We start from the raw sequence: 112,210 nt of genomic DNA, 5'->3' as shown, positions 1-112,210 counted from the left end.
TAGCGCGTACGCATCACCCGGTCGCCCGGCTCGATGCCCAGCCGGGCGGCGATCTCGGGGCTCGCGCCCTCCTGTTCGCTCCTCGACTCCCAGGTCCCCCGCGCCCCCTCCGCCGACTGCTCCTGCCGGAACGGGCCGGCGCCCGCGTCGGGCCGGAAGCCGGAGCGCTCGATCATGCGCGGGACCGGACGCTCGCGCACATACGTACCGGAACCGGACCGGCCCTCGACCAGCCCTTCGGCCATCAGGACCTTGCGCGCCTCCAGCGCGACGGTGTCCGAGACCCCGTACTCCTCGCGAATGCGCGCCTGTGAGGGCAGGCGCGTATGCGGCGGCAGCGAACCGTTGACGATCTTTTCCCTCAGATCGCTCGCCACGCGCAGATAGGCGGGCCGCTCACCGAAAGCCACAGGCCACTCCCCAAGAGGTTGACAGACTGCGACAGCGTCGCAACCGTGGGTTCCGGACCGCAAGCAGAGGCCAGAGTTTCACTCGAAGTGATGACATTGGCCGGGCCTGCGCATATCCCGCGGACGGGGCCGGGGGCCCGGCCCCGAGGGGGCGGCCGCGCGCGGCCGCCCCCTCAGCCGTGCGTGCGCGCGGTCACCAGTCGACGGTCTCGGACCAGATGGACTGGATGTAGCCCGAACCCCACGGGTTGACTGCGACCGAGGTCTGGCCCACGGGGGCCCAGTCGCCGAGGACGACGCGCTGCGGGAGCCGGGGGTCCAGCGCGTTGAGCACCGCGTGGATCCGGTGGTGCCCGGTCCCTCCGGTGCACAGGCTGGAGATCGTGCTGCCCGCACCGCTCCCGTAGGAGACCGTGCAGTTGGCCGGTGCCGCCTGGGCGGAGGGGGCCGACGTCAGCATCGCGCCGACGGCGGCCATGGCAACGGCCGCGGTACCGATCACACTGCGCTTCCCGAACATGAGACTCCTTGGGTCCGTTGATGGGTCCAGCGACGGGTCCGGTGACCGGAACCCGCCGCGATCCGCCGAACACACCGCGCATGTCAGATTCATGACACTTCCGGAGATCGCGTGAAGGATCCTCCACACATGTGTGCGCGCTGACAAGAGCGTTGCCCATATTTGGTCCAGTCCAATCGAGGCGACTTCACGCCAGGGGGACCGCGCGTAGGGAAACCCCTCAGCATTCGCGCAGTGCCTGGCAGCCGCTCCGGCCGTCTCCCCACACTCGTGCGTCGGCATCGCTCCCCACCGGGGCGCCGCCGCCGGTTCGCCGCACCTGCCCACCGCGCCACCGCCCCCAACACCCCGCGGGCCGGCGGCCGGACTCCCCTGTACGAGGTGAAAGGACACCCCCGTTCCTATGTACATACGAAGAGCCGCGAGGCTTCTGACGGCCACTGTGGCCTGTGCGTGTGCCTCCGCCATCGCCCTGCCCGGGGCGACGGCCGCCCCGTCACCCGCCGTCCCCTCCCCGACCGCGGGCCCCCACGCCTTCGCCCCGGCCCCGTACACGACGCAGCCCTCGGCCGCCGTCCGCAAGGACGTGGAGGCCGACGCGAAGAAGGCCCTGGCGGCCCACGGGCAGGCCGCCCACCGCAGCGGCTCCGACTCCTTCACCGTCCGGAACCTGGTGGTCGACCGGGACGGCTCCGCCTCCGTACGGTTCGACCGGACGTACAAGGGCCTGCCCGCCTACGGCGGCGATGTCGTCGTACGGCTGAAGCAGGACGGCGCCTACGAGTCGCTGACCACGGCGGCGCGGGCCACGCCCGCGGTGTCCACCACCCCCGAGCTCACCGCGCCCCGCGCCTCCCAGCTGTCGAAGAAGGCGTTCCGGGGCTCGGTCGACTCGGTCTCCGCGCCGCGTCTGGCCGTCCAGCTGAACGACGACGACGCCACCCTGGTCTGGGAGACCGTGGTCAGCGGGGTGCGCGCCGACCAGACCCCGAGCCGGCTGCACGTCCTGGTGGACGCGCGCTCCGGCGAGGTCGTCCGCACCAGCGACGAGGTGAGCACCTTCGCGGCCGCCGGTGACGCCGCCCCGGCCCGTACGGCCACCGCGGCGAAGGCCCCGGCCGTCGCGGTGGCCGCCGCCACCGCGGGCACCGGCCGCACGATCTACAGCGGGCAGGTGTCGCTCGACGTCACGCAGACCGGCGGTGGGTATGCCCTCCAGGACCCGTCGCACGGCAACGGCTACACGACCAACCTCAACCACGCGACCAGCGGCACCGGTTCCGTCTTCACCAGCTCCACCGGCACCTTCGGCAACGGCTCCGCGAGCGACCCCGCGTCGGCCGGCGCCGACGCCCACTACGGGGCGGCGATGACGTTCGACTACTTCAAGACCGCCCACGGCCGCAACGGCATCTTCGGCGACGGCCGGGGCGTGCCCTCGCGGACCCACTACGGCAACGCGTACGTGAACGCCTTCTGGGACGGCAGCCAGATGACGTACGGGGACGGCCAGGGCAACCAGCGCCCGCTGGTCGAACTCGACGTCGCCGGGCACGAGATGGCGCACGGCGTGAGCGGCGCGCTCACCGGCTGGGACGAGACCGGTGAGACCGGCGGGATGAACGAGGGCACCAGCGACATCTTCGGCACACTGGTGGAGTTCTACGCCAACAGCCCGGTCGACAAGCCCGACTACACCATGGGCGAGCTGATCAACATCAGCGGCAACAACCAGCCGCTGCGCTGGATGAACCAGCCCTCGCTGGACGGCGCGTCGCCCGACTGCTGGAACAGCAACAACGGCAGCCTCGACCCGCACTACTCGATGGGCCCGCTGAACCACTGGTTCTTCCTGGCGGCCGTCGGCAGCGGCAACCACGGCTACGGCAACAGCCCGACCTGCAACAACTCCACGGTCAACGGGATCGGCAACGACAAGGCCGGCAAGATCTGGTTCAAGGCGCTGGCCTCGTACGCCAACAGCCGGGAGAACTACCACCAGGCCCGCATCGACTCGCTGAAGGCGGCGGCCGACCTCTACGGCGCCCACTGCACCGAGTACAACACCATCGACGCGGCCTGGGCGGCGGTCAGCGTCACCGGGGCGGACCCGGTCCCCGGCACCTGCGGCAGCCAGCCCGGTTCGCCTTCGGTGACCAACCCCGGCAACCAGACGAGCGCCGTCGGCACCGCCGTCAGCGTGCAGATCCAGGCGAGCGACCCGGGCGGCCAGGCCCTCACCTACAGCGCGAGCGGCCTGCCCGCGGGCCTGTCGATCAGCTCCTCCACCGGCCGCGTCACCGGCACCCCGACCACCGCCGGCACCTCCGCCGTGACCGTCACCGCGAAGAACCCCGCCGGCGCCACGGGCACGGCGGCCTTCACCTGGACCGTCACGGGCGGCGGCAACCCGCCCGAGGGCTGCGGCGACCTGCCCGCCTGGAACGCGACCACCGGCTACACGCCGGGCGACCAGGTCTCCTACAACGGCCACACCTACACCTCGCAGTGGTACTCGACCGGAGCGGAGCCGGGCGCCCCGGGCTCCTGGGCCGTCTGGACGGACAGCGGCCCCTGCTGACCCCCTGAGCACCTGAGCACCTGAGCACCTGACACCGGACCACCGGTCACGGCGCGTGCCCCGCCGCGCCGTGACCGGTCAACCCGCGTCCGGGAGTGCACCGTTGACCCCGCCCCCGCCCGGCCCTACATTCGGTCGGTCATGGGCGGGCCCTGCTGCACGGGCAGCGGGGAAGAAGGCTGCGCGCAGAGGGGCCCCCGATGACCCGCTCCAGAACCGACCGTCTCCGTACCGCCGACTCCCGTACCCCGGGCTCCCGCACCCCGGGCTCCCGCACCTCGGGCCGGGACGCCCTGCGCCACGCGGCCCGCGCCCACCTGGAGGGCGGCGGCGGTGTCCTGCTCACCGGCCCCGAGGGCATCGGCCGGAGCACGACGGTGACCCAACTCGCCGACGAGTTCGCGGCGCGCGGGCACCGCGTCCTGCGCTGTGCGCCGGCCTCGTCCGACCGGGACAGCCCCTTCCTCGGCCTCATCGACCTGCTGGCCACGGCCGGCGACGCCCCGCTGGCCGGTCTGGCCGCCCAGGAACGGGCCCTGCTCGAAGGCGCGCTCCTGCGCCGCACGCCGCCCGCCGGAGCCGACCCCACCACGGGCCGGGACGCGCTGGTCCTGCGCATCGCCGTGCGCAAGGTCCTGGCCGCGCTCGCCGGGACCGGCCCCCTGCTGGTGGTCGTCGACGACGCGCAGTGGCTGGACGAGCCGACGGCCCGGGTCCTGCTGTTCCTCGCCCGCCGCAGCGTGCCCGGGTACGCCGTACTCGCCGCCCTGCGTACGCCGCTCGCCCCGTCCGACGAGGTCCCGCGGCCGGACCGTGCGACGGCCCCGGAGCTGTGCCCGCAGCCGCTCCGTACGCTGCCGCTCGAACCCCTGACCGTCCGCGAGATCGCCGAAGTGCTGGACGCGCACGGCGAGGGCCCCTGGCCGCCGCGGCTGACCGCGCGCCTGCACGAGGCCGGCGCGGGAAATCCCCGTACGGCCCTGGAACTGTCCGCCGCCCTCCACGCGGCGGTCTCCTCCGGCGCGCCCCTCCCCGACTCCTCGGAGCCGCTGCCCGTCCCCGAGTCCCTGAGCCGTCCGCTCCTGGAGCGGGTGGAGGCGCTGCCGGCGCGGGCCCAGCAGATGCTGCTCACCGCGAGCGCCGCCGTCCGCCCGACGGTGGAGCTGCTGCGGCGGGCGGGCTGCCGGTACGCGGACGCCGATGTCGACACCTGCGTACGGCACGGCCTGCTGCGGGCGCGGGACCACGGCACGCTCGGCTTCCCCGACCCGCTCACGCCGTTGGTCCTGGCGGCGCGGGCCCCGTACGCGCTGCGGATGGACGCGCACCGCGCCCTGGCCGGGGCCGCCGACGACCCGGTCGAGCGCGCCCATCACCTCGCCCGGCTGACGGCGGGCCCGGACCCGGCGGTGGCGGACCGGCTGGTCGAGGCGGCGGCCGCGGCCCGGCGCCGGGGCGCACCGGGGACGGCGGCCCGGTTCGGGCGGCTCGCGGCGCAGTACACCCCGGCCGACGGGACACCCACCGGCATCGGCCGCCGGCTCACGGCCGCGGAGGACGGGCTGGACGCGGGCGACTTCGGCTTCGCCCGGCAACTGGCGTACGAGGTGCTGCGGGAGGCGGTCCGGCCCGCCGACCGGGTGCGTGCCTGGAACGTGGTGGTGGACTCCTCGGGCCAGGCGATGTCGGAGGTCGCGGACGTGTTCCCCGAGGCGGTACGGGACGCGGGGCGCGATCCCGGGCTGCTGGCCCCGCTGCACTACCGCATGAGCTGGCACGCGTGGATGGTGGGCGGCTCGGCGCGGCGGGCGCGCGACCACGCCGCACGGGCGGCCGGGCTCGCCGCGCGGGCGGGCGACCGGCGCACGGAGGTGCTGGCGCTGACCCAGCAGGCGGCCCTGGAACTCTTCCTGGGCCTGCCCGAGGCGGAGTCGACGCTCACCGCCGCACTCGCCGCGCCCCACGACGCGTACGCGATGAGCCACCACAACGGGCCGATCTATCTCAAGCACCGCTTCCATCTGGTGCACGACCAGCTGGAGGAGGCGCGGGCGGAGCTGCGGACGCTCGTGTACACCCTGCGTCAGCGCGGTTCGGCGGACTGTCTGAGCCAGTGCCTGATCGGCCTGGCCCAGCTGGAGATCCAGCGCGGGCGCTGCCGGCAGGGGTTGTCGATGGCCCGTCAGAGCCTGCGGATCGCCGAACGGGCGGGGCTGAGCCAGGGGCCCGCCTGGTACGCGGTCGCCCTCGCCGAGACCGCGGGCGGCAGCCTGAGCCAGGGCCTGGCGGCGGCGGAGGCGGCCAGGCGGCACAGCGAGGACGACGACGACCGGCTGTTCCTGCCCAGGGCGCTGCACGCCGAGGGCCGGATCAGGCTGTTCAGCGGCCAGTACGGGCAGGCCGCCCAGCTGCTGCGCCGTACCGCCGAGATGGAGAGCGCCCAGGGCCAGGGCGACCCCGCGACCCGCCGCTGGCACGCCGACCTCGTCGAGGCGCTGGCCCGCAGCGGGGCGGTGGACGAGGCGGAGTCGGTCGGCGACCGGGCCCGCGCCCAGGCCGCCCGGCTCGGCAGGACCGGCACCCTCGCCGCCCTGGACCGGGCGGCGGCGACGGTCGCCGAGGAGCGCGGTCGCCTCGGGGCGGCCGCCGCGGGCTACGAGGACGCGGCGGGGCGCCTGCGGGCGGCCGGCTACCCCCTGGAGGAGGCCCGCGCCCATGTGGCGCTCGGCCGCGTCCGCCGCCGCCTCGGTGACGAGGGCGCTTCCCGCGCGGCCTTCGCCCAGGCGCTGCGCATCTTCACGGCGGCGGGCGCGCGGGCCTGGGTCGCGGGTGTACGGACGGAGCGGGACCGGGGCGAGGAGGCGTCGTTCCCGCACCTGGAGGGCAACGCGTGGCCGGAGCGGCTGAGTTCGACGGAGCGCAGTGTGGTGACGCGGGTGGCGCAGGGCGCGACGAACCGGGAGATCGCGGCGGGTCTGACGCTCAGCGTGAAGACGGTGGAGGCGGCGCTCACCCGCGCCTATCGCAAGCTGGGCGCGAAGTCGCGCGTGGAGATCACCCGAATCGTCATGGCCCGCCCGGCAACGTGAGTCGCGATCAGGGGAGTTGGGTGCGCAGTCCCTTGACGAGGACACGCCCATGAGTATGGTCTAGACCTGAAGGTGAGCCTCGGTCGCGGAAGCGGCCGACGGCGCGCGAAGGGCTGCGGGCGGCGCCCCCTCGCCACCGGCCGCACCCATGCCCTCACCGTGTTCAGCACTCCCCACACGAGGCCGCACCGGTGCGGGCGCGTCCGACCGCTGCCGTCACCCCGCGGCAGTCCCCAGCGAAGGAGTTGGCATGAACGCGAAGCGAAGACTGGCCCTCGTGATCGGTGCCGGAGTCGCCCCCCTGCTCGCGGTGGCCCTGCCGGCCGCCACGGCCAGTGCCCACGGATACGTCTCCAACCCGCCGAGCCGCCAGGCCCAGTGCGCCTCGGGCGTCGTCGACTGCGGCCAGATCAAGTACGAGCCGCAGAGCGTCGAGGGCCCCAAGGGCCTCATGAGCTGCAGCGGCGGCAACGCGCAGTTCGCCGAGCTGGACAACGACAACAAGGGCTGGAAGGCCACGTCGGTCGGCAGCTCGACCGACTTCTCCTGGACCCTGACGGCCCGCCACGCCACGAGCACCTGGCAGTACTACATCGGCAACTCCAAGATCGCCGAGTTCAACGACAACGGCGCCCAGCCCGGCGCCACCAAGACCCACCACGTGAACTTCGGCAGCTTCTCCGGCCGCCAGAAGGTCCTCGCCGTCTGGAACATCTCCGACACGGCCAACGCGTTCTACGCCTGCATCGACGTCCAGATCGGCGGCGGCGGCGAGAACCCCGGCGGCGGCGACGACGGCGACCCGGGCGACTGCGCCACCGCGGCCTGGGACGCCGGCCGCGTCTACAACGGCGGCGACACCGTCTCGTACAACGGCCACACCTGGCGCGCCAAGTGGTGGGTCCAGGGCGACCAGCCCGGCACCACCGGCGAGTGGGGCGTCTGGGAGGACCTCGGCGTCTGCTGACGCCACACAGGTGAGCGGTTCGGCCTCTCCGCGGGGGCGCGGTACTCCTGCGGAGGGGCCTTCGCCATGCGACACGTCCCGCCTCGCCGGACAGAAGAGGCAACAGGCAACCCTGCCAAATCTTGATCCCTGAACCGCACCTCGTGCCAGACTCGCTCTTGGATGCGGAGCGGAACGAACCCCTCACCAAGGGTGTTCGCCGCCGGTCTCCGCGTCGCCGGTGAACGTCGAACGAAAGTCCCCCGTGAGGGCACACGGCTCTCACGGTCACTGTTCGAGGGGGAGTCCGATGACGAGCACACCTTCACACTTCGGCCCGGAACTGCGCCGATTACGGCAGGAGGCGGGGCTGTCCCTGGCCGACTTCGCCATGGCGCTCAACTACGACAAGGGCCACCTCAGCAAGGTCGAGCGCGGCGGGCGTACGGCATCGTCCGAACTGGCCCGGCGATGCGACGCCTTCCTCGGCGCGAAGGGCGAACTGGAGCGCCTGGCCGCCCGCCCCGATTCCGCGCCGGACACGGCCGAAGCCCCTGCCCCGAGCCTCTGGCAGGTCGGGCGCCGGGCGGTCCTCGCGGCGGGCACGGGGTCGCTGATCGATCTCGGGCTCAAGGGCGGAGGTCAGCCGCACTCCGCCGCCGGTCCTCTCCTTCTGTCCTTCCGGGCGCAGTTCGACCAGCTTCGCCAACTCGGCCAGTCCACCGCCCCGAAGCTGCTGCTTCCCCTCCTGGAGACGCAGACTCGTACGGTCGCCGGGCTGGCCGCCGGCAGCCCCTCTGCCACACGCACCCCCGCGCTCCTGCTCGCCTCGCGGTTCGCGGAGTTCACCGGCTGGATGGCCCAGGAGGCCGGGGACACCGGCGCGGCGCTCGGCTGGACCGGCGAGGCCGCCGAACTGGCGCGCGCCGGGGGCGATCCGTACCTGGGTTCGTACGCGCTCGTGCGACGCGCCCTGGTCACGCTCTACGACGGCGACGCCGCGACCACCGTCACTCTGGCCCGCCGGGCGCAGCGCGACGACCTCCCGCCCCGCATCCGGGGACTCGCGGCTCAGCGGGAGGCGCAGGGACACGCTCTCGTCGGCGAGGAACGCGACTGCCTGCGCAGCCTCGACAGGGCGCGGGAGCTGCTCGCGGGTGACGACGTCCGCGACAGCGCGGGACCCGTGATCGGCACCACCCATGTGAACGATCCGGCGGCGATGACGACCGGTTGGTGCCTGCACGATCTCGGCCGGCCGAAGGCCGCCGCCGAGATCCTCGACCGGGAGTGCCACCGTCTCCCTGCGCACGCCCTGCGCACCCGTGCCCGGTACGGCTTCCGCAGGTCCCTGGCCCACGCGGCCTCCGGGGAGGTCGAGCATGCGTGCACGATCGCCGGAGAACTCCTCGGGGTCATGCCGGCCGTGCCCTCGGCCACGGTGAACAGCGACGTCCGGCGTCTCGCGCGGGAGCTCCACCGGTTCCGGAGCAGCCGGGCCGTACGCGATCTGCAGCCCGCGCTGGCCCGGGTGCTCGCCCCCGCGCAGGACTGACACCGGCTCCGCGACCGGGCCGTACCGGCGGCCGACACCACGAGGGAAGCTGCCCGGCCCGCCGGGCACCCCCTTCTGCTCAACCCCCTGATCCCCGTCCACCGCATCACACCGCGCTCCGGCCTCTCGGGCCCGCCAGCGATCAGTGAGAGCGGGGCGGCGCACCTTCCTCCCCCGTACGCCACGCGTGGACGCGTCATGCCGTCATGCGCACGGGCCTCTTGCCCCGGGCGGACCGGGGACCTCCCCCACATCTCACCTCACCTCAAGAAGGGAACCTTCATGCCCGACGTCTTCGTCAACTACCGCACAGGCGATGAGGAATCAGCGGCGACTCTCATCGACCGGGAACTCGCCCGCCGGTTCGGCCGCGAGCGGGTCTTCTTCGCCAGCAACTCCATCGAGCCCGGACACCGCTACCCGGCGGAGCTGGTCAAGGCCGTGGAGGAGTGCCAGGCGCTCCTCGCCGTCATCGGGCCGCGCTGGGCGGAGGTGCGCGGTGCCGACGGCCGCCCCGCACTGGAGGCCCGGCAGGACTGGACCCGGCGCGAGATCGAGACGGCGCTCGACCGCGGAGTCCTGGTGATTCCCGTGCTCGTAGGAAAGGCCACCCGGATCGACCCCGCCGTCCTCCCGGAGGACCTGCGAGAGCTGGCGGACTGCCAGTACAGGCGGTTCGACCACCGAAACGCCGAGTCGGATCTGGCGGCGATCGGCGACGCCCTCGCCCGGCTGCTGCCGGAGCTGGGCGAGGAGGACCGGGACGCCCGTGCGGCACGGGAGCGGGCGGAGGCGAAGTCCCGCAAGAAGTCGGCCAAGGACCGCGGGCGCGTCAGGATGCAGGCACGCGACATGGAACAACGCGTACGCGGCGGTATCGGCAACCTCAACGGAGACCTCGGCACCTTCGTCAACGAGCCACAGGGGCCGGTGAACACCGGTCGCGGACCGCAATACAACGCACCCCACTTCGAGGGGGACAACACCGGCGTGCAGTTCACGGCGGGCGACAACAGCGGTACGGTCCACCAGCGCTTCGAGCGCGAGCGCCGGCGTTCGGACGACGAGCGATGACCGAGCAGGAACGCGTCACGGTCAATGATCCGCGCGGCCCGGTCAACAACGGCGAGGGGCCCCAGTACATCTTCTACGGCGCCGGCGCGGACTGGATGCGCCGCAAGGGAATCGAGTCCCTGCGCATTGTCCGCGAGGACCGAGTGCGCCTGGCCGACCGGTTCGCCCCGCCGGGGGGATATCGCACCGCCGCCGACCGCCTGGAGAAGCCGGGGTCGGTGGTGCTGCTGGACGCACCGCCCGGCAGTGGCCGCCGTGCCGCGGCGATCATGCTGCTGCACGAGCTCGGGGAGGACGGGGGCACCGCCGGGGACGAGGCACGATTCGAGGAACTGCCCGCCACCGATACGGACGAGCACGCTCCCGGCGAGGGCGACCGGTTCCTCCTCGACCTCTCGGGAATCACGGACGAGGAGACGTACGCCAAGGCCCGGCACTGCCTTGCCGTACGCCGGTCCCGCGTCCAGCAGGCGGGCGCACACATGGTGGTCGTCCTGCCGTCGGGCATGGCCCACGCCCATGCGCCGGACCTCGAACCCGACACGGTGAAGCTGCGGCGGCCCCGGGGTATCGCGGTCGTCACCCGGCACCTGCGCGTGGCCCGGATGGAGTTCCGCCCCTCGGACCTGCGGAGCGCCGGGCTTCAGCACCTGTGCGACCGCTCCCCCATGTGGGAACTGGCGCGGCTCGCTTCGCTGGTGAGGGCCGCCCGGGACAGCGGCCGGTTCGGTGCGGACTTCGCGGGATGGCTGGACCAGGCGATGCACGCGGTGACCGACCGGGCCGATGAGGTGGGCCGGCAGGTGACCGCGTTCCGCGCCACGCCCGATCGGACCCTGCTGCTCGCGGCCGCGGTGTTCGAGGAGTTCCGCGCGGACACCGTGTACGAGGCGTGGCACGGCCTCATGAAGACGGTGCGGCACGAGGAGGAGGCAACGACCGAGCTCGCGCGGACGGATTTCGGGGAGCGGCTGGCGGCCCTCGGGATCGAGCGTGACGCCGCCGGCCGGCTCCGCTTCGAGCAGCTGGCGTACGCCGACGCGGTACGGACGTACTTCTGGGAGAACTTCCCCGGCGTACGCGACGACCTCAGGGACTGGATCGACGAGGCCGCCGGGCTCCAGGGGATGACCGTGGACGACCAGGTCGACGTCGTCATCCGCTTCGGCGAGCAGTGCCTCGCCGTCGGGCGGCCCGACCACCTCTTCGACCTGGTGGCCCGCTGGGCGGACGCTGCGACCGGGACAGCCTGCGACCCGCGAGCTGTGGCAGCTCTCGAACTCGGCCTCAGCCACGAAAGGCTCGGCGGGTGGTTCCGCAGACGGATGTACGACTGCGTGAGGTCCGGCCCCTTGTCGGACGGCCTCGTGCGCGTCCTGACCGCCGCCTGCCGTCAGAACCTCGGTGCGACACATCCGGATCAGGCTCTGGTGCGGCTGCACTACCTGGCCGTACGGCGGGGGCAGGCGGCGCACGAGGCGGCGGAGGCCCTGCTCGAACTCGGCAGCAGCGACCATCGGCTCCACCGGCTGCTGGTCGGCCGCCTGCGGGACCGGATGCGTCGCGAACGGGATGCGGAGGCCCATCTCCAGCTGCTCACCGAGCTCCTGAGGAGCGACCGGGTCCCGGATCCGCCACCGTGGCCGGACCTGTTCCGGGGCTGGGAGGCGGTCTTCGCCCAGCCGCCGACGGACCGCTGGACACCGCTGGTGAAGAGCTGGCTGACCAGCGTGACCCACGACAGCGCGCGGGACATGGCACTGGGCGTGATGGTCGGAGCGACACACGGACGCGCGGCCGCACTCCACCGCCTCTACGCCCTCGCCTGCGACTGGGCGGGGGGCGGGCGCGATCCCTCCCGGGCAGCCGTCGCCAGCCGCTTCTGGCAACACATCGACCAGGCTTCGTTCGCCCGCACGGAACACACGGACCCCGGGCCCCGGACCACGGAAGAGGAACGATGAAGGACCGCTTTCCCCGCATGCTGTTCGTCGCTGTCTGCGGCCTGGCACCGGCTGCCCTGGGGAACTTCCTGAACTGGTCGCCCTGGCTGTGGGGCTTCATGTCCATGGTCACGGTCTCCGGCTCCCTCCTGTTCGTGATGGCGGTCCTCAGCAGCGACCGCACGCCGGCCGAACCGTACGAGCCCGCGGAACCCGATCCGCCTGCCGCACCGGCGGAACAGCCGTACCAGGAGACCCGGGTGATCGACGCCGCGCTGCCGAGCGCGACGGACGGCTACGACTTCCTCTTCTCCGCCACCGTGTGGTGGAGGCCGGCACCCGACTACGGCGACTGGTCCGACAGCGCCTCCCCGGCCCTCGCCGTGTCCTCGGTCGTCAGCCGGGCCCTGGCGGTGGTCCGTCGTGAGGAGCCCGGCCGGGCGACCTTCGCGCGCTATCTCCTGGAAGGAGAGCTGGGCATTCCGCTGACGGACCGCAGCGGACGGGTCGAGGCCATGGTGGCCGATGTGACGCTGACCCTCGCTCCCGGCGACCGCGAGCGCCTGCGGAAGCTGAGCGACCTCCGCAAGGACGAGGAGATCTGGGAGCACGAGCGTCAGCACGAGCGCAACAAGCGGCGCTACCTCGGGGAGGACGTCATGACGAGCACGGGCAGCGCGGTCGTGTGGTGGCTGGCCCGTCACGAGGACGAGATCGAGAAGGCGGTCGACATGATCGGCCCGCTCGCCCAGGTCGCGGCGGCGGCGAACGACCAGGAGGTACCCGAACTCTTCCGTCACCTGCTTGTCCCGCCCGTGGGCGCCCGGAGCGAAGCGACCGTCGGAGGCCCTCTCTGGGACGGACCGGCCCGGGAGGAAGGGGGGTTTGACCGTGAGGAGGAGGTCGGGGTCGCGGATCGTCTGCTCGTACTGCTGGCGGCGGCGGGCCTGAAGCCTGATATGGACGGGTACACCGTGTTGGTGCACAGGGTGCTGCTCACTCTTGAGGCGGAAGGGCTGCACGATGCCGCAGAGGAGATCAGGCGGACCATTCTCGTGACGCCCGACGAGGACGCGGCCGGGGAATACGGGGAGTACACCCGCGCGACCGCTGACCCGCACGCCGACGACGCGGCCGGTTTCGCGGCCGGGACGGCTCGGAACGACGCGGGCGACCAGGGCCAGGGCTGGTGGACGACGAGTGGGGAGGACACGTCGCCCCCGTATTACTGGGACACCTCCCACAGCCCGCACCGGCCCCCCACGCCTCGCTCGGGAGCCGACGAGGACGAGGGCGTCAGCTGACACACACCAGTCGGCCGGCTGTCCGGGCTCCTTCTCTCCGCGCACCCCGCGAGGGAGAGAAGGAGCCTCACGCCGGCTCCGGGGCCCCGGACATCTCCGTCAGGCGCTCGCGGGCACGGTCGGCGTACGGGGAGTCGGGCAGGCCGGCGCACAGCCGCAGGTCGGTCCGGGCGCCGTCGGGGTCGCCGCTCGCGGTGCGGCAGCCGGCGCGTTCCCACAGCAGTTCGGCCGGGTCGGCGTCCGGGAGGTCGAGGGCGGCGGTGAAGTCGTCGATGGCCTCCTGCCACCGCTCGGCCGAGCGGTTCACGTAGCCGCGGTTGTAGAGCAGGGACGCGTCGGGGCCGACGAGTTCCAGGGCGCGGGTGAGGTCCTCGACCGCGTCGTCGGGCCGGCCCTGTTCCTGGGCGATGACCGCGCGGTTGGCCAGCGCCTCGTAGAGGGCCGGGTCGTGGTCCAGGGCCGTGGTGAAGTCGGCCAGGGCGGCGTCGGGGTCGCCGTCCTCCAGGGCGAGCAGGCCACGGGTGCAGAGCAGGTCGGCGCTGTCGGGGTGGTGGGCGAGGCCCTCGGTCACGTCCGCGCGGGCGCCGTCGAGGTCGCCGGCCTCCAGCAGCAGGGACGCGCGGTTGATCCGGGCGCGCAGGTAGTCCGGTTCCAGCTCCAGGACGTATCCGAAGTCGGCGAGGGCGCCCTTGGTGTCGCCGAGTTCGGAGCGCAGGTCGCCCCGGTTGTAGTACGCCTCGGGGAACGGCGGGCTGACGTCGATGGCGCACTGGTAGTCGGCGAGGGCCGCGTCGGTGTCGCCGGAACGGCGGTGGAGCGAGGCGCGGTCGAAGTAGTACTCGGGGTGGTTGGGGTCGGCGGCGATCACCCGGGACAGGTCGGCGACCCCCTCCTCGATCCGGCCCAGCGCGGCCCGTACCTGCCCCCGGTTGTGCAACAGCACCGAGCGGTGCAACTCGTGCTCGCCCGGGGCCAGATCGGCGTCGAGCCGGGCCAGCCCCTCGGTCACCAGCTCCTCGGCCCGCGTCAGGTTGCCCATGTGCATCTCGACCAGGGCGAGGCCGTTCTGCTGGAAGACCTTCTGGAACGAGCGGGACGCCTCGGGCATCTGCGACGCCAGGGCGATGGCGGTGTGCAGGTGGACCCGGGCGGTGAGGTGGTTGCGGGAGTCGGGCGCGCGGTGGCGGGTGTACAGCATGCCGAGCGCGTAGTTGGAGAACAGGTGCACCATCGGCGTGGTGAAGCGGCTGCGCAGGTCGAAGTAGATCTCCTCGGCCTCGTCCACCTGCCCGAGGACGGCCAGCGAGCTGGTCAGCCTGGTGCTCGCCGTGCAGTACGCGTCCTCCTCCCGCTCGGGGTCGGCCAGCGCCCGCGCCCGGCGGCCGAGTTCGATCGCCGCGTGGTAGAAGCCCATGTCCACGCAGCGGCCGGTCGCCTCCAGCACCGTCCGCAGCCCGGCCCCGTGCGGGTCGCTCCCGCGTTCCAGGTGGTACGGGAGAGCGCCGAGCCGGTGTGCCTGCGGCAGGGTCCGCTCCAGCTCGGCGGCCCTGGCGTCGTGCAGCCCGGCCCGTATCTCCGCGGGCGCGGCCTCGTAGGCGGAGCGCTCGCCGGCGTCGTCGGACGTGCCGTCGGACTCCACGTAGGCCAGGACCGGATCGGTGCCCCGGCGCGGTGCGGCGGGGGCGTCGGCGGTGGCCGGTGCGTCCACGCGTACGGCGTACCGGGCCAGCGCACCGGCCAGTTCGGTGGCGTGCGCCGGCAGCGGGTCGGCGGTGGTGGCCACGACCACGCGCAGCCTCGCCGGGTCGACCCGGCGCAGCACGATGGCCAGCAGTTCCTGCTCGGTGGCGTCCGCCGCGTGCACGGCGTCGAAGCGTACGGTGACCGGCCGGCCGGACTCGGCCGCCCAGCGGTTCAGGAACTCCACCACACCGTGTGCCAGGCGCCGGGTCCGCGCCGGGCCGTAGAAGCGGGTGCGTTCCTCGGGGACGGCCAGCGAGGTGAGCGTCTCCCGGGACGGCTCCACGACGGACTCCAGGTCGGGGGCGACCGACAGCAGCTCGACGTCGTGGGCGGTGACCAGCTCCGGTGACCGCGCCCACACCCGGGGCACCACCAGATTCAGCAGGGCGGCGGTCCCGGCGTACGGGCCGCGGCCCCGGCGGTGGCTGCTGACCTCGTGGAACTCGCCCACGTCGGACCGGGGAAGGACCGCTTCCAACGCGGCGTCACGGTCCCGGCGGGTGCCGCCGACGATCCACAGGTGGGCGGGCTGCTCGCTCATCGGCTGTGTTCCTGTTCTGCGTGAAGGGGTGCGGTGGTGGGAGCGGGGAGCGGGAGGGGTGCGGTGCCCGGGGTGGCGGCGGGGACGGAGTCCGAGGCGGGGTCAGGGGCGGAGTCCGGGGCCGGGGCGGAGTCCGAGGCCTGGGCGGAGTCCGGGGCCGCTTCCGTGCGGCTTCCGTTCTGCTGCCGCTGCCGCTGCTGCTCGCGGGCGCGGGCGCGGTCGCGCAGGGCCACCACGCCGACCAGTCCGAACTGCACGACGCTCAGCGCCAGGAAGCCGACGGAGTCCCAGAAGCCGGAGTCGGGGTGCCCGGCGTTGCCGAGCCGGTCGACGAGGAGGCGTACGAAGTGAGCGAGGACCGGGACCGCGGTGGCGGCCGCCGTCAGCAGCATCACCAGCACGCCCGCCGCGGCGAACGGCGCGTACCAGCGCGCGACCTTGCGGTCCCGCTCCGACCACTGCTCCAGGTCGACCGTGCGGTGCCGCAGGCCGAGCAGGCGGCAGAGGGTGTTCCGGATCATCGCCCGCGTCGCGTCGTGGAGGGCGACGCAGCCGAGAGCTGTGGAGAAAACGTAATAGAGGTCGGTCCGCAGAAATAGGTAGAACTGCCAGACGAACCGCAACGCGGTGACAAATGCGAGGGCCACCGCGAAACGCCCGAAGAAGGAAAGGCCAGGGCCGTTTCCATGCGCATCGAGAGCGGCCGCGCAGACCAGCAGACAGAACACCAGAGTATCGGCGACCATGCCGGCCAGGAAAGGAAGATACCGCTTTCTCCGGGGGACTCCGAGCAATCCGTTCAGCGTCGTCTCGAACACCACGAAGTAAAGCCGCCGCCCGACGCCGAGACTGGAGGGAATGCCAATGCGCCGGCCGGCCAGCGCATGGAAGGACTCATGAAGGAAAACGAACGGAAGCTGGGCGAAGAGCAGACCGACTTGTACCAGCAGCAGCGACTCGGTGAAGAACAGGGTCTTCGGATAGGGGCGCACATCGGGCATCCGCACCAGGAGCACCACGCACACCACTGCTATCGCCCCGTAGACGACCCAGGCGACCGGCGAGAAGACCGCCCGGCCGAGCCGCGCGTACCGCACGGCGGCCGGCGCTCCAACGACCGAATCATCCCCGTCACCTAGAAGAAACCCCAGGTCGTCCAGGGTCTCCAGGAAGTCCTCCATGTCGACGGGCTCGTCGTAGGAGGCGTTGTACCAGGCGACGGCGTCAGCCAGGGGCATGCCGGTGGTCAGCTTGTGGAGCAGCATCGCGCCGTCGGCGGGAAAGAGGGCGTACGAATCGGTGTCGGCCCGGCCGACAAGCACCTCGTCGCCCTCCGGGACGAATGTCAGTTGATGAAAGGCAGGCTCCGCGGTCTGCCGAGTATCCGCCATGCCGTCTCCGTGTCGGATTCGCCGGCGACCTCCCGGCGTCGTGTGGGGACACCGACGTGGTGCCCGGAATTCGATGAATTCCGGGCACCACGTCCTGCGTCAGTTCTGACCCGCGATACACATCGGCGGCCAGTAGGCGCTCGCGCTCGTAGTGAGCTTCACACCGCCGGTCTTGCGCACGACGATCTTCTTCATCGTAATCCCCCCTTTTCGGTGGAATGATCTTTCTCGGTCGGCACGCGGACTGTTGAGAATTCATCGGTCCCCGGCCTTGGGCTCGTTACTTATAGCACCGGCTCGCGGTTTATTGCCAGGACATGAAGTTCCCCGTACGGCCCGTGGGATTTTTTCGGTCGACGTGCGGTACGCGGGTTTATGCGGCCGGCATCCACTTCACCTGCCGCTCGAACCGCCGGCCCGGTCGGCCACGGGGGTCGCCCCGATATCGCGTACGCCCCTGCCTCGGGCCCCGGCACGCGCGCCGGGGCCCGGACCGCCCCCGGCCCCGGGTTGCGCCCCCTTCCCGGGTGACGGACCGAAGCCCGAGGTCACGGGCCGCCCGGCCGCGGAGCCCGAGGGCACCCGGCACGTGTCACCCGCCGGACCGGCATCGACCCCGGTACGTACGCCCCGCCTTCCCCGCGCCACGGAGCCGCCGCCCACCCCGTCCCGGCCCTCCTGGCCGGAAGTCGTCGCCGGCACCCCGCTCGGCCGAGAGATGAGCCCGTGCCGTGGAGGGGTTGTGAACCTTCCCGGGACGGGCGGCGCGCGACCGTGCGCCGCCGGCCGTCAGCACTCCCCGGACCCGGCATGGACGGCGGACACCATCCGTTCGAGTGGCCGGGGCGACCTTGCCGCCCGCACAGGGCGCACCGGAGGATGGACACCGGTATGCCGGACGGGGGTGGCGGGCGTGCGCGAAGCGGCTGCGGCGCTGGGGTGGGAAGCCCCTTTCGACGCTGAGGAGTTACCGCGGGAGTGGGTCGAGCGGCTGCCGGTGCCGCAGGCGTCCCTCCAGGACCGGTTGCGTGCGCTGGGCCCCTTCTTCGAGGTGGCGGCGCGCGGTCCCGTGTACGAGCATCTGCTCGGCGTCGCGATGCTGCGGGCCGGCCAAGTCTTCGGGGCGGCCGCCACACTGCTCTCGGCGCTCGGCTCGGACCCCCGGCGACGCGGTGCGTGGGTGGACGCGGCCACGGCCTACGCGGCGACGGAACGGCTCGACATGGCCATGTGGCTGCTGGCACACGTGGTGAGCGGATTCGAGGACGTCGGCCCGCACACCTCCCCCTACCCGAAGGACTCCCCGCGCGCCGCGGAAGCCCAGAACCGCCTGGTCGCGGCCCGCCGCCGGCACGAGCAGCACGTCGACGAACTGCGCTTCCTCGGCCTGCGCACGGCGCTGGACGCGGATATCCGCGAGCGCCTCGGCGACGAACCGCTCGGCACGGACCGGGTGTTGCTGCACACCGCGGCGCTGATCTCCCTCGGCGAGGCGCGGGACGCACTCGAACCGTACGACCGGGCGGCGGCCCTGCTGGAGCAGGACATGCTGCCGGTGGCGGGCACGACGCTGGAGCAGATGGCCCGGATCCGCATCGCGGCCGGTCCCGCGCGGGAGCGGGACAAGGTGCTCGCGCGCCTGCGAAGGACCGCACCGCACTCACAGGTGCTGGCCCGCCTGCACAAGCCGACGCTCATGGAACGCCGCATGCGTGCGCAGGAGGCCTCCTACGAGGCGCTGCTGCTGGTGACGGAGGCCGAGCGCGGACAGCGGAGCCTGCGCGAGCCGCTGGAGCAGCTGCGGCTGCGCGCCCGCGCCTCCGAACACCCGAAACCGTACCGAGAGGCCCTGGCGCGACTCGGCGGGCACCGGAGGAGGGGGCAGCACGATGGAGGATGAGGACCGGCAGGACCGGCCCCTGCAGATCGCGCTGCGCAGCCTGTCCGCCCCCACGTACGGGGAAGTGCTGGACCTGTTCGGGCAGATCCCACCGGGCCGGCACGGGGAGACGGTGGACTTCCTGCGGCAGCATGCCGAGATGGCCCGGGGCTGGGGCCGGGCGCCGCTCGCGGACATGGCGGCGTTCCTCGCCGACCGCTGCGAGGCCCTGGCGTCCGGCCCGGCCCCCACCCGGCAGGCCGGGGACTCCGACGGCGGCGACGGATTCCCCCGGCTGCTGCGCCGGGCCTGCGCGGCCGAGGGAGTACTGGGCGCCTACCGGGTGCTGGAACGCCACCGCTCGCTGCTTCCGGACGAGCCGGTGCGGTCCGCGGTGCGGCTGCTGACGGACTGGGACGCCGACCGGACCCGCAACGCCCATGCCATCGCCGCGCTGGGGCTGCTCACCGAGGACGGGCCGAGCCGCGTGACGGCCCGCGCCGACTGGGCGAATCACCTGCTGGAGCAGGGCCGGAACCAACGGGCGCTCTACCACGCGTCCCGCGCGCTCTCGTTGCAGCACGCGGTGGGCGACGTGGGTTCGCTGGTGAACACCTACCTCCAACTGGCTTCGGTGTACCTCGCGATGGACGACATGCCCCGCCGGGCCGAGGTGCTGGAGCAGGCGCTCGTGGCCATGGCCCCGGAGGCCGAGGTGACCTCCATGGAGGAGGCAGCCGTGACCGTCCAGCTCGCGGACACCCTCATCGCCCTGCACCGCTACCGGGAGGCCGTGCCCGCGCTGGAGCGTGCGGAGGCGTTCGCCGCGCGTCCGGACAACGACTCCGAGGGTTCGTTCATGCCCTCGCGGCCGGATCTCCTCAGCCGTCGCGCCCACGTCGCGGAGGCCGTCGGCGCCCTGGGAGCGGCGGCCGACGCCTACCGTGAACTGCTGGAGCTGCCCGAGGTGTCGATGCGGGCCACGGCGCGTACGTCGGTGACGTACGGCCTGGTCTCCTGCCTGGAGCGGACCGACCGACAGTGGGAGGCGTTCGAACTGCTCAGCAACGAGCTGGAACACGCCGAGCAGCAGGGGACGGGGCAGACGCACTCGGTGCCCCTGCGCTGCATGCTCACCGGGCTGCTGTTCTCCGGCACCGATCCGCGCCTGCCCCGCACTCTGATGTCGCTGGAGTCGGAGCTGCTGAGCGGCATCTTCGAGATGGCGGGTTCGACCTATCCCTGCGCCGGCGAACTGTTCGTCACCATGGGCGATCTGGAACTGTCCGAGGGGTACGACGAAGGCGCGGCGGAATGCTACCGCTATGCCCTCTACGTGTCCGGGGACCCCGAGCACCCGCGGCAGCCGGAGCAGCTTCCCGAGCGGCTGCGCGAGCGGATGCTGATCTCGCGGCTGGTGCCGCTGGGAGGTCCCGAGGAGCCTGTCTCCTTCGTCCTGGCCAAGCTGCGCGAGCGCATGCTCCGCTCCTTCGCCTCACGCCCTCCGGTGCTGCCGGACACCTGTCTGCTGGCGCTGCAACGGCTGTGCCGCGTCGAGCGCGACCCGGAGCGGCGCGGGCAGCTCGCGGACCGGCTCGCGGAGGGGCTGCGCCGCGCGCTGGAGCGGGAGCCGCAGGGCACCGTGCAGACCCTGGCGGTACCGGTGTGCGAGGCGATCGCCGAGGTGCGCGGTCCGCTGGTGGCGGCGCGGCTGCTGAAGGAGGTCCTCGACACCTACGACGCCTACGGCCGGCTCCCGGACCCGGACCTGCCCCTGGGCCTGGCCGCGCTCCTGGTGTGGACGCCGGGCGGGCACCGAAGGGCCTTCGAGGTGCTGTGGCACCACCGCGTCCTGCGGCTGCGTGCCCGGGAGCTGCATCCGGTGCTCCAGGACGCGGACCAGGCGGCCGGGCTCGCACTCCCCCTGTACGAGGCGCTGTTGTCCCTGCTCTACGAGTACCGCGCGGACCTGCCGCTGCCCGACGACCGCTCGCCGGGGCTGCTGGCCTTCGACCTGCACGAGGAGGCGAAGGCGCGCGGGATGGCCGAGGACCTGGCCCGGATGCCGCTGGCCGAGCCGGTGGGCGTACCGCGCCAGGTGTGGGAGAGCGAGCAGCGCCTGCTGTCCGAGCACCGGCTGCTGGCGGGCGGGCAGCGTCCGGACAGGGCCTGGCTCTGGCGCGGGTACGGGCGGGCGCTGGAGTCCCTGTACGGGGCTCTGGAGCCGGTCGCGCCGGAGTACGTGCGGCTGCGCACCGCGCGACCCGCGGACTCCGCCCAGGCGTTGCGGCTGCTGGACGACGCCGCGCCGGAGGAAGGCATGGTGCTGGCCTCCTACTTCACCGGCGAGTCGGAGACCTTCTGCTTCGCGCTGGCCTCCGGCGAGGAGTCGTTGTGGTGGTACCGCATCCCGGTGGGGCGCGGGGAGTTGCATGCCGCGGCGGAGCAGGTCCGCCTCGTTGTCGACGGCGACCGCTCCGCGTTCCCGCCTGTCCCGCCGATCAAACCGCGGCGGCCGGCCCCGCTGCCCCTGGACGGCCTGAGCGAGCAACTCCTGCCGTTCCACGAGCTGCTGGCGGGGCGCGAGCTGCTGTGCGTTGCGCCGCACGGGCCGCTGTCCGTACTGCCGCTCGGCGCGCTGCGGCTGCCGGACGGCAGGTACTGCGCCGAGCAGACGGCCCTCGTGTACACCCCGAGCATCTCGGCCCTGGCGGTGCTGCGCGCCGCGAAGCCGGCCGGTTCGGGGGCCGTGCTGTGCGTACGGGTGGCGGCGGAGGAGGATCTACCGGGCAACGGCAACGGATTCGAGGCCGACGCGCTCCGCCCGGGGCCCGGCTGGCAGCTATCCTCCCTCGCCGGGACGCAAGCCACTCCCAACGAGGTCCTCGCCGGTATCGGGCAGGCCGACCTGGCCTACATCGCCTGCCACGGGTACCAGGACCACAGCGATCCGGAGAACTCCGCCCTGCTCCTCTCCGACGGCACCGACCGCCCCAGCCGGCACGCCGATCCCACTTCGCAGCGGGCCCGGCGGACCTTCCTGCGGGCACGCGACCTGACCGGCGTTCGCACCCCGTCCCGTGTGGTGCTGCGCGCCTGCTCGGTCGGCTGGCACGAGCCGGACCACCCCGGCGAGGACTTCACCGGCCTCCCCCGCGCCCTGCTGCGCGGAGGCACCCGCACGGTCCTCGCCCCGATCTGGCGGGTGGACCGCACCAGCTCCGCCGCCCTGCTCGACGAGGTGACCGGCGCCGTGATGGACGGCCGCCCGCTGTGGCGCGCGCTGTGGGACGCGCAGCGCCGCATGCTCGCCGACCCGGACCGCGCCTACCTGTCCCACCCCTACCACTGGGCGGCGTTCGTCCCGCTCGGAGACTGGAGCTGACATGGCCGGCGACATCCACGCCGAACGGGCGGCCGCCCTGCCGGACCGGACCGCACTGCTCGCCCTGGAGGAGGTGGCCCACGAACTGGGCCGCACCCACCCCACCGGCCTGACGACCGCGTACCAGGCGCAAGAGGTCCTGACAGCACTCTTCGCCCAGGCCGGCGCCGGCTCTCCCCCGCTCCCCCCGGACGACCCCGCGGCCGCCGCCCGCCGCGTGCTGGCCGCACTCGTCCGCGAGGAAGGCGCGCGGAACCTGGTCGAGGAGGTCCTCGCCGACCCTCCGGAGGACGACCAGATGGGCGGCGACGACCTGGTCACCGATCTGACCGTCCTCGCCGGAGTCATCGCCTTCCTCCGCCTGCACGTCACGTTCCGGTTCAAGCACGACGACGGCCGCAACACGGTCGAGTTCGGCCTTGAGAAGAAGCCCCTCAACGACGGCACCCTCGCCGCCCTGGTCCGCACGGTACTCAGCCTGATGAACCGGGAGCCGTGAGGGGGCGGGCACCCGCACAGTGCCCGGCCGGACTCGACGCCGACCACTTCGCGGCTACCGGGGGCCTGCGGCGTCCGTACGGGGCCCTCGGGCGCCCCGTGCGCGGTGAGCGGCACGCTCACCTCACAGCATTGTGTACACATGGGACACCCGGTACCCTTGGGCGCATGACGCAGCCGCTACCCATAGAGTCCATCCGCGACGTGCGCGCCCACCTGGCGGAGGTCGTGGAGCGCGCGGACCGCGACGACGTACCCACGGTGATCACACGTCGCGGCAAGGAAGTCGCCGCAGTCGTCTCCATCGAGGTGCTGCGCAAGTACCAGGAGTGGGAAGAGCGCGAAATCAATCGGATCATCGACGAGCGTCTGGCAAACCCCGCGCCCGGCATCCCGATCGAGGACGTCATGAGGGAGACGCTGGCACGCGGTGAGTGAGTACCGAACCGTCTTTCGTCCCGAGGCGCAGGCCGAGCTTCGGAAGATCCCCCGCGACATGGCACTGCGCATCCTGGCCAAGCTCACCGAACTGGAAAGCGATCCACTCGGCTGCAACACCACCGCACTCGTATCCCAGCCCGACCGCCGCCGGCTGCGGGTCGGCGACTACCGAATCGTCTACACGATCGACAACGGGGAACTGATGGTCTGGGTCGTTCACGTGGGCCACCGGTCCAACGTCTACAACACCTGATTGCCACTGATCACGCGTCAGGACATCCGGCACCGGCCAGCACGGCGACGGCGAATGCCCGTGCCGCAAGGTCCCGTCGCACGTCCGAAGGGCGTGGCCCACGGCGTCCGGTGAGTGCTCTCGGCGTGCCGGCCGGAATCCCTCGTACTGAACGTACTCCGGACGCACTTGGGAGCCTGCGGCCTCGTGGCGCTCACGAACTCCCGCACCTCGCCTGCGAACCGCCACTCACAGCGGCCAAGCGGTCAGCAAATCACCGGGACCGTAGGTTGGCATCGAGGCCCGGCGATTCGGCGCCGCTTGCGGCCACCTACGCCCGTGACTGGCCCGACGCCACAGTGACCCGCCTGACGAGGACGCTCGTACGGAAGTCGGTGTCCTGGTACCTGCGCACCGAGGCACGAAGCGCCGCCCCGACCGGCCCGCCCACGCGCCGGTCGACTACTCGCCCGACTCGCCGCTCCCGGTGTTCTCGGACGAGGTGAGTCCCTGATGAGCGTGCGGCGCAGGCGCGGGCAGACAGCCCGCGTTCGGGTGACGAGGACGGTTCCCGTTTCGGCCGTCGTCGGCCTCGTGGCCCGGACCCCGCTGAGTCGCTACGGTCGAGCCATGACCGCGCTGCCCGACTGGATGCGCCCGCCCCGCGCGGAAGGCTGGTTCGCGGAGGACCTGGACCGCCTCCCGGAAGCACCGCGCCACACCGAGGTGATCGACGGAGCCCTCGTATTCAGGGTGCCCCCGCAGCGGTGGTGGCACGGCCATCTCGTCACGATGCTCACCGTGGCTCTCATGGAGCAGGCGCCGGCCGACGTAAGGGTCGGACGGGAGATGACCATCAAACTCGATCAACGCAATCGGCCCGAGCCGGATCTGCTGGTGACGACGGCCGACTTCGACGGTGACCGCACCTGGTTCGCACCGGATGAAGTACGACTCGCTGTCGAGGTGGTCTCCCCCGAGTCCGCGCACCGGGACCGCACGGTAAAGCTCCACAAATACGCAGAGGCCGGCATCCCGCACTACTGGCGCATCGAGGACGAGGACGGAGCACCCATCGTCCACGTCTACGAACTCGACGAGCCGACCGCCACCTATGTACCCGTTGGCATCTTCAGGGGCTCGCTCAACCGTCCGGTGCCCTTCGAGATCAACCTCGACCTGGAGAAGCTCGCTCCACCCCGCCGCGGCTGAGTCAGCACCAAGTCGGCACGGAAATGCGGTAGGGGCCGGGCTCACCCAAGTCCGACCCCTCTGACCAGCATTCTTGACGAAATGGCTAGCTTGCAGTAACCAATTCGCTACACATTGAAGCGGAACTCCACCACGTCCCCGTCCTGCATCACGTAGTCCTTGCCCTCCATGCGGGCCTTGCCCTTGGCGCGGGCCTCGGCGACCGAGCCGGCTTCGACCAAGTCGTCGAAGGAGATGATCTCGGCCTTGATGAAGCCCTTCTGGAAGTCGGTGTGGATGACACCGGCCGCCTCGGGGGCCGTGGCGCCCTTCTTGATGGTCCAGGCGCGGGTTTCCTTCGGGCCTGCCGTGAGGTACGTCTGGAGGCCCAGGGTGTCGAAGCCGACGCGGCCGAGGGTGGCCAGGCCGGGTTCTTCCTGGCCCATGGACTGGAGGAGTTCCAGGGCCTCGTCGTCGTCGAGCTCGATCAGCTCGGACTCGATCTTGGCGTTCAGGAAGATGGCCTCGGCGGGGGCGACCAGGGCGCGCTGTTCGTTCTTGAAGTCCTCGTCGACCAGCTCGTCCTCATCGACGTTGAACACGTAGAGGAACGGCTTGGTGGTGAGGAGGTGCAGCTCGTGGAGGAGGCGGCCCTTCTCGGTGGAGGCCGTGATGCCGGCGTGGAAGAGGGTGTCGCCCGCTTCGAGGATCTTCTGGGCCTCCTCGACCGCGGCCAGGACCGCGACCTTCTCCTTCTGGAGGCGGGACTCCTTCTGGAGGCGGGGGACGGCCTTCTCGACCGACTGGAGGTCGGCGAGGATCAACTCCGTGTTGATCGTCTCGATGTCGTCCTTCGGCGAGACCTTGCCGTCGACGTGGACGACGTTCTCGTCCTTGAAGGCGCGGATGACCTGGCAGATCGCGTCCGACTCGCGGATGTTCGCGAGGAACTTGTTGCCCAGGCCCTCGCCCTCGCTCGCGCCGCGCACGATTCCGGCGATGTCCACGAAGTCGACCGTCGCCGGCAGCAGCTTCTGTGAGCCGAAGATCTTCGCCAGGATCTCCAGGCGGCGGTCCGGGACGCCGACCACGCCGACGTTCGGCTCGATCGTGGCGAACGGGTAGTTGGCCGCCAGCACGTCGTTCTTGGTCAGGGCGTTGAACAGGGTCGACTTGCCGACATTCGGCAGTCCGACGATTCCGATACTAGTACTCATGCCACAAACGTCCGCTCAGGATCAAGAAGGGTGGGGTCGGCCGCGACTCCAGGCACGCTCACCGGCTCCTCGTACGCACAGCAGCCCAAGCGCGCCATCGTCCACGTGCGCGTATCACGGTACAGGGACCGGGACGGAGACCGGGACGGGGAGTTCTCCCCGTGCTCCGGAGACAGGCCTTCGGCCCGCGGTCGCCGACGCGATCGGAGGACGCGGTCAGAACCAGTGCAGGCAGTGCGGGGAGCGGTCCGTCGCGAACAGCGCGTCCGCGACGGCGGCGGCGCCCGGGTGGTGGGCCCGGATGTGTCCGGCGCGTACGAGCGTGCTCGGGCTGGTGCCGCCGAGGTAGACCGCGCCCAGGTCGCGCACGTCCAGGGACAGGTCGGGCCGCCGGTCCGTGGGGACGCAGTCGGCCCTGCCGTCGCGGACGGTCAGCAGGTAGCGGCCGTGCTCGTCCAGGAAGGGGTCCTGAACGTCCAGGACCAGCTCGCCGTCCGTGAACCAGCCGCGAGCGGTCAGCGCACGCGGGACGTCGAGAAGGCGCACCCAGAGCCAGTCGGTGTGGCCGCCGACCTCGCCGGCCCGGACGTCGGCGAGCTGCCAGCGCAGCGGGTGCTCGGGCGGGACGTGGCGGAACACGACCTGGGAGACCAGGTCGTGGCCGAGTGCGTACCGGGCCAGGGCCGTGAAGACCGCGTCGTCGGCGGCGATGGTCTCGTCGACCGTCAGAGTGCTCTGCTCGCCGACGGAGCCGAGGGAGTAGCTGGCGTACCCGTCCGCGGTGCCGTCGGCGTCCCGGTGGACGGCGACATAGCGCGGCGCCGGGGAGACGGGCGGCTGCCCCGCGCCCAGCGCCCACCAGCGGGGCGGCCGGGACAGCGCGCCGGGCTGGGCGCGGCGATACCGGTCGTAGACGGCTTCCAGGATCTCGCCGCACTCGGCACGCCGCATGACCTCGACCGAACCACCGTCGGCGTCGGCCGCCGGCGCGAGTGCCCGGGGGGCGGCGAGGGCGGCCTTGTGGCGTTGCACCGTCAGCCGCGCGGTGGAGGTCGCCGGTCCGTAACCGAACCTGCCGTAGATCGGCGCCTCCGAGGCCAGCAGCACGGAGAGGAACTCGCCCCGGGCCCGCACCTCGGTGAGCTGGTGGCGCATCATCGCGCTGAGCACGCCGCGCCGCCGGTGCGAGGGCAGGACGCCGACGGCGGTCACTCCGGCGGCCGGGACGGGTATGCGGCCGGGCAGGGTGAGTTCGAAGGAGTAGGCGGCGGCGGTGCCCACGGGCTTTCCGTCCGGTGCCACGGCGAGCAGGCCGCGTTCCATCTCCAGCGCCGACCACCAGCGACCGCCGTTCGCGACCGGCGTCTCCGGGAACTGCCCGAACGCCCGGTGGACGGTGTCGACGAAGACGTCCAGGTCCTCATCGGTCGTGGAACGAATCCTCATCGCTGCCGTTCCTTCCTGGGAAGTGGCTGGGTCGTAGGTGTCGGCCACAAGGCAGCGTAGCCCTCTGGCCTGGGCGAACCGAGGGCGGCCGGGCCCCGGGCCGTACGGGCTACGCGGCGCCGGCCGGGCGCTGCGCGTGGCTGATGGTCACCGCTCCGCGAAAGCCCCCCGGCGACATCGTCGACATCGTGTCGAGCGACGGGTCCGGCACCGGCAGGAGGTGGGCGTCGACCCAGGTGTCCCCCGTCGACGCGTTGGCCCAGGGGTCCTCGATCACGAGGGCGCCGGGCACGGCGCCGTGGCAGAGCACCCAGTGCGGCACGTCGAACCCCTGCATCGCGGCGAGCGAGAGCAGCAGCAGTACGTGCTCCCGCCGGCCGATCGCGTCCCGGATCGCGGTCAGGGACAGGTGGCGCGGGTCGACCGGGACGCCGGTGCGTTCGGCGTCCGTACGTGAGGCGCTCTGGAGCAGGGCGCGCCACTCCTGGTCGGCCGGAGGAAGGTGGTCGAGCATGACCGGGCGGTCCGTGTCGAGGTGGACCGTGACCCGGGACGGCGGCCGGGCCCGGCGCACGGCGACGCCCAGGCCGACGGGCTCGCACGCCATGAAGTTGTTCGCGTCGCGCCACAGCGTCAGCTCCGCCCGGCGGTCGAGCGCCTCCTTCGGCAGGACTCCGGCGTGCGCCTGCGCGACCAGGGCGGTGACGGCGCCGCAGGTGAAGTGGGTGCTCTGCCCGTAGTACGGGGGCGCGGTCACCACGTCGTCGTTCAGCCAGCGCACGTAACCGGCGGGCGGCCCTTCCGCGCCCTGCGACCGCGCGAGCGGCGGGTCCAGGGAGGTGAAGCCCGCGGCGGCGGCGTCCTCGGGGGCGGCCGTCCATCCTTCCCACTTCAGCTGTACGAGCCCCCGGCCGCGTGCGTGGGCGGTGACGGCTTCGACGGCCGCCCGTACGTCGCCGATCGCGTCGACGATCTTCAGATACGCCGTGTCCGGGCGGGCCGTCACGAGCGCGGCGGCCGTCCACTCCTCGCCGGCGTCACCCGCGACGGCCACGAGCTGCGGGGTATGGGCGGAGCGGTCGACCGCTCCCCAGCGCTCCAGCACCTCGGGGTGGCCGAGGTGCGCCGGCACGCTGCCGGGCTCGTACGGCACGACGACGCTCTTCACGGGCCGCACGGTCCTCTCCTGCTGGGACGACGACATTCAGGTGCTCCTGACGGGAACGCGGGGACGGGGTGCGGGCCGGTGCGGGGGCGGGCCGTGCGGGGGCGGGCCGGTGCGGGCTCCTCGGCGGCAGCGGTCATGCGCGGGACTGCCGGAGCACCCAGACGAAGTACGGCGCGCCGACCAGGGCGATCATGAGGCCCGCGGGCACCTGGGCGGGGGCGACGACCGTGCGGCCGAGCGCGTCCGCCACGCACACCAGCACCCCGCCGAGCAGCATCGCCACCGGGATCGCGCGGCCCTGCCGGGCGCCCACCAGCGAACGGGCGAGGTGCGGGGCGACGAGTCCCACGAAGCCGACGACGCCGACGGCGATCACGCTGAGCGCGGCGAGCACCGCGGCGACGGCCAGTGCGGTGAAGCGGGTGCGCTCCACCCGGACGCCGACGATGCGCGGGGTGTCCTCGTCGACGGCGAGCAGGTCGAGCCGCTCGCGCATGGACAGCAGCACGGGAAGGGCCAGCGCCAGGGCCACCGCGACCGGCACGACGTCGGAGAACGTACGGCCGTAGGTGGTGCCGGAGAGCCAGGTGAAGATGCGGGGCGTGTTGTACGGGTCGGCGCGCAGCAGGAGGAAGGTGGTCACGGCGCTGAGGCCGTACCCCGTGCCGATGCCGATCAGTACGAACCGGTCGGGCAGGAAGCCCCCGCGCCAGGCCAGCAGGGCGATCACCGCGAAGGTGGCGAGCGCGGCCGCGACGGCGACCGCGATGAGCACCGGCTGCCCGCCGCCGAGCCCCGAGGTGACGACGCCCGCCGCGCCCAGCCCGGCGCCCGCCGTGATGCCGAGCACGCCCGGCTCCGCGAGCGGGTTGCGTACCGTGCTCTGCACGACGCATCCGGCCAGTCCGAGCGCCGCGCCCGCGAGGACGGCGGCGGTCACCCGTGGCACCCGGTCGTCGAGCGCCGCCCCGATCAGGTCGGGGGCGGTGCCCTGGAACCAGAGGACGATGTCCCCGGTCCGCAGCCAGAGGCTCCCCGCCAGGACCGCCACGACGGCCGCGACCGCGAGCAGTGCCACCGAGCCGGTCACGACGAGGAGGTAGGCGCGGGGGGACCGTGCGGCGACCCGTGCGCGCGGGGGCTGCTGGAGCCGGCCCGTGTCCCGCAGCCGCAGCGCGAGGACCACGATCACGACGGAGCCGAGCAGCGTGGTCGGCACACCGGTCGGGATGGAGGCCGCCCCGTCCGCCCCCTGCACCGCACGCAGGACCGCGTCCGCGAGCAGGATGAGCAGCGCGCCGACCAGGCCGGCCGCGGGGATCAGGAGCAGGTGCCCGCGCAGGGCGCGGACCCGCCCCGCGATCAGGCGGGCCAGGACGGGGGCGCCGAGACCGACGAAGGCCATCGGGCCCGCGAGGGTCACCGAGGTGCTGGTCAGGAGTACCGCGCAGACCACGGCGATCACCCGGGTGCTGCGGATCGGCACTCCGAGGGTGGACGCGGTGTCGTCGCCCAGGTTCATCACGTCCAGCCGCCGGGACAGGGCCAGGGCGGCGCACAGCACCAGGACGATGAGGGGGACGGCGCGCAGGGACGCGTCGATGTTGAGCTGGGAGAGCGAGCCGCTCCCCCAGGCGTAGAGGCCGGTCGTGTTCTCCTTGAACAGGATGAGGAGCATCCCGGTCGCGGAGTCCAGGGCCATCGCCATCGCCGATCCGGCGAGGATGAGGCGGGTTCCGGAGGTGCCCGCGGCCCGGCCCGCGAGAAGCAGCACGAGCGCCGCCGCGGCCAGGCCGCCCGCGAAGGCGACGACGCCCGACGCCCACAGCGGGACGGCGAGGCCGAAGGCCGCGATGAGCGAGACGGCGAAGTAGGAGCCGGCCGAGACCGCGAGGGTGTCCGGCGAGGCGAGCGTGTTGTGCGTGACGGACTGGAGCAGGGTGCCGGCGCAGCCGAGGGCGAAGCCCACCGCCACGCCCGCGAACAGGCGCGGCAGGCGGGAGCCGGTGAGGATCTCGCCGACCGGCGCGCCGTCGGCGCTCTCCGGTTTCCCGGCGAGGTGGCGCACCAGGTCGCCGACCCCGACGCCGGACGTCCCCTGGGTCAGGTGCCACAGGCCCACCAGGACGGTCGCGGCGAGGAGCACGGCCAGGACGGCCGCCCCGGCGGGGCCGCCGCCGCGCTCCGCGCGCGGCAGCGCTGCCCCTTCGGGTGGCGCGGTGTCTACGGCGCTCACTTCTTGTCGAGCACGTCGACGTAGGCGTCGATCGCCTGCTCGTTGGAGCGCGGCCCGCCGGCGCCCCACACCCGTGCCGGGAACGCGTGGGCGCGGCCTTCCTTGACGGCCGGGAGGGTCTTCCAGATCGGGTTCTTCTCGATCGCCTCGACGTATCCGCCGGCGCCTTCGTCGTTGGCGTAGAAGAGGTTGGCGTTGCCCACCGCGACGAGTCCCTCGACGTCCGTCTGCGCGAGGCCGTAGGCGGGGTCGACGCCCCCGTCACCGTGCTTCTTGTTGACGCTGCTGGTCCACGCGGGCTTCAGGCCGAGTTCCTTGCCTATCTCGGTGAAGAGGGCGCCGTCGCTGTAGGGGCGGACGGTGAGGTTGCTGCCCTCCAGCCAGCCGTCGAAGAACACGAAGTCCTTCGTCGGCAGGTCGGCGTCGGTGACCTGCTGCTTCGCGTTCGCGAGGTGCTCGTCGAACTCCTTGAGCACCTGGTCGGCCCGCTCGGTGCGGCCCGTCGCCTCGCCGATCATGCTGAACACCTCGCGCATGTTCCCGATCGGGTCCTTGGGGTTCGCCCCGCGCGTGGCCATGACGGGGACGCCCCGCTTCTCCAGCTTCTTGATCGTCTCGTCCTTGGCGTCGAACGCCTCCACGACGATGAGGTCCGGCTTGGCCGCGTAGAGGGTGTCGAGGTCGGGCTCCTCGCGGGTGCCGATGTCGGTCACGCCGCCGGGCAGCTTCTCCGCGCTGACCCAGGTGCTGTACCCCTTCACGTCGGAGACGGCGGTCGGGGTGACGCACAGCGTCAGCGCGTCCTCGACCTGCTGCCATTCCAGGACCGCGATGCGCTTGGCGGGCTTGTCGAGCTTCACCTGCCGGCCGACGCCGTCCTTGAAGGAGACCGGTCCCGTCGAGGTGGTCGTGGTGTCCTGGGCGCAGTCCTTCGACGCGGGGGACGGTTCGGCGCTGCTCTTGGCCGTGATCTTGTCGGCGTCGGTCGTACCGCAGGACGTGAGGGCGAAGAGGGCGAGCCCGGTCGAGGCTGCTGCGGCCGTCAGGCGACTGGCACGGTTCATGAGGGGTCTTCTTCTTTCTCGGACTGGGATGGTTCGGCGGAGCGGCGGGCGGGCCGCTCCGGAAAGGGGGCCGTCCTCTTCAGGAGAGGTGGCGCCCGAGTGGGTCGATGCGCAGCCGGCCGGTGCGCGGGTCGACGCCGGCTTCGACCCGGATGTCGTAGACCTCGCCGATGTTCTCGGCGGTGAGTACGTCGACGGGTGCGCCGGCCGCGTGCACCCGGCCGGCGCGCATGAGGACCAGCGTGTCCGCGATCCGGGACGCCTGGTCGAGGTCGTGCAGCACGATCCCGACCGCGATGCCGTGTTTCTCCACGAGGTCCCGCACCAGGTCGAGCGTCTCGAACTGGTATCGCAGGTCCAGGTGGTTGGTCGGCTCGTCCAGCAGTACGACGCCGGTGTCCTGGGCGAGGCAGGCCGCGAGCCAGACGCGCTGCATCTCCCCGCCGGAGAGTTCCCCGACCAGCCGGCCCGCCATGTCCCGTACTCCGGTGACGCCCATGGCGCGGTCGACGGCGGCGGTGTCCTCGGCGGTCGGTCCGGCGAAACCGCGCCGGTAGGGGTGGCGGCCGAACGCCACGACCTCCGCGACCGTCAGCCCCTGGGGTGCGGGCCTGGACTGGGAGAACAGGGTGACCTCGCGGGCGAACTCGCGGGGGCTGAGCAGGGCCGCGTCGCGCTCGGCCGCCCCTTCCGGGGCGCCGAGCGTCACCCGGCCGCCGTCCACCTGGTGCAGCCGGGACAGGGCCCGCAGCAGCGTGGACTTCCCGCTGCCGTTCGGCCCCACCAGGGCGGTCACCCGGCCCGGTTCCAGGGCGACGGAGACACCGTGGACGACCGGTTCGCCGCCGTAGCGCAGCACCAGGTCGCGCCCGTCGAGCGAGGCCGACCGGGCGGCGGCGGGGCCGGCCGGGAGTCTTCCGGTACGCCGGAAAAGGCTTGTGAACATGATGAGGTCCGGGTGATCGGAGGGGCGCTGACCGCGGCACCCCGCCCGGCCTTCACCGGCCGGGCCGCACGCTTTCCCGCACGCGGGCAGCACGGTGCGCGGCGAGCAACAACTAAGGGTTACCTAACTTCGAGAAGAGTATATTCCACTTGTCATGCCGACAATCAGGCGTTCTCGCCACCCGATACGGGATTCCGGACATCCCCGGACGCCGCGTCGGCGGCGCCGAAGAACGCGCCCGGCGTCGTTCCCATGACGCGCCTGAAGGCGGCGATGAAGGAGCTGGGCTGCGCGTAGCCGAGGCGCTCGGAGACCGACATCACATCGAAGCCGTCGGAGAGGAGCATCAGCGCCCGGTGCACGCGCAGCATCTGCCGCCACTGCGCGAAGGAGAGGCCCGTCGTCCGGCGGAACGCGCGGGTGACCGTACGCTCGCTGCTCCCCAGCCACCGCGCCCACTCCTCCAGGGAGCGGCAGTCGGCGGGATCGTTCAGCAGGGCTTCGGCGACGGCGTCGATCCGGGGGTCGCCGGGCAGCTGCAACGCGAGCTGGTGCTCCGAGGGCCGGATCACGTCGAACACGACGGCCTCCGCCCGCAGCCGGGCCGCCTCGTCGAGGTCCGTGCGCGACAGATGGGCCAGCAGCGATACGAGCAGCGGCGTCATCGCGATCGCCTGCGGCTCCGCGAACGCGAACGGCGTGCGGTCGGGGGTGAAGAAGGCGTCGTGGAACCGCGCGCCCTCCGTCGCCCGGCCCGCGTGCACCACTCCGGCGGGCATCCACAGCCCCTGCCCCTCGAACACGGTGAAGACGCGGTCCCCCACGCGGGAGGTCAGCGTCCCCCCGCGCACCCAGACCAGCTCGTGCAGACGATGGGAGTGCGAGGCCCACTCCGTGGGGGCGGGGACGATCCGGAACTCCGCGACGACGGCACCGGAGGCCGCCGGCTGCTCCGGGAGTGTCCCGGCCCGCCGCATCACCGTGCCCGCCTCGCGTCGCCACATCCCGGGGTTCACCTCACCACGGGACGATCCGGTCATGCTCACGAGTCTAAGCGGCCGCCCCGATCCGGTTCCCGTTGCGCCGTGTGGCATCGAACTCATCGCCAAGGTCGGCCAAAGCGCGTGTCCCGCACCTGGTTCCGCCCTCCCGGCGACCTACGTTGTCCCGGTGGAGCAGCACAGGACACGTCCCCCGCAGCGCAGGCAGACCCGGCAGGCCCAGCTGTCCCCGATCGGGGCGGCGAGGGGGGCCAGGAAGGCCGGCGGTACGGGCACCCTCGGCTACCGGGTGATGAGCGCGCCCGCCGGGCGCGACGGCCGGGCGGTGTCCCCCGCCGTGACCGCCCTGCGCCGGCTGCCCAATCCCCGGCTCACCGGCATCGGCGCCGGACTGTTCGCGGCCGCCGTCATGTTCCTGCTCGGCTGCCTGGACCAGCTGCTGTTCGACGGGTCGGCGGCGGTGTTCGGTGTGCTCTTCCTGCCGGTCAGCGCCCTGACCGCGTTCTGGGTGCGGCCGGCCGACCTGGTGACGGCGCCGATCGGCGTGCCCATCGCCTTCGCGGTCGGGATCATCCCCATCTCGGGTGGCACCGGCGGCCTCGGCGGCCGGACCATGGCCGTCGTCACCGCCCTCGCGGTCCACGCCGGCTGGCTGTACGGGGGCACCCTCGTCGCCGGCCTCATCGCGACCGTACGCAAGGTGCGGCTGATGCGGGCCCGGCAGCGGCGGATGCTGCTGGCCGCGCAGACCGCCCGGCCCGCCGCGCAGTCCCCTTCACCGGCACCGGCTCCGCGCCCGGCCGGGCGCGCCCCCCGCCGCCCGTCCCAGCGCTGAGCGCACGGCCACCGGACCGTACGCCCCGCCCGTCCGCCGGCTCAGCTGCCGGCCGCCGCCATCGCCGCGCCCACGATGCCCGCGTTGTTCTGAAGCTCCGCCGGCACCATCTCGGCCCGTACGTCCTCGATCAGCGGCAGGAACTTGTCGGCCTTGCGGCTGATCCCGCCGCCGACGATGAACAGCTCGGGCGAGAACAGCATCTCCACGTGGGCCAGATACTTCTGCACCCGGCGCGCCCAGTGCTGCCAGCCCAGGTCCTCGTCCTCCTTGGCCTTCGTGGAGGCGCGCTTCTCGGCGTCGTGGCCGTGCAGCTCCAGGTGGCCCAGCTCGGTGTTGGGTACGAGCCGGCCGTCGATGAAGAGCGCGCTGCCGATGCCCGTACCGAAGGTCAGCACGATCACCGTGCCCTTGCGGCCCCGGCCCGCGCCGAACGTCATCTCGGCGACGCCCGCCGCGTCCGCGTCGTTCAGCACGGTGACGGGCAGGCCCAGCTTGTCGCCGAGGAGGGTGCGGGCGTCCAGGTCGATCCAGCCCTTGTCGACATTGGCCGCGGTACGGGTCAGGCCGCCGGTGACCACGCCCGGGAAGGTGATGCCGACCGGGCCCTTCCAGTCGAAGTGGCCGACGACCTCGGCCACGCACCCGGCCACGTCACCGGGTGTGGCCGGGTCCGGTGTCAGTACCTTGTGGCGCTCCCGCGCCAGGTCTCCGCGGTCCAGGTCCACGGGAGCGCCCTTGATCCCGGATCCGCCGATGTCCACGCCGAAGATCTCCATGTGATCCACGGTACGGGTACCCGGCCGCGCCCACTTCCGGAACGGCCGACGCGGGGGGCTACTCGCCCTTCAGGGCCGCCGCCTCCGCGCGCAGGTCGCGGCGCAGCTCCTTCGGGAGCGAGAAGACGATCGACTCCTCGGCCGCCTTCACGATCTCGACGTCCTCGAAACCCCGCTCGGCCAGCCACGCCAGCACGCCGTCGACCAGCACCTCGGGCACGGAGGCGCCGGAGGTGACGCCGACCGTGGAGACGCCGTCGAGCCAGGCCTCGTCGATCTCGTCGGCGCCGTCGACCAGGTGGGAGGCGCCCGCGCCCGCGCCGAGGGCGACCTCGACCAGGCGGACGGAGTTCGACGAGTTCTTCGAGCCGACGACGATCACCAGGTCGGCGTCCGCGCCCATCTGCTTCACCGCGATCTGGCGATTCTGCGTGGCGTAGCAGATGTCGTCGCTCGGGGGCGAGATCAGCAGCGGAAACTTCTCCTTGAGCGCGCCGACCGTCTCCATCGTCTCGTCCACCGAGAGGGTGGTCTGGGAGAGCCAGACGACCTTCGACGGGTCGCGGACCTCGACGTTCGAGACGTCGTCGGGGCCGTCGACCAGGGTGATGTGCTCGGGGGCCTCGCCGGAGGTGCCGATGACCTCCTCGTGGCCCTCGTGGCCGATCAAAAGGATGTCGAAGTCGTCCTGCGCGAAGCGGACGGCCTCCTTGTGGACCTTGGTGACCAGCGGGCAGGTCGCGTCGATGGTGGCGAGCTTCCGCTCGGCCGCCTCCTGGTGCACGGTCGGGGCGACGCCGTGCGCGGAGAACATCACGATCGAGCCCTCGGGGACCTCCGCCGTCTCCTCGACGAAGATCGCGCCCTTCTTCTCCAGGGTCTGCACGACGTACTTGTTGTGGACGATCTCGTGGCGCACGTAGACCGGGGAGCCGTACTGCTCCAGGGCCTTCTCCACGGCGATCACGGCACGGTCCACGCCCGCGCAGTAGCCACGGGGAGCGGCGAGGAGGACGCGTCGGGAGGTCGTAGCAGTCATGCGTCCCATCGTAAGGCCGTACCGGACGGGCGCGGGGCGCGGTGGGTCGGGAGACTGATCTCGACACCGACTACGGAGGGCTCATGGCCGGCAGCGGTACGGATTCCGGCAGTGGTGCGGGCGGCGCGGACGGCGGCGGCTCCACGGAGCAGGCGCGGCTGCGGCGGACGCTGGGGTTCCGGGACCTGGTGGTCTACGGGCTGCTCTTCATCGCCCCGATGGCCCCCGTCGGCGTGTTCGGGACGCTCGACGCGAAGTCGGACGGCGCGGTCGCGCTGGTGTATGTGGTGGCGACCGTCGTGATGGCCTTCACCGCCTTCAGTTACGCGCAGATGGTGCGGGTCGCCCCGCTGGCCGGTTCGGTGTTCGCGTACGCCCGCAAGGGGCTCGGCGAGGGGCCGGGGTTCATCGCCGGGTGGATGGCGATGCTGGACTACCTGCTGATCCCGGCCGTGGCCTACCTCTTCTCCGGGATCGCGATGAACTCACTGGTGCCCGGGGTCTCCCGGTGGGTGTGGACGGCGCTCGCGGTGGTCCTGACGACGCTGCTCAACCTGTGGGGCGTACGGGCGGCGGCCCGGGTCGGTTTCGCGGTGCTGGCGATGGAGATCGTGGTGCTGCTGGTGTTCCTGGTGTCCGCCGTGGTGGTGCTGGTCCGGGACGGGGCGCAGCGCGGCTGGCTGACGCCGCTCACCGGCGACTCCGCCTTCTCCACGACGGCGGTGCTGGGCGCGGTGTCCGTGGCGGTCCTCTCGTACCTCGGTTTCGACGCCATCGCGACGTTCGCGGAGGAGGTGACGGGCGGTTCGGCGAAGGTGGCGCGGGCGCTGCTGTTCTGCCTGGTGCTCGCGGGCACGCTGTTCGTGGCGCAGGCGTATCTGGCCGCCCTGCTGGAGCCGATGACCTCGGCGGAGCTGGCCGCCGATCCGGTGGCCCAGGGCTCGGCCTTCTACGACACGGTGGACTCCGCGGTCGGCACCTGGCTGCACGATCTGGTGGCCGTGAGCAAGGCGATCGGGGCGGCGTTCGCGGCGCTGGCGGGGCAGGCGGCGGCGGGGCGGCTGCTGTTCGCGATGGCCCGTGAGCGCAGGCTGCCGGCGCTGCTGTCCCGGGTCGATCCGCGCTCCGGCGTGCCCCGGATCGCGATCCTGATCGCCGCCGTCGTGACGCTGGTGGCGGCGGTGTGGGCGGCCCGGCGGGACGACGGCCTCGACCATCTGGTCTCGGTCGTGGACGTCGGGGCGCTGACGGCGTTCGTCCTGTTGCACGCGTCGGTGGTCGGCTGGTTCGTGGTGCGGCGGATGGAGGGGCCGCCGAGCCGGTGGCGGCACGTGCTGGTGCCGGTGATCGGCGCGGGGGTGCTGATCGCGGTGATCGTGGAGGCGACCGGGAGCGCCCAGGTGGTGGGCGCCTGCTGGTTCGTGGTGGGGCTCGTGGTGCTCCTCGCGCAGCGGGGAAGGCGGCGGGAGGCTGTCTAGGGCCTGTCCGGCGTCGGTGCGTTGTCGGTCCCGGCCGTTACGCTCGCTCGCATGGCTCTGAACACTTCTCCGGAAGCCCCGCTGCCCGTCGGTGACGTGTCGCGGCTGATCGGCGGCTGGATCGACCGGCTCGGCGCGGTCTGGGTCGAGGGCCAGATCACCCAGCTGTCCCGGCGGCCGGGGGCCGGTGTGGTGTTCCTGACGCTGCGCGACCCGTCGCACGACATCTCGGTGAGCGTGACGTGCTTCCGGCAGGTCTTCGACCGGATCGCCGATGTGGTGTCGGAGGGGGCGCGGGTCGTCGTCCTCGCCAAGCCCGAGTGGTACGCGCCCCGGGGGCAGCTGTCGCTGCGGGCGACGGAGATACGGCCGGTCGGCATCGGCGAGCTGCTGGTGCGGCTGGAGCAGCTGAAGAAGTCGCTGGCCGCCGAGGGCCTGTTCGCCCTCGACCGCAAGCGGCCGCTGCCCTTCCTGCCCCAGCTGATCGGCCTGGTCTGTGGCCGGGCGTCGGCGGCCGAGCGCGATGTGCTGGAGAACGCCCGCCGCCGGTGGCCCGCCGTCCGCTTCGAGGTCCGCAACACGGCCGTGCAGGGGGTGCACGCGGTCAACCAGGTGGTGGGGGCCGTCAAGGAGCTGGACGGCATCCCGGAGGTCGACGTCATCGTCGTGGCGCGGGGCGGCGGCAGCGTCGAGGACCTGCTGCCGTTCTCGGACGAGGAGCTGATCCGTACGGTCGCGGCCTGCCGTACGCCGGTGGTCTCGGCGATCGGGCACGAGCCGGACTCCCCGCTGCTGGACCTGGTCGCGGACGTACGGGCGTCCACGCCCACGGACGCGGCGAAGAAGATCGTGCCCGACGTGGGCGAGGAGCTGGACCGGGTGCGGCAGCTGCGGGACCGGGCGCTGCGGACGGTACGGGGGCTGCTCGACCGGGAGGAGCGGGGCCTGGCCCACGCGCTGGGGCGGCCCTGCATGGAGCATCCGCGGCGGATGGTGGACGAGCGCGCGGCGGAGGTCGACGCGCTGGCCGGGCGTTCCCGCCGGGTGCTGGGCCATCTGCTGGACCGGGCGGACTCGGAGCTGGCCCACACCCGCGCCCGGGTCCTCGCGCTGTCGCCCGCCGCGACCCTGGAGCGCGGCTACGCGGTGCTCCAGCGCGCCGACGGGCACGTGGTCCGGGACCCCGGGGACGCGGGCGCGGCCGGGGAGACGCTGCGGGCGCGGGTGTCGGGGGGCGAGTTCGCGGTGCGGGTCGCCGAGTGAGAGCCCCCGGGACCGACCGACGTACCGGCCGACACCGGCCGGCTGAAGCCGACACATGCCGACGCATAGGGTGAATCACATGACGGACGACGGGACGGCGAGCGCCGCCGCGACGGGCACACTCGGTTACGAGCAGGCGCGCGACGAGCTGATCGAGGTGGTGCGCCGGCTGGAGGCGGGCGGGACCTCGCTGGAGGACTCCCTCGCGCTCTGGGAGCGCGGCGAGGAGCTGGCGAAGGTCTGCCGGCACTGGCTGGAGGGCGCCCGCGCCCGGCTGGACGCGGCCCTGGCGGGCCCGGCCGGCGGCGAGGGCGGCGAAGGCGACAGCAGGCCCGGCGGCTCGACGGCGGCCGACGCGGGCTGAGGCCCGGCACGGGGCCCGGCGGGGCGGGGACTCTACGGCGGCCGGTTCGGGGGGGCCCGGCTCGACGGCCCGCGCGGCGGGGCGCGGCGGGGGCGACGCCTGGTGAGGCGCAGTCAGGCGGGGCACGGGCTCCACGGCGGCCGGTTCGGGTGGGGCCGGCGCGGCGGCCCGCACGGCGTGGCGGGCCTTATTCCGGCTGGACGGGGTGAGTCTCCCCACTTCCGATTTAGTTGAACATTAATGCACTTTCGCCGTACGGTGATCGTCGTCGCTCGATCCCCCGTGGTCGTGACCCGATCCCCCCGCGTACGTCCGGAAGGTAATACCCGATGTCCCTCGTTCTTGACCCCGCTGCCCAGGACCTCCTCTTCCGCGAGGCCCGCACCGCCAACACGTTCACCGACGAGCCGGTGACCGAGGAGCAGGTCCAGGCCATCTACGACCTGGTCAAGTACGGCCCGACCGCCTTCAACCAGTCGCCGCTGCGCGTCGTGCTGGTCCGCTCGGACGAGGCCCGCGCCCGCCTCGTGACGCACATGGCCGAGGGCAACCAGCCCAAGACCTCGACCGCCCCGCTGGTCGCGATCCTGGCCGCCGACAACGAGTTCCACGAGGAGCTGCCGGGCCTGCTGCCGCACTTCCCGCAGGCCAAGGAGATGTTCTTCTCGGAGCGCCCGGTCCGTGAGTCGGCCGCCTCGCTGAACGCCGCCCTCCAGGCCGCCTACTTCATCATCGGCGTCCGCGCCGCCGGCCTGGCCGCCGGCCCGATGACCGGTTTCGACGCCGCGGGCATCGAGAAGGAGTTCCTGGACGGCGACCACAAGCTCCTGATGGTCGTCAACATCGGCAAGCCGGGCGAGGACGCCTGGTTCCCGCGCCTGCCGCGTCTCGCGTACGACGAGGTCGTCAAGACCGTCTGAGTTCCGCCGCCCACGGGGGCGGACGACGGTACGGGGAGGGCCCCGGAGCAAGCACGCTCCGGGACCCTCCCCGTACTCATGTGCGCGGGGCCCCGCGCACACCCGTGTCACGACGCCCGCGTGTCCGCGAGCTCCCTCTCGAATCCGGACAGCAGCGCGTCGAGCGCGAAGTCGAAGCGGGCGTCGGCCGTGTCCCCGCCCGCCTCCCGGGCGGCGCGGACCATCAGCGGATACGACTCCGCGTCGAACGAGGCCAGACTGCCGGCCCCGTCGATGTGGCCCACCTGCGCGGCGGCGTGCCCGACGACGAAGCTGGTCAGCGAGTAGATGATGTCCAGGGTCCTCGGCAGCCGGAAGCCCGCCTCGTACAGCATCCCCACCACGGCCTCGATCATCCCCAGGTTGTGGGGGGTCATGGCGGCCCGGGACAGCAGGAGCGGCACGGCGTTCGGATGGGCGCCGAGCGCGGCGGCCAGCGCGTGGGCGTAGGCGTCCAGGTCCGCCCGCCAGGTGGCGGCGCCGAATGCGGGCGGCACGGCCTCGGCGACGACCTGCTCGACCATCCCGTCCAGGAGCGCGCTCCTGTTCGGCACGTGGTGGTAGACGGTCATCGCCTCCACCCCCAGCTCGTCACCGAGCCGCCGCATCGACAGCGCCTTCATCCCTTCCCGGTCGACAAGCCGCAGGGCCGCCTCCAGGACGGCCCGGCGAGTGAGCCCGGCACGCTGCCCGCGAGCCCTTCTGGCCGCCATGGCGCCTCCCCTTCCGGTACCGGACGACCCCTCGACCGGATTGACGATTCTTACAACGTAAATATACCGTCACCACATGGCCTTACAACGTAAGAATCAGTCGGCGGATGCCGCTCATGCGCAGGAGGAACCCCCGCGGGGGCGGAGCACGACAGCGTTTCTGCGGCCGTACGCGGGGGGCTTCGCGGCCGTGGTCGTCCTCCAGGTCGTCGGCGCCCTGGCGGGGCTGGCACCGCTGCTCGCGGTCGTCGAGCTGGGGCGCACCCTGCTCGCGCCGGGTCCGGCCGACCACGGCCATGTCCGTCTCGTCGTGATCGCGGGTGCGGCCGGACTGTTCGTCAAGCTGCTGTGCACGGCCGCCGCGGCGGGCGGCGCCCATCTGCTGGACGGCCGGGTGCAGCTGACACTGCGCCGGGAACTGGCCGCGCGGCTGGGGCGGGTGCCGATCAGCTGGCTCTCCGGCCGCCGACGCGGTGAGCTGGCGAAGCTGGTGGGCGACGACGTCGGCGCGGTGCACCCGTTCATCGCCCACACCCCCGGGGAGCTGGCCTCCGCCTTCGTCGTGCCGCTGGCCTCGCTGGTGTACCTGTTCACCATCGACTGGCGGCTGACGCTGATCACCCTGATCCCGGTGGTCGCGGCGGTGGCGCTGGTCCCGCTGATGATGACCCCGGCCCGGCTGCGCGAACAGGCCGAATTCGACGCGGCGATGGCGCGGATCGCCGACTCCGTCGTGGAGTTCGTCCAGGGCATCGCGGTGGTCAAGGCCTTCGGCGGGGGTGAACGCGCGCACCGCGAGTTCCGCTCGGCCGCCGACGCGTTCGTCGCCACCTTCAGCCGCTGGGTACGGGGGATGGCCCCGATCGCCGCGAGCATGCAGCTGGTCCTCGCGCCGCCCTTCGTGCTCCTGACCGTGCTCATCGGCGGCGCCGCACTGATCACCGGCGGGACGCTGGCCCCGGCCGACCTGCTGCCGTTCCTGCTGCTGGGGCTCGGGCTGACCGCCCCGGTGGCGGCGCTCGGCCACGGCTTCGACGAACTGCAGGCCGCTCGCCGCGCGGTCGGCCGCATCCGCGACGTGCTCGCCGTACCGCCGCTGCCGGAGCCCGCGCACCCGGTCGCGCCGCACGGCCACCGGGTGGAGCTGCGCGAGGTCCGCTTCGGCTACGAACCGGACCACGAGGTCCTGCGCGGGGTCGACCTCGTACTGGAACCGGGGACGGTCACCGTGCTCGTCGGACCCTCCGGGAGCGGCAAGTCCACGCTGGTCCAGCTGCTGCCCCGGTTCATCGACCCGACGGCCGGCTCGGTCCGCCTGGGCGGCGTCGACCTGCGCGAACTGGCCGGCCGTGAGCTGTACCGGCAGGTCTCCTTCGTCTTCCAGGACGTCCGGCTGCTGAACGCCTCGGTCAGGGACAACATCGCGCTGGCGGCGCCCGACGCCACCGCGGGCGACGTGGAACGGGCCGCCCGCCTGGCCAACATCCACGACCGGGTCCTCGAACTCCCGCACGGCTACGACACGGTGATCGGCGAGGAGGCCCGGCTGTCGGGCGGCGAGGCCCAACGGGTCGCGCTCGCCCGCGCCCTGCTGGCCGACACTCCCGTCCTGGTGCTCGACGAGGCGACGTCCTTCGCCGACCCGCTCACCGAGCAGGCCGTGCGGCGCGCCCTGGACACGCTGCGGGACGGCACCAGGACCTTCCTGGTCATCGCGCACCGCCTGGAGACCGTGACCGGCGCCGACGCCGTCGCGGTCCTGGAGGACGGAGTGATCGCCGAGTACGGGCCGCCCGGCGAACTGCTCGCCGAGGGCGGGAGGTTCGCCGCCCTGTGGCGTACCCGGCAGCCGGCGGTCCCCGCGGGAGAGGGCGAGCGGCTGTGACCGCGCACGGCCCGGCCGGTCCGACGGGGACGGGTCCGCGCACCCGCTCCGAACAGCGAGAGGACGACCTTCGATGATCACCCTGCTGCTGCGCGTGCTGGGCCATCAGCACGCCCGCCCGATGCGCCGCACCCTCACCCTGATGACGGTGACCGCGGTGGCCGAGGGCCTGTCCTACGCCCTGCTGGCGCCCGTGCTCCGGGCCCTGCTCGGCGATACGCCGGGGGACGCCTGGCCCTGGCTGGGCGCGTTCGGGGCGGCGGTCGCCGCGTGTGCGGTGCTGCGCTTCCTCAGCGACATGTCGGGGTTCCGCGTCGGCACCTCGCTGCTGCGCGGCGTCTACCACCGCCTCGGCGACCACCTGGCCCGGCTGCCGCTCGGCTGGTACAGCTCGGCCCGGGTGGGCGAGGTGTCGGTCCTGGCCGGTCAGGGCGTGCTGCGGGCCATGAGCGTGATCGCGCACCTGCTGGGACCGTTCGTCTCCGCCGCCGTCACCCCGCTGACGGTCGTCGTCGTGATCCTCGGGCTCAACTGGCAGCTGGGGCTGGCCGTCCTGGCCGGGGTCCCCGTCGTGGCGGCGGTCCAGACCCTGGCCGGGCGCCGCACGGTCGCCGAGGACGCGGAGCGCGCCACCCGCGACCGGGAGGCCACCGGGCGGGTCATCGAATACCTCTGGGCGCAGCCGGTCCTGCGCGCCGGCGGCCGGACCGCCGAACGCTTCGGGCTCCTGGACGACGCCCTGCGCCAGGTCCAGCGGGCCTCACGCCGCTCCGCGCTCGCCGCGCTGCCCGGCGCGGTGGGCCTGACGCTGACCGTGCAGGCGCTGTTCACCGCGGTGCTGGGTCTGGGGGCGTACCTCGCGCTCGGCGGACACCTCGGGGCGGCCGAGCTGCTGACGGTCCTGGTGCTGGCGACGCGCTGTGCGGATCCGCTGCTGTCGCTGGCCGAGCTGGGCGGCAAACTGCGCGCGGCCCGGGGCGAACTGGCCAGGCTGGACGTCCTGCTGCGCACCGAGCCGCTGCCGCAGGCCGCCGATCCCGTCGAACCGGCCGGCCACGGGGTGGAGTTCGATTCGGTCACCTTCCGGCACGGCGAGCACACCGTGTTCGACGGCCTGTCGGTGTCCCTCGCCGACGGTCAGTGGCTGGCGGTCGTGGGGCCGTCGGGCGCGGGCAAGAGCACCCTGCTGCAACTGCTCGCCCGGTTCTACGACGTGGACGCGGGCACGGTGCGCGTCGGTGGCGTGGACGTGCGCGAGATCGGCACCGAGACGCTGATGGCACAGTTCGCCATCGTCTTCCAGGACGTCTACCTCTTCGACGGCACGATCGAGGACAACGTGCGCCTGGGCCGGCCCGGGGCCACGGAGGCCGAGGTGCGTGCCGCCGCCGGGGCGGCGCGGCTGGACGAGGTGATCGAGCGGCTGCCCGAGGGGTGGGCCACTCCCGTGGGTGAGGGCGGCGCCCGCCTGTCGGGCGGTGAGCGCCAGCGCGTCTCCATCGCCAGGGCGCTGCTGAAGGACGCCCCGATCGTGCTGCTGGACGAGGTGACGTCCGCGCTGGACCCCGTCAGCGAGTCGGCCGTCCACGCCGCCGTCGAGCACCTGGTGGCGGGCCGGACCGTGGTGTCGGTGGCCCACCGGCTGCACACCGTACGGCGCGCCGACCGCATCGTCTTCGTCGACGGCGGCCGGATCGTCGAGGAGGGCAGCCACGAGGAACTGCTGCGCCTCGGCGGCCGCTACGCGGGGTTCTGGGAGCTCACCCCGGACCCCTCGGCGGCAAGGCCGGCACCGGACCCCGTTCTCCCGCCGGTGAGGTGAGCCCGAGGGGCCGGTCGCGGCGTTCCGCGACCGGCCCCGGCGCGTCCCCGGCGCTCAGGACGTCCTGAGCGCCGCCGCCATCTCCGCCAGCCGCTCCGCCGGGGCCGAGCCGGTCACGACCGTCGTCGCGCCCTTCTCCTCGCGCACCAGCGCGTTGTACTTCGGGCCCTCCCAGCGCTGCCAGGTCTCTCCCGCCACCTCCTGCGTGCGGCCGGTGTCCTCGGCCTTCTGGCTGACCTGGCTGATGTACAGCTTCGCCGGGGACGTGGACTGCTCGATCGCGACGTACTTGCCGTCCGGGTCGAGGAAGCCGAGGTGCCAGCTGTTGCCCGCGTCCTGGTCGTAGGTGACCGAGGTGGGCTTCCAGCCCTCGGGCAGGCCGCTGGGGGCCGCCACCGGGTACGGGGCGGCGCGCCGCGCGGTCAGGAGTTCGACGCGGTAGTCGACCGCCTTGACCGGATCGGCCTTGTCGTCGTGCGGAATGAAGATGTAGACGACACCTGCCACGACGGCGATCGCCATCAACGACAGGATCATGTCCCGCACTGTCTGCTTGCCTCGCTTGCTTGCCACGGGACCATCGTCGCATCAGCCCTCGCGGGACCGAATCGGGGGCGCCCCGCTCAAACGTGACCCGGTCTGCTCATTTTATCGTCCTGGCGATAGAGTCAGATCACCCTCATCCGGTCGTCGTCGTACAGAAAGGTGCGCTCCGATGTCCGAGCATCATCTGCCGTCCCAGCTGGAGGTCTCCCCGGAGGCCCCCGACCGCAACCTCGCCCTGGAGCTCGTCCGGGTCACCGAGGCCGCAGCCATGGCCGCCGGGCGCTGGGTCGGCCGCGGGGACAAGATCGGGGCCGACGGCGCCGCCGTGAAGGCCATGCGGACCCTCGTCTCCACCGTGTCCATGAACGGCATCGTGGTCATCGGCGAGGGCGAGAAGGACGAAGCCCCCATGCTGTTCAACGGCGAGCGGGTGGGCGACGGCACCGGGCCCGAGGTGGACATCGCCGTCGACCCGATCGACGGCACGACGCTGAACGCCAAGGGGATGCCCAACGCCATCGCGGTGCTGGCCGCCGCCGACCGGGGCGCGATGTTCGACCCGTCCGCCGTCTTCTACATGGACAAACTGGTCACCGGCCCCGAGGCCGCCGACTTCGTCGACATCAACGCGCCCGTCTCGGTGAACATCCGGCGCGTCGCGAAAGCGAAGAGTTCCACGCCCGAGGACGTCACGGTCGTCGTCCTGGACCGGCCCCGCCACGACGGCATCGTCAAGGAGATCCGGGAGACCGGCGCCCGGATCAAGTTCATCTCCGACGGCGACGTGGCCGGATCGATCATGGCCGCGCGCGAGGGCACCGGCGTCGACCTGCTCATGGGGATCGGCGGCACCCCCGAGGGCATCATCTCGGCCTGCGCCATAAAGTGCCTCGGCGGCGTCATCCAGGGCAAGCTCTGGCCGAAGGACGAGGCGGAGCGGCAGCGCGCCCTGGACGCCGGGCACGACCTGGACCGGGTGCTGTCCACGGACGATCTGGTCAGCGGGGACAACGTGTTCTTCGTGGCGACCGGCATCACGGACGGCGAGCTGATGCGCGGGGTGCGCTACCGCGCGGAGACGGCGACCACCGAGTCCATCGTCATGCGGTCCAAGTCGGGCACCATCCGGACGATCAGCTCCACCCACCGGCTGTCGAAGCTGCGCGCCTACAGCGCCATCGACTTCGACCGCGCGAAGTAGCCCGGCGGCCGCACCGCCCCGGCGCGCCCGCGCGTCCGGCCGAAGAGGCGCCCCCCATGTGCGGTGGGGGCGCCTCTTCGTATGTGTGGGTACGGGACCAAGGCGGCGGCCCCGTCAGCCCGCGATGCGGTCGGTCGCGCCCGAGGTCTTCAGCTCCACGTCGCGCCGCCTGCGCCGGGCGAGCGCGACACGGCGCTCGGCGGCGGTGAGGCCGCCCCAGACGCCGTACGGCTCGGGCTGCATCAGGGCGTGCTCGCGGCACTCGACCATCACGGGACAGCGCGCGCAGACCCGCTTCGCGGACTCCTCGCGCGAGAGGCGGGCGGCAGTCGGCTCCTTCGACGGGGCGAAGAACAGCCCGGCTTCATCCCGGCGGCACACCGCCTCCGAATGCCAGGGGCCGGCCTGGTCCTCCCGAGCGGGGGCCCGCTGCGGGGGGACGGCGGCGACCTGCAGGGGCTGATGCGGCAGTTGCAGCACGGGTCCACTCCTGACGACGGCTTCGCGAGCGAGAGACGATGCAGCAGTCCCTACCCGCTGTGCGCGCGCCTATGCACTGAGTGGCACCTGCGGCGTGTTTCGAAAGTTCCCTCGCGGCCGGAAAAGCACCCGCACACCGCGCCGCGGGAACCGCCTTCAGTGGCCGAGGTGTTTACGCAGCCGGTCCTGGAGATCCGCGATGAACTTGCCGCGCTTGGGCTTCGCCTCGACGCTGCCGAACACGGAATATCCGTTGACGACCACCACGGGCGCTTCGGGATCGGCCGATTCCAGCGTGCGCACTTCGAAACTGCCGAAAATGCCCGTACCGCTGCCGCGCAGCGAGATGTTCTCGGGCACCCTGATCTCCACGCTCCCGAAGACGGAGGTCGCGTTGATCACGGTGAGACGCTGGCCGAAAAGCGCCTCGGTCAGATCGATTTCCACACTGCCGAACAACGAGAAGGCGTTCGTACGTCCGCCGACCCGCCAACGGCCCTTGCGGGTCGAGCTGCTGAAGATCGCCACCAGATTGTCGGCGGGGCCGGTGGCCGGCTCGGGACCGTAGGCGTACGGGGTGCCGGAGGCGGGCCTGGGCGCACCACCGGCGGCCGGCAGGTCCCGTACGAGCGGTTCGAGTTCGCCGACCGTCTTGGCGCGGTAGACGGAATCGACCCGGTCCGCGTGCTCGTCGGCGGTCAGCCGGCCCTCGGCCATCGCTTCCCGCAGAATGTCCGCGATCCGGTCGCGGTCCGCGTCGGAAGCACGGATGCCTTCGGTTACCGCCGGCGCGGTGGGCTGCTGGGGCTGCTTGTCGAGGTCCACCGCCCCAGCTTACCGAAACGCGATAGATCGCGACAGAGGGCGGACGGTGTGCCGCCCGGCCAACCCCGCCGGGACCGGGTGAGCCCTACCTCACAAGCCCGCCGCCCCCGGCGGGTCCTACCCTGGTGGGTGCGCTGTCCAAGGGTGCCAGCCGCTGTCTGCCGAGTGAGGAATGGCCGTAATGCCAGAGTTTGCGTACTCCGATCTGCTCCCTCTGGGAGAGGACACCACGCCCTACCGTCTGGTCACCGCCGAGGGTGTGTCCACCTTCGAGGCCGACGGGCGTACGTTCCTCAAGGTCGAGCCGGAGGCGCTGCGCACCCTGGCCGCCGAGGCCATGCACGACATCTCGCACTACCTGCGGCCCGCGCACCTGGCGCAGCTGCGCCGGATCGTGGACGACCCGGAGGCCTCGTCCAACGACAAGTTCGTCGCGCTCGACCTCCTGAAGAACGCGAACATCGCCGCCGCGGGTGTCCTGCCGATGTGCCAGGACACCGGTACGGCCATCGTCATGGGCAAGCGCGGGCAGAACGTGCTGACCGGGGGCGGTGACGAGGAGGCCCTGTCGCACGGCATCTTCGACGCGTACACCAAGCTCAACCTGCGCTACTCGCAGATGGCCCCGCTGAACATGTGGGAGGAGAAGAACACCGGCTCCAACCTCCCGGCCCAGATCGAGCTGTACGCGACCGACGGCGGCGCGTACAAGTTCCTCTTCATGGCCAAGGGCGGCGGCTCGGCCAACAAGTCGTTCCTGTTCCAGGAGACCAAGGCGGTCCTCAACGAGGCCTCCATGATGAAGTTCCTGGAGGAGAAGATCCGTTCGCTGGGGACCGCGGCCTGCCCGCCGTACCACCTGGCGATCGTCGTCGGCGGTACGTCCGCCGAGTTCGCGCTGAAGACCGCGAAGTACGCCTCCGCGCACTACCTGGACGAGCTGCCCGCCGAGGGCTCCCCCACCGGGCACGGCTTCCGGGACAAGGAGCTGGAGGAGAAGGTCTTCGAGCTGACGCAGAAGATCGGCATCGGGGCGCAGTTCGGCGGCAAGTACTTCTGCCACGACGTGCGGGTGGTGCGCCTGCCCCGGCACGGCGCCTCGCTGCCCGTCGCCATCGCCGTGTCCTGCTCGGCGGACCGCCAGGCCACCGCGAAGATCACCGCCGACGGCGTCTTCCTGGAGCAGCTGGAGAAGGACCCGGCCCGCTTCCTGCCGGACACCACCGACGAGCACCTCGACAGCGAGGGCGACGTCGTGCGCATCGACCTGAACCGGCCGATGGACGAGATCCTCGCCGAGCTGACCAAGTACCCGGTCAAGACCCGGCTCTCGCTGACCGGGCCGCTGGTCGTGGCGCGCGACATCGCCCACGCCAAGATCAAGGAACGCCTGGACGCGGGCGAGGAGATGCCGCAGTACCTGAAGGACCACCCGGTGTACTACGCGGGCCCGGCGAAGACCCCCGAGGGCTACGCCTCCGGCTCCTTCGGCCCGACCACGGCCGGCCGCATGGACAGCTATGTCGCGCAGTTCCAGGCGGCGGGCGGCTCCAAGGTGATGCTCGCCAAGGGCAACCGCTCCAAGCAGGTCACCGACGCGTGCGACGCGCACGGCGGCTTCTACCTGGGCTCGATCGGCGGCCCGGCGGCCCGGCTCGCGCAGGACTGCATCAAGAAGGTCGAGGTCGTCGAGTACGAGGAGCTCGGCATGGAGGCGGTCTGGCGGATCGAGGTGGAGGACTTCCCCGCGTTCGTCGTCGTGGACGACAAGGGCAACGACTTCTTCACCGAGCCCGCCCCGGCCCCGACGTTCACCAGCATCCCGGTGCGGGGCCCCGGCCTGGGCTGAGCCCCCGCACGGGCACAGGGGCGCCCCGCGCCCCTGTGCCGCCGCCCGCTCAGCCGTCGAGCAGCCCCGACGTGGCCACCAGATAGCCGAGCTGGGCACGGCTGGTGCTGCCCAGCTGGTCGGAGACCTTGCGCATGTGCTCGGCGACGCTGCGCCGGCTCATCCCGATCCGGCGCGCTATCGCGGCGTCCGTCTCGCCGTTCACCACGGCCTGGAGGATGGCCCGTTGCAGGTCGGAGGTGACGACCGGGGTACGCAGCGGCGCCCGCTCGGGCCGTACGGGCACCGCGCGGGCCCATGCCTCGTCGAAGCCGCGGGCCAGGAAGCGCACCAGCGCCGGATGCCGGACGCACAGCGCCTCGTGCGGCTCGTCGGAGAAGGGCACGAAGGCGAGGTCCAGGTCGACCACGATCACCCGGTCGACGACCTCGGCGAGCGTCCTGATCTCCGCCCCGGCCGCGCCGACCTGCTCGATGTAGGCGAGGGTCGCCCGGTCGGAGCGGACGGTGTGCTGGTAGACGGTCCGCTGGCGGATACCGCGCCGCAGGTTGCCCAGGTCCCGCTCCAGCGCCACCCTCAGGGCCTGTTCCGGCCGTCCGCCGCCGGGCTGCGCGGTGCGGATCTCCTCCCGGCAGCCGGCCACCCCCGCCTCCAGCGCCTTGCTGATGACCGCCTCCCCGGAGAGCCGGGTGAGTTCGGGCTGTTCGAGCCGGTACACGTCCGCGTACAGGGACTCGAAGGCGGCGAGCGTGGTGCGGGTGGCGCGCAGGGCGCGGCGCCGTTCGAGAACGGCCTCCCGGAGCGGGGCGAGCGCGGCGTACGAGGCGGTCTCCGGCGGTACCGGAATCATCGAGCCCGGTGACCGGCGGTCCGCGACCATCAGGTGAAGGGCGCTCAGGCAGCCGGCCACCTCCTCGCGCGGCAGGCTGCCCGCCACCAGCGCGCGCCGGTAGGAGGCGAGCGCCCGCTCGCACGGCTGCTCCGGCGGGCGTCCCGGCCCCCCGGTGCCGTCCGGCGCCGATTCGCGGCAATCGCATGCCGGTGGGCTGGAATGATCGTCCTTCACAAGGATGCAGATTACCTTTGTGCAAACGGCGGAAGAGGGGAAAGCCCCGTGGTCCGGCCGACTATGAGCGGGTGACCTCCGGCAGCCCCCGCCCCCTCGGCGAGCCGGCCGTCGAATCGGCCGGTTCTCCTCGCGACGAGCGCTTCTTCCGCATTCTGGTGGCCGGTTGCTCGGTCTCCTCGTACGGCACGTTCCTCAATATGGTGGCGCTCAATCTCTTCGTCTACGAAACGACGGGGCGGGCGCTCGCCATGGGGCTGTTCATGGCGGTCCGGCTGGGTGCCGGTTTTCTCGCCGGTCCGGCCGCGGGCGGTCTGCTCACGCGTTTCACCGCGAAACGCGTGATGCTCTGGACGAATATCGCGCAGGCGGCCGTGATGCTGCCGTTGATTTTCGCGCCGGACGGATGGCGTACGCCTGCGCTGTTCGCCGTGTCCGTGGTGGTCGGGTCCTGCGGGACGCTGTTCATGGTGGCCCTGCGCAGCTCCGTTCCGGAGATGGTGGGCGAGGAGCGGCGGTCCTGGGCGAACTCGCTGACGGTCACCGGGCGTTCGTTGGCGATGGTGGCCGGCTTCGCCTCGGCGGGGGTGGTCGTCTCGCTCGTCGGGTACACCGCCGCGTTCGTGGTCGACCTGGGCACCTTCGCGGTCTGCGCGCTGACGGTGGCCCTGCTGCCGGTCGCGGGCGGCGGGAAGGGCCGGGCGGACGCGACGCCCGGAAGTGCGGGAAAGCCGGCGCGGCGGTCGCCCGTCGCGTTCGCCGCCCTGGCCGCCGTGCCGGGTCTCGGCCTGATGGTGGGGCTGCGCGGGGTGGACGCGCTCGGCTCCTCGTCCCACAACGCGGCGCTGCCCGTGCACTCCGCCGCGCTCGACGCCTCGCACCCCGCCCTGTTCGTCAGCGCGTTCTGGTGCCTGTGGGCGGCCGGCAACATCGTGGCCCAGCAGGTGATCCAGCAGTACACCCGTCGCACCGGCCGCTCGGTGGGCGCTTCCGGCTTCGGCTACGGCACCTGTGTCATGTCCGGGGCCTTCATCCTGGCGTTCGCCGGCTTCCCCCTGGCAGCCACCGCCCTGATCGCCGTCGTCGCGGGCGCCGCCGACGGGCTGACCGAGGTCTCGTACACCTCGCACCTCCAGACCCTGCCGGCCGGGCCGCGCGCCCACGCCTTCGGGCTGTCCGCGACGGTGGAGAACCTCGGTTTCGGGGCCGGGATGATCCTCGTCGCGGCCGCCCTCGAACACTTCAGCCCGCTGGCGGTCGTCGGCTGGTCGCACGGCGCGGCCCTGGCCGTCGCGGTGGTGTTCCTGCTCCGCATGGCCGCGAGGCGCGCCCCGCGCCCCGGCCCGACGCAGCCGTGAGGGCGCCGGCGCGGGGCCACGCCGGGGCGTACCCGTACGGCGGGAATCAGCCAATCTCGCGCATGGCCCGTTGCCGCCCCGGGCGGTGCCGGACCGAGCCGCGGGGGCGCGGCGCCGGCCGGGCCGGGGCACCGGGTGGTGTCCGCGACCCCCAGGGTCTGTCCAACGATTCCCGTCGTCGCCCGCAGGGGGGCCGCGCGGCGTCGGGTGCCTCCCCGGGTTCCCGGCTTCGCTCGGACCGGGGAGACCCCGCGAATGGCCGGACCGGCCCTGCGGCCGCCCTCGGGGCACCACCGCTTTCGCGCACCGGGCCGGTCTCCGGACTTGCGGGACACCGGGCCGATGCGGTGGGTTGTCCGGCGTCGCCGGAGAAATCCGTATCGCCGGGCGGTCCGGCCCGGTGCCGTCACCGGGCGCCGGGGCCGTCCGCGCGTAGCCACCGCCGGTCCTCACCCCTGCCGGTCCTCACCCCTGCCGACTCTCGCCGCACCGCCGTCCGAACCCGTACGGCCGCACCACCCTCACCGTCCCACTCCGGAAAGGCGGACACCGCATGACGCCGGTCCTCCACCGCAGCCATGCCGACGACCTGCTCACCTTCATCAGGTCCAGCCCCTCCCCGTACCACGCCGTGGCGAGCGCCGCCCAGCGGCTGGAGAAGGCGGGCTTTCGTGAACTGCGCGGAACCGACGACTGGACGGGCACCACGGGCGGCAGCTTCGTCGTCCAAGGAGGCGCGCTGATCGCCTGGTACGCCCCCGAGTCCCTGCCCGCGCACACACCGTTCCGGATCATCGGCACCCACACCGACTCACCGAACCTGCGGATCAAGCCCACCCCCGACACGGGGTCGGCCGGCTGGCGGCAGGTCGCGGTGGAGATCTACGGCGGGGTCCCGCTCAACACCTGGCTGGACCGGGATCTGGGCATCTCGGGCCGGCTCGCGCTGCGCGCCCCCGGCGGGCGGACCGACTCCCGGCTGGTGCAGATCGACGAGCCCCTCCTGCGGGTGCCGCAGCTGGCGATCCACCTGGACCGCACCGTCAACGACGGGCTGGCCCTGGACCGGCAGCGGCACATCGCCCCGATCTGGTCGCTCGGCGCGGCCGACGAGGGGGCGCTGCTGCGCCGGGTCGCGGCGGCCGCCGAGGCCGAGCCGGACGAGGTGCTGGGCTGGGACCTGATGCTGCACGACGTGCAGCCGCCCGGATATCTCGGTGCGGAGCGGGAGTTCGTGGTGTCCTCGCGGCTGGACAACCTGGTGTCGGTGCACGCCGGGGTCACCGCGCTGGCGGCGGTGGCGACGGCGGCCGGCACGCCCGCGTACATCCCGGTGCTGGCCGCCTTCGACCACGAGGAGGTCGGCAGCGGCTCGGACACCGGGGCGCAGAGCCCCCTCCTGGAGCGGGTGCTGAGCCGTTCGGTGACCGCGCGGGGCGGCAGCTCCGAGGACTGGTCGCGGGCGCTGGCCAGCGCGTACTGCGTCTCGGCCGACATGGCGCACGCCGTCCACCCCAACTACGCGGAGCGCCACGACCCGGGCCACCAGCCGCTGCCCAACGGCGGCCCCACGGTCAAGGTCAACGTCAACCAGCGCTACGCCACCGACTCGGCCGGCATCGCGCTGTTCGCCGCCGCCTGCGAGCGGGCGGGGGCGCCGTGGCAGCCGTTCGTCTCCAACAACGCGATGCCGTGCGGCACGTCCATCGGCCCGCTCACCGCGGCCCGGCTGGGTGTGCCGACCGTCGACGTGGGCGTGCCGGGGCTCTCGATGCACTCCGCGCGCGAGCTGTGCGGGGCCGAGGACCCGGGTCACCTGGCGGCGATCCTGACGGCGTTCGCGGCCTCGGGCTGAGGCGCTGAGGCGCTGAGGCGGGGCGCGCGTGCGGTACGGGGAGGGGCCGGTGCGGCTCCTCCCCGTACCCGTGCGCGACGGGTGTTACGCGAAGCGCTGGTTCGCGCTGCCGTCGCAGGGTTGCAGCCTCAGCGGGTCGTGGGCGCCCGCGAGGGTCGCGCACAGGCCCGTCGCCGCGGCCGGGCTCAGGGTGCCCGACTGGTGGACGAACTGCTGGTTGGCGGCGCCGGAGCAGTTGTAGAGGATGAGGGCCGCGCCCGCCTTGTAGTCGGCGCCCGGTACGTCCAGGCAGCGGTCGTGGCTCAGTTCGGTGCGCAGGTTCTTCGTGGCGGAGTCGTACCACCAGCCCTGGTTGCGCCCGCCGTGGCACTCCCAGCCGGTGACCCCGGTGTTGTTACGGGTGACGGAGGCGGGGGCGTCCAGGCAGGCGGCCGTCGCCTCGCCGCGCAGGGGCGTGAAGAGGTCGTCCCAGGCGGCGGGCTGGAGCACCGGCTGTCCGGTGCTCGCCGGGTCGGCGCAGCTCGCCTCGCGCAGGCCCGAGTTGTAGATCTGGGTCAGGCAGGAGGCGAAGGCTCCGTGGCCGGCCGCGTTCGGGTGGAAGGACTGGCGGACGGAGTTGGAGTCCGGCGGGAAGTGCGACAGGTCGATGTAGAGACCGCGGGCCCAGGTGGACTCGCTGCACACCTCGTGGCCGTGGAAGAGGCGCGAGTTGTCGAGGTAGACGGCCCCGGTGTCGGCGGCCGCCTCGCGCATGCCGCGCTCGAAGGCGGGAACGGCGGTGTTGCGGCCCCAGGCGGCGTCGGAGTCGTATCCGGCACAGCCGCCGGGAAGCTTGCCGGGGAAGTTCGGGTTGTCGTAGAAGTCCGGGCCGATGGGGCTCGGGTAGCCCATGACGACGAGTTTGTAGTCGCTGTCGGTGTAGCCGGCGCCGCTCATCACGGTCTTCAGGTCGCGCACGGTCTTCTCGACCTTGGGGACGAGCCCGTCGACGCGGGCCTGCCAGCCCCCGTCGTACTTGGACTCGCAGGCGCCCTGGAGGAGGACCCAGCGGGTGACACAGTCCGTCATGACGGGCCCGAACTGGAGGTCGTCGTTGGCACCCGCGACCAGCACGATCATCTTGATGCGGGTGTTGCGCGCCTTGACGGCGAGGTTGTCGCTCTGCACCAGCTCGTCGGCGTACTGCTTGGAGCCGCCGATGACGATGTTTCCGGTGTACGCGCCGGAGCACGAGACGTTGTACGTGACGTCGGCCGGGATCCCCGTGCGGTGGATCGCGGAGTCGGGTGAGCGGTGGCACCAGTTGTCGGGGCCGTTGGTGCCGGCCTCGTACGTGCCGACGCCCTCGCCGGATATCTCGCTGTCGCCGAGCGAGATGAGCCCCGTCTTGCGGTCGGCGAGCGGGCGCTCGGCCGGGTCGCCGTACAGCTGGGTGGCCTCCGCGGCGCGGATGGCCTCCAGTTCGGGTGACAGGGGGGTGGATGCGGTACTGGTGGTACCGGACGGGGCGGCGGTGGCCGTTCCCGCCGCCGCGGTCATGCCGCCGAACGCCGCCGCCATGGCCGCGGCGGCCGCGACGGTACAGCGGAGTCTGTGCCTGGTGCGCCTCATTGCGCCTCCCGAGTTGTGGTTACCCCCGGTATTTACTGGTCGGTAGACGACTTGGGAATAGCTGGAACAAGACAAGTGCTCATCTTTTTCAGGAGGTTGAACGATGACGGATCAGGGAACGGGCGAGGGCTACCGCGTCGAGCACGACTCGATGGGCGAGGTCAGGGTCCCCGCCGACGCGAAGTGGCGGGCCCAGACGCAGCGGGCCGTGGAGAACTTCCCGGTCTCCGGACAGCGCCTGGAGCGGGCCCACATCGAGGCCCTGGCCCGCATCAAGGCCGCCGCCGCCAAGGTCAACGCCGAGCTGAAGGTCCTGGACCCCGAGATCGCGCGGGCGGTCCAGGAGGCGGCCGGCGAGGTCGCGGAGGGGCGCTGGGACGCGCACTTCCCGGTCGACGTCTTCCAGACCGGCTCGGGTACCTCCTCGAACATGAACACCAATGAGGTGGTGGCCACGCTCGCCACCGAGCGCCTCGGCCGCGAGGTCCACCCCAACGACCACGTCAACGCCTCGCAGTCCTCCAACGACGTCTTCCCCTCCTCCATCCACATCGCGGCGACCGCCGCGGTGACCGCCGGCCTGATCCCCGCCCTGGACCATCTGGCGGCCGCCCTGGAGCGCAAGGCGGAGGAGTTCGCCACGGTCGTGAAGGCCGGGCGCACCCATCTGATGGACGCCACGCCCGTCACCCTCGGCCAGGAGTTCGCCGGGTACGCGGCGCAGGTCCGCTACGGCGTCGAGCGGCTGCGCGCCTCGCTCCCCCGCCTCGCGGAACTCCCGCTCGGCGGCACGGCCGTGGGCACCGGCATCAACACCCCGCCCGGCTTCTCCGCCGCCGTGATCGCCGAGGTGGCCCGCGCCACCGGACTGCCGCTCACCGAGGCCCGCGACCACTTCGAGGCGCAGGGCGCGCGGGACGGCCTGGTGGAGACCTCCGGCCAGCTGCGCACCATCGGCGTCTCGCTCACCAAGATCTGCAACGACCTGCGCTGGATGGCGTCGGGCCCGCGCACCGGTCTCGCCGAGATCTCCCTGCCCGACCTCCAGCCGGGCTCCTCGATCATGCCGGGCAAGGTCAATCCGGTCATCCCCGAGGCGGTCCTGATGGTCGCCGCGCAGGTCACCGGGAACGACGCCACGGTCGCCGCGGCGGGCGCGGCGGGCAACTTCGAGCTGAACGTGATGCTCCCGGTCATCGCGAAGAACCTGCTGGAGTCCGTACGGCTGCTCTCCAACGCCGCGCGGCTGCTCGCGGACCGCACGGTCGACGGGATCACCGCGCACGCGGAACGGGCCAGGGAGTACGCCGAGTCCTCGCCGTCCGTCGTCACCCCGCTGAACAAGTACATCGGCTACGAGGAGGCCGCGAAGGTCGCCAAGAAGTCGCTCGCCGAGCGCCGGACGATCCGCGAGGTGGTCATCGAGTCGGGCTACGTGGAGCGCGGCGACCTGACCGAACAGCAGCTCGACGAGGCTCTGGATGTGCTGCGCATGACCCGGCCGTGACGTCCGTCGCTGCGGGGCGCGGGGAGGCTCACTACGATCTCTCCATGACAGGTAGCGGAGAGATTGAGCGCTGGACGCCGGGTGATCAGATCCTGTGGCGCTACCGGGGCAACGGCCCCGAGCGGCCGGATTCGGCCGCGCGCCCGTTCCACATCTGCCGCCCGGTCACGGTCGTCCAGGACACCGAGGAGCTGCTGGCGGTGTGGGTGGCGCCCGGCACCGAGTGCGTCAAGCCGGTCCTGGCGGACGGCACCGATGTGCACGCCGAACCCCTCGCCACCCGGTACACCGCCCCGCGCACCACCGCCCGCTCCCTCTGGCTGGGCAACGGGGTGCTGAAGCTGGCCGCACCCGGCCTGCCCTGGTCGGTCTGGCTGTTCTGGGAGCGCGGCTGGCAGTTCCGCAGCTGGTACGTGAACCTGGAGGAGCCGCGCACCCGGTGGGCCGGCGGCGTCGACTCCGAGGACCACTTCCTCGACATCTCCGTCTACCCGGACCGCAGCTGGCTCTGGCGCGACGAGGACGAGTTCGAGCAGGCCCAGCGGGTCGGCCTGATCGCGCCGGACGTGGCGGACCGGGTGCGGGCGGCGGGGCACGAGGCGGTCGGGCTGATCCGTGACTGGGCGGCGCCGTTCCGTGACGGCTGGGAGAACTGGCGGCCCGATCCGGCGTGGCGGGTACCCGAACTGCCCGACGACTGGGACCGTCGGCCGGATGACTCGGACCGCACGCCTTCCGCCATGCCGTCGTGAGACCCTTGATGGACCCCAGGGGGGCAAACGTAGGATCGTCCCGAGAAGTGCGGCTCGACCCCAACCGGCAGGCGGGGATCGGGAGCTGACCGCAAGTCATCGGCTCGTCGCACAAATGGCAGCCCTCACGGACCGCATCGGTGTCACGAGTCGCACGAGTTGCCCACATCGCATGAGCCACTACGAGGGGGTGGAGACGTGTCCGCTGTCCGCTGCCGTCCCGTCGGAAACGTTGTCATCGACATCCCCCATGGACATCCGGTTTCGGCCCCGTGTCCCGGGGCAGGCGATGTCAGCCGTTGTCATTGCCACTCCTGCCGGGGCACAGTGACGCCCCACAAGGTGATTGCCTCATACAACCGGCCCGGACGGACGGAACCCCACGCGTGACGGAGCACCCCACCTCCCACGAAGGCCGGCAGCCTCTCGCCGCCCGGCCGCAGGAACGCACCCGGCCGCGGCAGCGGGACGCCGCCGTGGCGGCCGCCGCTGCCGCGACGGCGATCCCGGCACCGGCCAAGGGCTCCGGCCCGGCGGGACCCGACCCCCAGGCGGCGACGCGGCGCGAGGGCGACCGGCTGCGCTTCGTGGGGGCCGCGACCCGGCGGATCGCCCGGGGCATAGACCTGGACGAGATCGTGCTGGGGCTGTGCCGGGCCAGTGTCCCGACGTTCTCCGACGCCATACTCGTCTACCTCCGCGACCCGCTGCCCGTCGGCGACGAGCGGCCCGTCAACCCGTTCGTGCTGCGGCTGCGCCGCTCGGACCGGCTGCGGCTGACGGAGGAGGAGACCGAGAGCCTGCCGGAGACCGAGCGGCTGCGGCTGCCCACCGTCGACCCGCAGGCCGATCTGATGCCCGCCGCCGAGCTGTGCGAGGTCCGGGCCGGGAGCGCGCTCGCCGAGGTGCTGCGCGGGGTGCGCCCGGTCTTCGGAGACGCCGCGGCGGCCCGCGTCGCGCTGCCCGAACTGCTCGGCGCCGACCGCGCGGTGCCGTCCGGACACCGGGTGATCCTGGCCCCGCTGCGCGGCCGCCGCCGGGTCATCGGGGCCGCGGTCTTCCTGCGCGGCGCCGAACGCCTGCCGTTCGAGGCCAACGACCTTCTGGTGGCCGCCCAGCTGGCGACGCACACCGCGCTCGGCATCGACAAGGCGGTGCTCTACGGGCGCGAGGCCTACATCGCCGACGAGTTGCAGCGCACGATGCTGCCCGACTCGCTTCCCCAGCCGACCGGCGTGAAACTCGCCTCGCGCTACCTCCCGGCCGCCGAGACGGCCCGGGTCGGCGGCGACTGGTACGACGCGATCCCGCTGCCCGGCAGCCGCGTCGCCCTCGTCGTCGGGGACGTCATGGGCCACTCCATGACCTCCGCCGCGATCATGGGCCAGCTGCGCACCACCGCCCAGACCCTCGCCGGGCTCGACCTGCCGCCGCAGGAGGTGCTGCACCACCTGGACGAGCAGGCGCAGCGGCTCGGCAGCGACCGCATGGCCACCTGCCTGTACGCGGTGTACGACCCGGTCGCGCACCGCATCACCGTCGCCAACGCCGGCCACCCGCCGCCCGTCCTGCTCCACCTGGGCGGCCGCGCGGAGGTGCTGCGGGTGCCCCCGGGCGCCCCGATCGGCGTCGGCGGAGTGGACTTCGAGGCCGTCGAGCTGGACGCCCCGGCCGGCGCGACGCTGCTGCTGTACACCGACGGACTGGTCGAGTCGCGGCTGCGGGACGTATGGACGGGCATCGAGCTGCTGCGCGAACGGCTCGCCACCACGGCCCGGCTGACCGGCCCGGACCACTCGCCGCCGCTGGAGGCGCTCTGCGACGACGTGCTGGACATGCTCGGCCCCGGCGACCGCGACGACGACATCGCGCTGCTGGCCGCCCGCTTCGACGGCATCGCGCCGAGCGACGTGGCGTACTGGTTCCTGGACCCGGACGACTCCGCCCCCGGCCGCGCCCGCAGGCTGGCCCGCAGGGCGCTCGGCCGGTGGGGTCTGGACGAGCTGTCGGACTCCGTGGAGCTCCTGATCAGCGAGGTGGTCACCAACGCCGTGCGGTACGCGGAGCGGCCGGTGACCCTGCGTCTGCTGCGCACGGACACGCTGCGCTGCGAGGTCGGCGACGACTCCCCGCAGCTCCCCCGCCAGCGCCGCGCCCGCGACATGGACGAGAACGGCCGCGGCCTGTTCCTGGTCAACCGGCTGGCCCGGCGCTGGGGCGCGACCCGGCTGTCGACGGGCAAGGTCGTGTGGTTCGAGATGCCGGTGCGCGGATAGGGCCCGCGCGGAACGCCGGAACGGGCGGTGTACGAGGACTTCTCCTCGTACACCGCCCGTTTCGGCTGTCGGGGCCGGACCGGTCAGGGCGTCATCGTTCGGCGCTGTTGTCCGGCCGCTTGTCCCCCGAGATGTCCGGCAGGCCGATGGAGGTCGAGGGGTCCGGGCCCGGTTCCGTCGACGGACCGGGGGGCGGCTCCGAGGTCGGATCGTCCGAGGGCGAGGGGGGCGGTGAGCTCGGCGGGGCCTCGCTGGAGGGGGGCGGCTCGGAGGTCGGTGTGTCGTCGGACGGTTCGCCGGAGGGCGTGGAGTCGTCGGAGGCCGAGGTCCTGGGGGACGCCGAGTGGGACGACGGCGGCGGGCTGACGGCGGCGCCCATGTCGGTGTCGAGGACGAACTTGCTCGCCTTGCCGAGGGAGTGGCCCATGTAGTCGGCCCAGATCTCGGCCGGGAAGCCGCCGCCGTTGACGCGGCCGCCGCCGCCGGCGCCCTGGAGGGTCACCTGCGCGTTCTTCTTGATCTTCTTGCCGTCGTCGCCGGTGCGGTCGAAGGCCGCCTCGCCGAACAGACCGACCGAGGTGACCAGGTCCGGGGTGTAGCCGGTGAACCAGGCCGACTTGTTGTCGTCCGAGGTACCGGTCTTGCCGGCGATGTCCTGCTTCAGGAGCCCTTCGGCGTTGCGGACGGAGCCGCGGGCCGTACCGTCGTCGACCACGCCGGTCAGCACCGACGTCACGGAGTCCGCGGCCTGGCGCGAGATCACCTGGTCGCCGATCGCGTCGGGCAGCTTCAGCGGCTCGTCGCCCTGGTGGACGGCGGACTTCACGATCTGCGGGGTGACCTTCTTGCCGTGGTTGTCGAGCGTGGCGTAGATCCCGGCCATCTCCAGCGGGCTGGCGCCCATGGAGCCGAGCGTCTGTGCCGGTCCGACACTCATCCCCTCCACGTCCATGCCGAGCTTGCCCGCGGTCGCCATCACCCTGCTCATGCCGACGTCCACGCCCATCTGCGCGAAGACGGAGTTGACGGACTGGTTCATCGCGGTCTGGACGGTGATCTCGCCGTAGTCGTGGTCGTCCTCGTTCTCCGGCGCGAAGTACCTGTCGCCGCCGACGACCGGGCGCTTGCTGGTGCCGTCGTAGCGGGTGCTCGCGGTGATCTGCTCGCCGTCCTGCGTCTTCGACTTCTCGTCGAGGGCGGCGGCGAGGATGACGGGCTTGAAGGTGGAGGCGGGCTGGTAGTCGCGCCGGGCGGCGTTCGACACCCAGTGCTCGTTCTGGCCGCGTCCGCCGTACAGGGCGAGCACCGCGCCGCTCTTCGGGTCGAGGGAGACGGCGCCGGCCTGGATGTCCTGGTCGAGCTTGCGCTTCTTGGTGTCCAGCTTGTCGATCAGCTTGGTCTCGACCGACTTCTCCAGCTGCTGCTGCTTCTTCTTGTCGATGTTGACGGTGATCGTCCAGCCACCGAGGTCGAACTGCTCGCCGCTGATGTCCAGCTGCTTCAGCACCGCCTGGCGGGCCATCTCGACGATGTACCCCTTCTGGCCGGCCGTGCCGTTCAGCGGCTTGGGGTCGCGGGGGACGGGGAACTTCAGCTTCTGGCGTTCGGCGGGGTCGAGCCAGTCCTCCTCGACCATGTTGTTCAGCGTGTACGCCCATCGCTCCTTGACGAGCGCCTTGCCCCTCGGCCCGGCGACGGCCCAGTCGTACTGGCTGGGCGCCTGGAGCAACGCGGCGAGGTAGGCGCCCTGGGAGACGTTCAGGTCCTTGGCGTCCACGCCGTAGTACGCCTGCGCGGCGGCCTGGATGCCGTAGGCGCCGCGGCCGTAGTAGCTGGTGTTGATGTACCCGGCGAGGATCTCCTTCTTGCTCCTCTTCTGGTCCACCTTCAGTGAGATGACCAGCTCCTTGAGCTTCCGGGTGACCGTCTGGTCCTGCTCCAGGTAGTAGTTCTTGACGTACTGCTGGGTGATGGTCGAGCCACCCTGCTTGCCCTTGCCGGAGAGGGTGTTGATCAGGCCGCGCGTGGTGCCCTTGAAGTCGATGCCGTGGTCGTCGTAGAAGGACTTGTTCTCGGCGGCGACGAAGGTGTCCTGGACCGGTTTGGGTACCTCGGCGAGGCTCACGATCTCGCGGTTGACCTCGCCGGTCCTGGCCAGCAGGCTGCCGTCGGAGTACTTGTAGACGTTGGCCTGGAGCTTGGCCCTGGCGTTGCCCTCGGGTACGTCCACAACCATGTAGAGCACGGCGAAGGCGCCCATGCCCAGAAGGATCACCCCGAAGGCCGTGCCCAGTAGTTTGCGCCAGGTGAAGAGTCTGCGTATGCCGCCGCTCTTCGCAGCCCGCCGCTGGGCTCGTCGCGCATCCGCTCGACCCATCGCTTGGTTGCTCCCGTTTCTCTGCTCGGCCGGATCAGCTCGGACCTGCCAGCTAACACCGTTGGCAAGCCCAAAAAGCAGGCGTTCCGCCGTTTTACGGACGTGAGAATCAGCACCCGCTCCCGGTGGAACCGACTCCTGAGGGGTGTACAAGGTTGCGAAAACCAGTAATGTGTAATCACATTGCTAGCGACCGGCTAGCCACGAACCACGGGGGCCCTCATGACCGAACCGCTCGACGGGAACACCGCGACCCAGCCGCCGGCCGGCCTGGCCCCGGACGCCCCGGACATGCCGGAACCGCAGGTCCGCGAGACGAAGGCACACAGCATCGCGGGCGGCCTCGGGCTGCTGCTGACCGTGATCGGCGTGATCGCCGGCATCGCGCTCGCCATCATCGGCGGCGTCATCGCCTCGAACGGCACCAAGGCCGCGGGCATCCCGCTCTGCGTCCTGGGCATCCTGCTCACCGTCGTCTCGTTCTTCTGCATGGGCGGCGTGAAGATGGTCGCACCGGGCGAGGCCCGGGTCATCCAGCTGTTCGGCCGGTACGTGGGCACCATCCGCACCGACGGCCTGCGCTGGATCAACCCGCTGACCTCCAGCCGCAAGATCTCCACCCGCGTCCGGAACCACGAGACGGCCGTCCTCAAGGTCAACGACGCCTACGGCAACCCGATCGAGCTCGCCGCGATCGTCGTGTGGAAGGTCGAGGACACCGCGCAGGCCCTCTTCGAGGTGGACGACTTCCTGGAGTTCGTCGCCACCCAGACCGAGGCCGCCGTCCGGCACATCGCCATCGAGTACCCGTACGACGCCCACGACGAGGGCGGCCTGTCGCTGCGGGGCAACGCCGAGGAGATCACCGAGAAGCTGGCCGTCGAGCTGACCGCCCGGGTGCAGGCGGCGGGCGTGCGGATCATCGAGTCGCGTTTCAGCCACCTCGCGTACGCCCCCGAGATCGCCTCCGCGATGCTCCAGCGCCAGCAGGCCGGCGCGGTCGTCGCGGCCCGTCAGCAGATCGTGGAGGGCGCGGTCGGCATGGTCGAGATGGCGCTGAGCCGGATCGCCGAGCAGGACATCGTCGAGCTGGACCCGGAGCGCAAGGCCGCCATGGTCAGCAATCTGATGGTGGTCCTGTGCGGTGACCGCGCCGTCCAGCCGGTCCTCAACACGGGCACGCTCTACCAGTGACCGAGGAGAGCGCCGGGGAGGCACCGCGGCCCCGGTCGCGGCAGCGCAAGCAGATGCTGCTGCGGCTGGACCCCGCCGTGCACGACGCGCTGGCCCGCTGGGCCTCGGACGACCTGCGCAGCGCGAACGCGCAGATCGAATTCCTGCTGCGGCGGGCGCTCGCCGAGGCCGGCCGGCTGCCCGGCGGGGCGGCACCCATCGCCCGCCGGGGCCGGCCGCCGAAGGCCGCCGCCCCGGAGCCGCAGGCCGACGACTGACCGAACGGCCCTCCCGCGACGGGGGGCCGTTCGGCTGTACCCCCCGGGTATACACGGCAGGTATACACACCATGTAGAGTGCCCGGCATGTCTATCGGCCACACCCTGCTCGGGCTCCTGGAGTCCGGTCCCCGCCATGGTTACGACCTGAAGCGGACCTTCGACGAGAAGTTCGGGCACGACCGCCCGCTGCACTACGGGCAGGTCTACTCGACCATGTCCCGGCTCCTGAAGAACGGCCTCGTCGAGGTCGACGGCGTGGAGAGCGGGGGTGGCCCCGAGCGCAAGCGCTACGCGATCACCGACGCCGGCATCACCGATGTCGCCACCTGGCTCGCGCAGCCCGAGAAGCCCGAGCCGTACCTCCAGTCGACCCTGTACACCAAGGTCGTCCTGGCCCTGCTCACCGGCCGCGACGCCGGCGACGTGCTGGACGCCCAGCGCTCCGAGCACCTGCGCATGATGCGCATCCTCACCGACCGCAAGCGCCGCGGCGACCTCGCCGACCAGCTGATCTGCGACCACGCGCTCTTCCACCTGGAAGCCGACCTGCGCTGGCTGGAACTGACCGCCGCCCGGCTCGGCCGGCTCGCGGAGGTGGTGGCCCCGTGACCCCCGCCGGCTCCCTGCTCTCCGCGCACGACCTGCGCAAGACCTACGGATCGACCCCCGCGCTCGACGGCGCCTCCTTCTCCGTGCACCCCGGCGAGGTCGTCGCCGTGATGGGCCCGTCCGGCTCCGGCAAGTCCACCCTGCTGCACTGCCTCGCCGGCATCATCACGCCCGACTCCGGCACCATCACCTACGCCGGCCGTGAGCTCTCCACCATGTCCGACGCCGACCGCAGCGCCCTGCGCCGCAGCGAGTTCGGCTTCGTCTTCCAGTTCGGCCAGCTCGTCCCCGAGCTCACCTGCGTGGAGAACGTCGCCCTGCCGATGCGGCTGAACGGTACCCGCCGCAAGGACGCCGAGCGCACCGCCCTCGCCTGGATGGAACGCCTGGAGGTCGAGGACATCGGCGCCAAGCGCCCCGGCGAGGTCTCCGGCGGCCAGGGCCAGCGCGTCGCCGTGGCCCGGGCGCTCGCCGCCTCCCCGAAGGTGATCTTCGCGGACGAGCCGACCGGCGCCCTGGACTCCTTCAACGGCGAGCGGGTCATGCAACTGCTCACCGAGGCCGCCCGCTCCGCCAACGTCGCCGTGGTCCTGGTGACCCACGAGGCCCGCGTCGCCGCCTACTCCGACCGCGACGTCACCGTGCGCGACGGCCGGGCCCGCGACCTGGAGCACGCCGTATGACGCTGCTCGACGAGAAGCGCGCCCCGGCCCCCGCGCCCGCGCCGCCGGCCCGCCCCTCCCGTACCCCGTCCTGGCTGCGCGACCTCGCGCTCGGCGTCCGGTTCGCCGCCGGCGGCGGACGCGAGGGCTGGACCCGCACGCTGCTCACCGCCGTCGGCGTGGGCCTCGGCGTGACGCTCCTCTTCCTCGCCGCCTCCGTGCCGCACGCGCTGGACGCCCGCAACGCGCGGACCGACGCCCGCGCCGAGACGAAGATCTCCGAGAACCGCGACGCGCAGGCGAAGAAGACGGACAGCACGGTCCTGCGGATCTCGGCGGACACCGAGTACCACGACCGCTCCATCACCGGCTACCTGATGCGCGCCGAGGGGGACCGCCCGGTCCTCCCGCCGGGCATCGACGCCCTGCCGGGCCCCGGCGAGATGGTGGTCTCCCCCGCCCTGAGGGATCTGCTCGCCTCCCCGGACAACGCCCTGCTCAAGGAGCGTTTCCCGTACAAGCTGACCGGCACGATCGCGGACGAGGGGCTGCGTTCACCCAACGAACTGTGGTTCTACGCCGGCAGCGACACCCTGACCACGGCGGCGGGCGGCCACCGGGTCACCGGCTACGGCGACCCCGGCCCCACCCCGCCGCTCGCCCCCATGCTCATCGTGCTGGTGATCATGGTCTGCGTGGTGCTGCTGGCCCCCGTCGCCATCTTCATCGCCACCGCCGTGCGCTTCGGCGGCGAACGCCGCGACCGCCGCCTGGCCGCCCTGCGCCTGGTCGGCACGGACATCAGGACGACCCGCAGGATCGCGGCGGGCGAGGCCTTCTTCGGCTCCGCCCTCGGTGTGGTCGTCGGCCTCGTCCTCTTCCTGGTGGGGCGTCGGTTCGTGGGCTACATCGAGGTGTGGGACGTCAGCGCCTTCCCCGCCGACCTCGCCCCGGACCTGCGGCTCTGCCTGCTCGTCGCGCTCGCCGTCCCGCTGACCGCGGTGCTCGTCACACTGACCGCGATGCGCTCGGTGGTCATCGAACCGCTCGGGGTCGTCCGCGACAGCCGGGCCCGCAAGCGCCGTCTGTGGTGGCGGCTGCTGCTTCCGCTCGCCGGGCTCGGCGTGTTCTGGGTCACCGGGAAGGCCGGTGAGTACGAGGTCGTGAACCCGTACGCCATCGCCGGCGGCGCGGTCCTCGTCCTGGTCGGGCTCGCCCTGCTGCTGCCGTGGCTGGTCGAGGCCTGCGTGAAGCGGATGCGCGGCGGCCCGGTGCCCTGGCAGCTCGCCACCCGCCGGCTCCAGCTGAGCAGCGGGACCGCCTCCCGCGCGGTCAGCGGCGTCACGGTGGCGGTGGCCGGCGCGGTGGCCGTGCAGATGCTGTTCGCCGCGATGAACGCCGACTTCAACAAGCTCACCGGACAGGACACCAGCCGGGCCCAGTTCTACGCCTCCTCGGAGCAGGTCAGCGGCGACTCCGCCGTGCGGACCATCAAGGAGTTCCGCGCCACCAGGGGCGTCACCCAGGTCATCGGCATGGTCGAGGCGTACGCCTCCAAACCGGGGAAGTACGCCGAGGACGACATCCAGCCCACCACCTCCTTCAGCGTCGGAGACTGCGCCACCCTGCGCGAGGTCGCCCGCATCGGCTCCTGCGAGGACGGCGACACCTTCGTCGTGCATCCCAGGAACGACAAGGAGATGCAGGGCTGGATGGACAAGACCGCCCGCAAGGGCAAGGAGGTCGAGTTCGAGTCGGGCAGCGGCAGGAAGCTGCGCTGGACGCTGCCGGCGGACGCGAAGACCGTCGTCAGCCGCAAGGACCCGGTGGGCGAGGACCGCTGGGGAATCATGGCCACCCCCGGGGCGATCGACGCGACCACCCTGCCGGGCGCGAGCACCGTCTCGCAGATCCGCATCGACGAGAGCGTCCCGGACGTCGCCGAGTACGTACGCAACACGGCGGCCCGTATCGACCCCGGCATGCTCGTGGTCACCATGAGCTCCGTCGAACGCGACCGCCAGTACGCCAGCATCCAGACGGGCCTTCAGGTCGGCGCGACCATCACGCTGCTCCTGATCGCGGCGTCCATGCTGGTCTCCCAGCTGGAGCAGCTGCGCGAGCGCAAGCGCCTGCTCTCGGTGCTGGTCGCCTTCGGCACCCGGCGGATCACGCTCGGCTGGTCGGTGCTGTGGCAGACCGCGGTCCCGGTGGTCATCGGACTCGCGGTGGCGGTGGCCGGCGGCCTGGCGCTGGGCGCCACGCTGTGCTGGATGGTCGACAAGGAGGTGTCCGACTGGCTGGTGTTCCTGCCGCTGGCGGGCGCGGGCGGGGCGCTCATCCTCCTGGTCACCCTGCTCTCCCTGCCGCCGCTGTGGCGCATGATGCGCCCGGACGGGCTGCGCAGCGAGTAGCGCCGAAAACGGGCGCCCGCGTCCGACCCGTACCTCCCGTACGGGTCAGACGCGGCCGCCCGTCGTCACACGGACCGGCAGCGCCTCCATCGCCCCGCGCAGCGCCGCCGCGAACTCCTCGAACTCCTCGTGCCTGGCCGCCCCGGTCCGCATCCCCAGCGCCACCCGCCGCGCGGGGGCCGGGGCCGCGAAGTACCCCGTGGCCAGCGCGTCGTTGCGGGCGGTCTCGACGGTGACCGCGGTGCGCGGCAGCAGCGTCACCCCGAGCCCGCCGGCCACCAGCTGCACCAGCGTGGAGAGCCCGGCCGCGGTCGTGGTGACCGGCGCGCCCTGGGTACGTCCGGCCTCACGGCAGATGTCGAGCGCCTGGTCCCGCAGGCAGTGCCCCTCGTCGAGCAGCAGCAGCGGCAGCTCCCGCAGCGCCTCGCGCGGGATGTCGTCCCGCCCGCCGAGCCAGTGGCTGCGCTCCATGACCAGCACGAAGTCCTCGTCGAAGAGCGGGAGTTCGGTGACCCCGGGGATGCCGAGCGGCACGGCGAGCAGCAGCAGGTCCAGCCGTCCGGCGGCCAGCCCCTCCACCAGCGAGGAGGTCTGCTCCTCGTGCACCTGGAGGTCGAGGGCCGGGTAGCGCTCGTGGACCAGCCGCAGCACGGTGGGCAGCAGATACGGGGCGACGGTCGGAATCACGCCGAGCCGGAGCACACCGGTGAACGGCGCCCGGACCGCCTCCGCCTCCTCCATCAGCTCACCGACGGCCTCCAGCACCGCCCGCGCCCGGACCGCGAGCCGTTCCCCGGCGGGCGAGAGCAGTACCTTGCGCGTCGTACGCTCGATGAGCTGGACACCCAGTGCCTCCTCCAGCGCGGACACGGCCCCGGAGAGCGCGGGCTGACTCATCCCGATTGCGGCCGCGGCGTCCCGGAAGTGCAGATACTCGGCGACGGCGGTGAAGGCGCGCAGCTGCGAGAGACTGGGCTGTTTAGGCCGGTTGCCCTGATTACTCTGCGCCACTGATAGGCACCTCCGATCATCACGACCAAGTGTAGCCAGACATCAGATCAATGAGCCTCGCGGTCGGCGCTCGCAACGTCACTCACACGTGCGATTTCACCACTTATCACCCATGGTGCACCGACCAGCGCGTTAGCGTCCGCCTCAGTCAACTTCTAGGGGAGGGGTCCGACATGCATCCCGTAGGGGCCTACGCGCGCACGTCCGAGGACAAGGAAGAGGCCGTCGACGAGACGACGCACGATGTCCGGCTCACCGAGATTGGCGTGGAGATCGAAGAAGTCAACAAGCGCCGCAGGTCGAAACGCATCAGCATGGGGACGGCGCTCGACCTGATCGAGGAGCTTGAAGACGAGCGTGACGAGCTGTACCGGCAGCACCGTCAACTGGTCGCCGCGAAGGTCCGACGGCAGAACGTTTCCCCCTCACTCCTTGAGGAGTGGAATGGGTATTCCGTCTCGCAGAAGAAGATGCTGCTCCGCGACTCGGTCCGCGCCGTGATGGTCCACTCTGCGGGACGTGGCCGGAAGTTCGATCCGTCGCTGATCGAGGTCGTCTGGGTCGAAGACGAGCACTGAGCACCAGCAGGCCCCCTCCCGGCGTGGAGGGGGCCTGCCGTCATGTCGCTATGCCTGCGGGACAGCGGTCAGATCTTGACGACCTTACTGAATTCCACGAATGAAGCCCAGGCAGTGGGCGGAACGAAGAGTGTTCCGAGGTCTCGGTCCTTCGTGTCCCGGACCAGGACCGCGGCAGGGTCGTTATCCGCAACCTCCACACAGGTTTCGGTCTGCGTATAGGAACTGGTGCGCCAGTTCGGTATTTGAGGCATGGATTCCACTCTCCAATCGGTCTACATTTGCTCGAAATGACGGTTAGCGCTCAAGATCAGATCCCTGGCGGCCTTCCCATACACCGCCGACCTCTTCAGATATGAGAATGCCTTCCCATAGAGCTGAATCTCCCTTGGTTGAGTCACGGAGAACTCGGCGGAGTAGGTCTCGACGAGGACCAGCTTGTCGTCGAACATCGAGAAGGAGTTGCCGGGCCAGATGGCCAGTGGGGCGGACCTCGGGATGAAGCCCAGGCTGAGCCGAGGGAGCCCTATCACCGCCAGGAGTCGGTCTAGTTGTCCTCTCATCACCTCCGGGCCACCGAAGTTGGAGTACAGGGCCTGCTCGGCGAGCAGTACGTTGAAGATGCGGTCGCCCTGGGTCAGGTACCTCTGCCGTTCGAGCCGCTTGGCCGTGGCTACCTCGGCATCGTTCGGGATCTCGAAGAAGTCGACGACTTGATTGAAGGTCTCCGCGGCGTACTCGGCGGTCTGGAGCGTCCCCCAGATGAGCGTTGGGTGCCAGATCCGGAAGACCTTGGTCTTGGAGTAGATCGGCAGAGCCTTGGTCTGGCGCTTCTCGGCCCCCTCCTGGAACTGCCGGCGCCACTCCAGCCACAGTTCGTCGATGTGTCGGACCGTGGCCACCAGGTCAGGGACCTGGTCCTGTGTGTTCGTCCTCTCGCACCAGATGCGTATGTCAGCTTCGCTTGCCGCCTGCTTGCCGTTCTCGATCCGGGAGACCTTGGACTCTTGCCACCCGGTGGCAGCAGCGAATGCCCGGCCGCTGGAGAAGCCCGCGTCCTTGCGGAATCCTCGCAACCGGGCACCCAATGCTGCCCGTGCTTCTTGTGCTTGGTTACTCACTGATGAGTCAGGGCTTGTACTCGGTGTGGTGGATGGCGGAGGCCCAGAGCAGGTCCCGGATTCGGACACACTCGGCCACGGTCTCGGGATCCTCGATCAACTCGGACCCGAGGACCCGCCCTTCCTCGTCGAAGTGGCCCACGGCCAGGAGGCTGTCATCGAAGAGCCACCAGTCGTTGCCGGATACGGGGAAGGCGAGCCCGTCCGGGAGCTGGTGCCGCGGGAACCACCGAATGTCTTCGCCGACCGCCAGATTCAGGTGGGTGAGCGAGTTCTCCCACCCCACGTACTGAGAGTGCGGCTCAGTGACCACCCGGACCCGCCGCACTGTCTTGCCCTCGCCCGTAACCCGTTTCATGAGCGTCATCCAGGGATCGAGCCACACGTGGTCGTCAGGCTCGCCCCTCTGCCACCGGGCGTAAGGAGTGTCTTCGATGGGCGACCCATAGTCATCCCGCAGCTCAAGGTGGAAGGCGCTGTGCTTGAAGCTGTTGAACAGCTCGTCACGCTGGGCGCTGGTGATCAGGTCCACTGTTCTCCTCCAGTAGGGCCTTGATCGAGGACATGGGTACCTCGATGCAATCCTCGTAGTCGGGCAAGCGCATCTGGCTCAGGGCCTCGCCGTCGCGCATCTCCGGACCCTGCACGATGCACGTGCCCTGTTCGGTGACGAGCACGATCGGAGCCTCGAACTTCTTGATCTCGCCAGACAGCAAGCCGTCTTTGGTCAGATGCTCGAACAGCTCGGTCGGGACCTCAACGACCGTGTGGCCGGCGGGGATGTCGAGCTGCATGAGCAGGTCGTTCGCCAGAACCTTCCAGCCCTGGACGACGTAGCTGTCCTGGTCGCTGGCGTACAGGGTGGGGCTGTCTCCGGGGGTGGAGTTCTTACCAAGGAACCTTAGCTTCATGGTCGTTCTCCCGTCCGCTGCCTTGCGCAGGTTTGCGCGACACACCGATGGTCGACCCCCTGCTCGGCTGACGTCAATCGGCTTCCTGCAAACTCGTGCAATCTGCTTGGGGGTTGGCTCGAAGCACCTCTAACTTCATCACAAGCCCACAGGACGCAGGGACATGTGATGGAAGGTCACCTATGACTACGGCCACCGAGAAGAGGACCCCGGAAGAGACGGCGCGGTGCATCGCGAAGAACGCGGTCCCGGACGTCAACGAGGCACTTGAGCTGATGAGGCTCCAGGGGCCCGTCGAGGTCGGGAACGTGCAGGACGGCCACGGAACCGTGCTCATCACCCTCCGCTCGGGTGACGCCTACGAGTTCGCCCGCTGGGTCCGTATGCGGGCCCCGCGACTTGAGACCTCGGACCGTGGTCATGGCTGACAAGGGGCCGGTCGGGTACCGCGGCAGCATCGAGACGCCGGCCACCATCCGAGTGGGCGACATGGTCCTTCACGACACCGTGTACTTCACGGTCGTGGACATGGTCTTGGCGCGCAACGGCGCCAAGATCCTCCACTTCGACGGCCGCGAACCGCTGCTGGTCGAGGGCCCCATCACGGTCTTCAGGCAGGTGGGATACACGGTTTCGTTCGGCGAGATCGTCTACAGCCGAACCTGACCCACAGACACCGTCCCTGTCAGCAGGCCCCCCGTACTGCTGATGGGGACGGTCAAGGCCCCCGCCCCCGGTGATTCCGGCAGGACCGTCCGGGGGCGGGTTGCAAGTGCACGACGGCGCGGAGAACGAATCTCCGCTCAGTCCAGCACCAGGAGAACGATTCCCATGGACGAAAACCTCTACACCCTGCCCGTACCCGGGAGCGCCGCGTTCGAGCAGTACTGCGGAGGCAACCTAGGCGGCTCCAACGAGACGTGTGTGTCCTTCGCGGCCATTCCCGGCGCGGAGTCCTCGTTCGCCCTCCGCGACAGCAAGCCGGAGGGGTCCGGCAAGGAGCTGCGGTTCACCGAGGCGGAACTCGACGCGTTCGCGGCGGGCTGGGTCAAGCAGCGGGGTCTGACGGTCTAATCTGCCCCCTCCCGAGCACAGAGCATCACGCAGGCGGGCCGCCCGAGGTCTCTCCTCGGGCGGCCCCGCCGCCTCCCATGAAGGGCGCATATGAGCTGGTCAGGGCACTGGCACGGATACGGTCCATGGACCGGATCGTCTGCTGTGTACGGGAAAGAGGGTGGCCGCCGGCCACCTCACCCCAACGGCCCACCCTCGGTCCTCAACCCCGAGGACAAGAAGCAGCAGGAAGTTCTGGACAGGTATCGCGAAGCTGCCGCCGATTTCCAGACGGGCAACGTGCCTCCGACGATGACCGGCCATTGGTTGATGAAGAAGAGCCAGGTCTCCGCTGATCGCACCTGGGCCGAGCTTGGTATCGCACTGGCCTGGCTGACGAAGAAGTACGACGAGAGCCCGCCCTACGTACGAGCGGACGGACTTCAGGCGTACAGCACCCTCGAAGAGAAGTTGGAGTACGCCACTGACGTGCTCCCTCGTGGCGTCGACGTGACCTGGGTGTACTACACGGCAGCCAAGAGCCTGATCTCGTTCTCCGTCGTGTGCTGCCCCAACCGCTTCCACCCGGAACTCCCTTGCCCGCTCCCACCGTCGTAAGGAGCCGACGCAATGTCGCTCAGCCTCTTACTCCCCGAAGAGGGCGTGTCCGCCCTCCTGAACTCCTGGCCGAACGAGCCTGCGGTCTTCGAGCGAGGCTCGACAGCCCTGGACCGCGCCGTCACCCCGGACGTGATCGACCACTACATCGACACGGGTTGCGTGCCGGCAGACGAAATCGCCCTCGTGAAGTCGGGCCCCTCCCTGCATCCCGACTGCCACCGAACGAACGGCCGGACTGATCCTGCCAAGCTCCACAAGCTCTATGGCGACGGCTACACCATCCGGCTCGGCAACCTTCAGCGTGTGGTTCCGTTCCTCGCCGACATGGCCCGGGTCATTCAGCAGGAGACCGGGTACAGCAACTACCTGCACGCCTTCCTGACCCCGCCGCGAAGCCAAGGTCTCCTGCACCACTGGGACCAGCAGATGGCCGTGATCGCACAGATCGAGGGCGAGAAGCAGTGGCAGCTATGGCGTCCGGAGTACTCGGCGCCCATGCGTGAATACCAGGAGTCGTTCCGGGTCTGGAACCCCGAGTTCATCCCGAAGTGGGAAGCAGCCGGGCCGGACGCGGAAGTGGACCTGAAACCGGGACAGTCGCTCCTTCTGCCACGTGGGTGGATCCACAACCCTCACGCCCTGGACTCCGACGAGCGGAGCGTCCACCTCACGTTCGCGATCCGCGAGCGCACTCCCCTCTGGATCGCGGAAAAGCTCATCGCCGCAGCCATCGAGGACCCTGCGTTCCGGAGGGTGGTGCTCCCTGAGCATCTACTGAGTCCCACCGGCCTCGCCAGTCGCGTGCAGGAGGTCCGGAAGGCACTCGTGGCGTACCTCGAAGGCGTTGACGTGGACCAGATCGCGCCGGTCCTGCGGCAGACCGCTCTCACTGAGCTGGAGTACACCACCTGACTGGAGGCCTCGGCGCCCTGTCCAGGTTGAGAAGTTCCGCTACGGAAACGCGCCCGAGGCAATCTCCCAGCGGGTTCATACCGGACAGATAGGCCCTCGGGAGCCACAATGAACACTTGTCCCCACTCAAGATCGAACAGGGCAGGAGGGCAAAACGCGGCCCACTCCGTTCAGCCCGGGGAGGGGTCTCGGGGTGGACCGCAGCAAGCAGTGCCTCACGTCCAGCACTGATCACCCCCTTCTATCAATCCCCGCGACGTGACCGATTTCCGTGATCAATGGGACATGTGCGACTGTGCTCATGTCCAGCCCCAAGCAACACAGGAGTACCCAGAACCATGCTCACTGTCGGTGACAAGTTTCCCGAGTTCGAACTGACCGCTTGCGTTTCTCTCGAGAAGGGCAAGGAGTTCGAGACCATCACCCACAAGACGTATGAGGGTTGGAAAGTAATTTTCGCGTGGCCGAAGGACTTCACCTTCGTGTGCCCGACCGAGATCGCCGCCTTCGGCAAGCTGAACGACGAGTTCGCCGACCGTGACGCCCAGATCCTCGGCTTCTCCGGCGACTCCGAGTTCGTGCACCACGCCTGGCGCAAGGACCACCCGGACCTGACCGACCTGCCCTTCCCGATGCTGGCCGACTCGAAGCACGAGCTCATGCGTGACCTCGGCATCGAGGGCGAGGACGGCTTCGCGCAGCGCGCCGTCTTCATCGTCGACCAGAACAACGAGATCCAGTTCACGATGGTGACCGCCGGTTCCGTGGGCCGTAACCCCAAGGAGGTCCTGCGGGTCCTCGACGCCCTCCAGACCGACGAGCTGTGCCCGTGCAACTGGACCAAGGGCGAGAACACCCTCGACCCGGTCGCGCTCCTCTCGGGCGAGTGAGCTGACACCGACATGGCACTCGACGAACTGAAGGCCGCCGTACCGGACTTCGCCAAGGACCTGAAGCTGAACCTCGGTTCGGTCATCGGCAACAGCGAACTGCCGCAGCAGCAGCTCTGGGGCACCGTCCTGGCCTGCGCGATCGCCTCGCGCTCGCCGAAGGTGCTGCGCGAGCTGGAGCCGGAGGCGAAGGCCAACCTCTCCGCGGAGGCGTACACCGCCGCGAAGTCGGCCGCCGCCATCATGGCGATGAACAACGTCTTCTACCGCACGCGCCACCTGCTCTCGGACCCCGAGTACGGCAACCTGCGCGCGGGCCTGCGGATGAACGTGATCGGCAAGCCGGGCGTGGAGAAGGTCGACTTCGAGCTGTGGTCGCTCGCCGTCTCCGCGATCAACGGCTGCGGCCAGTGCCTGGACTCCCACGAGCAGGTGCTCCGCAAGGCCGGCGTGGACCGCGAGACCATCCAGGAAGCCGTCAAGATCGCCTCGGTGATCCAGGCGGTCGGCGTGACCCTTGAGGCCGAGGCTGTCCTCGCCGAGTAGGAACGCGCAGTACCCTGATACGAGAAGGGCCCCCAGGACGACCGACCGTCCGAGGGGCCCTTCTTCTCTGTACAGGCGCGTACAGGCGCTTACGGGCGAGTGCGCGCGCTACGAGGTGCGCGGCGCGGCCTCGTCGTCGCTGTCCTCGGGCGGCGAGCCGGGCGCCGGGGTCGGCGCCGCGTCGAGCGCGGTCGCCCCGTGCGGGGGCGGCGAGTGGCGGCGCGACTCCTCCTGCCCGTACGTCCGCAGATAGCCGACCACCGTATTGGTCACCGCCACCAGCGGCACCGCGACGACCGCACCGCCGATGCCGGCGATCATGCCGCCCGCGGCGACCGAGAGCACCACGGCCAGCGGGTGCACCCGCACGGCCCGGCCCAGGATGAACGGCTGGAGGATGTGGCCCTCGATCTGCTGCACCGCGAGGACCACGATCAGCACCATCAGCGCCGTGAACACACCCTCGGTGACCAGGGCGACGACCACCGCCAGCGCCCCGGAGACCACCGCGCCCACGAGCGGGATGAACGCGAAGAGGAAGATGAAGACGGCCAGCGGCACGGCCATCGGCACATCGAGGAAGTAGATCCCGAGGCCGATGAAGATCGCGTCGATCAGGGCGACTATGACGGTGCCGCGCACATAGGCGGTCAGGGTCCGCCAGGCACGCGGACCGGCGCCCGCGACGCCGGGCCTCGCCTGGGCGGGCACCAGCTTGAGCACCCACTGCCAGATGCGCTTGCCGTCGTAGAGCAGGAAGAGCGTCGAGAACATCGCCAGGAGCGCCCCGGTCATGAACTCCACCATGACGGTGACGCCCTGGAGCCCGGCGGAGGTGATGGCCTCGGTGTTGGTGCCGACGGTGTCGCTGAGGTTCTTGGCCACGTCGTTGATCTGTTTGTCGGTGACATGGAACGGGCTGTCCAGGAGCCAGTTCTTCAGATCGTCGATGCCCTTGGTGACCTTGTCGGACAGGGTGTCGATGTTGTCCATCACCTGCCACACCACGAACCAGCCGACCAGGCCCATGATGATGAAGCCGGACACCGCGGTGACGGCCGTGGCCAGCCCCCTGGGCAGTCCGTAGCTCCTCAGCCGGGCGACGGTCGGCTGGAGCAGCGCGGTGACGAGCAGAGCGGCGACGAAGGCCAGCACGACGAGCTGCACCGCGCTGATGACCCGCATGAGTACCCAGAGGGTCCCCGCGAGCACGAGGAGCCGCCAGCCGGCCTCGGCCGCGACCCGCATCCCCCAGGGGATCGCCGCGACCGGATCGGGCCGCGCGGCGACGGAGGGCGCGTACGTGGGCGGGGCCGGCACCTGGTCGACGGCGGGGTCGTCCTTCGCTGCGGGCTTCCCCGGTGCGGTGTCCTCCGTCGCGGGCGGGTCCGCGGGCAGAGGGTCGTCCTCGGCCTCCGACTCGGCCCGCCGTTCGTCAAGGCGCTCGCCCAGTCTGGTCAGTTCGGCGCCCAGTGTTCCGAGCCACCCCGGCAGTTTCGACATAACGGTTCCTCTACCCCCGTCCGCTCTCCCCACCACTCCCCCGGGAGCGGTCCCGCATGACCGTACACGCGCGAAGCCCCCCACCGTAGGACGGAGAGGGGCTTCGCGAGGTTGAGACCTGAACCTCGGAAGGTTCCAGTACTCGGAAGGTTCTAGTACGAGTGGTGGACCAGCCAGTAGGACCAGGCACCGCACGGGCTTCCGTAGCGGCCGTTCATGTAACTGAGGCCCCACTTGATCTGGGTGGCCGGGTTCGTCTGCCAGTCGGCGCCGGCGGACGCCATCTTCGAGCCGGGGTAGGCCTGGACGAGGCCGTAGGCGCCGGAAGACGGGTTGGTCGCCCGGTAGTTCCAGGTCGACTCGTGGTCCACGATGTTGCTGAAGCACTGGAACTGGTCGGCCGGCACGATCTGGCGTGCGATGGCCTGGATCTCGGCCACCGTGTAGGAGCCCTGCGTGGCGAACGAGGTGGTGGAGCGGACCTCGGAGCGGCTGGCGCGCTCGGCCGCTTCCTTCTTCTCCTGGCGCTCCTTCTCCAGCTTGTCCTCGGCCGCCTGCTTCTTGGACTTGGCGTCCTTGGCAGCCTGGATACGGGCCGATTCCTCCGCGGACTTCTTCGCGGCGGAGTCGGCCGCGGACGCCTGCGCGTCGGCCTGCTGCGTCAGCGACGCGGTCTGCACCTGGGCCTGCTGGCCCGCGGGAATGTCGGCGAGCAGCGTGGTGTCGGCTGCGGTCGCCTCGAAGTTGTTGTCGTCGACAGCAGGGGTGCTGCCCGATGCAACGCCTACGACGGCGCCTACGGTGGTGACCGCGGTGGCAGATGCCACGGCGAACCCCCGGACCGAGATCCGGCTCACACGGTGTCCTTCCAGCATCGCCCGCTTAGGTGACCTCGCGGGCGCAATCGTGCCCCTGACACTGGCCTCCCTACTGCTTGGGTCACGGGAGGCACGGGCCCGGTGGGCGACTCCCCGGAGGGAACGCCGCGTGGTACTCGCGGGCGGCATACGGGCGGCGGTTGTTGAGTTGTCTGGTGTGTGGCACCTCTGGAGGTGCCGGTGTGCCGTATGCGGGGCCTGACGGAAGCAAGACTCTGCCGGAACGGGACGCCGGGAAGCAATTCTCTGTTGCGTGTGAAAGCTCACACCTCGTTTGGAGCACCCGAATTTCGGAAAAGGCGCCGCAACGCGAGGCCGCCCGGCTAGGCTCCTTGGCCCGCCGGGCGGCAGCAAAAGCCCCAGCCGGTATCAGATCTGACCTTCCTCCAGCATTTCGGTCACCAGGGCGGCGATACGGGAACGCTCGGAACGCGTGAGCGTCACGTGCGCGAAGAGCGGGTGGCCCTTCAGCTTCTCGACCACGGCGACCACGCCGTCGTACCGGCCGACCCTGAGGTTGTCCCGCTGCGCCACGTCATGCGTGAGCACGACGCGCGAATTCGTGCCGATCCGGGACAACACGGTCAGCAGGACGTTCCGTTCGAGCGACTGGGCCTCGTCGACGATCACGAAGGCGTCGTGCAGGGACCGGCCCCGGATGTGGGTGAGCGGCAGGATCTCCAGCATGCCGCGTCCCAGCACCTCTTCGATCACCTCGCGTCCGGAGACGGCCGAGAGGGTGTCGAAGACGGCCTGCGCCCAGGGGCTCATCTTCTCGGCCTCGCTGCCGGGGAGATAGCCGAGCTCCTGGCCGCCGACCGCGTACAGCGGGCGGAAGACCATCACCTTCTTGTGCTGCCCGCGCTCCAGCACCGCTTCGAGGCCGGCGCAGAGCGCGAGGGCCGACTTGCCGGTGCCGGCCCGGCCGCCCAGCGACACGATCCCGACCTCCTGGTCCAGCAGGAGATCGAGGGCGATGCGCTGCTCGGCGCTGCGGCCGTGGATGCCGAACGCTTCCCGGTCGCCGCGCACGAGGCGCACCTGCCCGTCGGGCGTCACCCGGCCGAGCGCCTTGCCCCGCTCGGACTGGAGGACCAGACCGGTGTGCACGGGCAGGTCGGCGGCCTCGGGGACGTACAGCGTCTCCTCGGCGAAGAGCAGGTCCACCTGGTCGGCGGCGAGGGGCAGTTCCGCCATGCCCGTCCAGCCGGAGTCGGTGATCGCGAGTTCGGCGCGGTACTCCTCGGCGAGGAGGCCGACCGAGGACGCCTTGATGCGCAGCGGAAGGTCCTTGGAGACGACCGTGACGTCGTACCCCTCGGCCTGGAGGTTGCGCGCGACCGCGAGGATCCGTGAGTCGTTGTCCCCCAACCGGTAGCCGGCGGGCAGGACGCCGGGATCGGAGTGGTTGAGTTCGACACGGAGCGTCCCGCCCAGGTCCCCGAGGGGGATCGGGGCGTCCAGCCGGCCGTAGCGGACCCGGAGGTCGTCCAGCAGGCGCAGGGCCTGGCGGGCGAAGTAGCCGAGCTCCGGATGGTGCCGTTTGGCCTCCAGTTCCGTGACCACGACGACAGGGAGCACGACTTCGTGCTCGTCGAAGCGGGCCATGGCGTTCGGATCGGCCAGCAGGACGCTGGTGTCGAGAACATAGGTGCGCCTGTCGGGCATGCGGCGCTTTGTGCTGGTCACCACGGAAGGACGTACCCCCTCGGACGAGGTTGGGGTGCGACGGCGTCGCGGAGCATCCCAATGGGAGAGGACGGACCGGGCTCCGGCCGCCTTGCGCGGGCCGAGCGCCGGCCCTCCACGTCAGCCGCACTGTGTGTACGGTCCCTCGTGTGCAAAGGGCCTCCCGGGCGAGCGGACTCGACGCCGCTCACTTGGACACGGCGTCCGCCTGGTTGATGACCGGACGCCGACCTGTCAGGGATATGCCCTCGAACACGCCCGGCCATGCCGACCGGCCCCACTTCCGGGGGAAGGCCGGGCGGGTGGCGCGGTGGTGGCTCAGCCGCCGTAGCGGCGGTGGCGGGCGGCGTAGTCGCGCAGGGCCCGCAGGAAGTCGACCCGGCGGAAGGCCGGCCAGAAGACCTCGCAGAAGTAGTACTCCGAATGCGCGCTCTGCCAGAGCATGAACCCGGAGAGCCGCTGCTCACCGCTGGTGCGGATCACGAGGTCCGGGTCGGGCTGGCCGCGCGTGTAGAGGTGCTCGGAGATCAGGTCGGTGGAGACGATCTCGGCCAGGTCCTCGAAGGAGGTGCCCTTCGCGGAGTGGTCCAGGAGCAGCGAGCGCACCGCGTCGGCGATCTCCTGGCGGCCCCCGTAGCCCACGGCGACGTTGACCAGTATCCCGTCGACGCCGATCGTGGCCTGCTCGGCCTCCTTGAGGACCGTCTGGGTGTGGGAGGGCAGCAGGTCGAGCGTGCCGACGTGGTGGACGCGCCAGCGGCCGTCCGCGGCGAGGCCGCGCACGGTGTTCTCGATGATGCCGAGCAGGGGCGTCAGCTCGGCATCGGGCCGGTCGAAGTTGTCCGTGGACAGCAGCCAGAGCGTGACGACCTCGACGTCGGTCTCGCTGCACCAGCCGAGGAGTTCCTTGATCTTGTCGGCCCCGGCCTGGTGCCCCTCGGCCGCGGTGCCGCCGGACGCCTTGGCCCAGCGCCGGTTGCCGTCGAGGATGACACCGATGTGCTTGGGCACCTGGGCGTGATCGAGGCGGGCCTCCACCCGGCGCGCGTAGAGCCCGTACACCAGGTCGCGCAAGTTCACTGAGTCCACCTCTCGGTTCCGTGCGGGCCCGCCGGCCCCTTCACCCGGGGTCCGGGATCGTCCCCCGGGGATCGGATCGCCGCACTGGAAAGGAGCATCGCTCCGCCGTGTCATGGCAGTCCCGTCAGGGCCACCACATTACTGCGCAGCCGCCGCACCGGCCCAACCCGGCCTGTCACAAGTCCGTGATAAGCAGAGAATCATGACTGACTCCCCTTCCTCCTACCGGGCCGCCGGATCGCGCTACGACTCCATGGAGTACCGGCGCAGCGGACGCAGCGGCCTGAAGCTCCCGGCCGTCTCTCTCGGTCTCTGGCACAACTTCGGCGACGACCGGTCGCTCGGCTCGCAGCGGGCCATCCTGCGCCGCGCCTTCGACCTCGGTGTGACCCATTTCGACCTGGCCAACAACTACGGCCCGCCGCCCGGCTCCGCCGAGCTGAACTTCGGCAGGCTCTTCCGGCAGGACTTCGCGCCGTACCGGGACGAGCTGCTGATCTCCACCAAGGCGGGATACGAGATGCACCCCGGCCCCTACGGGGAGTGGGGCTCGCGCAAGTACCTGCTGTCGTCGCTGGACGCCTCGCTGAAGCGGATGGGCCTGGACTACGTCGACATCTTCTACTCGCACCGCTTCGATCCGGACACTCCGCTGGAGGAGACGATGGGGGCGCTGGCCTCCGCCGTGCGCCAGGGCAAGGCGCTGTACGTGGGGGTGTCCTCGTACAACTCGGCGCAGACCGCCGAGGCGGCGCGGCTGCTGCGGGAGATGGGGGTGCCGGCCCTGATCCACCAGCCGTCCTACTCGATGATCAACCGCTGGACCGAGGACGACGGGCTGCTGGACACGCTGGAGGCGGCCGGTATGGGCTGCATCTCCTTCGTGCCGCTGGCCCAGGGGCTGCTGACCGGGAAGTACCTGAACGGCGTACCGGAGGGCTCTCGGGCCACGCAGGGCAAGTCGCTCGACCCGGGGCTGCTGTCGCGGGAGGTGGTGCGCCGGCTGAACGGGCTGAACGACATCGCGCGCCGCCGGGGCCAGTCGCTCGCCCAGCTGGCTCTGACGTGGGTGCTGCGCGACAGCCGTATGACGTCGGCCCTGATCGGCGCGTCACGGGTGGAGCAGCTGGAGGAGAACGTCGCCGCGCTGGCGGGTCCCGGGCTGTCGGCCGAGGAGCTGAAGGAGATCGACACCTTCGCCGTGGACACCGAGGGCACCAACATCTGGGCCGGACGGGGCTGAGGACCCCGGCCCGTCCGGTCTCCGGCACGGGCCGGGACGCGGGCACAAAAAACGGGCCGGTCCGTGGGGGGGGTTACGGACCGGCCCGAGGGGGGGGTTCCACCATAACCCTTCGTAAGTGATGTTGGGTGCCGCGGCGCGAAATAATTACTCTCCGAGAGTGGGAGGCTCCGCTCCGGGCACGCGATCGGGGGCCGCGCACGCCCTGGACCTGCACGGACGCCCCGGGGCGCCGGTCAGTCACCGAAAACGTCCACAGGATGTCCACATTCCGTGTCTCAGTGGCCGCCCCGCGGCTTCACGCAGCCGGTGCCTTCCATGTAGCGGCCATGCGCTTCGGCGTTGACGAGGCCGTTGACCGTGCCGTCCAGCGAGCCCTTCACGCACAGGGTGCCGAGGGACAGGATGAACGAGGTGCGGTGCGGTCCGAAGGAGCCGGTGGCGATCGTCCCTTCGGCGTATCCGAGCCCGGTGAGTGCCCGGCGGACGCCGGTCTCGGTCGACTCGCGTCCCTCCGCGAGCCCGGCGAGCCCCCGCTTCACCTTCGCCACCTCGGCCTCGCCCCTGGCCCGGTCCGCGTCCGACAGGTCGAGGGTGGACTGGAAGGCGTGGTTCTCGGCGTAGTGCGGGGCGCCGTCGCCGGGGCCCCGCTCGTCGTACGGGCTCGCGGACGGGCTCGCGGACGGGCTCGCGGACGGGCTCGCGGCGATGGGTGACGGGCTGTCCGGGGCCGAGGCGGCCCGGCCGCCGGCGTGCTCCGTGCCGCAGCCCGCGAGGGCCGCGGCCAGCAGGAGCGCGGTCGCGCCGGTGAGGAGCGGGGAGGTACGTCCGACTGGGCTCATGGGCACGAGTATGGGACACCGACGTGCCTGCCCGGGGCGGGAGTTGGGGGGCGGACCCGTCGTCAGGTCGTGGCCGCGGCGCCCCGGTGTCCCCGGGTGAAGCGGATGCCCACGGTGTCGCCGCCGACGACCACGAAGCGGCCGCCCTGGCAGCGGATGACGGCCTCGTGGACCTCGCCCCGCTCGTCCCGGCGTTCGTCGGTGCTCAGCACGGTCCAGCCTCCTTCGGGGGGCTGGGGCAGGGCGGCCAGGGCGGTGTACTCCCACTGGGCGGCGGGGACGCACCAGTCGGGCAGGTGCGGCCAGGTGCCGGCGCCGACGTGCAGGGTGCCGTCGGACGCACAGGTCAGGAGCACCGACTGGCCGTCGTCCAGGAGGAAAGCGACGGCCTCCGGCTCGCCCATGCGCCCCTCCGGGCGGTAGAAGATGCCGAGCACGCCGACGATCCTGGCCCCCCTGAGCCACTCGGCGTTGCCCTGGCGCGGGCCGCGTGTGGCGTCCCTGTCGTTGCCGGCGTCCATGGCCTGCTCCTTCCCCGAGCGCTCAGCGAACAGAGTGCCATCCTTCGGGCCCCGGGGGCGTTGGTCTCACACCGGTTTTCGGGCCTCGATCAGGAAGCGGGTGGTGTGGGCGACGAACGGGCCGCCGGTCTCCAGCTCGTGGTGCAGCTCGGCGAGCCGGGGCCGGTACTGCTCGACGGTGAAGCCGGGCACCATCCAGATCACCTTGCGCAGGAAGTAGACGACGGCGCCGATGTCGGAGAACTCGGTACGCAGCCGCTCGGCCCGCAGGTCGACCACGTCGAGACCGGCCGCCTCGGCGTCGGCGCGCGCCCGCTCCGGGTCGCGGGCGCCGCGCACCTCGGGGGGCTGCGGTCCGAGGAAGTACTCGACCAGCTCGAAGACGCTGGCGGGGCCCACCTGTTGGGAGAGGTATGTGCCACCGGGGGCCAGCACCCGGGCGATCTCCTGCCACCAGGTGGTCACCGGATGGCGGCTGACCACCAGGTCGAAGGCGGCGTCACCGAAGGGCAGCGGCGGCTCGTCGTCGTCCGCGACGACCACGGCGCCGCGCGGGTGCAACAGGGCTGTGGCGCGGGCGATGTTCGGCGGCCAGGACTCGGTGGCGACGGTCGGCACGGGCAGCTTCGGCACGGAGGCGAGCACCTCGCCGCCGCCCGTCTGGATGTCGAGCGCGGCCCGCGCCCGGCCCATCCGCTCCCCCACCAGCCGGGCGTACCCCCAGGAGGGGCGCTCCTCGGTGGCCCGGCCGTCCAGCCAGGAGAAGTCCCAGCCATCTACGGAGACGGCGTCCGCCTCGGCGACGAGGGCGTCGAACCGGGCGGCTTCGCCGGGCTCGGGTGGTGTGCGGTCCTCGGGTGCGGCGGGCATGCGGCCATGGTCGCAGGGGGCGGCGAAGGGGCGCGACCGTTTTACCGCCCGCGCGGCAGGGCCCGAATGGCGACGGCGCCACGGGCGCCGCTCGCGCGGGTCCGTGGCGCCGTCGGCGCGCCCAGGTCGTGTCGCGAAGTCCCGTCGTACCCGAAGGGCGTCGGGGGGCCGGACGGGGCTTCGCGGACACGGCCCGGGGGCGGGGTCACCACCAGAAGACGGGGTACGGCTGCTTGTTGACCCGGTTGCCGACGAGGCCGACCAGCACCAGGATCACCGTGGCCGCGGCGAGCAGGGCGAGGAACGGGACGACCGAGGGGCCGGTGGCGGCCACGATCACGGCCGTCGCGGCGGCCGGTGAGTGGGCGACGCGCAGCAGCATCATGGCGCCGAGCGCGAGTCCGCCCGCGATGCCGGAGGCCCAGACACCCTGTCCCAGGGCGGCGAGGACGACGAACCCGGTGACCGCGGAGACGAGTTGTCCGCCGATCACGCTGCGGGGCTGCCCGAGGGGCGTCTGACTGGCACCCGCGATGAGCGCCATGCTCGCCGCGAGCGGCGGGATGAGGAGTACCTGGTCCGTCCATTCGCCGATGGCCACCAGGAGGGTCAGCGCGATCACGCTGCTCGCGGTGGCGACCAGCATCGTCAGCGGCTTGGGCCGGGGTGGCGCCTGGGTCGCGTGCCACGGACGCGTGGGGGCGGGGACCTCGGCCACGGGCCTGGTCTGCGTCATTGTGTCGGATTCCTCTCAACTCACGAGTGATGCACATCCGCCGCCTAATGGCTTACCCATTAGCGCTGACGGTATGAATGTACCCGCAACCGACCGGCTACGCGGCCGGTTGCGGGACTACGACCGGAATGACTCAGCCGGTCAGCGATGCCTCCCCGAGACGGTCGGCACCGCACGGCAGGGGCAGCTCCCTGGCCTGCTGGGCCAGCGGCGCCCGTCTGACCTTGCCCGAGGTGGTCCTCGGCAGCGCCTCCACCACCGAGAACGCCCGGGGACAGGCATGGGGCGCCAGTCGCTCGGCGCAGAACCGCGCGAGCTCCGCCGCCACGTCCTGGGGACCGGCGCCGCGCGGCACGCTCTCCAGCTCCAGATACGCGACGGGCACGGCGCCCCCGACCGGGTCCGGCTGCGGCACCACCGCCGCCTCACGGACCGCGGGGTGCCCGCGCAGCACCGCCTCGGTCTCGTACGGGGAGATCCGGTGGTCGTACGACTTGAAGACGTCGTCCTCCCGGCCGAGGACGCTCAGGAACCCCTCGGCGTCCCGTACGGCGATGTCACCGGTCCGGTAGAGCCCGGCGTCGACGGCCGGGCGCAGGGCCCCGCTGTCGTCGATGTAGCCGGCCATCAGCCCGGCCGGGGCGGCCGCCGCGTCGACGCACAGCTCGCCGGGGCCGTTCTCCGTCGGCCCGTCCTGGCCCATCAGGGTGAGGACGTACCCGGGCAGCGCCTTGCCGAGCCGGCGCCCGGCGCCGCGCAGCGCCGGGGTGGTGCCGGCCAGGGCCGTGGCCTCGCTCTGCCCGTAGCCGTCGCGCAGCCGTACCCCCCAGTGGGTGGCGACGGCCTGCGCCTCGGCCTCGGTCAGGGGCTCGCCCGCGCTGGTCGCCTCCCGCAGCCGTCCGGGGCCCCGCCGCGCCAGGTGCGGCATCAGCAGGCGCCAGACGCTGGGGGGTGCGCAGACCGAGGTGACCTCCAGCCGGTCCGCCGAGGCGCCGAACTCCGCCGCGTCGAACGCGCCGGGGGCCAGGGCCACGATCGTCGCCTGCGCGTTCCACGGGGCGAAGAAGCCGCTCCAGGCGTGTTTGGCCCATCCCGGTGCCGAGACGTTGAGGTGCCGGTCCCCGGGGCGCAGCCCGTTCCAGTACATGCTCGACAGATGGCCGACGGGGTAGCTGGTGTGCGTGTGGGCGACCAGTTTCGGCGCGGAGGTCGTCCCCGAGGTGAAGTAGCAGAAGGCGATGTCGTCGGCGGGTGTGGGGCCGTCCGGGAGGAAACTGTCCGGCATCGGCTCGCGGTCCGCGTAGGGCAGCCAGCCCTCGGCGGAGCCCTCGACGACGATCCTCGCCCCGGGAACGGCGGGCACCGCAGCTGCGGTCCGCTCCTCGGAGATCACGTGCTGGACCCGCCCGCGCTCGACGCGCTCCCGGATCTCGGGCCCGGACAGGCTGGTGTACGCCGGAATGACGACGGCGCCCGTCTTCAGGCAGGCGAGCAGGATCTCCCAGAGCTGGGTGCGCACGTCCAGCAGGAGCAGCACGCGCCGGCCGCGCCCGACGCCCAGCGAGCGCAGCCAGTTGGCCGTGCGGTCGGACTCGCGCGACAGCTGGTCGAAGGTGCTCTCCGCCGGCGTGCCGTCCGCCCCGACGACCGAGAGCGCCGTCGCCCCGTTGCCCCGGCCGATGACGTCGAACCATTCGAGCGCCCAGTTGAAGTGCCCGGGGCGCGGCCAGCGGAACGCCGCGCACGCGGCGTCGTGGTCGTCGCGGTGGAGCAGGAGGACGTCCCGGGCGGCCCGGAACTCCTCGTGGGCCGGGGTGCGCCGGTGGGTCCAGTAGGCGGCGGCGGACGGGCCGTTCACTGCGCCTCCAGGCAGGTGAGCTGCGGTACGCGGCGCTGGGCGAGCATGTCCTGCGCGATGGCGTCGGCATCGGCCATGAACTCGCCCCAGGGGCCCGGCCGGCTGCTGCCGACCTGGGTGAACCAGCGCGCGTGCTCGGTGGGTATGCCGAGCGCGTACAGCCCGGCCACCGGCTGCCCGTGCGCGTCCACCGGGTGGTACGGGGCGCTGGTGACCGACAGGCCGCCCGTGTCGAACACGGCCTCGTCGTCGACGTTGGCGTAGCTGGTGGCCAGGCCGCGCTCGCGCAGTGCGGTGATGAGCGGGCCGCTGTCACGGCGGATGTCGGTGGTGGGGATGCGGGCGTCCACGACCACCTCGACGGGGACCTCGGAGCCGGTCACCTGCCGGGACGCCGCGACGAAGGTGCCGTTCCCGGCGTCCGTACGGAATTCGGCGCCCGGCCCGAGTATCCGCAGCACGCCCGCCTCCATCAGGGCCAGCACCTGTTGGAGCCGCTTCCGGGGCGGGCCCGCGGCCAGGTGCGAGCTGACCGGGACGAACCGGCCGAGGAAGTCGAGTTCGTGCGAGCAGGCCGTCAGGCCGCCGAGGTCGACGGCGAGCCGGATGGTGGAGCGCACGTCGCGCAGCGTGTCCAGCGCCGCCTTGACGGGCCCGTCGTGGTTCCCCCGCGCGGCGTGGGCGAGGTCGTCCTCGATGAGTTCGGTCAGCCGCTTGCGGTAGCCGTCGGGGCCGTCGAAGACCTCGTCCCGGAACGGCCGGGCCCAGGCGAACAGGTCGACCCCGGGGTCCTTCACGCCGAAGCGGCGGGCCCTGCGGGCGACGGCGAACTCCGGCGCGGCGTCCATGGAAGCGGCCCGGGTCGCCTCCGTCACGAAGACCGCGGCGGCCTGCGGGCCCTGCTCCCCGCGGATCAGCGTCTCGAAGTAGACGAGGTTGACCTCGGCCATGATCCAGGGCAGGACCTGCCGCTCGAAGTCGAGCTTCCCGGACGCGGTCAGCGCCCGCACGCGCTCCCGGGTGAAGATCCGCGCCCGGTAGGAGTGGTCCGGGGACTTCTGGTTGCGGCCCCGGGCCGGCAGGGGCACGCCGCTGCGGGAACCGGCGACGATCCCGGGCTCCCGGCCGCTGGGGACGTAGCGCAGGGCCCCGTCCCCGGCCTCCTCGTACCGCCCGCCCCGGCCCTCGGTGAGCAGGCTCATGACGTCGTAGAAGGCGAGCCCGAGGCCCAGCACCCCCACGGTGGCGGTCGGCGGTACGTCGTCCAGCGCCATGTCGGCCGCGGAGTCGCCGCGCACATAGCGCAGATGCGGCCGCTCGTCGGCGAAGTCCGCCAGGACCCGCTGCTCCGGGAGGAGTTCGGGTACGGAGTGCCCGGTGGTGAGGGCGACCCGTTCGACGGTGAGGACGTCGGCGCTCCGCGGCCGTACGAGCCAGCGGCCCCCGGGCCCCTCGGCGCACAGGTCCACCACCCGGTCGGTGAGGCAGGACACCCGCACGTGCGCGGGGGCGCCGGTGACGACCGCGTCGAGGACGAACCGCAGGTACTCGCCGTAGACCGCGCGCGGCGCGTAGCCGAGCGGGTCGCCCTCGTCTGGATGGGCCCGCTGCCACCACTCGCCCAGCGAGGGGCCGGCGCCCGCGCGTGCGGGGCCGTCGTCACAGGGGCCGGAGAACATGGTGACCTCACCGGCCGGCGTGTTCATCAGCAGGGTCCTCGGCTGGTCGGTCCGCCAGATGCGGCCGGCCCCCGGCTCGTGGTCGTCGATCACATGGAGGCGCACCTCGCGGCCGCCCTCGTCGGCGGCGGCGCGGGCCACCAGACGTTCCAGCACCGCCAGACCGCGTGGCCCGGCGCCCACGATCGCCGCGCTGAGCGGTGTCGTGTCATGTGTCACTGCCTTCTCCTCGTGTCCTGACAGCAGTGCTTGTCGGTCATATCTGTCGGCCGTGTGGTTGAGCATGTGCAGCAGTTCGTGGGAGGCGAGGCTGCCCCGGGCGGGCCGGCCTCCGGGCAGGGGGAGGGCGCCCGTCCGCGCCCACTCCAGACGCCCGTCCGGCCCGATCGCCCCCTGGGTGAGCCCCTTGTTGTCCACGTGCAGGCAGTACGGCACGTCGAGCAGGCCCTCGCGGAAGGCGTGGAGCAGGCCCTCGCCGATGTCGCCCGCCTCCAGCACGGGGGCCATCAGGGCGCGGGCCTCGCGCAGGATGTCGGTCGGGTCGGCCTGCCCGTGCCACGGCAGCACGCTCTCGTGCCGGGCGTGGCGGGCGGTGGCGTCGGCGAGCCGCAGGGCGGCGAGGTTCTCCTCGACGCTCGGGATGCGGTGCGCCTCCACCGAGGTCTTCACGATGAGCCGCCCGGCCCCGCCGCGCACCGCGACCTCGGCACTGGTGGCCTGGAGCAGTTCGGCGCCCTGCAGGCTGCGCGGGAAGACGCCCATGTACGCGTAGAGCACGATGTGCCGTTCCACCCACGGCGGAAGCAGTTCGTCGGCGAGGATCCGCATGGCGGCGAGCGCCTCGATGTCCTGCACCGGGCTGGTCTGCTGGGCGTAGCTCAGGCTGACGGAGGGGATCCCGCACCGCGCGAAGAAGAGGCCCTCCAGCACGCTCATCGCCACCAGCAGCGAGGGCGGGCACAACTGGCCCAGCAGGCAGCCCCCGAAGGTCTCCAGATGGGCCCCGAGCCCCTGGGCCCGGCACTCCTCGGCGAGTCGCGTGCCGGCGTCCCGCCAGGACGCGACGGACTCCGCGAGCGGCGTGCGCCCGTACGGCAGGCAGTAGGAGACCGGTCCGCCCTCGCTGGTCGTCAGGCCGGCGGCGGCCATCGCGGCGAAGATGTCGGCGGGCTGCGCCGATCCGTGCCGGACCTGGACGGGGAGGTCCCCGGCCGCCCCCGCGACGGACCTCGTGATCTCGGGGCCGTGGGCGACGAGGGGGAAGCCGTTCAGCGGGAGTCCCTCGTCCAGCGCCCGGCGCGCGCCCGCGTGGTCACCGACGCGTGTGTAGCTGTCCAGCGTGATGGTGCCGACCGCGCGGACCTGGCTGTCCGCGACGGCGCGGAGTCCGGCGGCCATGTCCCCGGGCAGCGCCATGCCCATGCGCGGCTGCACCACGAGCCGCCCGTCCTCGGCCGCCCTCGCCACGTGGGCGTTCAGGTCGGCGGGTATGCCCTCGGTCATGTGCCCGGCACCCCCACGAGCTCGTGCGGCTGGGCGCCCGGGAGTTCGTGCAGGTAGTCGGTGAGCGCCTGGGGCGACGCGCTGTCGCTGAATACGGCGTCGAACCCGGCCGCGACGAGTTCGTCAGAGTACTGGTCGTTCCCGTCGCCGAGGATTCCGAGCTTTCCGCCGATCATGACGGGTAATCCGGCCCCTTCCGGGGTTTTCCGGAGCTTCTTGATGACACGTCGCCCGTCGAGGAATCCGTGGCCGTTGACCGAACTGATCACCACGGCGTCGGGCCGTTCCACGCGTATCGCGTCGAGGATGACGTCATCGGGAACACATGATCCGAGGTTGATCACCTCGTTTCCGCTCTCCTGCAGCAGGAGCTGCAGGAAGACCAGATTCCAGGTATGCGAGTCGGAGGACACGGTCGAGAGGAGCACGCGGCGCTGCGGCCGCCTTGCGGGTGTGATCATTTCCCTTTCCTGATTCGGTCGGTCCGGCCTGCACCGGCTGGGGCTACCGCCCGTAACCTGACGGCTGCACGCTGGAGTGAGCTGTGCCTCAACGCTCCTGTGCGGCGTAGACTCCCGCTCGCGAGTCGGCAACCTCTCCGCTCCGTGCTTCACGCGGCGCCGCAGGTCGCGTGCGTATGGCCAGGACGGTGCAGCCTTCGGCGCTGGACATCTGGTGCCGCGTTCCGGGGCCTTCGACGATCAGGTCGCCCTTGACGAAGGAGCGGCCGTCACTGTGATCGAGAGTGCCGTCGAGAACCAGCATCAGCTCGTGGCCGAGGTGCTCATGGAAGTCGCCGTGCGCTCCGGCGGGAAACCGCAGGAGGAGTCCGACAGAAACCTCCTCGGCGCCGTCCGGACCCCACAGCGGGTAGTGGTCGACGCCCGTGCGGCCCGGCTCGACCCACGAGACCCAGTCGAGCTCTTCGAGGCTGAAACCGCTGCGGAAGACGTTGCGGATGACTTCGATATCGGACATCGGGGCTCTCCTTGGGAAAGAACGAGGAATGGATTACGGCAGACGGAGAAGAAGACACGCGTCACTTCGAGCACGCGCGCCGCGCAGAGAAAACATGCGGGCACCACAAACAGGCACCAAGAAGACAGGCGTCAGCGTGACGCCGCCACAGAAATCCCCCCACGGGAACTCAGGCCAAGCCCTTCCGGGGCTAATGGCTTGAACGTTAGCCGTTGCACGTGACGCTACATCATGATTCCGCCACATGGGGCTACGTCTCGACATCCGAGAGGGAGGGTCACAATGACCACACACGGTAGAAACACTCTCGAAATCCGCCCCCTTGAACCGTTGGCGGTCGAGTTCACCAGCTCATGGCACTTCGACGCGGGCGTCCTGATCGACGAGGTCAACACCCCACAGGGGCTGGCACGTTGGACCGGAACGTACCGTTCACGCCTTGGGATGGCCGCCGGTGCCCCGGTGGAGGTCGGACCCTGTGATGTGACGACCGCGCTGGCCGTCCGGGGAGCCGTGCGGGATCTGCTCGACGCGATGGTCGACCGGTCGGTGCCGCCCCGGTCCTCCCTCGACCTCGTGACCGGGCAGGCGCAGCGCGTCCAGGCGGCCCGGGTCAGCTGGCCCCCGGCCGGCCCGCAGCTCGAATGGCCGGACGGCATGGGCACGATGGACATCGTTTCGGCCCAGGTCTGCGCCTCGGCGACCCGGCTGCTGACCTCGCCGCGCCGCGAGCTGCTGCGCCGCTGTCCGGCCCCGAGCTGCGTGCTGTTCTTCACCGCGCTGCGCACCGGCCAGCAGTGGTGCAGCCCCGCCTGCGGAAACCGCGCCCGGGTCGCACGCCACAGCGCCAAGACGCGCTGACGCCCGCTCACCCGGCGTACGGAGGGCGGCCGGTCAGACCGCCAGGCCGCCGAACAGGAGACCCAGCAACGCCCCGGCGAGCATGAACGGGCCGAACGGGATGCCCGTCCTGCGCCCGGCGCGCCGCAGTACGACGAGCACCACCCCGTACACCGCGCCGAACAGGAACCCCGCGAAGCCCCCCGCGAACACGACGGCCCAGCCGTACCAGCCGAGGGCCACGCCCAGCGAGAGGGCGAGCTTCACATCGCCGAAGCCCATGCCGCTCGGGTTGATCAGGAAGAGCAGGAAGTAGAACGCGCCGAGGACGAGCCCGCCGAGCAGGGCGGAGAGCCAGGAACCGGCGTGTTCCGGCAGCAGCGCCGCGAGGCCCAGGAGCACGGCTGCCGCCCCGGCGGCCGGAAGCGTGAGCCCGTCGGGCAGCCGGTGGACACGGTGGTCGACGCTCGCGAGGAGCACCCCGATGGGCGCCAGCACCAGCCAGACGGCCAGTTCGGGCCGCGTCCCGGTGGACCAGGCGAGGGCGGCACAGACGAGCGCGGTGACGACGGGCGCGAGACGGTACGGCGCGTAACGGAGGCCGGTGGGCGGCGGTTCGACGGGGAGCGGTCCGGCGGGCCGGTCATCGGCGGCATCGGCGGCATCGGCGGTATCGGCCGGGGGTACGGGTCCGGGCTCGGGCTCGGCGGCACCGGCGGGCGGTACGGGTCGTCCGGGTCCGGCGGCACCGGCCAGGGGTACGGGTCCGGGCTCAGTGGCTTCCGCGACCGGCTGTACGCCGGCGACCGGCGCCCCCGCGCAGGTGGCGCAGCGGGTGGTGCCGAGCCAGGCGCGGGCGGGCCCGGTGAGCGGGTGACCGGCCGGGCAGGCGTCCCGCCGGGGTTCGCCGGGCCGGACGGAGAATCGGTAGGCGGCGCGCGGGACCAGCAGGCCGGTCGCGGCGCCCCAGAGGGCGGCGACCCCCATCAGCATGGCGTACACCGCACCGATCCTAATCGCGCCGCCCGCCGGGGCGTTGGGGCCGACGCACCGTTTCCGCCCCGGCGGCGGGCGGGCGCCGCTACCGTCGTCGGCATGGCTCGATGGCGCGATGGCACGGGAACCCTGACGATCACGGACCGGGACGGGGTGACCGAGACCCGGGTGCCGCTACGGATCGCGGCCTCCTACCGGCACCGGACGCGCGGGCTCCTCGGCCGGGACGGCATCGACGGGGCGCTGATGATCACGCCGTGCGGAAGTGTGCACTCCTTCCGGATGCGGTTCACGATCGATGTGGCCTATCTGGACCGGCGGTTCAACGTCCTGGCGGTCCACACGATGAGGCCGGGGCGCCTCGGCCTGCCCCGGTTGCGCGGCCGCCATGTGATCGAGGCGGAGGCGGGCGCGATGGCCGCGTGGGGGCTGCGGCCGGGCGTACAGGTGCGGATCACGCAGTCCCGCGAGCGGGTGTAGACGACGCCACTGGGCCCAACGCCGTTGTTTGGGCCCGGAATTGGGGCCTGGGGCCCGGGTCGGGGCCCGGCCCGGCGCTCTACGCTCACGCCGGACCCGGGTTCTGCGGTACGCGGGGCGGGGAACGGGCTTCGGAGGGGGTAACCGTGAGCGGTGGCAGCGGCTGGGGCGGCAGGGGCGCGGGGCAGGGCCCGGCCGGGGCGCGCGGGGGCGGGTCCGGGGGTGTGTTCCTCCCGCTGGCCCTCAGCTGGGCGGCCGGGGCGGTCGTCCGTCTCGCCGTCGGCTATCTGGTCGCGCACGGGCTCGTCCGCCTGCTGGGCACCGAAGCCCGGCTCGACGACTTCGCCTGGCGGCTGGGCCTGCTGCACGTGCCCGCCGTCCTCGCCACCGCGCTGACCGTGCTCGCCGCCGTCCGGGTACTGCCCGAGGAGCGGCGCGGGTCCAGGGCGCTGTACCTGTCGGCCGCGCTCGCCGTCCCGCTGGTCGCCCTGTGCTACGGCTACGCCACGGCCTGGCAGGTCGCCGGGATCGAGGGCGCCGTGATGCCCGTCGTGGCGGCGGCGACCGGGGCGGCGGTGGGCCTGGGTGTCGACCGGCTGCTGGAGGAGGGCGAGCCGGACGCGCTCGCCGGCTCGCTCACCGTGAAGTAGGCGCGCTCACCGTGGAGCGAACCCGCTCACCATGGAGTAGGCGCGCTCACCGGTTGGGCACGTCGCTGCCGTAGACGACCCACGGCGACTGCTCGAAGGAGTTCACGCCGGACAGCTGCGGCTGGGCGGCGGCCACCTCCGGCAGGACGGCGAGCGTGTCGGGCCAGCAGTCGAAGTACACCGACCCCTTCACGATGAAGCCCTGCCAGTCGGTCGCGGCCGACGCGCCCTCGCGGTCGACCACGAATCCGACGCAGAGCAGCGAGGCCCTGCCGACCGCCTCCCGTACCGCGCGCAGGGCGTGCTCCTGGCCGGGGCGGCTCAGCCCGCCGAGCGCGAAGCGCAGCTCCACCGTCCCGTCCCCGCCGCGTTCGATACGGGCCGGTATCCCGGCGCCGTCCTCCAGCCAGAGCAGGAAGTCGACCCGGTCGAGGCGTTGCAGACCGGCGAGGAGCACGAGTTGGTCCCTGGTCACCCAGGACTGGGTGCCGGAGGGCTCGGCGCCGGGGCTGAGCAGGGTGATGCGCCGGGTGACCGGGTGTACCGCCCGCACACCCGCCGTCTCCAGGTCCCCGAGCAGGGACTCGGCGTCGGGGCGGCTCCAGCACAGGTGGAACGAGGAGAAGAATCCGTCACTCATCAACACGTCACCTCATGAAGTACGGGCAGCCCGCCGAGCCCGTCCCGCCGCGGTGTGCGGCGGTGCGGGTGGCCAGGGGATGTCTCGCGGGTGGTCGGTTCCCGAGGGTAGGCGAAACCCCCGGTCCGGGGCGTGGGCCCAGGGGCCCACGGGCGGGCCCCAACTACCCGGCGCGTCCCCCGTCCGACGCGAAAGCCGTGGGTCGCGGGGCAAAAGCCGTGGACAACGCCGCGCCTCCCGGACAGGGTGAGCGGCGATGACACGCACCGATTCGCCTCCCGCATGGGACGAGCGCACCCAGCTGACCACCTTTCTCGACTACGCCCGCGCCACCGCGGTCGCCAAGTGCGAGGGCCTCTCGCAGGAGGACGCCGTCCGGGCGCCGCTGCCCGGCTCGCCCCTGATGACCCTCGCGGGAATCGTCAACCACCTGCGCTGGGTCGAGTACTTCTGGTTCGAAGTCGTGCTCCTCGGCGGCGAGGACGAAGGGCCCTGGACGGACGAGGACCCGGACCGCGAGATGCGGATCGCCGTCGACATGCCGCTCGCCGATGTGCTGAGGGAGTACGAGGAGCAGAGCGCCCGCTACCGGGAGCTCGTCGCGTCCCACGACCTGGACACCCCGGCGCAGCGCCCGCGCAGCAACGGCCGCCACCCCGATCTGCGCTGGATCGTCCTGCACCTCATCGAGGAGACCGCCCGGCACAACGGGCACATCGACATCATCCGGGAGATCGTCGACGGCACGACCGGCGACTGATCAGCGGGGGCCGCGCCGGGCCCGGTCCAACTCGACGTTGAACTGGGCACCGGCCAGCAGCGCCAGGTTGGTGAGCCACACCCAGATCAGGAACACCACGAGCCCCGCCAGTGAGCCGTACAGCCGGCTGTAGGAGCCGATGTACGTGGCGTACACCGCGAACCCCGCCGAGGCGATCAGCCACAGCAGCGCCGCCAGCACCCCGCCGGGCAGCGCCCGGCGGGCCCCGCGCGCCGGTTCCGGGCCGGTCCGGAAGAGGACCGTGATCAGAGCGGCGACCAGACAGAGCAGCAGCGGCCACTTCAGCCCCGCCCACAACGCGTCGCCCACATGTGCCAGGCCCAGCCGGTGCCCGAGCCAGCGAGCCAGCGGCCCGGTGAGTACGAGGGCGAACGCGCTGGTCATCATCAGCAGCAGCAGTCCGATCGCGGACGCGACGATGATGTGCGCCTTGCGCAGGGCGGGCCGGGTGTCCTTCGCGCCGTGCATCGCGTGCTGCGCCCGCCGGAACACCGCCAGATAGCTGGAAGCGGACCACACCGCGCTGACCGTCCCGGTCCCCACCAGCAGCCAGACGGCGGTGCGCTGCTGGGTGGCGGCCTCCAGCGGCTGCCGCAGCGCGGCGGCGGACTCGGCGGGGGCGAAGGCGGTGATGTCGGCGATCAGCGCGCCCGTCGCGCCGGGGTTGGCGAGCCCGATGACGGACACGGTCACCAGGAGCGCGGGGAGCAGGGCGAGGATGGCGTAGTACGTGAGGGCCGCCGCCCAGTCCGAGATGTCGTCGTTCCAGAGCGAGAGCGGCGTCCGGCGCAACGCGATCGGCCAGATCCGCGTGGGGTGCGTGCGGGTGCGGGCGGACGCGGGGCGGGGGGCGGCTTCGGGTGCGCTGTCGGAGTGCTCGCTGTCGGGGCGCGTTCCGTCCGGACGCGTTCCATGCGGTTGCGTTCCGTCCGGACGCGTTCCGTCCGGATACGCGCCGTCCGGGTGGGGCGGGGTGTCGGCGGTGGGGCCGCTGGACTTGCTGGACACGGTGGCGGCTCCGGGGCGTAGGAGGCGGGCGCGGCGCGGGGGACGGTGCGGTGTGCCCCTGCCTCTCCTCTTCTGCTCGGCTTCCCCGCCCGGTACACCGTATTCGCCGGACGACGGGCAGCCGTTGTCGTACCCCGGCCGTACGCTCCCTGCATGAGCGTCTCCCTCTACTACACCGCGCGCCGTGCGACCCCGCTGACCGATTCCGAGTCGGCCGCCGTCGCACGCGTCGTCGCCGCGCACCGGACGTCGTTCCCGTACGAGGACGAGGAGAGCCTCTACGTGTACGACCCGCGGACGGCGGAGCCGGGGCAGGTCCTCGACGGCTCCACCAAGATGCCGTTCGACCCGGGCCGCCTGCTGCCGGTGATCGCGCATGTGCTGGACTCGGTCACGGAGTTGCGCCGCGCCCTGCCCGACGCCGACTGGCGCGTGCACATGGACGACCTCGACGTGCCGTGGGACGAGGCCGAGGGGTACGCCCTGCCCGGGATGCGCGACGCGGACCTGGCCGCCGAGCTGTCGGCCGCGGGCCGGGACGCCGTGGCCGGCGCGCCGGACGGCCGTGCCACGCTTGGCCCGTGACGACACCCGAGCCCCTGACCCCCGACGCCCCCGGCGTCCTGCACCGCCCGCTCCTCACGCAGCAGTGGCTCGACCTCTGCTTCGTCCACTGGGCCGTGGAGCCCGACGCGGTGGCGGGTCTGCTGCCCGCGGGGACGGTGCCCGACACGTTCGACGGCGTCACGTACGTGGGTCTGGTGGCCTTCCGGATGCACCGGGTGGGGTGGCTGGGGCTCCCCGGGGTGCCCTATCTCGGCTCGTTCCCCGAGACGAACGTCCGCCTGTACTCGGTCGACGGACAGGGGCGGCGCGGGGTCGTCTTCCGCTCGCTGGACGCGTCCCGGCTGCTCCCCGCGGCAATGGGCCGGCTCGCCTTCCGCCTGCCGTACGTGTGGTCCCGGATGCGGGTGGAGGCCACCGGCGGCACGATCGCGTACACCAGCACGCGCCGCGCGCCCGGCCCGCGCGGCGCGTACAGCCGCATCACCGTGCGCCCCGGCGAACGCGTCGGCGACCCCACGGAGTTGGAGCACTTCCTCACCGCGCGCTGGGGCCTGCACCACACCCTCCTCGGCCGCACGTCCTACCTGCGCAACGACCACCCCCGCTGGCCCCTGCACCGCGCGGAGCTGCTCGGCTGCGAGGAGAACCTGATCGAGGCGGCCGGCCTGCCCGCCCCGCGCGAGGCCCCGGTCAGCGTGCTGTACTCCCCCGGCGTCCCGGTCCGCCTGGGCGGCCCGTCCCGCCCGAACGGCACACCGGCACCGTGAACGGCGCCCCGGCCGCCCGGGAAAATGGCTTGCGGCCGCACGGCCCTCCTCCTACCGTGATGTGCATGGGTTCCCTGTGACATTCCCCGTGCGCCTGCGTTGAGCTCGGCTCCGTAGGCGCGCTTCCTCGCGCACATCCGCACATCCGCGCATCCACACGTTCGTGCACTCACGCATCCGTGCGTTCCATCACGCATCCGTGCGTCCGCGTGCCGATCGGCTCGGGCCGGGCCGGGAACAGGGGGCTTTATGCACACCGCACAACTATCTCTTCAGAACGTCACCCGCCGCTACGACGACCAGGTCGTGCTGGACGACGTCACCTTCAGCGTCAGGCCCGGTGAGAGGGCAGGCGTCATCGGCGACAACGGGGCCGGGAAATCCACCCTGCTCCGGCTCGTCGCCGAGCGGGACCGGCCCGACAACGGTGAGCTGACCGTGGTCGCGCCGGGCGGAGTCGGGTATCTCGCCCAGTCACTGGCCCTGCCGCCCGGGGCCACCGTCCAGGACGCGGTGGACGCGGCGCTCGCCGAACTGCGCGCGCTGGAGGCCCGGATGCGCCGGGCCGAGGCCGCGCTCGGGGGCCCGGCGGGGGCACGGCAGGCCGCCGCGCTGGAGGAATACGCCGAGCTGGTCGCCCGGTACGAGGCACGGGCCGGTTACGAGGCCGACGCCCGGGTGGACATCGCCCTGCACGGGCTCGGCCTGCCGGGCCTGGCGCGCGACCGGGCCCTGTCCACGCTGTCGGGCGGCGAGCGGTCCCGGCTCGCGCTGGCGGCGACGCTGGCGTCCCGGCCGGAACTGCTCCTGCTGGACGAGCCGACCAACGACCTGGACGACCGGGCGGTGGCCTGGCTGGAGGCCCATCTGCGGGCGCACCGCGGCACGGTGCTCGCGGTCACCCACGACCGGGTGTTCCTGGAGCGGGTGACCACCACGATTCTGGAGGTCTCGGAGGGCCGGGTCACGCGGTACGGAAACGGCTACGAGGGCTACCTCGCCGCCAAGGCCGCCGACCGGCGGCGCCGGCTGCGGGAGTACGCGGACTGGTGCGCCGAGCTGGCCCGCAACCGGGAGCTGGCCGCCTCCAATGTGGCCCGCCTGGACGCGATCCCCCGCAAGGTGCCGCTCAGCGTGTTCGGGCACGGCGGTTTCCGGGCGCGGGGCCGGGGGCACGGGGCGATGGTCCGTATCCGCAACGCGAAGGAGCGCGTCGAACGGCTGACGGAGCGCCCGGTCGCGCCGCCGCCCGATCCGCTGGTGTTCGCCGCCCGGGTGGCCACCGCGGAGGACGCCGCGCCCCGGGTCGCCGCGGAGCTGGACGGCGTACGGGTCGGCGGCCGGCTCTCCGTGCCCGCGCTGCGAATCGGCGGCGCGGAACGCCTCCTCGTCACCGGACCCAACGGGGCCGGCAAGTCGACGCTGATGCGGGTGCTCGCGGGTGAGCTGCTCCCCGACGACGGGACGGTGCACACGCGGGGCCGGGTCGGGCATCTGAGACAGGAGGAGACGCCGTGGCCGGCCGGCCTGACGGTGGCGCAGGCGTACGCCCACGGGCGCGGCGGGGACCTGGAGGAGCACACCGTACAGCTGCTGTCCTTCGGCCTGTTCAGCCCCGCCGACCTGCGCCTCAAGGTGGGCGAGCTGTCCTACGGGCAGCGCCGCCGGATCGAACTGGCCCGCCTGGTCGGCGAACCCGTCGACCTGCTGCTGCTGGACGAGCCGACCAACCATCTGTCCCCGGCGCTGGTCGAGGAGCTGGAAGGAGCCCTGGCCGGGTACCGGGGCGCGGTGGTCGTCGTCACCCACGACCGCCGGATGCGTGACCGGTTCACCGGGCGGCGGCTGGAAATGTGCGAGGGGCAGGTGGTGCGGGATACGGACGCCGGGTGAACATGGCTGATACGAGCCCACGCGCACGGCTTGAATCCTCCCCCTCCAAAGGGGGCGGGCGCAGGTCATATGAACACCAGCTGATTCACTCCTGAACCACTTCTGTCCCGCTGGTGGACACTCGTGGAGAACCCCTGGGGGGGCTTTGTCTTCCTTGATATCCGGCCGTTCCGGTCTCGCGCGCTCGAAGCGCGCGAGACGGATCGCGGCCTGCACCGCACTCGTTCTCTCCGCCGGCATGCTGCTGGCGGCTCCGGCCTCGGCCGACGAGGCGAAGGGCGCCGACGCCCCGAAGGCCGCCGTCGGGGCGAAGCCGCGCCTGGACTTGAACGGCAACGGCGACAGCGACCTCATCTACCGGGGCCTGGACGGCTACCTGTACGTCAAGGCGGGGCCGTACACCCCGGACTACCAGTACTGGCTCCCTGCCACCGACCTCCGGGAGATGTACAAGGACGTCATCGCGCCGGGCGACCTCAACGGGGACGGCCCGCCCGAGATCCTCACGCTGTCGGCGACGGGCACGCTCACGCTGTACCCGAGCGCGGGCGAAGAGAGGACCTCCCCTCCCACCTGGTCCGGTGACGGCTGGCAGAAGTACAACAAGATCGTCTCCCCCGGCGACCTGACCGGCGACGGCCTGGGTGACCTGATCGCGCGCACGCCCTCCGGCGACGTCTACCTCCACGCCTCCACCGGCACCATCGAGGGCGAGCCCTTCGCGCCCGGCGTCAAGGTGGCCTCGGGCTGGGAGACGTACGACCAGATCGTCGGCCTCAACGATGCCAACGGCGACGGGTCGGGCGATGTCGTCACCCGCACCACCGAGGGCGACCTGTACTTCTTCGCCGGTACCGGCGACCCGGCGAAGCCCTTCAAAGCACCCAAGAAGATCGGCTACGGCTTCGACACCTACAACCAGCTCGTGGGTGTCGACGACCTCAACGGGGACGGCTACGGCGACCTCATGGGCCGCAAGCCGAACGGTGACACGTACCTCTACCGGTCCACCGGCGCCGGCACGTTCCGGACGCGGACCGCCGACGCCTTCGGATGGCAGAAGGCCGCCCTGTTCGTCGGCGGGGGCGGCAACCCGGACTTCGGCAAGCACCAGGCTGTGGGCACCACCACCGACGGCCGCTGGTGGTGGTACGACTCCAAGAACAACGGCCAGTTCTACCCTCGCGCGCTCCGCAACATCGTCGAGCCGGGACTGATGAGGGTCGTCTCCTCCCTCGACGTCGACGGCCTGGCCGAGCCCCTCTGGGTGCAGGACGGTCAGCTGTACATCGGGAACCACCACTTCGGCGGCGACTGGGGCGGCTACGACGACCTGATCGGCCCGGGTGACCTGAACGACGACGGCAAGGGCGACCTGCTGGCCCGCGACACCAAGGGCGACCTGTACCTGTACCGGGGCAACGGCCTCACCGAGTTCGAGGCCAAGATCAAGGTCGGCTACGGCTACGGGACGTACCGCCACATCGTCGGCGCCGGCGACCTCACCGGCGACGGCCGGGCCGACGTGGTGGCCGTCGCCAAGGACGGCACGCTGTACCTGTACGAAGGCACGGGCAGCGCGACCGCGCCGCTGAAGGCACGCGTCAAGATCGGCTACGGCTTCGACATCTACAACAAGTTCGCCGCGCCCGGCGACATCAACGGTGACGGCAGGGCCGACCTGATCGGCGTCAACGGCTACGGCGACCTGTACCGCTACACGTCCACCGGGACCGGCCAGCTCACCAAGCGCGTACAGATCGGCTACGGCTTCAACATCTACGACGGCCTGTACTGATCCCCGCGCGGCGGCGGCATCCGGCCGCCGCCGCGCGGTACGGGTCAGCTCTGTGCGCCGCTCTCCCCGCGCTGGAAGGAGACCTCCACGCGCCGGTTCTTCCTGCGGCCCTGCTCGTCGTCGTTGCTGGCGATCGGGTAGTCCTCGCCGTAGCCCCGGATCTCGAACGTGATCCCGCTGCCGCTCAGCGCCTCGTCCAGCACGTTGTGCACGGCCTCGGCGCGCTTCTTGGAGAGCATGTCACCGTGCTCGGACGAGCCCAGGTTGTCGGTGAACCCGAACACCCGCACCTTCGAGGCGTCCTGCTTCTTGATCTCCTCGGCAATGGCGTTGATCCGCCCGTTGGCCTCGGCACCCAGCTTGGCGCTGTCCTTGCCGAAGAGAACCTCGGCCTGGAGCGCGAACTTGATGTCCGCGTTGGTGTCCTCACGCCGCTCCTCGCCGCCGAGATCCTCGATGACGGACTTGATGTCGAGGACTTTGGGCGGGGCGAGGGTGGCGCCTTCGGGGAGCTTGAGGTCGGTGTCCTTCGGGTCGATTTCGACCGGGGGTTCCGCGGAGGCGGAGGGGTAGGGGCTGTCGTCGGCCTGCGCTGTCGGCAGGGCCATGCTGAAAGCCAGAGCCACGGTGAGTACCGCTACTGCCCCCCTCGCCGACGCCCGCACGCTGCCGCTCGTCTCGCCGCTCATCACGAGATTGCAATCGTCGTGTTGGCAAAGCCGGGGAACTGCAGGCCGACTTCGTTGGTGGACAGATCGGGTGCGGGGAACTGAGCGAAGAACGTAAGAGCGGCACCCGCCTCGATACTCGGGTCGAATCCGCTCGTCGTCAGCGGTCGGTTGTCGGTGTCACGCAGCACGTAGTAGCGCTTCTTCGCCTTCGAGTCCACCAGCGTCATTCCCGCGAAGGACCGGTCGGTGGACGCCACCGCCTCCTCCTCGCCGCTCCACTGGATCGGCGTGGTGTAATCCTCACTTCCGGTGTTCTTGATCTGGCCGCTCACGGTGAGGAATCCACCTGAGTCGCGCGTGGCGGAATTAATGACCAATTCAACTCCGCCGTCCCCCTTGGCGGTTGCCAGAACCGTACTGGTTTCCGTGGCCGCGCCGCCGGATTTGCTCTTCTCCTTCTCGGCACCGGGCGCCGCCGCGGAGTTCGATGCCCCCTTGCCCTGGGCGCCCCCGTCGTCGTCGCCACCGCACGCCGCCGCGGAGAAGGCCAACGTCGCGACCAAGAGCGCGGTAGCACCGGCCCGGCGCACGTTCCTCACGTACCCAGTAGTCATCGATCCCTATCCTTTGCGGTCAGTCTCAGTCAGTCTTCGGCCAGGCGTACGGAGAAGAGGTCGGCCACGTCGGGCATGAACGTCAGGTCCTCGGGATCGACCGCCCATTCCAGGTCGCCGTCGCAGCGAACCTTGCCGATCGGCGCGGCCTCCGCGTCCGGATCCGGAACCGCGTCCGGGTCACTGTCCGGATCCGGGATGAACGTGCATCGAGGTTCGACAACGGCCACGGCCACGGCTTCCGCCTTCTTGCCCCCGACCCCGGGAACACTGTTCGTACTCATGCCCTTGCTCGACTTCAGACGGACCTCGTAGCCCCATCTGCCATCGGCCAGTGGCCGGCATCGGACATCAGTCGCCTTGTTCCGGCCGGCGAACGCGAATGCCTTCCCGCATGCGTCACCGCGTCCCCCGAGGAAGGCCGTGTTGAACACCGAGTCGAAGTATTCGAGGTCGGCCAGATGTGCCTTCAGATCCGGTTCGAGCAGGCTGCGCGATTCCTTGGCAGCCGCCAGCGCGGCGGCGTCGGCCGCACTCTGGGCGCCGTTGCGATGAATATCGGCCTCACCGAACGCCAATAAGATCAACGCAACGAAGAGCAGGCCCACTATCGCTGCGATGTACAGCGGCGCGGCCTGCCCCGATTCACTGTGGAAACGCAAGCTCACTTGTTGAGGACCTTGTTGATCTTCGCCGTGAACTTGTTGGCGATGGTGGTCCCCATCTTGGTATTGATCAGCGCAATCACGATCGCCACCACCAGGATCGTGATGCCGACATACTCGATCGCCCCCTGGCCCCTGTCCTTGCGGCGCTTCATGTGATGGGCGGTGGTGTTCGCCCAGCGGTTCACATAAATCTGTGTGCTCACGGCGGCCTTGAGCGCGATGTCCTTCATGACGATGTCCCCCTCCGAGTTCGACCGACCGAGAACCGGTCGACGCTGATCCGTGAGTCCGCGTGTCTCCGACGTGAGCAACGTACGTCGGTACAACACCCCTCATCATGGGCCTCAGGGCCCAACTCCGGGCCCACTTGCGCCGTTGCGTGCCAGGTAGCGTTCCGCTTTCAGCCATGCCGTGCCGGTCCCCCCGGCGGCCTGCGGTGCCATAGGGCGATGGCCTCGCCGCGGCTGCCGACATTCAGCTTGGTGAAGATGCGGTTGATGTGGTTCTTCACCGTCTTCTGACTGATGAAACAGGCGGCGGCGATCTGCTGATTGGACATGCCCGACGCGATCAGATCCATCACCTCCACCTCCCGCTCACTCAGCTCCGACAACACGCTCCGGGCGGCCGGAGCGGAAGACCTCGACGTTGAATGTCCCACAAATGGCCCCGTGGGCGGGGCATTTCGCGGGGACGGGCCGTCACTGTGCGGTTCCGCAGGGCAACGGGCCGCCGCCCCCGCGCACACCGCCCCCAGCCCGTCCGGCAGCGGCGGCCGCCCCTCGTCCTCCGGGGTGGCCCGCTCCCGCAGGGACTCCAGCAGCGCGCCGCTCGCCGAGTGGGTGAAGCGGGCCCGGCCCTCCGCCGTGTCCCGGACCGCGGCCACCAGTTCGGCCGCCGTGAACTCGCCGTGCACCAGATAGCCCCCGGCGCCCAGGCGCAGCGCCCGACGGACGACGGCGCTCTCGCTGCTGTAGGTCATCATCAGCACCGGGGCCAGGCGCACCAGGTGCGGCAGGGCCGAGATCCCGTCGACCCCGGGCATGCGCACATCGAGCAGGACGACGTCCGGGCGGTGCCGTACCGCCTTCTCGTACGCCTGACGGCCGTCGCCCGCCTCCGCGACCACGACGAGGCCGCCGCGGCCGTGCAGGAGCGCCGTCAGGCCGGCCCGTACGACGGGGTTGTCGTCGGCGACCAGGACCCGCAGCGGGGTGGCGGCGGGGGCGGGGAAGGCCGGGGCGGGCGGCTGCGGTGGCCACTGCTCCCCGGAGCCGTAACGGCCGTCGGGTATGTCGTCCGGCACGACAGGGCCTCCTCTCTCAGGGAACGGGGACGGTGGGGGCCGGCGCACGCGGGAGGTCCATCGCGGCGAGGGACAGGTCGAGGCGGACCTCCGTGCCCCGGGACGCCCCGCCCCGGCCGATCCGTATGCGGGCCCCGATGGAGGCGGCCCGTTCGACCATGCCGACGAGGCCGAAGTGGCCGGCCCGGCGCAGGGCGGCCAGGGTGGTGCCCGGGGGCAGGCCGTCGCCGTCGTCGTACACGCTGATCCGCACCACGTCGCGGACCAGGCCGGCGGAGACGTCCACCAGGGAGGCGCGGGCGTGGCGGCGGGCGTTCTCCATGGCTTCGGTGGCGATGGTCAGGGCATGCCGGGCGACGGCGTGGGGTACGGGCGGCACCCGGTCGTCGCCGAGGCGGCGGAAGACGGCCCGGACCCCGGTGCGGCGTTCGAAGTCGGCGGTGCGGGCGGCCAGTTCGGCGACGAGGTCGATACCGCCGTCGAGGCCGGAGTCGCGGCGCAGGTCCGAGAGGAGTTCCCGGGATTCGGCGGCGGCCCGGCGGGCGGAGCGGGCGACCAGCTCCGCCCGGCGTCTGACGGCCGCCGGGTCCATGCGGTCGGCGGTGCTCGCCAGGCCGTCGGCGGCCAGGGCCAGGCCGTGCAGGGTCTTGGCGACGGAGTCGTGCATCTCGCGGGCAAGCCGGGCCCGCTCCGCCTCCACCGCCCTGCTGACGGCGAGCCGCGCCCGGGTCTCGGTCAGCGCCTGGGACGCGGCGCCGAACCGCAGCAGCAGGCCCCGGAGCGTGGCGCCGACCGCGCCGGCCATGATGCAGAGCCCCACCATGAGGAGCGCGGTGGCGTCGGCCTCGTCCTGTTCGCTGATGCCGTAGGCGGCGGCCAGCAGCAGGGTCTGGAGCGCGGCGAAGACGGCGCCGCCCCGCCAGCTGTAGACGAGGCCCGCGAGGAGCGGGGTGCAGACCGTGACGTACGAGAGGGTCGAACCGGGGCTGGCGGCGAACAGCAGCAGCGCGCCGAACAGCATGTCGGCGGCGAGGAGCGAGGGGTGGCGCAGGAGGAACGGGCCGAAGCGCTCCCAGTCCCGCATCAGCACGTAGGACACCATGACGGTGACGAGGACCGCCGCCCCCACCAGCCAGCTGCCCAGCTCGTCGTGGACCCCGGCGAGGGCGAAGGGGGCGGCCAGCGCGGTCATGGCGAGCCGGAAGCCGAAGAGCTGGCGGCACAGGGCCTGGAGGGCGTTCACCTGGATGGGCAGCGGCGGCACATGGCCGGGTGCGCTCGCCGGTGTCGTCGCGTCGGGGCCGCCGGTCAGGGCGGGGCCGGCCGGTCGTGGGGCCATGGTCTGTCTTCACCTCCTCGCGGGGGTCGCGGTGGCGTGCCCGTGGGCGTCAGCTGCCGAAGATCTCGTTGATGTCGACGTTCGCCGCGTAGTAGAAGCCGACCGCGATCAGGATCATCGTTCCCGGGAGCATGAAGCTGGTGACGATGAGCGTGGCCTTGGGGACGGCCTTGGACGCCCTGCGGCGGGCGTTCTGGGCGTCGGTGCGCCGCATGTCGTTGGCGATCTGAATGAGGGTCTCCACGATGGGCGCGCCGAGCTCCTCGCCCTGCTGGAGGGCGGAGACGAACATGGAGACCTGTTCGGACTCGTTGCGCTTGCGGAGCTGGTCGAAGGCGTCGCGCCTGCTGACGCCCATGTCCATCTGGCGCAGGGTGATCCGCAGCTCGTCGGACCAGGGGCCGGTGTACTTGTCCGCCACCCGCTCCAGCGCCTGGCGGAAGCCGAGGCCGGCGGAGACGACGACCGCGAGGACGTCGAGGAAGTCGGGCAGGGTCCGGTCGATGTCGTCCTTGCGCCGGCTGATGGCCGCCCGGATGATCACGTCCGTCCAGAAGAGGCCGTAGACGAGCAGGATGATCGCCAGGACGACCTGTCCGTTCATCAGCATCGCCAGGGCGGCCAGGATGCCGAGGCCGCCGTAGACGGCGCGCCGGGCGGCGTACCGGTCGACGGTGAGGCCCCGGGGGTTGCCCGCCATGTCCAGCTTGCGGCGGATCCGGGCGACGCGTCCGGGGCCCATCATCGACAGGACGCGGGGGGCATACGGCATGCCCAGCCGGTCGATGGCCGAGCCGGCGGCGCTGGTGCGGCTGGCGCCGACCTCCAGGGCGATGGCCAGGTCGCCGGGGAGTTTGGCGTCGGCGCGATACATACGGATGCCCTGGAAGGCGCCGAGGACGGCGAGTCCGATGACGGCCGCGAGCAGTAGTTCCATCTCTGTGCTCCTCTCTCTTCCGGCCGTCAGATACGGACGCGGGTCAGGCGGTTGATCAGGAAGAAGCCGAGGGCGTACAGGCCCGCCGCGATCACGATGGCGATCCGGCCCGGGGTGGCGGCGGCCATGTCGTCGAGGGCGCCCGCGCGCATTCCGTTCACGACGAGCAGGAAGGCCAGGCCGAGGACGGGGACGGCGACGGCGGTCACCTTCACCTGGGAGAGCAGGGTGGTGACCTCGCGCCTGGTCTCCTTGCGTTCCTCCAGCGTGCCCGTCAGGTTGCGCAGCGAGGAGACGATCGAGCCGCCCGTCCGGTTGGAGAGGATGAGGGTGGAGACCAGGACGGTCAGTTCGCGGGAGGGCAGCCGTTCCACGAGTTCGTTCAGGGCGTCGTCCAGGGAGTGGCCGACGGCCAGCCGGTCGGCCACCCGGCGCAGCTCGGCGTGGGCCGGGTCGTCCAGTTCCTCGACCGCCATGCCGATGGCCGTGCGCAGGGCCAGGCCCGCCTGGGTGGCGTTGGCGAGGACGCGGGTCAGTTCGGGGAGCTGGTTGATGAACGCCTCGGTGCGTTTGGCGCGTTGCCAGTTGAGGAAGGCGTTGCCGCCCCACAGGCCGATGAGTACGGCGACGAGCCCGAAGAACGACGCGAAGACGGAGGCCATGACGAAGTAGATCGCGAGCAGGGCCGCCACGACGTAGACGGCGTACTCGCCGGGGGTGAGGTCGAGGCCGGTGACCGCGATCTTGCGTTCGATGCGCTTGCCCAGGCCGGTCCTGCGCAGCCACTGGTCGATCGCCCGGAAGCGCCGGACGCGGCCCTCCACGGCCGGCTGCCCGGTCTGGGACATGCGGTCGATCAGCGCCTGCCGTTGTTCCCTGCCCGAGGAGTAGCTGTGCAGGCCGATGACGGCGAGCAGACAGGCGAGCAGGGTGACACCGACCGTCAGGAGCGGGAGGTTGTCCATGTCGGGGGCCTTCTGGGTGAGCGGCGGGCGGGGGGGTGGGGCGGGCTCAGGCGGTGGAGGTGCGTACGAGGAGTTGTTCGTCGGCCTGGGCGACGCCGAAGGCCGGCGGGACGGTCTCGTTGGTCATGTGGAAGCGTTCGGCGACGCGGCGCGGCACCGGGAAGTAGTCGAAGCGGCCGTACACGCGCCCGTCCGCCGCCATCGGGAGGGCGTTGAAGCGGCAGACGGAGACGATGCGGTAGTCCTCGCGGCCGTGCGAGTCGACCACGGCGATCTCGGTGATGCGGCGGGAGCCGTCGCCGTGCCGGGTCAGCTGAACGATCACGTCGACGGCGCTGTTGATCTGGTCGTGGATCGCGGCGAACGGGATCTCGACCTCGGACATGGAGCTGAGGGTCTGCAACCGCATCAGCGCGTCCTCCGCGCTGTTCGCGTGGACGGTGGCGAGCGAGCCGTCGTGGCCGGTGGACATGGCCTGGAGCATGTCGAGCGTCTCGCCGCCCCTGACCTCACCGACGATGATGCGGTCGGGCCGCATGCGCAGCGAGTTGCGGACGAGGTCGCGGATGGTGATGCGGCCCTTGCCCTCCACGTTGGAGGGGCGGCTCTCCAGCGTGATCACGTGGGACTGCTGGAGCTGGAGTTCGGCGGAGTCCTCGATGGTCACGATGCGTTCGCCGTCCGGGATGAGCCCGGACAGGGCGTTGAGCAGGGTGGTCTTGCCGGTGCCGGTGGCCCCGGAGACGATCACGTTGAACTTGGCGCGGACGAAGCCGGCGAGCAGGATCAGCATGTGCTCGTCCAGCGAGCCGAGGGAGATCATCTCCTGGAGCGTGAAGGCCCTCGGGAAGCGCCGGATGGTGAGGATGGGGCCCGAGAGGGAGAGCGGCGGGATGATCACGTTGACGCGCTCGCCGGACGGCAGCCGGGCGTCGACCATCGGGTTCGCCTCGTCCACGCGGCGGTTGACCGTGGAGACGATGCGTTCGATGGTCTGCATCAGCTGCTCGGTGGAGGAGAAGCGCATCGGGAGGAGTTCGAGGCGTCCGCCGCGCTCCACGTAGACCTGTTCGGGGCCGTTGACCATGATCTCGCTGATGGAGGCGTCTTCGAGGAGCGGTTCGAGGATGCCGAGGCCGAGTGCCTCGTCCACGACGCGCCGGATGAGGTGCGAGCGCTCCACGGAGGACAGGACGGGGCCCTCGCGGCTGATGATGTGGCCGAGGACGCGTTCGAGCCGCGCCCTGCGATCGGCCGCCGCGAGGGCGGACATCTCCGCGAGGTCGATCTCCTCCAGGAGCTTGGCGCGGTAGACCCCGACCAGCCGGCTCTCCTCGCTCATCCCGTTCGCCGGCTCGGGACTGGTGATACGCGCCCGCAGGCTCATGTGCTCAACTCCCTCGGTTCTTCTCGGCGCTGTGTGGGCTACGGGTCAGTCGGTCGGCATGGTGGCGCTCTTCTCGACGGAGCCGAAGGAGAACATCGGCAGCAGGCTGGGGATGGAGACGCGCACGGTGACCGTCACGGAGCCGGCGCCCCGCGTCGTGGAGGCCTCGGCCCCGTCGGCCAGCCAGCCGCTCATGGAGTCCCGGGCCACCGCGCCCGCCCGGTGCTCCTGGTGGTCGGTCGAGGCGACCCTGGCCGCCGTCCGGGCCGCCGTACCCGCCTGCTGGGCCGCGTACACGGCGATGCCGAGCTGGACCACGGCCAGCGCGACGACGAGGAGGAGGGTGAGGACGCCCACGTACTCGATGGCGGCCTGGCCGCGCTCCCGGGACGCGGCGGGCCGGCCGCGCCGCCGGGAAGGGGCCGGCCCGCGCCTCACCACGCGTCCCGCCTCTCGTTGCGGGCCTTGGCCTCGCCCGTCGCGTGCCAGGGCAGGTCGAAGGCGCCGGGGAACAGCATCGGCACGTCGAGCCTCACCCGGACGGTGACCAGCTCGCTGGACGGTTCACCGCAGCGCTCCACGCGGGTGGTCCAGCCGCTGGGCACGTCCTCGCGCACGGCCCGCTCGCAGGCCGCCTGCTGGCTGCCCTCCGTGACCGCCGCGGCCCTGACCGCCTTGTCCGCCGCGTTCCCCGCCAGGATGTACGTGTAGCAGACCATCGCGGCCTGCCAGAGCAGCGCCAGGGTGATCAGGATCAGCGGCAGGGTGCCGACGAACTCGATCGCGGTCTGGCCCCGGTCGGACCGGCCGTCGCGAAGGGCCCGGGTGCGGGCGCCGCCCGCTCCGGGCCGTCGCCGCCGGTCCGCTCGTAAGAGGTTCATGATGCAACGGTCCCCCTCGGTCGCCCCGGTCCGTCCGGTCGTCGCGCGTTCACTTGGTACGTCCCCGCCGGCCGCCGGCCGAAGCGCGGTCCCCCTTCAACCTGCCCCCTCGGGCGGCTCCTTCCGCGTTCTTGACCAGACCGAGATCTCCGGCCAGCCCCCACAGGGCCTGTTTCACGGTGGATTTGGCGTCCAGGTCCTGGAGGCGGCCCGCGTCGACCACCGCCTGGAGCTCCTTGAAGTTGGCGGGGACCGGGATCCGGGCGACCCGGGTGGCGGTGATCTTCTCGATCAGGGCGGGCTGGATCTCGGTGCTGCGGGTGTGGCGGTTGACGACGGTGACGGTCTCCTCGGCCTTGCGGACCTGGAGCCGGTCCCAGAGGCGGACCATGCGCTTGGCGGCGCGGACGGTGATCACGTCCGGGGTGGTGACCAGCAGGGTGTGGTCGGCCATCTCGATGGCCGCCGCGTTGGCCGAGTTCATGTGCGTACCGCAGTCGATGACGACGATCTCGTAGCGGTGCCGCAGGGCGCTGACGGTCTGGCGTACGACGCGGTCGCTGACGTCCTCGCCGCGCTCCCCCTCGCCCGGGGCGAGCAGCAGGGCGAGGCCGGTGTCGTGGTTGAACAGGGCGTCCTGGAGGACGCGCGGCGAGATGTCCTGGATGGTGGAGAGGTCGACGATGGAGCGCCGGAACTGCACGTCGAGGTAGGAGGCGACGTCCCCCGACTGGAGGTCGAGGTCGGCGAGGGCGACCGTGTGGCCGGACGCGGCGGCGGCGAGGGCCAGCTGTACGGCGGTGACGGTGGTGCCGACGCCGCCCTTCGCGCCGCTGACCGTGACGACGGTGCCGCCGGGGCCGGTGAGGACGTCGGCGCCCGCGCCGAGATGGCGGCGGACCCCGGTGGACCAGCCGGCGGCGCCCTGGACGCGCTGCGCCAGCTCCTCGTACGAGAGGGGCAGGCCCGCCAGGCCCCGGGCGCCGGCGTCCATGGCCGCCGAGTAGAGCCCGGGGCTCGCGTCGGCGGTGACGAGGACGACCCCGACCGCGGGGAAGCGCAGGGCCACCTCCCGGATCAGCTCCAGGGCCGGGACCGGGCCGATCCGTTCGTGCACGAGGACCACCTCGGGCAGCTCGTCCAGGGACTCGGCGGCGAGCTGGGCCAGGGTGTCGAGCAGTGAGGTCGAGTCGCCGAGCGGCGCGGCCGGCTCCGCGTCGGGGAGCTGGCCGAGCAGCGTCGTGACGGCTCGGGCGGCGTCGGCGTCGCCGACGGCCGGGAGGATGCGTGTGCTCATCCGGTCCTCACTTGTTCTTGTCTTCGTCGAGGTTGTAGCTGCCCTCGCCCGGCCGGAGCGTGGTGGGGCTGTCGGCGGGGAGCAGGGCGAGGCGGACGTGCTCGGCGAAGGACTCCGCGTAGGCGACGCGCTGGGCGTCGGTGGTGTTCAGGGCGAAGGTGATCGGGACCGCCTCGGTGGGGCCGTCGCCGCGGTCCTCCGGCTTGGGTTCCAGGGAGGTCAGCCGGCCGACGTCGATGACCTTGGCGTTGGCGACGATGACGCGGGAGGTCGACTTCTCCTTCTCGGTGCGGCCGGCGAACGTGGCGTAGATGTTGACCAGGTTGCCCGGCCTGATCTTGCCGGCGACGCCGGTCGCGGCGTCGATCATGATGGCTATCTCCTGCTGCCCGTCCTTGAGCTGGGGGCGGTCGACGAGCATGTCGTCCTGGAGCAGCGAGCCGGTGTGGAGTTCGGTGACCGCGATCTTGCCGCGGAGGGCGGAGAGGTCGGTGACGGCGTTCTTGGAGAGCCAGCGCCTGGGCATCCTGATCTTCTCGAACTGGCTTGCTTCCAGGGGCTTGTAGGGCGTGATCGTGGATTTGACCCGGTACGCGGTCACCTCGGGCCCGACCTTGGAGTTCACGTCACTGATCACCGAGAGCACACCGGCGAACGCCCCGAAGGCGCACAGGACCGACAGGAGGAGCAGGATGACGCCGCGGCGTTGCCGTGAATTCATGGGCGGAGCAACCTCGTTGGGATATGTGGGCCGACGGGCGGGGGAACAGGGCGGTACGGGGATCAGGGCGGTACGGGGACGGGCCGGCGCCGCCCGTCATGACCTCAGGACAACGGCACCGTTCGACCGGGTCTCGGGCGGTTTCAGCGGGGCGTTGCACAGGCCGCAGCGGTCACCGATGAGTTCGTTGCCGCACCAGGC

103 protein-coding genes (2 of these 103 cut by a window edge) are annotated in these 112,210 nt (G+C 71.7%); 49 read left to right on the top strand and 54 right to left on the bottom strand.

From position 1 onward, the window contains the following. Together P8A18_RS22665 and P8A18_RS22660 are read right to left on the bottom strand one after the other, a co-directional pair. Positions 1 to 410 carry the 5' portion of a GntR family transcriptional regulator gene (locus P8A18_RS22665; RefSeq protein WP_306057102.1) on the bottom strand. The gene continues 343 nt to the left of window position 1, outside the view, so the window shows 410 of its 753 coding nt (coding positions 1-410); its start codon is at positions 408 to 410; its stop codon lies beyond the left edge, outside the window. A gap of 193 nt (positions 411 to 603) precedes the next feature. Then, on the bottom strand, positions 604 to 930 hold the full coding sequence (locus P8A18_RS22660) for a hypothetical protein (protein WP_306057100.1): 327 nt from the start codon (positions 928 to 930) through the stop codon (positions 604 to 606). Between the two features lie 403 nt (positions 931 to 1,333). Here P8A18_RS22660 and P8A18_RS22655 point away from each other — a divergent pair, with 403 nt between their 5' ends. The 7 genes from P8A18_RS22655 to P8A18_RS22625 all read left to right on the top strand — a co-directional run bounded on the left by P8A18_RS22655 (position 1,334) and on the right by P8A18_RS22625 (position 13,422). Next, positions 1,334 to 3,511 carry a M4 family metallopeptidase gene (locus P8A18_RS22655; protein ID WP_306057099.1) on the top strand — a complete coding sequence of 726 codons (2,178 nt, stop codon included), beginning with the start codon at positions 1,334 to 1,336 and terminating at the stop codon, positions 3,509 to 3,511. Positions 3,512 to 3,711: 200 nt separating this feature from the next. Then, complete coding sequence (locus P8A18_RS22650) at positions 3,712 to 6,600, top strand: AAA family ATPase (protein WP_306057097.1); 2,889 nt, start codon at positions 3,712 to 3,714, stop codon at positions 6,598 to 6,600. A gap of 250 nt (positions 6,601 to 6,850) precedes the next feature. Continuing rightward, positions 6,851 to 7,567, top strand: a complete 717-nt coding sequence (locus tag P8A18_RS22645) for a lytic polysaccharide monooxygenase (protein WP_306057096.1) — start codon at positions 6,851 to 6,853, stop codon at positions 7,565 to 7,567. A 289-nt stretch (positions 7,568 to 7,856) separates the two neighbouring features. Then, positions 7,857 to 9,101 carry a helix-turn-helix domain-containing protein gene (locus P8A18_RS22640; protein ID WP_306057094.1) on the top strand — a complete coding sequence of 415 codons (1,245 nt, stop codon included), beginning with the start codon at positions 7,857 to 7,859 and terminating at the stop codon, positions 9,099 to 9,101. Between the two features lie 282 nt (positions 9,102 to 9,383). Beyond that, a complete protein-coding gene (locus tag P8A18_RS22635; protein WP_306057093.1) occupies positions 9,384 to 10,175 on the top strand; it encodes a toll/interleukin-1 receptor domain-containing protein in 792 nt (263 codons plus the stop codon). Beyond that, positions 10,172 to 12,139 (top strand): hypothetical protein, encoded by a 1,968-nt coding sequence (locus P8A18_RS22630; RefSeq protein WP_306057091.1) that lies wholly within the window; start codon positions 10,172 to 10,174, stop codon positions 12,137 to 12,139. Before P8A18_RS22635 ends, P8A18_RS22630 begins: the two co-directional genes overlap by 4 nt. 17 nt (positions 12,140 to 12,156) lie before the next feature. Continuing rightward, positions 12,157 to 13,422 (top strand): hypothetical protein, encoded by a 1,266-nt coding sequence (locus P8A18_RS22625; RefSeq protein ID WP_371933704.1) that lies wholly within the window; start codon positions 12,157 to 12,159, stop codon positions 13,420 to 13,422. A 67-nt stretch (positions 13,423 to 13,489) separates the two neighbouring features. On the opposite strand, the gene P8A18_RS22620 is transcribed toward P8A18_RS22625, so the two are convergent. Beyond that, positions 13,490 to 15,706, bottom strand: coding sequence for a tetratricopeptide repeat protein (locus P8A18_RS22620; protein WP_306057087.1), 2,217 nt, complete (start codon positions 15,704 to 15,706; stop codon positions 13,490 to 13,492). Further along, positions 15,703 to 17,097 carry a hypothetical protein gene (locus P8A18_RS22615; RefSeq protein ID WP_306057086.1) on the bottom strand — a complete coding sequence of 465 codons (1,395 nt, stop codon included), beginning with the start codon at positions 17,095 to 17,097 and terminating at the stop codon, positions 15,703 to 15,705. Before P8A18_RS22615 ends, P8A18_RS22620 begins: the two co-directional genes overlap by 4 nt. 913 nt (positions 17,098 to 18,010) lie before the next feature. Here P8A18_RS22615 and P8A18_RS22610 point away from each other — a divergent pair. From P8A18_RS22610 to P8A18_RS22585, 6 genes are all read left to right on the top strand, one after another. Continuing rightward, positions 18,011 to 18,997 carry a hypothetical protein gene (locus P8A18_RS22610; RefSeq protein ID WP_306057084.1) on the top strand — a complete coding sequence of 329 codons (987 nt, stop codon included), beginning with the start codon at positions 18,011 to 18,013 and terminating at the stop codon, positions 18,995 to 18,997. Then, positions 18,987 to 22,361 (top strand): CHAT domain-containing protein, encoded by a 3,375-nt coding sequence (locus tag P8A18_RS22605; RefSeq protein WP_306057082.1) that lies wholly within the window; start codon positions 18,987 to 18,989, stop codon positions 22,359 to 22,361. The genes P8A18_RS22610 and P8A18_RS22605 overlap by 11 nt, the downstream gene beginning before the upstream one ends. Position 22,362: 1 nt before the next feature. Next, positions 22,363 to 22,860: a hypothetical protein gene (locus P8A18_RS22600; RefSeq protein WP_306057080.1), complete on the top strand. Its 498-nt coding sequence runs from the start codon at positions 22,363 to 22,365 to the stop codon at positions 22,858 to 22,860. A gap of 167 nt (positions 22,861 to 23,027) precedes the next feature. Beyond that, complete coding sequence (locus P8A18_RS22595; RefSeq protein ID WP_306057078.1) at positions 23,028 to 23,297, top strand: type II toxin-antitoxin system Phd/YefM family antitoxin; 270 nt, start codon at positions 23,028 to 23,030, stop codon at positions 23,295 to 23,297. Continuing rightward, positions 23,290 to 23,553, top strand: a complete 264-nt coding sequence (locus tag P8A18_RS22590; RefSeq protein ID WP_306057077.1) for a type II toxin-antitoxin system RelE family toxin — start codon at positions 23,290 to 23,292, stop codon at positions 23,551 to 23,553. Before P8A18_RS22595 ends, P8A18_RS22590 begins: the two co-directional genes overlap by 8 nt. A gap of 609 nt (positions 23,554 to 24,162) precedes the next feature. Continuing rightward, positions 24,163 to 24,744 carry a Uma2 family endonuclease gene (locus tag P8A18_RS22585; protein WP_306057075.1) on the top strand — a complete coding sequence of 194 codons (582 nt, stop codon included), beginning with the start codon at positions 24,163 to 24,165 and terminating at the stop codon, positions 24,742 to 24,744. Positions 24,745 to 24,851: 107 nt separating this feature from the next. Here the strand turns inward: P8A18_RS22585 and ychF are convergent, their stop codons facing one another. From ychF to P8A18_RS22550, 7 genes are all read right to left on the bottom strand, one after another. After that, entirely contained in the window at positions 24,852 to 25,940 is a 1,089-nt protein-coding gene (gene ychF / locus P8A18_RS22580) for a redox-regulated ATPase YchF (RefSeq protein WP_306057073.1), read from the bottom strand. Positions 25,941 to 26,156: 216 nt separating this feature from the next. Beyond that, positions 26,157 to 27,386, bottom strand: coding sequence for a GNAT family N-acetyltransferase (locus P8A18_RS22575; RefSeq protein ID WP_306057072.1), 1,230 nt, complete (start codon positions 27,384 to 27,386; stop codon positions 26,157 to 26,159). Between the two features lie 109 nt (positions 27,387 to 27,495). Then, positions 27,496 to 28,590, bottom strand: a complete 1,095-nt coding sequence (locus P8A18_RS22570) for a peptidase C39 family protein (protein ID WP_306057070.1) — start codon at positions 28,588 to 28,590, stop codon at positions 27,496 to 27,498. A gap of 97 nt (positions 28,591 to 28,687) precedes the next feature. Then, the gene (locus P8A18_RS22565; protein ID WP_306057069.1) at positions 28,688 to 30,790 is read right to left on the bottom strand and encodes an iron ABC transporter permease; all 2,103 of its coding nucleotides are present in this window, start codon (positions 30,788 to 30,790) and stop codon (positions 28,688 to 28,690) included. Then, positions 30,787 to 31,854: an ABC transporter substrate-binding protein gene (locus P8A18_RS22560; protein ID WP_306057067.1), complete on the bottom strand. Its 1,068-nt coding sequence runs from the start codon at positions 31,852 to 31,854 to the stop codon at positions 30,787 to 30,789. Before P8A18_RS22560 ends, P8A18_RS22565 begins: the two co-directional genes overlap by 4 nt. A 79-nt stretch (positions 31,855 to 31,933) precedes the next feature. Next, complete coding sequence (locus P8A18_RS22555; protein WP_306057066.1) at positions 31,934 to 32,800, bottom strand: ABC transporter ATP-binding protein; 867 nt, start codon at positions 32,798 to 32,800, stop codon at positions 31,934 to 31,936. 164 nt (positions 32,801 to 32,964) lie between these two features. Beyond that, positions 32,965 to 33,840: a helix-turn-helix domain-containing protein gene (locus tag P8A18_RS22550; RefSeq protein ID WP_306057064.1), complete on the bottom strand. Its 876-nt coding sequence runs from the start codon at positions 33,838 to 33,840 to the stop codon at positions 32,965 to 32,967. A gap of 253 nt (positions 33,841 to 34,093) precedes the next feature. On the opposite strand from P8A18_RS22550, the gene P8A18_RS22545 reads away from it, so the two are divergent. After that, the gene (locus P8A18_RS22545) at positions 34,094 to 34,636 is read left to right on the top strand and encodes a DUF6542 domain-containing protein (RefSeq protein WP_306061071.1); all 543 of its coding nucleotides are present in this window, start codon (positions 34,094 to 34,096) and stop codon (positions 34,634 to 34,636) included. 41 nt (positions 34,637 to 34,677) lie between these two features. Here the strand turns inward: P8A18_RS22545 and ppgK are convergent, their stop codons facing one another. Together ppgK and P8A18_RS22535 are read right to left on the bottom strand one after the other, a co-directional pair. After that, positions 34,678 to 35,415, bottom strand: coding sequence for a polyphosphate--glucose phosphotransferase (gene ppgK / locus P8A18_RS22540; RefSeq protein WP_306057063.1), 738 nt, complete (start codon positions 35,413 to 35,415; stop codon positions 34,678 to 34,680). A gap of 58 nt (positions 35,416 to 35,473) precedes the next feature. Continuing rightward, positions 35,474 to 36,463: a 4-hydroxy-3-methylbut-2-enyl diphosphate reductase gene (locus P8A18_RS22535; RefSeq protein ID WP_306057060.1), complete on the bottom strand. Its 990-nt coding sequence runs from the start codon at positions 36,461 to 36,463 to the stop codon at positions 35,474 to 35,476. A gap of 74 nt (positions 36,464 to 36,537) precedes the next feature. On the opposite strand from P8A18_RS22535, the gene P8A18_RS22530 reads away from it, so the two are divergent. The 4 genes from P8A18_RS22530 to P8A18_RS22515 all read left to right on the top strand — a co-directional run bounded on the left by P8A18_RS22530 (position 36,538) and on the right by P8A18_RS22515 (position 40,479). Next, positions 36,538 to 37,932, top strand: a complete 1,395-nt coding sequence (locus P8A18_RS22530) for an APC family permease (protein ID WP_306057059.1) — start codon at positions 36,538 to 36,540, stop codon at positions 37,930 to 37,932. A gap of 51 nt (positions 37,933 to 37,983) precedes the next feature. Then, positions 37,984 to 39,195, top strand: coding sequence for an exodeoxyribonuclease VII large subunit (gene xseA, locus P8A18_RS22525; protein WP_306057058.1), 1,212 nt, complete (start codon positions 37,984 to 37,986; stop codon positions 39,193 to 39,195). Between the two features lie 79 nt (positions 39,196 to 39,274). Then, the gene (locus P8A18_RS22520; RefSeq protein WP_306057056.1) at positions 39,275 to 39,559 is read left to right on the top strand and encodes an exodeoxyribonuclease VII small subunit; all 285 of its coding nucleotides are present in this window, start codon (positions 39,275 to 39,277) and stop codon (positions 39,557 to 39,559) included. Between the two features lie 329 nt (positions 39,560 to 39,888). Then, positions 39,889 to 40,479: a malonic semialdehyde reductase gene (locus P8A18_RS22515; RefSeq protein WP_306057054.1), complete on the top strand. Its 591-nt coding sequence runs from the start codon at positions 39,889 to 39,891 to the stop codon at positions 40,477 to 40,479. Between the two features lie 107 nt (positions 40,480 to 40,586). Here the strand turns inward: P8A18_RS22515 and P8A18_RS22510 are convergent, their stop codons facing one another. Continuing rightward, a complete protein-coding gene (locus P8A18_RS22510; protein ID WP_306057052.1) occupies positions 40,587 to 41,231 on the bottom strand; it encodes a TetR/AcrR family transcriptional regulator C-terminal domain-containing protein in 645 nt (214 codons plus the stop codon). Between the two features lie 76 nt (positions 41,232 to 41,307). Here P8A18_RS22510 and P8A18_RS22505 point away from each other — a divergent pair, with 76 nt between their 5' ends. Both P8A18_RS22505 and P8A18_RS22500 read left to right on the top strand, forming a co-directional pair. Continuing rightward, complete coding sequence (locus P8A18_RS22505; RefSeq protein WP_371933703.1) at positions 41,308 to 43,116, top strand: ABC transporter ATP-binding protein; 1,809 nt, start codon at positions 41,308 to 41,310, stop codon at positions 43,114 to 43,116. Between the two features lie 73 nt (positions 43,117 to 43,189). After that, complete coding sequence (locus P8A18_RS22500) at positions 43,190 to 44,938, top strand: ABC transporter ATP-binding protein (protein WP_306057048.1); 1,749 nt, start codon at positions 43,190 to 43,192, stop codon at positions 44,936 to 44,938. A 54-nt stretch (positions 44,939 to 44,992) separates the two neighbouring features. On the opposite strand, the gene P8A18_RS22495 is transcribed toward P8A18_RS22500, so the two are convergent. Next, on the bottom strand, positions 44,993 to 45,511 hold the full coding sequence (locus tag P8A18_RS22495) for a DUF4245 domain-containing protein (protein ID WP_306057046.1): 519 nt from the start codon (positions 45,509 to 45,511) through the stop codon (positions 44,993 to 44,995). Positions 45,512 to 45,653: 142 nt separating this feature from the next. Between P8A18_RS22495 and glpX the strand changes: the two genes are divergently transcribed. Then, on the top strand, positions 45,654 to 46,685 hold the full coding sequence (gene glpX / locus P8A18_RS22490; RefSeq protein ID WP_306057045.1) for a class II fructose-bisphosphatase: 1,032 nt from the start codon (positions 45,654 to 45,656) through the stop codon (positions 46,683 to 46,685). Between the two features lie 114 nt (positions 46,686 to 46,799). Here glpX and P8A18_RS22485 read toward each other — a convergent pair whose 3' ends face one another. Beyond that, a complete protein-coding gene (locus P8A18_RS22485; protein WP_306057043.1) occupies positions 46,800 to 47,165 on the bottom strand; it encodes a WhiB family transcriptional regulator in 366 nt (121 codons plus the stop codon). A gap of 156 nt (positions 47,166 to 47,321) precedes the next feature. Then, on the bottom strand, positions 47,322 to 47,990 hold the full coding sequence (locus P8A18_RS22480; protein ID WP_306057042.1) for a DUF1707 SHOCT-like domain-containing protein: 669 nt from the start codon (positions 47,988 to 47,990) through the stop codon (positions 47,322 to 47,324). Positions 47,991 to 48,162: 172 nt separating this feature from the next. On the opposite strand from P8A18_RS22480, the gene P8A18_RS22475 reads away from it, so the two are divergent. Further along, positions 48,163 to 49,839: a fumarate hydratase gene (locus P8A18_RS22475; RefSeq protein WP_306057040.1), complete on the top strand. Its 1,677-nt coding sequence runs from the start codon at positions 48,163 to 48,165 to the stop codon at positions 49,837 to 49,839. A gap of 49 nt (positions 49,840 to 49,888) precedes the next feature. On the opposite strand, the gene P8A18_RS22470 is transcribed toward P8A18_RS22475, so the two are convergent. Continuing rightward, positions 49,889 to 50,905 (bottom strand): LuxR C-terminal-related transcriptional regulator, encoded by a 1,017-nt coding sequence (locus P8A18_RS22470; RefSeq protein ID WP_306057038.1) that lies wholly within the window; start codon positions 50,903 to 50,905, stop codon positions 49,889 to 49,891. A 158-nt stretch (positions 50,906 to 51,063) separates the two neighbouring features. On the opposite strand from P8A18_RS22470, the gene P8A18_RS22465 reads away from it, so the two are divergent. Both P8A18_RS22465 and P8A18_RS22460 read left to right on the top strand, forming a co-directional pair. After that, on the top strand, positions 51,064 to 52,263 hold the full coding sequence (locus tag P8A18_RS22465; protein ID WP_371933786.1) for an MFS transporter: 1,200 nt from the start codon (positions 51,064 to 51,066) through the stop codon (positions 52,261 to 52,263). 553 nt (positions 52,264 to 52,816) lie between these two features. Beyond that, positions 52,817 to 54,118, top strand: a complete 1,302-nt coding sequence (locus P8A18_RS22460; protein WP_306057035.1) for a M18 family aminopeptidase — start codon at positions 52,817 to 52,819, stop codon at positions 54,116 to 54,118. Positions 54,119 to 54,202: 84 nt separating this feature from the next. Here P8A18_RS22460 and P8A18_RS22455 read toward each other — a convergent pair whose 3' ends face one another. Further along, entirely contained in the window at positions 54,203 to 55,729 is a 1,527-nt protein-coding gene (locus tag P8A18_RS22455) for a ricin-type beta-trefoil lectin domain protein (RefSeq protein WP_306057034.1), read from the bottom strand. Positions 55,730 to 55,832: 103 nt separating this feature from the next. Here P8A18_RS22455 and P8A18_RS22450 point away from each other — a divergent pair, with 103 nt between their 5' ends. The 3 genes from P8A18_RS22450 to P8A18_RS22440 all read left to right on the top strand — a co-directional run bounded on the left by P8A18_RS22450 (position 55,833) and on the right by P8A18_RS22440 (position 60,264). Continuing rightward, positions 55,833 to 57,236 (top strand): class II fumarate hydratase, encoded by a 1,404-nt coding sequence (locus P8A18_RS22450; protein ID WP_306057033.1) that lies wholly within the window; start codon positions 55,833 to 55,835, stop codon positions 57,234 to 57,236. A gap of 44 nt (positions 57,237 to 57,280) precedes the next feature. Continuing rightward, the gene (gene fomD / locus P8A18_RS22445; RefSeq protein ID WP_306057031.1) at positions 57,281 to 57,988 is read left to right on the top strand and encodes a cytidylyl-2-hydroxypropylphosphonate hydrolase; all 708 of its coding nucleotides are present in this window, start codon (positions 57,281 to 57,283) and stop codon (positions 57,986 to 57,988) included. 386 nt (positions 57,989 to 58,374) lie between these two features. Next, positions 58,375 to 60,264 (top strand): ATP-binding SpoIIE family protein phosphatase, encoded by a 1,890-nt coding sequence (locus tag P8A18_RS22440; protein ID WP_018550310.1) that lies wholly within the window; start codon positions 58,375 to 58,377, stop codon positions 60,262 to 60,264. A 91-nt stretch (positions 60,265 to 60,355) separates the two neighbouring features. Here the strand turns inward: P8A18_RS22440 and P8A18_RS22435 are convergent, their stop codons facing one another. After that, a complete protein-coding gene (locus tag P8A18_RS22435; protein WP_306057030.1) occupies positions 60,356 to 62,641 on the bottom strand; it encodes a transglycosylase domain-containing protein in 2,286 nt (761 codons plus the stop codon). 222 nt (positions 62,642 to 62,863) lie between these two features. On the opposite strand from P8A18_RS22435, the gene P8A18_RS22430 reads away from it, so the two are divergent. The 5 genes from P8A18_RS22430 (at position 62,864) to P8A18_RS22410 (ending at position 67,780) form a co-directional block, all read left to right on the top strand. Further along, positions 62,864 to 63,835, top strand: coding sequence for an SPFH domain-containing protein (locus P8A18_RS22430; protein WP_306057028.1), 972 nt, complete (start codon positions 62,864 to 62,866; stop codon positions 63,833 to 63,835). Further along, the gene (locus tag P8A18_RS22425) at positions 63,832 to 64,092 is read left to right on the top strand and encodes a type II toxin-antitoxin system antitoxin (RefSeq protein WP_306057027.1); all 261 of its coding nucleotides are present in this window, start codon (positions 63,832 to 63,834) and stop codon (positions 64,090 to 64,092) included. Before P8A18_RS22430 ends, P8A18_RS22425 begins: the two co-directional genes overlap by 4 nt. Positions 64,093 to 64,179: 87 nt before the next feature. After that, positions 64,180 to 64,704, top strand: coding sequence for a PadR family transcriptional regulator (locus P8A18_RS22420; RefSeq protein WP_018550314.1), 525 nt, complete (start codon positions 64,180 to 64,182; stop codon positions 64,702 to 64,704). Further along, positions 64,701 to 65,387: an ABC transporter ATP-binding protein gene (locus P8A18_RS22415; RefSeq protein WP_306057024.1), complete on the top strand. Its 687-nt coding sequence runs from the start codon at positions 64,701 to 64,703 to the stop codon at positions 65,385 to 65,387. Before P8A18_RS22420 ends, P8A18_RS22415 begins: the two co-directional genes overlap by 4 nt. Further along, a complete protein-coding gene (locus tag P8A18_RS22410; protein WP_306057023.1) occupies positions 65,384 to 67,780 on the top strand; it encodes an ABC transporter permease in 2,397 nt (798 codons plus the stop codon). Before P8A18_RS22415 ends, P8A18_RS22410 begins: the two co-directional genes overlap by 4 nt. Before the next feature lie 45 nt (positions 67,781 to 67,825). Here the strand turns inward: P8A18_RS22410 and P8A18_RS22405 are convergent, their stop codons facing one another. Continuing rightward, a complete protein-coding gene (locus P8A18_RS22405) occupies positions 67,826 to 68,791 on the bottom strand; it encodes a hydrogen peroxide-inducible genes activator (protein WP_306057022.1) in 966 nt (321 codons plus the stop codon). Between the two features lie 173 nt (positions 68,792 to 68,964). Between P8A18_RS22405 and P8A18_RS22400 the strand changes: the two genes are divergently transcribed. Beyond that, complete coding sequence (locus P8A18_RS22400) at positions 68,965 to 69,369, top strand: hypothetical protein (RefSeq protein ID WP_306057020.1); 405 nt, start codon at positions 68,965 to 68,967, stop codon at positions 69,367 to 69,369. Between the two features lie 68 nt (positions 69,370 to 69,437). Here P8A18_RS22400 and P8A18_RS22395 read toward each other — a convergent pair whose 3' ends face one another. Genes P8A18_RS22395 through P8A18_RS22380 form a run of 4 tightly spaced genes read right to left on the bottom strand, consistent with a single transcriptional unit; the run spans position 69,438 to position 71,401 of the window. Then, positions 69,438 to 69,623: a DUF397 domain-containing protein gene (locus tag P8A18_RS22395; RefSeq protein WP_306057019.1), complete on the bottom strand. Its 186-nt coding sequence runs from the start codon at positions 69,621 to 69,623 to the stop codon at positions 69,438 to 69,440. A 21-nt stretch (positions 69,624 to 69,644) separates the two neighbouring features. After that, complete coding sequence (locus tag P8A18_RS22390; protein ID WP_306057017.1) at positions 69,645 to 70,490, bottom strand: helix-turn-helix domain-containing protein; 846 nt, start codon at positions 70,488 to 70,490, stop codon at positions 69,645 to 69,647. 7 nt (positions 70,491 to 70,497) lie between these two features. Then, the gene (locus P8A18_RS22385) at positions 70,498 to 71,022 is read right to left on the bottom strand and encodes a DUF6879 family protein (protein ID WP_306057016.1); all 525 of its coding nucleotides are present in this window, start codon (positions 71,020 to 71,022) and stop codon (positions 70,498 to 70,500) included. Next, positions 70,994 to 71,401, bottom strand: coding sequence for a hypothetical protein (locus tag P8A18_RS22380; RefSeq protein WP_306057014.1), 408 nt, complete (start codon positions 71,399 to 71,401; stop codon positions 70,994 to 70,996). Before P8A18_RS22380 ends, P8A18_RS22385 begins: the two co-directional genes overlap by 29 nt. Before the next feature lie 182 nt (positions 71,402 to 71,583). On the opposite strand from P8A18_RS22380, the gene P8A18_RS22375 reads away from it, so the two are divergent. The 7 genes from P8A18_RS22375 (at position 71,584) to P8A18_RS22345 (ending at position 75,423) form a co-directional block, all read left to right on the top strand. Continuing rightward, positions 71,584 to 71,829 (top strand): hypothetical protein, encoded by a 246-nt coding sequence (locus tag P8A18_RS22375; protein ID WP_306057012.1) that lies wholly within the window; start codon positions 71,584 to 71,586, stop codon positions 71,827 to 71,829. Then, positions 71,822 to 72,067 (top strand): hypothetical protein, encoded by a 246-nt coding sequence (locus tag P8A18_RS22370; protein ID WP_306057009.1) that lies wholly within the window; start codon positions 71,822 to 71,824, stop codon positions 72,065 to 72,067. Before P8A18_RS22375 ends, P8A18_RS22370 begins: the two co-directional genes overlap by 8 nt. A gap of 165 nt (positions 72,068 to 72,232) precedes the next feature. Next, positions 72,233 to 72,475 (top strand): DUF397 domain-containing protein, encoded by a 243-nt coding sequence (locus P8A18_RS22365; protein ID WP_306057007.1) that lies wholly within the window; start codon positions 72,233 to 72,235, stop codon positions 72,473 to 72,475. 309 nt (positions 72,476 to 72,784) lie between these two features. Next, positions 72,785 to 73,072: a hypothetical protein gene (locus tag P8A18_RS22360; protein ID WP_306057005.1), complete on the top strand. Its 288-nt coding sequence runs from the start codon at positions 72,785 to 72,787 to the stop codon at positions 73,070 to 73,072. Positions 73,073 to 73,084: 12 nt separating this feature from the next. Next, complete coding sequence (locus P8A18_RS22355) at positions 73,085 to 73,987, top strand: JmjC domain-containing protein (protein WP_306057003.1); 903 nt, start codon at positions 73,085 to 73,087, stop codon at positions 73,985 to 73,987. Between the two features lie 338 nt (positions 73,988 to 74,325). Further along, positions 74,326 to 74,877 (top strand): peroxiredoxin, encoded by a 552-nt coding sequence (locus tag P8A18_RS22350; RefSeq protein WP_306057001.1) that lies wholly within the window; start codon positions 74,326 to 74,328, stop codon positions 74,875 to 74,877. 12 nt (positions 74,878 to 74,889) lie between these two features. Beyond that, complete coding sequence (locus P8A18_RS22345) at positions 74,890 to 75,423, top strand: alkyl hydroperoxide reductase (protein ID WP_018550318.1); 534 nt, start codon at positions 74,890 to 74,892, stop codon at positions 75,421 to 75,423. 108 nt (positions 75,424 to 75,531) lie between these two features. Here the strand turns inward: P8A18_RS22345 and P8A18_RS22340 are convergent, their stop codons facing one another. The 4 genes from P8A18_RS22340 to P8A18_RS22325 all read right to left on the bottom strand — a co-directional run bounded on the left by P8A18_RS22340 (position 75,532) and on the right by P8A18_RS22325 (position 80,573). Next, complete coding sequence (locus P8A18_RS22340) at positions 75,532 to 76,926, bottom strand: AI-2E family transporter (RefSeq protein ID WP_306056996.1); 1,395 nt, start codon at positions 76,924 to 76,926, stop codon at positions 75,532 to 75,534. Positions 76,927 to 77,078: 152 nt separating this feature from the next. Next, positions 77,079 to 77,783, bottom strand: coding sequence for an aggregation-promoting factor C-terminal-like domain-containing protein (locus P8A18_RS22335; RefSeq protein WP_306056995.1), 705 nt, complete (start codon positions 77,781 to 77,783; stop codon positions 77,079 to 77,081). Positions 77,784 to 78,173: 390 nt separating this feature from the next. Beyond that, entirely contained in the window at positions 78,174 to 79,496 is a 1,323-nt protein-coding gene (gene phoH2, locus P8A18_RS22330) for an RNA 5'-3' helicase PhoH2 (RefSeq protein WP_026249372.1), read from the bottom strand. Positions 79,497 to 79,811: 315 nt separating this feature from the next. Next, complete coding sequence (locus P8A18_RS22325; protein ID WP_306056993.1) at positions 79,812 to 80,573, bottom strand: isoprenyl transferase; 762 nt, start codon at positions 80,571 to 80,573, stop codon at positions 79,812 to 79,814. A 202-nt stretch (positions 80,574 to 80,775) separates the two neighbouring features. Between P8A18_RS22325 and mgrA the strand changes: the two genes are divergently transcribed. Next, positions 80,776 to 81,816, top strand: coding sequence for an L-glyceraldehyde 3-phosphate reductase (mgrA, locus tag P8A18_RS22320; RefSeq protein ID WP_306056991.1), 1,041 nt, complete (start codon positions 80,776 to 80,778; stop codon positions 81,814 to 81,816). A gap of 278 nt (positions 81,817 to 82,094) precedes the next feature. On the opposite strand, the gene P8A18_RS22315 is transcribed toward mgrA, so the two are convergent. The 8 genes from P8A18_RS22315 to P8A18_RS22280 all read right to left on the bottom strand — a co-directional run bounded on the left by P8A18_RS22315 (position 82,095) and on the right by P8A18_RS22280 (position 90,803). After that, a complete protein-coding gene (locus P8A18_RS22315; RefSeq protein ID WP_306056989.1) occupies positions 82,095 to 82,658 on the bottom strand; it encodes a hypothetical protein in 564 nt (187 codons plus the stop codon). 62 nt (positions 82,659 to 82,720) lie between these two features. After that, positions 82,721 to 83,179, bottom strand: coding sequence for a hypothetical protein (locus P8A18_RS22310; protein ID WP_306056987.1), 459 nt, complete (start codon positions 83,177 to 83,179; stop codon positions 82,721 to 82,723). Positions 83,180 to 83,245: 66 nt separating this feature from the next. Then, positions 83,246 to 84,049 (bottom strand): class I SAM-dependent methyltransferase, encoded by an 804-nt coding sequence (locus P8A18_RS22305; protein WP_306056985.1) that lies wholly within the window; start codon positions 84,047 to 84,049, stop codon positions 83,246 to 83,248. Between the two features lie 205 nt (positions 84,050 to 84,254). Continuing rightward, positions 84,255 to 84,785, bottom strand: coding sequence for an HPP family protein (locus P8A18_RS22300; RefSeq protein ID WP_018550327.1), 531 nt, complete (start codon positions 84,783 to 84,785; stop codon positions 84,255 to 84,257). Between the two features lie 133 nt (positions 84,786 to 84,918). Continuing rightward, positions 84,919 to 86,643, bottom strand: a complete 1,725-nt coding sequence (locus P8A18_RS22295; RefSeq protein WP_306056982.1) for an AMP-binding protein — start codon at positions 86,641 to 86,643, stop codon at positions 84,919 to 84,921. Further along, entirely contained in the window at positions 86,640 to 89,825 is a 3,186-nt protein-coding gene (locus tag P8A18_RS22290; protein ID WP_306056981.1) for an FAD/NAD(P)-binding protein, read from the bottom strand. Before P8A18_RS22290 ends, P8A18_RS22295 begins: the two co-directional genes overlap by 4 nt. Continuing rightward, positions 89,822 to 90,286, bottom strand: coding sequence for a cobalamin B12-binding domain-containing protein (locus P8A18_RS22285; RefSeq protein WP_306056979.1), 465 nt, complete (start codon positions 90,284 to 90,286; stop codon positions 89,822 to 89,824). The genes P8A18_RS22290 and P8A18_RS22285 overlap by 4 nt, the downstream gene beginning before the upstream one ends. A gap of 88 nt (positions 90,287 to 90,374) precedes the next feature. Further along, positions 90,375 to 90,803, bottom strand: a complete 429-nt coding sequence (locus P8A18_RS22280; RefSeq protein ID WP_306056977.1) for a cupin domain-containing protein — start codon at positions 90,801 to 90,803, stop codon at positions 90,375 to 90,377. A 330-nt stretch (positions 90,804 to 91,133) separates the two neighbouring features. On the opposite strand from P8A18_RS22280, the gene P8A18_RS22275 reads away from it, so the two are divergent. Further along, the gene (locus tag P8A18_RS22275; protein WP_306056975.1) at positions 91,134 to 91,664 is read left to right on the top strand and encodes a CGNR zinc finger domain-containing protein; all 531 of its coding nucleotides are present in this window, start codon (positions 91,134 to 91,136) and stop codon (positions 91,662 to 91,664) included. 33 nt (positions 91,665 to 91,697) lie between these two features. Here P8A18_RS22275 and P8A18_RS22270 read toward each other — a convergent pair whose 3' ends face one another. Next, positions 91,698 to 92,645 (bottom strand): prepilin peptidase, encoded by a 948-nt coding sequence (locus tag P8A18_RS22270; RefSeq protein ID WP_306056973.1) that lies wholly within the window; start codon positions 92,643 to 92,645, stop codon positions 91,698 to 91,700. 93 nt (positions 92,646 to 92,738) lie between these two features. On the opposite strand from P8A18_RS22270, the gene P8A18_RS22265 reads away from it, so the two are divergent. After that, a complete protein-coding gene (locus tag P8A18_RS22265) occupies positions 92,739 to 93,119 on the top strand; it encodes a DUF192 domain-containing protein (RefSeq protein ID WP_306056971.1) in 381 nt (126 codons plus the stop codon). Between the two features lie 146 nt (positions 93,120 to 93,265). Continuing rightward, positions 93,266 to 93,769, top strand: a complete 504-nt coding sequence (locus P8A18_RS22260) for a hypothetical protein (RefSeq protein WP_306056970.1) — start codon at positions 93,266 to 93,268, stop codon at positions 93,767 to 93,769. 46 nt (positions 93,770 to 93,815) lie between these two features. Here the strand turns inward: P8A18_RS22260 and P8A18_RS22255 are convergent, their stop codons facing one another. Next, a complete protein-coding gene (locus tag P8A18_RS22255) occupies positions 93,816 to 94,409 on the bottom strand; it encodes a hypothetical protein (protein ID WP_306056968.1) in 594 nt (197 codons plus the stop codon). 256 nt (positions 94,410 to 94,665) lie between these two features. On the opposite strand from P8A18_RS22255, the gene P8A18_RS22250 reads away from it, so the two are divergent. Further along, entirely contained in the window at positions 94,666 to 95,169 is a 504-nt protein-coding gene (locus P8A18_RS22250; RefSeq protein ID WP_306056966.1) for a DinB family protein, read from the top strand. Here P8A18_RS22250 and P8A18_RS22245 read toward each other — a convergent pair whose 3' ends face one another. Continuing rightward, a complete protein-coding gene (locus P8A18_RS22245) occupies positions 95,170 to 95,997 on the bottom strand; it encodes a YihY/virulence factor BrkB family protein (RefSeq protein WP_306061070.1) in 828 nt (275 codons plus the stop codon). A 354-nt stretch (positions 95,998 to 96,351) separates the two neighbouring features. On the opposite strand from P8A18_RS22245, the gene P8A18_RS22240 reads away from it, so the two are divergent. The 4 genes from P8A18_RS22240 to P8A18_RS22225 all read left to right on the top strand — a co-directional run bounded on the left by P8A18_RS22240 (position 96,352) and on the right by P8A18_RS22225 (position 101,223). Further along, positions 96,352 to 96,783 carry a hypothetical protein gene (locus P8A18_RS22240; RefSeq protein ID WP_306056964.1) on the top strand — a complete coding sequence of 144 codons (432 nt, stop codon included), beginning with the start codon at positions 96,352 to 96,354 and terminating at the stop codon, positions 96,781 to 96,783. Beyond that, positions 96,780 to 97,532 carry a YqjF family protein gene (locus tag P8A18_RS22235; protein ID WP_306056962.1) on the top strand — a complete coding sequence of 251 codons (753 nt, stop codon included), beginning with the start codon at positions 96,780 to 96,782 and terminating at the stop codon, positions 97,530 to 97,532. The genes P8A18_RS22240 and P8A18_RS22235 overlap by 4 nt, the downstream gene beginning before the upstream one ends. Positions 97,533 to 97,781: 249 nt before the next feature. Beyond that, positions 97,782 to 99,425 carry a TlrC/CarA/OleB/SrmB family ABC-F type ribosomal protection protein gene (locus P8A18_RS22230; protein ID WP_306056960.1) on the top strand — a complete coding sequence of 548 codons (1,644 nt, stop codon included), beginning with the start codon at positions 97,782 to 97,784 and terminating at the stop codon, positions 99,423 to 99,425. Between the two features lie 238 nt (positions 99,426 to 99,663). After that, entirely contained in the window at positions 99,664 to 101,223 is a 1,560-nt protein-coding gene (locus P8A18_RS22225) for an FG-GAP repeat domain-containing protein (RefSeq protein ID WP_306056958.1), read from the top strand. 44 nt (positions 101,224 to 101,267) lie between these two features. Here P8A18_RS22225 and P8A18_RS22220 read toward each other — a convergent pair whose 3' ends face one another. From P8A18_RS22220 to P8A18_RS22155, 14 genes are all read right to left on the bottom strand, one after another. Next, on the bottom strand, positions 101,268 to 101,831 hold the full coding sequence (locus tag P8A18_RS22220) for an OmpA family protein (protein WP_306056957.1): 564 nt from the start codon (positions 101,829 to 101,831) through the stop codon (positions 101,268 to 101,270). Positions 101,832 to 101,911: 80 nt separating this feature from the next. Beyond that, positions 101,912 to 102,508 (bottom strand): hypothetical protein, encoded by a 597-nt coding sequence (locus tag P8A18_RS22215; protein ID WP_306056955.1) that lies wholly within the window; start codon positions 102,506 to 102,508, stop codon positions 101,912 to 101,914. Positions 102,509 to 102,537: 29 nt separating this feature from the next. Continuing rightward, the gene (locus P8A18_RS22210; protein ID WP_306056954.1) at positions 102,538 to 103,176 is read right to left on the bottom strand and encodes a pilus assembly protein TadG-related protein; all 639 of its coding nucleotides are present in this window, start codon (positions 103,174 to 103,176) and stop codon (positions 102,538 to 102,540) included. Next, a complete protein-coding gene (locus P8A18_RS22205) occupies positions 103,173 to 103,406 on the bottom strand; it encodes a hypothetical protein (protein WP_306056952.1) in 234 nt (77 codons plus the stop codon). The genes P8A18_RS22210 and P8A18_RS22205 overlap by 4 nt, the downstream gene beginning before the upstream one ends. A gap of 170 nt (positions 103,407 to 103,576) precedes the next feature. Further along, a complete protein-coding gene (locus P8A18_RS22200; protein ID WP_306056951.1) occupies positions 103,577 to 104,482 on the bottom strand; it encodes a response regulator transcription factor in 906 nt (301 codons plus the stop codon). Positions 104,483 to 104,498: 16 nt separating this feature from the next. After that, complete coding sequence (locus P8A18_RS22195; protein ID WP_306056949.1) at positions 104,499 to 105,821, bottom strand: sensor histidine kinase; 1,323 nt, start codon at positions 105,819 to 105,821, stop codon at positions 104,499 to 104,501. A gap of 49 nt (positions 105,822 to 105,870) precedes the next feature. Continuing rightward, complete coding sequence (locus P8A18_RS22190) at positions 105,871 to 106,758, bottom strand: DUF5936 domain-containing protein (protein ID WP_306056947.1); 888 nt, start codon at positions 106,756 to 106,758, stop codon at positions 105,871 to 105,873. 26 nt (positions 106,759 to 106,784) lie between these two features. Beyond that, positions 106,785 to 107,723, bottom strand: coding sequence for a type II secretion system F family protein (locus P8A18_RS22185; protein ID WP_306056946.1), 939 nt, complete (start codon positions 107,721 to 107,723; stop codon positions 106,785 to 106,787). 46 nt (positions 107,724 to 107,769) lie between these two features. Next, a complete protein-coding gene (locus P8A18_RS22180; RefSeq protein WP_306056944.1) occupies positions 107,770 to 109,110 on the bottom strand; it encodes a TadA family conjugal transfer-associated ATPase in 1,341 nt (446 codons plus the stop codon). A 45-nt stretch (positions 109,111 to 109,155) separates the two neighbouring features. Next, the gene (locus P8A18_RS22175) at positions 109,156 to 109,551 is read right to left on the bottom strand and encodes a TadE/TadG family type IV pilus assembly protein (RefSeq protein WP_306056943.1); all 396 of its coding nucleotides are present in this window, start codon (positions 109,549 to 109,551) and stop codon (positions 109,156 to 109,158) included. Next, a complete protein-coding gene (locus tag P8A18_RS22170) occupies positions 109,545 to 109,991 on the bottom strand; it encodes a TadE family protein (protein ID WP_306056941.1) in 447 nt (148 codons plus the stop codon). The genes P8A18_RS22175 and P8A18_RS22170 overlap by 7 nt, the downstream gene beginning before the upstream one ends. A gap of 49 nt (positions 109,992 to 110,040) precedes the next feature. Further along, complete coding sequence (locus P8A18_RS22165; protein WP_306056939.1) at positions 110,041 to 111,288, bottom strand: CpaE/TadZ family protein; 1,248 nt, start codon at positions 111,286 to 111,288, stop codon at positions 110,041 to 110,043. Between the two features lie 7 nt (positions 111,289 to 111,295). Then, a complete protein-coding gene (gene cpaB / locus P8A18_RS22160) occupies positions 111,296 to 112,009 on the bottom strand; it encodes a Flp pilus assembly protein CpaB (RefSeq protein ID WP_018550355.1) in 714 nt (237 codons plus the stop codon). A gap of 96 nt (positions 112,010 to 112,105) precedes the next feature. Next, on the bottom strand, positions 112,106 to 112,210 hold the 3' portion of the coding sequence (locus tag P8A18_RS22155; RefSeq protein WP_306061068.1) for a hypothetical protein. Its footprint extends 732 nt past the window's final position; 105 of the gene's 837 nt are visible here — the last part of the coding sequence; the start codon falls outside the window, past its right edge — the gene reads right to left on this strand; its stop codon occupies positions 112,106 to 112,108.

Origin of the sequence: Streptomyces sp. Mut1 (assembly GCF_030719295.1) — a bacterium.
Taxonomy (GTDB): Bacteria; Actinomycetota; Actinomycetes; order Streptomycetales; family Streptomycetaceae; genus Streptomyces; species Streptomyces castrisilvae.
The sequence above is the reverse complement of the archived record's forward strand: the minus strand, read 5'-3'. Positions and strand labels throughout refer to the sequence as shown.

What these genes read in the sequence shown, in the direction of transcription:
- P8A18_RS22560 (WP_306057067.1), bottom strand. Translation starts at nt 31,854, where the DNA reads ATGAACCGTGCCAGTCGCCTGACGGCCGCAGCAGCCTCGACCGGGCTC.
- P8A18_RS22570 (WP_306057070.1), bottom strand. Translation starts at nt 28,590, where the DNA reads ATGTCGTCGTCCCAGCAGGAGAGGACCGTGCGGCCCGTGAAGAGCGTC.
- P8A18_RS22215 (WP_306056955.1), bottom strand. Translation starts at nt 102,508, where the DNA reads ATGACTACTGGGTACGTGAGGAACGTGCGCCGGGCCGGTGCTACCGCG.
- P8A18_RS22375 (WP_306057012.1), top strand. Translation starts at nt 71,584, where the DNA reads ATGACTACGGCCACCGAGAAGAGGACCCCGGAAGAGACGGCGCGGTGC.
- P8A18_RS22650 (WP_306057097.1), top strand. Translation starts at nt 3,712, where the DNA reads ATGACCCGCTCCAGAACCGACCGTCTCCGTACCGCCGACTCCCGTACC.
- P8A18_RS22585 (WP_306057075.1), top strand. Translation starts at nt 24,163, where the DNA reads ATGACCGCGCTGCCCGACTGGATGCGCCCGCCCCGCGCGGAAGGCTGG.
- P8A18_RS22620 (WP_306057087.1), bottom strand. Translation starts at nt 15,706, where the DNA reads ATGAGCGAGCAGCCCGCCCACCTGTGGATCGTCGGCGGCACCCGCCGG.
- P8A18_RS22640 (WP_306057094.1), top strand. Translation starts at nt 7,857, where the DNA reads ATGACGAGCACACCTTCACACTTCGGCCCGGAACTGCGCCGATTACGG.
- ppgK (WP_306057063.1), bottom strand. Translation starts at nt 35,415, where the DNA reads ATGGAGATCTTCGGCGTGGACATCGGCGGATCCGGGATCAAGGGCGCT.
- P8A18_RS22370 (WP_306057009.1), top strand. Translation starts at nt 71,822, where the DNA reads ATGGCTGACAAGGGGCCGGTCGGGTACCGCGGCAGCATCGAGACGCCG.
- P8A18_RS22165 (WP_306056939.1), bottom strand. Translation starts at nt 111,288, where the DNA reads ATGAGCACACGCATCCTCCCGGCCGTCGGCGACGCCGACGCCGCCCGA.
- P8A18_RS22595 (WP_306057078.1), top strand. Translation starts at nt 23,028, where the DNA reads ATGACGCAGCCGCTACCCATAGAGTCCATCCGCGACGTGCGCGCCCAC.
- P8A18_RS22285 (WP_306056979.1), bottom strand. Translation starts at nt 90,286, where the DNA reads ATGATCACACCCGCAAGGCGGCCGCAGCGCCGCGTGCTCCTCTCGACC.
- P8A18_RS22550 (WP_306057064.1), bottom strand. Translation starts at nt 33,840, where the DNA reads ATGACCGGATCGTCCCGTGGTGAGGTGAACCCCGGGATGTGGCGACGC.
- P8A18_RS22380 (WP_306057014.1), bottom strand. Translation starts at nt 71,401, where the DNA reads ATGAAGCTAAGGTTCCTTGGTAAGAACTCCACCCCCGGAGACAGCCCC.
- P8A18_RS22255 (WP_306056968.1), bottom strand. Translation starts at nt 94,409, where the DNA reads ATGAGTGACGGATTCTTCTCCTCGTTCCACCTGTGCTGGAGCCGCCCC.
- P8A18_RS22205 (WP_306056952.1), bottom strand. Translation starts at nt 103,406, where the DNA reads ATGAAGGACATCGCGCTCAAGGCCGCCGTGAGCACACAGATTTATGTG.
- P8A18_RS22185 (WP_306056946.1), bottom strand. Translation starts at nt 107,723, where the DNA reads ATGGACAACCTCCCGCTCCTGACGGTCGGTGTCACCCTGCTCGCCTGT.
- P8A18_RS22220 (WP_306056957.1), bottom strand. Translation starts at nt 101,831, where the DNA reads ATGGCCCTGCCGACAGCGCAGGCCGACGACAGCCCCTACCCCTCCGCC.
- P8A18_RS22310 (WP_306056987.1), bottom strand. Translation starts at nt 83,179, where the DNA reads ATGGACGCCGGCAACGACAGGGACGCCACACGCGGCCCGCGCCAGGGC.
- P8A18_RS22240 (WP_306056964.1), top strand. Translation starts at nt 96,352, where the DNA reads ATGAGCGTCTCCCTCTACTACACCGCGCGCCGTGCGACCCCGCTGACC.
- P8A18_RS22345 (WP_018550318.1), top strand. Translation starts at nt 74,890, where the DNA reads ATGGCACTCGACGAACTGAAGGCCGCCGTACCGGACTTCGCCAAGGAC.
- P8A18_RS22300 (WP_018550327.1), bottom strand. Translation starts at nt 84,785, where the DNA reads ATGACGCAGACCAGGCCCGTGGCCGAGGTCCCCGCCCCCACGCGTCCG.
- P8A18_RS22630 (WP_306057091.1), top strand. Translation starts at nt 10,172, where the DNA reads ATGACCGAGCAGGAACGCGTCACGGTCAATGATCCGCGCGGCCCGGTC.
- P8A18_RS22510 (WP_306057052.1), bottom strand. Translation starts at nt 41,231, where the DNA reads ATGGCGGCCAGAAGGGCTCGCGGGCAGCGTGCCGGGCTCACTCGCCGG.
- P8A18_RS22625 (WP_371933704.1), top strand. Translation starts at nt 12,157, where the DNA reads ATGCTGTTCGTCGCTGTCTGCGGCCTGGCACCGGCTGCCCTGGGGAAC.
- P8A18_RS22290 (WP_306056981.1), bottom strand. Translation starts at nt 89,825, where the DNA reads ATGACCGAGGGCATACCCGCCGACCTGAACGCCCACGTGGCGAGGGCG.
- P8A18_RS22360 (WP_306057005.1), top strand. Translation starts at nt 72,785, where the DNA reads ATGAAGAAGAGCCAGGTCTCCGCTGATCGCACCTGGGCCGAGCTTGGT.
- glpX (WP_306057045.1), top strand. Translation starts at nt 45,654, where the DNA reads ATGTCCGAGCATCATCTGCCGTCCCAGCTGGAGGTCTCCCCGGAGGCC.
- P8A18_RS22395 (WP_306057019.1), bottom strand. Translation starts at nt 69,623, where the DNA reads ATGCCTCAAATACCGAACTGGCGCACCAGTTCCTATACGCAGACCGAA.
- P8A18_RS22340 (WP_306056996.1), bottom strand. Translation starts at nt 76,926, where the DNA reads ATGTCGAAACTGCCGGGGTGGCTCGGAACACTGGGCGCCGAACTGACC.
- P8A18_RS22500 (WP_306057048.1), top strand. Translation starts at nt 43,190, where the DNA reads ATGATCACCCTGCTGCTGCGCGTGCTGGGCCATCAGCACGCCCGCCCG.
- P8A18_RS22655 (WP_306057099.1), top strand. Translation starts at nt 1,334, where the DNA reads ATGTACATACGAAGAGCCGCGAGGCTTCTGACGGCCACTGTGGCCTGT.
- P8A18_RS22350 (WP_306057001.1), top strand. Translation starts at nt 74,326, where the DNA reads ATGCTCACTGTCGGTGACAAGTTTCCCGAGTTCGAACTGACCGCTTGC.
- P8A18_RS22190 (WP_306056947.1), bottom strand. Translation starts at nt 106,758, where the DNA reads ATGGAACTACTGCTCGCGGCCGTCATCGGACTCGCCGTCCTCGGCGCC.
- P8A18_RS22535 (WP_306057060.1), bottom strand. Translation starts at nt 36,463, where the DNA reads ATGGGACGCATGACTGCTACGACCTCCCGACGCGTCCTCCTCGCCGCT.
- P8A18_RS22305 (WP_306056985.1), bottom strand. Translation starts at nt 84,049, where the DNA reads ATGCCCGCCGCACCCGAGGACCGCACACCACCCGAGCCCGGCGAAGCC.
- P8A18_RS22225 (WP_306056958.1), top strand. Translation starts at nt 99,664, where the DNA reads ATGCTGCTGGCGGCTCCGGCCTCGGCCGACGAGGCGAAGGGCGCCGAC.
- P8A18_RS22435 (WP_306057030.1), bottom strand. Translation starts at nt 62,641, where the DNA reads ATGGGTCGAGCGGATGCGCGACGAGCCCAGCGGCGGGCTGCGAAGAGC.
- P8A18_RS22505 (WP_371933703.1), top strand. Translation starts at nt 41,308, where the DNA reads ATGGCCTTACAACGTAAGAATCAGTCGGCGGATGCCGCTCATGCGCAG.
- P8A18_RS22280 (WP_306056977.1), bottom strand. Translation starts at nt 90,803, where the DNA reads ATGTCCGATATCGAAGTCATCCGCAACGTCTTCCGCAGCGGTTTCAGC.
- P8A18_RS22575 (WP_306057072.1), bottom strand. Translation starts at nt 27,386, where the DNA reads ATGAGGATTCGTTCCACGACCGATGAGGACCTGGACGTCTTCGTCGAC.
- P8A18_RS22170 (WP_306056941.1), bottom strand. Translation starts at nt 109,991, where the DNA reads ATGAACCTCTTACGAGCGGACCGGCGGCGACGGCCCGGAGCGGGCGGC.
- P8A18_RS22455 (WP_306057034.1), bottom strand. Translation starts at nt 55,729, where the DNA reads ATGAGGCGCACCAGGCACAGACTCCGCTGTACCGTCGCGGCCGCCGCG.
- P8A18_RS22355 (WP_306057003.1), top strand. Translation starts at nt 73,085, where the DNA reads ATGTCGCTCAGCCTCTTACTCCCCGAAGAGGGCGTGTCCGCCCTCCTG.
- P8A18_RS22400 (WP_306057020.1), top strand. Translation starts at nt 68,965, where the DNA reads ATGCATCCCGTAGGGGCCTACGCGCGCACGTCCGAGGACAAGGAAGAG.
- P8A18_RS22545 (WP_306061071.1), top strand. Translation starts at nt 34,094, where the DNA reads ATGAGCGCGCCCGCCGGGCGCGACGGCCGGGCGGTGTCCCCCGCCGTG.
- xseA (WP_306057058.1), top strand. Translation starts at nt 37,984, where the DNA reads ATGGCTCTGAACACTTCTCCGGAAGCCCCGCTGCCCGTCGGTGACGTG.
- P8A18_RS22660 (WP_306057100.1), bottom strand. Translation starts at nt 930, where the DNA reads ATGTTCGGGAAGCGCAGTGTGATCGGTACCGCGGCCGTTGCCATGGCC.
- P8A18_RS22265 (WP_306056971.1), top strand. Translation starts at nt 92,739, where the DNA reads ATGGCTCGATGGCGCGATGGCACGGGAACCCTGACGATCACGGACCGG.
- P8A18_RS22420 (WP_018550314.1), top strand. Translation starts at nt 64,180, where the DNA reads ATGTCTATCGGCCACACCCTGCTCGGGCTCCTGGAGTCCGGTCCCCGC.
- fomD (WP_306057031.1), top strand. Translation starts at nt 57,281, where the DNA reads ATGACAGGTAGCGGAGAGATTGAGCGCTGGACGCCGGGTGATCAGATC.
- P8A18_RS22605 (WP_306057082.1), top strand. Translation starts at nt 18,987, where the DNA reads ATGGAGGATGAGGACCGGCAGGACCGGCCCCTGCAGATCGCGCTGCGC.
- P8A18_RS22450 (WP_306057033.1), top strand. Translation starts at nt 55,833, where the DNA reads ATGACGGATCAGGGAACGGGCGAGGGCTACCGCGTCGAGCACGACTCG.
- P8A18_RS22250 (WP_306056966.1), top strand. Translation starts at nt 94,666, where the DNA reads ATGACACGCACCGATTCGCCTCCCGCATGGGACGAGCGCACCCAGCTG.
- P8A18_RS22615 (WP_306057086.1), bottom strand. Translation starts at nt 17,097, where the DNA reads ATGGCGGATACTCGGCAGACCGCGGAGCCTGCCTTTCATCAACTGACA.
- P8A18_RS22515 (WP_306057054.1), top strand. Translation starts at nt 39,889, where the DNA reads ATGTCCCTCGTTCTTGACCCCGCTGCCCAGGACCTCCTCTTCCGCGAG.
- mgrA (WP_306056991.1), top strand. Translation starts at nt 80,776, where the DNA reads ATGACTGACTCCCCTTCCTCCTACCGGGCCGCCGGATCGCGCTACGAC.
- P8A18_RS22365 (WP_306057007.1), top strand. Translation starts at nt 72,233, where the DNA reads ATGGACGAAAACCTCTACACCCTGCCCGTACCCGGGAGCGCCGCGTTC.
- P8A18_RS22555 (WP_306057066.1), bottom strand. Translation starts at nt 32,800, where the DNA reads ATGTTCACAAGCCTTTTCCGGCGTACCGGAAGACTCCCGGCCGGCCCC.
- P8A18_RS22195 (WP_306056949.1), bottom strand. Translation starts at nt 105,821, where the DNA reads ATGGCCCCACGACCGGCCGGCCCCGCCCTGACCGGCGGCCCCGACGCG.
- P8A18_RS22315 (WP_306056989.1), bottom strand. Translation starts at nt 82,658, where the DNA reads ATGAGCCCAGTCGGACGTACCTCCCCGCTCCTCACCGGCGCGACCGCG.
- P8A18_RS22430 (WP_306057028.1), top strand. Translation starts at nt 62,864, where the DNA reads ATGACCGAACCGCTCGACGGGAACACCGCGACCCAGCCGCCGGCCGGC.
- P8A18_RS22230 (WP_306056960.1), top strand. Translation starts at nt 97,782, where the DNA reads ATGCACACCGCACAACTATCTCTTCAGAACGTCACCCGCCGCTACGAC.
- P8A18_RS22460 (WP_306057035.1), top strand. Translation starts at nt 52,817, where the DNA reads ATGACGCCGGTCCTCCACCGCAGCCATGCCGACGACCTGCTCACCTTC.
- P8A18_RS22410 (WP_306057023.1), top strand. Translation starts at nt 65,384, where the DNA reads ATGACGCTGCTCGACGAGAAGCGCGCCCCGGCCCCCGCGCCCGCGCCG.
- P8A18_RS22600 (WP_306057080.1), top strand. Translation starts at nt 22,363, where the DNA reads ATGGCCGGCGACATCCACGCCGAACGGGCGGCCGCCCTGCCGGACCGG.
- P8A18_RS22530 (WP_306057059.1), top strand. Translation starts at nt 36,538, where the DNA reads ATGGCCGGCAGCGGTACGGATTCCGGCAGTGGTGCGGGCGGCGCGGAC.
- P8A18_RS22645 (WP_306057096.1), top strand. Translation starts at nt 6,851, where the DNA reads ATGAACGCGAAGCGAAGACTGGCCCTCGTGATCGGTGCCGGAGTCGCC.
- P8A18_RS22635 (WP_306057093.1), top strand. Translation starts at nt 9,384, where the DNA reads ATGCCCGACGTCTTCGTCAACTACCGCACAGGCGATGAGGAATCAGCG.
- ychF (WP_306057073.1), bottom strand. Translation starts at nt 25,940, where the DNA reads ATGAGTACTAGTATCGGAATCGTCGGACTGCCGAATGTCGGCAAGTCG.
- P8A18_RS22475 (WP_306057040.1), top strand. Translation starts at nt 48,163, where the DNA reads ATGGCCGTAATGCCAGAGTTTGCGTACTCCGATCTGCTCCCTCTGGGA.
- cpaB (WP_018550355.1), bottom strand. Translation starts at nt 112,009, where the DNA reads ATGAATTCACGGCAACGCCGCGGCGTCATCCTGCTCCTCCTGTCGGTC.
- P8A18_RS22180 (WP_306056944.1), bottom strand. Translation starts at nt 109,110, where the DNA reads ATGAGCCTGCGGGCGCGTATCACCAGTCCCGAGCCGGCGAACGGGATG.
- P8A18_RS22520 (WP_306057056.1), top strand. Translation starts at nt 39,275, where the DNA reads ATGACGGACGACGGGACGGCGAGCGCCGCCGCGACGGGCACACTCGGT.